Raw genomic sequence first — 98,362 nt, forward strand, 5'->3', positions numbered from 1 at the left:
CTCGTCTGGTTGGTCCTGCTGCCGTCGGTCTTGCCTGCGCTGGGTCTGCCCGCGGCAGTCGAGGAGCTCGCCTGGCCGGGGGTCACCCTGGTCTCAGGGGCTGACTACGAGCCCTCGGGCGAGCTCACGGGTCCTGCCGTGTGGATCGTCGGCGCTCTGAAGGTGGCCCTGCTCGGCATCGTGCACTGGTTGCTGATGCGCCGCATGCCCGTGGACTGAGCGGGGCAGAGCACGAGTGGTCGGTGAGCCGGTCGGCGGGGGCAAGGGGGGCCGGGTGATCGAGGTGGCCCGCTCCGGCCCCCTGCCCGGCCACGGGACCCGTCCGAAGGGCTACCGGGTGTCGGTCCGGCCTCGCTGCCCGGCCACCCCGCCGGCTGCACCACCGTGCCCGCCGCTCACCGCCTCCGGCGCACGCGGGTCTCGTCCCACACCGGCTCGGGCGTCTCGACCACGCGGCCCTCGGAGGTGAACACCAGGAACCGGTCGAAGGCCCGGGCGAACCAGCGGTCGTGCGTCACCGCCACCACGGTCCCCTCGAAGGACTCCAGCGCCTCCTGCAGGGCCTCGGCAGAGTGGAGGTCCAGGTTGTCCGTCGGCTCGTCGAGCAGCAGCAGCGTGGCACCCGAGAGCTCCAGCAGCAGGATGCCGAAGCGCGCCTGCTGACCGCCGGAGAGCTGGTCGTAGGTGCGCTCGCCCGCACCCGCCAGGCCGTAGCGGTCGAGCACCTTCGCCGCCTGTTCGCGCCCCATCCCGTCCCGGTGGTCGTCCCCGCGGTGCAGGATCTCCAGCAACGTGCGCCTCATCAGTGCCGGATGGTCCTGGGTCTGCGCGAACCAGCCGGGCCGCACGCGGGAGCCCAACCGGGCCACGCCCTGGTGGTCCACCGGGGGAGGGGCCACGTCGCCCACCGGCCGGTGCTCCGGCTCGGGGTCGGACCCGCCGCCGGCCAGCAGCCGCAGGAAGTGGCTCTTGCCCGACCCGTTCGAGCCGAGCACGGCCACGCGCTCGCCGAACCAGATCTCCAGGTCGAACGGCTCCATGAGCGTCGCCGCGCCATCCCCGTCCAGGGCGGGCACCCGCAGCTCGAGCCCCTCGGTCACCACGGCGCGTTTCGCGGTCCGGCCGCCGCGCAGCCGCATCCGGACGTCCTGCGTCTGCGCCACCTTCTCCGGCGGCCCGGCCTCCTCGAACTTCGCCAGGCGTGTCTGCGCGGCGCGGTACCGGGGTGCCATCCCGTCGTTGTACTCGGACTTCACCTTGAGGCGGTGCACCAGCGCCTTCAGCTTGGCGTGCTCCTCCTCCCAGCGACGCAACCGCTCCTCCAGGGCGGCGTTGCGGGCCTCCCGGGCCTCCTGCCAGCCGCTGAACGAGCCCGCGTGCGTCCACGCGCTCGCCCCGGCGGCGTGGGGCTCCAGGGTCACCACGTGCGTGGCCACCTGGGACAGCAGCTCCCGGTCGTGGCTGATGAGCAGCACGGACTTGTCGCTGGCCCGCAGCCGCCCCTCCAGCCACCGCTTGCCGGGCACGTCGAGGTAGTTGTCCGGCTCGTCCAGCAGCAGGATCTCGGCCGGGCCGCGCAGCAGAGCCTCGAGCACCAGCCGCTTCTGCTCACCGCCCGAGAGCGTGGTGGCCGCGCGGTGCTGAGCGCGCTCGAAGGGCACGCCGAGCGCCGCCTGCGTCACCTCGTCCCACACCTGCGTCTCGTACTCGTAGCCACCGGCGTCGCCCCAGTCGGCCAGCGCCTGCGCGTAGGCCATCTGGGCGGGTTCGTCGTCGGTCTCCATGAGGCGGAGCTCGGCGGCGTCCACCGCCTCGGCCGCGGTGCGGATGCCGGGAGGGGAGGAGCGCACCAGCAGGTCGCGGACGGTGGAGTCGTCGCGCACCCGGCCGATGAACTGCGGCATGAGTGCCACGCTGCCCGAGGAGACCACGTTGCCCTCCGCGCTCAACCCGCCGGAGATGATGCGCAGCAGCGTGGTCTTGCCCGTTCCGTTCGGCCCCACCAGCGCCACGCACTGCCCGTCACCGACGCGGAACGAGACGCCGCCCAGCAGTGGCCGCCCGTCGGACAGCCAGTACTCGATGTCGTGGACCTCAAGGTGCGGCATGTGCCGGACCGTACCGGCCGGCTGCCGGTGCGACGAACGGTTTTCGCCGGCCGCCACGGCGCGGGTGCAGGCCGCTAGTCGGAAGCCCGGTCGGTGGCTCGTGCCCGGTCGGTGGTCCGTGCCCGGTCGGTGGAGTATGCGCCTCATCGGACGGGCAGCTGACGCGGCAAAGCGTGGGGTCGGTCCGGTTGGCCCGGGTCAGGTCCGTGTGCTTCAGGACCCACCCCGGGCCAACCGGACCCACCCCCGGTCAGCCGGACCGAAGCCTGCCGAAATGGACCGAACCCGGCCGACTCAACCGAGCTCTTCCGAGGCGAAGCGAGCCCTTCCGGCGCGGACCGGGCCCAGCCGACCTGGCCCGGACGGCCGAGCCGACCGGGCCCGCTGCGGCCCACGTGACCCGCTCCGGGCCACCGGTCACCCCGGCCCGGCCCGCCCCCTCAGAGCTCCACGGTGTCGTTCGTGCCGACGTCCTGGCCCTTGCCGTCGCCCTTCTCGGCGTCCGAGCCCAGCAGGGACTTGGCGAACTCGACGGCGGTGCGGCCCTTGCCCTCCACGCTAGGCGCGGCCCGGGGACCCTCGCGACCGCGAGCGGGGTCAGCCGCGCGGGGCCCGGTGGTCGAGGCGCACGTGCTCCGGGCCCAGCTCGCCCACCGTCCGGACACCCAGGAGGCGCATCGCGACCTCGATCTCCGCGCGGAGGATCTCGAGCACCCGATTCACGCCGCGCTCCCCACCCGCCATCAGGCCGTACAGGTAGGCGCGTCCGATCATGGTGAAGTCGGCCCCGAGGGCCAGCGCCGCCAGCACGTCCCCGCCGTTGGTGATGCCGGAGTCCACGACGATCGTGGCGTCGTCTCCCAGCTCCTGCCGGATGCCGGGGAGCTCGGCCAGCGGGACCGGCGCCCGGTCGAGCTGCCGCCCACCGTGGTTGGAGAGGTAGACGCCGTCGCACCCGGCATCGACCGCGCGCCGGGCGTCCGAGGGGGTCTGGACCCCCTTCACCATCAGCGGGCCGGGCCAGACCTCACGGATCCACTCGATGTCGGTCCACGACAGGGTGGGGTCGAAGGTCTTCATGATGACGTCCATGGAGTCACCGCCCGTGGACGACAGGGTGGCGAAACGCAGCGGCTCGGTGGTCAGGAAATCCGTCCACCAGCGGGGGCGGTAGGACGCGTCGGCCAGGGTCCTCAGGGTCAGCCGCGGAGGGATGGTCATGCCGTTGCGGTGGTCGCGGTAGCGCAGTCCCCCGGTGGCCGTGTCGACGGTGACCATCAGGGTGTCGTAGCCCGCGTCCCGCGCCCGCTCGACCAGGCCGCGGGCCCGGTCGCGGTGCTCGTGCCAGGTGTAGAGCTGGAACCAGCGCCGCGTGTCGGGGCTCTGGGCGGCGAGGTCCTCGATGGAGGTGGTCCCCATCGTGGACAGCGCGTAGGGGATCCCGGCCGCGTGGGCGGCCCGCGCGACGGCCGGCTCCCCGGCGGCGTGCATCATGCGGGTGAACCCGGTGGGTGCCAGACCGAACGGGAGCTCGCTGCGTCGCCCGAAGATCTCGGTGCCGGTGTCGATCTCCCCGACATCGCGCAGCACGGTCGGGCGCAGCTCGACGTCGTTGAAGGCGGCGGCGTTGCGGCGCATCGACTCCTCGGAGTTGGCAGCGCCGTCGACGTACTCGAACGGACCCTTCGGCGTGACCCGTCGCGCGATGTGCCGGACGTCCCCGAGGTCCGCCGCACGCTCGAGCCGAGCAGCCGTGCGGTCCACGCGGGGCCGCGTGAACTGCATCAGCGGGGCGAGCTCGCGAGGGTTGGGCAGTTGACGGCGCATGGTGCCTCCTCAGGTCGGGGGAGGGGCCACGCTAGCCCCGATGGTGCGGACCGCCCCTTGCAGATGTGTGCCTGCGTTCCAGAAGTGTTGCTGTGGAGCCGCACTTCTGGAACGCAGGCACACATCTGCGGCGTGGGCTGGCGGATGCGCCCGCGCACCCACATCACCACGCCCACCACGAGCGGAAGCGCGGCCACACCGGCCAGCAGGAGGCCGAGGAAGTCGACGTACGAGCACTCCGTGACCTGGCCTTGGTGCTGCTCACGCTCAGGCTGGACATCGAGACCACCTGCGCCAGCAGGGTGAGCGCCGGTGCGATGAGCACGGGCTGCGGGAGCCCCCAGGGACTTCCGTCGTCGTTCGGCTGCATGGTGTCCTCCCCGGTGGGTGTGCGATCAGGTGCACCCATGCGCACCGCGCGGCGGTGCCCGCCGGTGGCCACCGTGGGCGGAACCTCGCGGCGGGCCGTCCCCCTCCGGCCCGGCCCGCCGCCGTCGGGGTCGTCCCCGGTCTGGCCCGCCTCAGCCGGCCAGTGCCTCGCCCACCGCCGCGCTCTCGATGCCGAGCGCCTCGCCCACCGGCGCGGAGTACAGCGTCCCGCCGTGCGTGGCCAGGCCCTTGGCCAGCGCCTCGTCGGCGCGCAGGGCCCCCTGCCACCCGGCGTCGGCCAGGCGCAGCGTGTACGGCAGCGTCGCGTTGGTGAGCGCCTGGGTGGAGGTCACCGGCACCGCACCGGGCATGTTGGCCACGCAGTAGAACACCGAGTCGTGCACCTCGAAGGTCGGGTCGTCGTGCGTGGTTGGGTGGGAGTCCTCGAAGCAACCGCCCTGGTCGATGGCGATGTCCACCAGCACGCTGCCGGGCTTCATCTGCGCCACCAGGTCGTTGGTCACCAGCTTCGGCGCCGCGGCACCGGGGATCAGCACCGAGCCGATCACCAGGTCCGCCTCGGTCACGGCCTGCTCGATGGCCAGCGCGGAGGAGGCGATGCCGTGCACCCGGTTGCTGTAGCGCCAGAAGCTCATGCGCAGCTTCTCCAGGTCGATGTCCAGCAGGGTCACGTCCGCGCCCATGCCCATCGCGATGTTGGCCGCGTTCTGCCCGGCGGTGCCGGCACCCAGCACGGCCACCTTGGCGCCCGCCACGCCACCGACGCCACCCATCAGCACCCCGCGACCACCACGGGCCTTGAGCAGCGAGGCCGCACCCACCTGCGGTGCGAGGCAGCCGGCCACCTCGCTCATCGGGTACAGCAGCGGCAGCGAGAGGTCGGCGCGCTGCACGGTCTCGTAGGCGATGGAGGTGGTCCCTGCCTCGAGCAGTGCCTTCGTCAGCTCCGGCTCGGCGGCCAGGTGCAGGTAGGTGAACAGCACCTGGTCGGCGCGCAGCCGGTGGTACTCCTCGGCCACCGGCTCCTTGACCTTCACCGCCATCTCGGCCTCGCCCCACAGGTCGTCGGCCGACTCGACGATCCGCGCTCCCTGCGCCACGTACTCCTCGTCGGTGATGCTGCTGCCCAGGCCGGCCCCGGCCTGCACGAGGACCTCGTGGCCCCGCTGGGTGAGCTCCCGGACGCCGACCGGGGTCATCCCCACCCGGTACTCGTTGTTCTTGACTTCTGCCGGAACGCCGATGCGCATGTCGCCTCCTGATGCCGCTGTGACGGGTCGCGCCTCACGACGCCGTCGCCGAATCGTTGCAGAAGCGTTGTCGAAACACGTTCCGGGGGCGGGGCCCGTGGCCTAGCGTTCCCATGAACTTGCCCATCCCCGAGTGATCCTGCGAAAGGTTCCTCATGTCCGACGCTCTCTCGACGATCAACGACATCGTCTGGTCCCAGTGGCTGGTGTGGCTCTGCCTGGCCGCCGGTCTGTTCTTCTCCGTGCGTCTGCTCTTCCCGCAGGTGCGCCTCTTCGGCCGCATGCTGCACGAGATCCGCCACGGGGAGACCTCCCACTCCGGTGTCTCCCCCTTTCAGGCCCTGGCCGTGTCCCTGTCGGGCCGTGTCGGCACCGGAAACATCGCGGGAGTGGCCACCGCCATCGCGATGGGTGGCCCGGGTGCCGTGTTCTGGATGTGGGTGGTCGCCTTCCTCGGTGCCTCCACCTCCTTCATCGAGTCCACCCTCGGTCAGGTCTACAAGGAGCGGGACGACAGCGGTGAGTACCGCGGTGGTCCGGCCTACTACATCGAGAAGGGGCTGGGGCAGCGCTGGTACGGCATCCTGTTCGCCATCGTCTCGGTGCTGGCCATGGGTCTGTTCATGCCCGGCGTGCAGTCCAACGGCATCTCCGAGGCCATGAACAGCGCCTGGGGCATCGACCCGATGTGGGTGGCCGTCCTCGTGGTCATCGCGCTGGCCTTCATCGTGGTCGGCGGCATCAAGCGCATCGCCACCTTCGCCGCCATGGTCGTGCCCTTCATGGCCATCGCCTACATCGTGCTGGCCCTGATCGTGCTGGTGGTCAACGCCGCCGAGATCCCGGCGGTCCTGCGGCTGGTCCTGGGCGGCGCCTTCGGCATGGACTCCGCCCTGAGCGGCATCCTGGGCGCCACCATCGCCTGGGGCGTCAAGCGTGGCATCTACTCCAACGAGGCCGGCCAGGGCACGGGCCCGCACGCCGCCGCCGCGGCCGAGGTCTCCCACCCGGCCAAGCAGGGTCTGGTGCAGGCCTTCGCCGTCTACGTCGACACCCTGTTCGTCTGCTCGGCCACGGCGTTCATGATCCTCTCCACCGGCATGTACGAGGTGTTCGACGAGAAGAACGGCGAGAAGCTGATCCTCGAGGGCCCCGCCGAGGTGCACGGCACCTCCGCCGGGCCGGCCTACACGCAGGCCGCCCTGGACACCGTGTTCAGCGGTCTGGGCGGGTCGTTCGTGGCCATCGCGCTGCTCTTCTTCGCGTTCACCACGATCGTGGCCTACTACTACATGGCCGAGACGAACATGACCTACCTGTTCCGGCGCGCCACCCCGATGACCCGCGCCGTCGCGGTCCGCTTCGTGCAGCTGGCCATCCTGCTGGCCACGGCCTACGGCGCCGTGCAGACCGCCGAGGACGCCTGGGCGCTGGGCGACATCGGTGTGGGCCTCATGGCCTGGCTGAACATCATCGCCATCCTCCTGCTGCAGGGGCCGGCGGTGAAGGCCCTCAAGGACTACGAGCGCCAGCTCAAGGAGGGCCGCGACCCGCAGTTCGACCCGCGCGAGTTGGACATCCGCAACGCCGAGTTCTGGGCGGAGCGGGCCGACGGTGGTGACGTGATCGTCGACGGGCACCCGCTGCGCGGGGCCGAGACCGGCACGCACCGCTGACCGGCTGCTCGCTCCGGACGCGGACGGCGCCCGCTCCCCTCGGGGAACGGGCGCCGTCGCGCGTGCCGGGGGTGGTCTCAGGTGCGCACGTGACCGGACGCGATGTCGGTGCGGGCCCGGAAGAACAGCAGTGCCGCGGCGGTCGCCACCACGAGGAACGCGCCCGCGATGCCCAGGACCGTCGTGTACCCGAGGCTCTCGGCCAGGCCCAGCAGCAGCCCGCCGCCCAGGAAGTACACGATCATGCCCAGCGAGGCCAGGAGCGTGAAGTCACCACCGGCGGTGTCCGGGCGCGCGAGGTCCATGTTCACCGTGTAGACCAGCGCGTTGGCCACGGAGTTGAACACGACGAACAGGCTGAGGGCCAGCACGGTGGTCACCAGCGGGGCACGCCCCCCGGTGAGAGGCAGCAGCGGCAGCAGCGAGAGGGCCCCGCCGAGCCCGGCCACCACGAACATGGCGCGGCGACCGAACCAGTCCACCAGGCGGCCGGCCACCAGGCCGGCCAGCATCGCCGGGACGGCGATGATCACCGACAGGACGACGGCGGCGCGGCTGAGCGACCACCCGGCGTCCAGCAGGGCCGGCTCCAGCAGGAAGTACGACCCGCCGATGCCGATGTGCAGCAGCGGGATGACGACCAGGCCCCACAGAGTGGCCCCGGGCTGGCGGAGCACGCCGAGGGCCTGGCTCACCAGGGGCATCCGCAGCGGCGGGGTGCCGTGATGGCCGGTGGACTCGTCCAGCCGGAGCACGAACAGGTACGGGAGTGCCGCCGTGGCCGCGAGCAGCAGCACCGCGGGCGTCCACCCGAACTGGTCGTACACGACGACCACCAGGCCGCCGCCCACCAGCGTGCCCAGCCACTGGGCGCCGATGACGATGCCGTTCACCCGGCCACGTCCCTCGGACGGGAACAACCGGGCCGCCAGGGCGTCCACCGCGACGTCCTGCGTCGCCGAGACGAGCAGGTACAGGCCCGCCACGAGGGCCACGCCCGCCATTCCCTCGCGCAGGTCGCCGAAGGGCAGGAGCGCCAGGATGCTCACCACCACCAGGGGCTGGGTCCACAGGATCCAGCGCCGGTAGTGGCCACCGCGCCCGGGAGGCGCGTACCGGTCGACCATCGGTGCCCACAGGAACTTCAGGGCCCAGACCATGCCCAGCTGTGTGATGAGCGCGAGGTCCGTGAGGCTCAGCCCCTGCTCCCGGGCGATGCCGATGAGTCCCGTCGACAGGAAGCCGACGCCCAGGTACTGGGTGACGTAGAGCGAACTCACCGCCGGCAGGTGGTTCGGGTCCCGGGGCGCTGGGGCACTCTCGGCACCGCGTCCGGACGGAGTGGGGTCGTGGAGGATGGTCTCGGTCACAAGAGAAGGGTAGGCGAACCTCATCTCGATCGTGGATGTGGCCCCGGACACGCCCTCCTCGGGGCGCGGGGGAGGTCGGTGCAGAATGGGGTGGCCGTGGCAGCGCGTGCGCGGCGAGCCGTGACGAAGGGAAACCTGCCGTGAGTGAACGTCCGTCCCCGGAGAGCCCCCTCGCGCAGGAGGGCGCGGAGCCCGCGCCGGGCTGGGCCACCGACCGCGCGCTGGGGTGGCTGCTGACCATCACCGGGCTCGTGGGCTGGTTCGGCAGCGCGATGCTGGTCTACGAACGCATCGAGCTCTACATCAACCCGCTCCACCAGACGTCCTGTGACGTCAACCCGCTCGTCAGCTGCGGCAGCGTCATGCAGACCTGGCAGGCGGCACTGTTCGGCTTCCCCAACCCGCTCATCGGCATCGTCGGCTACGCGATCGTGGTGGCGATCGGCACGGCGCTCCTCGGTGGCGCCTCCTTCGCCCGCTGGTACTGGATGCTCGTCTGGGGTGGGGTGACCCTGGCCATGGCGTTCATCCTGTGGCTCTGGTCGCAGGCGCTGTTCGACATCGGCAAGCTCTGCATCTACTGCATGGTCGCCTGGGCCGGCACCATCCCGATGTTCGTCGTGCTCACCGGTGCCCTGCTGGCCCGGGGGATCCTGCCCGGCTCCGAGGGGCTGCGCCGTTTCGCCGCGGGGTGGACCTGGGTGCTCACTCTGCTCTTCTACGTGGCGATCATCGCCTCGGTGCTGGCGGTGTTCGTGCCCAAGTTCATGGCCCAGTGAGCCGCGCGGCGGTGGTCAGCGGGTGCGCTCGCAGACCGCCGCCAGTCGGGCGAGCCCCTTCTCGAAGTCACGGCCCAGCCGCTGCTCCATGTCCATCACGGGGGAGAGCAGGCGCATCACCAGGTTCTTCCGACCGCGCATGGTCCACTCGACGAGGGTGCCGATCTCGGTGGGGTGCAGTGTGAAGGTGGCCGTGTGGTCGCCGCGGAAGGGCTTGTCGAAGTGCAGGTCCAGCGAGACGCGGTCGAGATCGGAGTACGTGATCTCCATCCGGCCCTTTCCGGCCTTCGCGTTCCCCTCCCAGGCGTAGCGCGCACCGGTGCCGTTGGCGGGCGTCGAGTAGGTGCGGCGCTGGTCGGGGTCGAGGTCCTCCCAGGGGGACCACCGCTGCCAGCGGTGCAGGTCGTTGACGAACGAGAACACGGTCCGCTGGTCGGCCGCGATCTCTCGGGAGCGGGTCACCTCGAAGGTCTGTGCCATGCGCCCATCATGGCGCACGGACGGGCCCCGTGCCGTGACGGTCGGGGCTCCGTCGGCCCGGCCCTGTGACCCGGCTCCGTAGACTGCCGGCATGCGTGATCTCCAGCGAGTGATCATCGACGAGATGGGCGTGCTGCCCACGATCGACCCGGCCCGGGAGGTCGAGCGGCGGGTGGCCTTCCTGCGGGACTACCTGCGGGCCACCGGCACCCGCGGCTTCGTGCTCGGCATCTCCGGCGGGGTGGACTCCACCGTCGCGGGGCGTCTGTCGCAGCTGGCCGCCGAGCAGCACCGCGCCGACGGCGGGGAGGCGGTCTTCGTCGCGGTCCGCCTGCCGTACCACCAGCAGGCGGACGAGGCCGACGCCGCGGCCGCCATGGACTTCGTGGCCGCCGACGAGGAGATCACCTACGACGTGGGGCCGGCGGTCGACGCCTTCGAGGAGGAGTTCTCGGCCGCGCTGGGGCGTGGGGTCAGTGACTTCAACAAGGGCAACATCAAGGCGCGGCTGCGCATGGTGGCGCAGTACGCCGTCGCCGGGGAGCGCTCGCTCCTGGTGGTCGGCACCGACCACGGGGCGGAGTCGGTCACCGGATTCTTCACCAAGTTCGGCGACGGCGGCGCCGACATCCTGCCGCTCTTCGGGCTGGACAAGGGGCAGATCCGGGAGGCCGCCCGGCACCTGGGGGCGCCGGAGCGCCTGTGGGCCAAGGTGCCGACCGCCGACCTCCTGGACGACCAGCCGCTGCACACCGACGAGGACGAGCTCGGCCTGACCTACGAGGACATCGACACCTACCTGCAGGGCGGTGAGGTGCCCGAGGAGGTGGCCGAGCGGATCGAGCACAAGTGGCGCACCTCGCGCCACAAGCGCACCACCCCCGTCACCGTCCACGACAGCTGGTGGCGGACCGATCACGACACGGAGGACTGAACATGCAGCTCGAGGGCAAGGTCATCGCCGTCACCGGCGGTGGCAACGGCATCGGCCGGGAGGTCGTGCTCGGGCTCCTGCGGGCCGGCTCCCGCGTCGCCGCGCTGGACCTGAGTGCCGACGGCCTGGAGGCCACCGTCGCCGAGGCACGCTCCGAGGGGGCCGACGGTGCCCTGACCGTGCACCGGCTGGACGTGACGCGGCGGGACGACGTCTCCGCCGTGCTCGACGAGGTGCTCGCCGCGCACGGGGCCGTGGACGGCCTGGTGAACGTCGCCGGGATCATCCAGCCGTTCGTCACCCTGGACCAGCTCGACGTGGCCGAGATCGACAAGGTCATGGACGTCAACTTCTGGGGTGTCGTGCACACCTGCCAGACCTTCCTGCCGCACCTGCGGAGCCGGCCGGAGTCCGCGATCGTCAACGTCTCCAGCATGGGGGCGCTCACGCCGGTGCCGGGCCAGGCGGCCTACGGGGCCAGCAAGGCCGCGGTCAAGCTGTTCACCGAGGCGCTCTACTGCGAGCAGAAGGAGGGCCCGGTGGCCGTCACCGTCGTCTTCCCGGGGGCGACCGCCACCGACATCGCGGGCAACTCCGGGGTGTCGGTCGCCGCGTCGGTGGACGACACCGCCGCCTCCGAGGCGCAGGACCGCCCGACGACCCCGGCGCCCGACGCCGCGGAGGCGATCATCCGGGGCATCGAGTCCGGGGCCTTCCGGGTGGTCATCGGCAAGGACACCCGCTTCGTCGACTGGGCGAGTCGGGTGGCCCCGCGGTGGGCCGCCGACTTCGTCACCCGTCGCATGGCCGACCTGCTGGGTGGGCGATGAGCGAGGTGGAGACGTACCTCCCCAGGCAGGGCCTGGACGACCTGGAGCGCTTCCGTCTGGCGCAGACCCAGATCGAGGAGCGCCGCTACCGGGAGGCCGCCGTGGAGCTGGAGACCCTGCTGGGCACCTCCGACCCCGGCCACGGCCTCGACGAGGTGCGGTTGCTGCTGGTGCGTGCCTACTTCCACTCCGCGCAGCTCTCCCGCGCGGAGAACCTCGCCCGGGAGATGCTCGCCGACCGGCCGGAGGACGGGTACCTGGCCCTGGTGCTGGCCCGGTCGTTGGAGCGGCAGAGCCGCGACGCGGAGGCGGTGCCCTACCTGGAACGCGCCCGCGTCCTCGGGCAGGAGATCTGAGGCACCCGTCGGTGGCGTCGTCCTGCGGGGCGGACCTTGTCCCCCGTGCGTCGGGCCCCTAGCGTGAACACCGTTGACATCGACTCGTCCCGGGAGGACACCATGGCCAGCAAGCTCAACCCCTACCTGACCTTCGACGGTGACTGCGAGGAGGCCATGCGCTTCTACGGCGAGGCCTTCGGCGCCGAGCCGCGGATCATGACCTTCCGGGACGCCGGCATGGAGGAGGCCGGCGTCATGCACGCGGCGCTGGAGTCCCCGGAGGGGTGGACGCTGTTCGCCAGCGACACCCACCCGGCCATGCCCGGTGAGCACGTGGTGGGCACCAACCTGCAGGTCTCGATCTCCGGTGACGAGGCCGACCGTCTCCGTGAGGTCTTCGAGAAGGTGACCGTCGATGGCACCGTGATCATGCCGCTGGAGAAGCAGATGTGGGGCGACGTGTACGGCCTGGCCACCGACCGCTTCGGCATCCAGTGGCACGTGAACATCGCCGGGGACGCCGCCTGACGCGCTGCTGACCCACCGCGCGGCACCCGCTCCGGGGAGGGGGGTGGGTGCCGCGTGGCGCACCGCACAGCCGGTCCGGGGAACGGGTGGGGCCCCTCGTTCGTTGCCGCAGGGGTCCCCACCCGGCGCCGAACGCGCGGCGCACCTCACCCCGAAGGAGACCCGTGGCCCACACCACCCACCGGTCCGACCCGCGCACCCTCGTCCTGTGGCTGGCTGCCGCCACGTTCGGCATCGGCCTGACCGAGTTCGCGGCCATGACGCTGCTGCCCTTCTACGCGGACGAGTTCGGGGCCACCGAGCCGCAGGCCTCGCGAGCGGTCAGCACCTACGCCATCGGCGTGGTGGTCGGGGCGCCCGTGTTCTCGGTGGTCATGGGGCGGTGGGCGCGGCGGCGGGCACTGGTGGCGCTGCTCGGGCTCTTCGTGCTCGGCAACCTGCTCGCCGCGCTGGCGCCCTCCATGCTGACGCTGGTGGCGGCCCGGTTCGTCGCCGGCCTGCCGCACGGGGCGATGTTCGGCATCGCCCAGCTGGTGGCCGCCACGGTCATGGGGCGGGAGAAGGCGGCCCAGGCGGTCGCCTCGGTGATGATGGGTCTCACCGTCGCCACCGTGGTGGGCGTGCCGACGGTGAGCTCCCTGGGGCAGGCCACCAGCTGGCGCCTGCCGTTCGTGCTGGTGGCCGTGGGAGGCGTGATCACGGCCGCCGCGCTGTGGCGTCTGGTGCCGCCCGGCGGTGGGCGCACCGAGGGATCGCCGCTGCGTGAGCTCACGGCCCTGCGCAACCCCGACGTGCTCCTGCCGCTGGCCATGGGGGCCGTCGGCTTCGGGGGCATGTTCGCGGTCTACTCCTACCTCTCGGCCACGCTGCTGGAGCACAGCCACGCACCGGCCTGGGGCATCCCGCTGGTGCTCATGACCTACGGCGTCGGCGGCATCCTGGGGAACCTGGTGGCCGGCCGGACCCCCGCGGGCCGGCTGCTGCCGGTGGCCGGGGCCTTCCAGGCCTTCATCGGCGCCGCGACGCTCGTCTACTCCCTGACGGTCGACCACTGGTGGCTGATGATGCTGTCGGTGACCCTCGTCGGGTTCGGCGGAGGCCTCGTCGTGCCGCTCCAGACACGGCTCATGCACGTGGCCGGTGACGCCCAGACCATGGCGGCGGCCATGAACCACGCCGCCTTCAACGCCGCCAACGCGCTGGGCCCCGCCGTCGCCGGTGCCGCCCTGGCCGCCGGCTGGGGCTGGCGCTCCACCGGGTGGGCCGGTGCCGTGCTCTCCCTGGGTGGCCTGCTCATCTGGGCCGTGATGATGCTCCGCGAGCGCCGTCGCCCTGCCGTCGGCTGACGGCAGGGGGTGGTTGTCGGTGGTGGTTCGTACTCTGACGCCTCGGCAGGAAGGAGGTGGCACAGTGTCGTCCGTGCCCCAGGAACTCAGGAGCAGCAGGAAGGCCCGCGGGGCCTTTTTCACGCCCACCGTCATCGCGGACCACCTCGCCCGGTGGGCGGTGCGGCCGGGCGACCGGGTCCTGGAGCCCTCCTGCGGCGAGGCGGTGTTCGTCGAGGCATCCGCACGGGCCCTGCAGGAGCTGGGGGCGCCGGCTGCGCCGGGTCAGTTGCTGGGCGTTGACGTGCACGGGCCATCCATCGAGGCGGCTCGTCGTCGGCTGACGTCAGAGGGGGTGGAAGCCCGGCTCGTCGTCAGCGACTTCTTCGCATGGGCAGGGCAGGGTGACCTCGATGTCGTCCTGGGGAATCCTCCCTACATCCGCTACCAGGACTTCACCGGCGAGTTCAGGGCGCAGGCCCGTGCCGCAGCCCTCGCAGCGGGAGTGGGCCTGTCAGCCCTGGCGTCGAGCTGGGCTGCGTTCGTGGTGCATTCGGCGACCCAGCTACGTCCTGGTGGGCGACTCGGCATGGTCCTGCCGGCAGAGATCCTCACGGTCAACTACGCCGCACCGGTCCGTGCCTTCCTCACGCGCCACTTCGAGGATCTTCGCCTCGTGGGGTTCGATGCGAGGGTCTTCCCGGACGCTCAGGAGGAGGTCGTCCTCCTGCTGGCTCGTGGCTGGGACCCCGACGGTGCTTCCGCAGGCACCTTGGCGGTGGCACGCGTTTCCGGGGCGGAGGCGCTCGACGGCTCTCCGCTGACTTTCCGCAGCTGGACGCCGCCGGACCCCGAGGCTCGGTGGAATCCGGCCTTCGGGTGGTCGCAGGCCTACGAGCGGTGGAGCAACTCGGCGGTCTTCTCTGCGCTGAGTGAGTGGGGGGCGATCGGCATCGGTGCCGTGACCGGCCGCAACTCCTACTTCGCGGTGAGCTGTGAGGCCGTGGGCGAATGGGGCCTGGACGATGGCTCCGTGGTGCCTCTGTGCCCGCCTGGATCCCGGCACCTGCGGGGTATCGAGTTCACGGACCTGGACTGGGCGATGTCTCGGGAAGAGGGACGAAAGGTCCACCTGTTCCGTCCGCCGGGTGACCCGAGCACCGCCGCACAGCGCTACATCGAGCACGGCGTCGACGAGGGCGTGGACCGTGCCTACAAGTGCCGGGTGCGGTCGCCGTGGTGGCGGGTGCCGCTGATGCCGGTGGCCGACCTGTTCGTGACCTACATGAACGCCGACACGGTGTCATTCTGTGCCAACACGGCCCGTGTGCGACACCTGAACTCCGTCCACGGTCTCGTGCTGCACGCGGCCACCCGAGACGTTGACCCCCGCGCTCTCGCCGTTGCCGCGGTGAACTCGGTGACGGAACTCGGGGTCGAGCTCGTCGGGAGGGCGTACGGGGGCGGCATGTTGAAGGTCGAGCCGCGCGAGGCACAACGCATCCCCCTGCCCTCACCGGAGTGGGTGCGCCGCCACGAGGACGAGCTCCTGGCACTGGCTGACCAGTGGTCCGGTCGTCGCGATGTGCGAGCAGCAGGTCTGAGGGACGCCGTGGACGCGCTGTTGGCGTGCAGCGTGGGCGTCGAAGCGCGAGAGCTCGGGGAGATGCAGGATCTCTGCGACCTCCTGCGTGGCCGGCGCAGCGCCCGAGCAGGAAGGAAGTGAGCATGGCCAGAGGATTTGAGGCCTTCGACGACGTGCTGGCGGACGCGGACGCGAACGCGGAATCACCGTGGCAACCCGGGACCCCTCCGGTCTTCTGTCCCGGCCTCGAGACCCTCGAGCAGCTGATCCACATCCCCGTGGAGTCGCAGGCCCCGAGCCAGTCGGGCCTCTATGGGAAGGCGCTTGACTCCTGGTTCGCCCACGAACTGCGCCGGGCCGGTTTCGATGAGGACCGCATCTGGCCGCGTGCCGATGAACCCCGTGTCCTGCCGCGGCCGGTCAAGGAACTGATCACCCGACTCCCGAAGACCCTCGGAGAGGACGTGGGGCGGCGTCTCCTCGGCCTCCGTTCCGTGGCGCCCCAGGATGCGAACATCTGGGGAAGGGCCTACACCAAGCAGGTGGACGTGGCCATGTCCTCGTGGCAGTCCGGCCCCGAGCTCCTCATCTCCACGAAGGCACAGAACTCGAGTTTCGGGAACAACCTGGCGAACCGGTTCGAGGAGGCGTACGGGGACGCCGGGAACCTCCGCGCGAGGTACCCGCTGGCCGCTGTCGGCTTTGCCTTCGTCATGAGGTCCACCGTGCTCGACGAGCCGGCCATGTTCGAGCGTGCGGTCGACATGATGCGCAAGCTCCGGGACCGCGGTGACGGCAACGGGTACACGGCAACGTGTCTCGTGGTCGTCGACTGGGACACGGACGTGGGTGTGAAGGTCCTCGAGGACGTGGTGCCCGTGGACCTGGGGCCCGGGCAGTTCTTCGAGGCGGTGATCGACCAGGTCCTGGAGGCAGCGCCCGTGACCGAACACGTTCTGGCCAGGGAGCTGCGACTGGGAGAGCACCTGGCCGTCGACGAGGGGGACTGAGTCCCCGCCGTGACAGGCTGGACCGCGTGGCCGTGAACGACCTGCTGGTGGAGAAGGTGCTGCGCTGCGTGGAGCTGGTCCCGGCCGGCCGCGTGGTGGCTTACGGCGACGTGGCCCGCATCGTGGGCACGGCCCCCCGCGTGGTCGGTGCGGTCATGGCCACCCACGGTCACCTCGTGAGCTGGTGGCGGGTCACCGACGTCTCCGGGCAGTTGCGGCCGGACCTTCTGGAACGCGCCCGCCCCCACTGGCAGGAGGAGGGCATCACGTTGGTGCCCGGGGCCCGTGGGTGCCGCATCGCCGCCCATCGTGCGGACCTGGACGAGCTGGCAGCGCGGTGGGCTGCGGACACCACCGACCTGCCCGCAGAATGAGGGCATGACCACCGACGTGCAGTCCTCCGCACCCACTCCCTGGACCGGCCGCGACGACGGCCCCGGCATCGAGCATCGCCGCTGGCACCACCTCGCGAACGGGGTGGAAGCCGACGGCCCCCGCGTCGGCGTCGTCGGCTTCGCCAGCGACGAGGGGGTGCGCCGCAACAAGGGGCGCCAGGGGGCGGCCGAGGCCCCGCCGCTGCTGCGTGGCGCGCTGGCCGGCATGGCGGCCCACCGGCCGTTCCGGCTGACCGACCACGGGGACACCGGGTACGACGGGCGGGATCTCGAGGGCGGCCACGAGGCGGTGGCGGAGGCCATCGCCACCTCGCTCGACGCCGACGACCTGACCATCGTGCTCGGTGGTGGCCACGAGACCGCCTTCGGGTGCTACCTGGGCCGGTTGCGCTCGCAGCGGTTCGGCGGCGAGGCGATGGGGCGCACCGCCGTGGTCAACCTGGACGCGCACTTCGACCTGCGCGAGGCGCCCGAGCCCAGCAGTGGCACGCCCTTCCTGCAGATGGCGCGGGTCGAGTCCGAGGCCGGTCGCGCGCTGGACTACACCGTCATCGGCATCGCTGAGCCGAGCAACACCGCCGTGCTGTTCGACACCGCGCGGGAGCTCGGGGCGCGCTGGCTGACCGACGAGGAGTCCACCCAGGAGCAGGCGCTCGCGCTGGTGGACGAGGTGCTGGAGCGCGTGGACCACGTGCACCTCGAGATCGACCTCGACGTGCTGCCGGCCGGCACCGCCCCGGGAGTGAGCGCGCCGGCGCCCTACGGCGTCCCGCTGCCCGTGTGCAGCGCTGTCGTCCGGCGCCTGGCCGCCTCCGGCAAGCTCCGCGTGGTGGACGTGGCCGAGTACAACCCGCGGTACGACATCGACACCCGCACCGCGAAGGCCGCGGCCCGGCTGGTCACCGACATCGTCCACGCCCTGCCGAGCGCGTGACGTGAGCGTCGAGGTGCGCCTGCTGCACGCGGCGGATGCCGGGGTCCTCGGGCCCCTGCACAACCGTCTGTGGCGCGAGACCTACGCCGGCCACGTGCCGCAGGAGCACCTCGACGCCCTGGACGACGGTGCGTCGGTCGAGCGCTGGCGAGGGCGCGGGAAGGAGCACGAACAGGCCGGTCGCAGCGCGGCCGGTGGGGTGACCCACGTGCTGCTCGTGGACGGTGAACCGGTCGGTCACGCGACCGTCGGCCCGGTTCGTGACGACGACGCGCCCGCACCGGTGGAGCTCTGGAGCCTGTACCTCGCACCCGGGCACCAGGGGAGTGGGCTGGCCGACGTCCTCCTCGAGGCGGTGCTGCCGGCCCGGTCTACCTGTGGGTGCTGCGGGGCAACGAGCGCGCGTCCGCCTACTACCGCAAGCGTGGGTTCGCGCTGGACGGGGCGACGAAGCCGCTGGAGGGCACCGACCGGCTGGAGCTGCGGATGGTGCGCCCCGCGTAGCCGGGCGGCGGGGTGGCTGACTCGGCGCCGGGGTGATCGAGGCGGCGGGTGGCGGCAGGACTTTGCATAGAGGCTGACTATGCAAAGTCCGAGATCTCATATACAGTGACTATCGCAGTCGCGGACAGCGACTGCATCCCAGATGTCAACCACGCAACAGGGAGCACGCATGTCGCTGATCAACACCACCATCAAGCCGTTCCAGGCCACCGGCTTCGTCAACGGCGAGTTCAAGGACTACTCCGAGGCCGACATCCAGGGCAAGTGGGCCATCTTCTTCTTCTACCCGGCCGACTTCACCTTCGTGTGCCCCACCGAGCTCGGTGACCTCGCCGACTACTACGAGGAGCTCAAGGGCCTGGACGTGGAGGTCTTCGGTGTCTCCACCGACACCCACTTCACCCACAAGGCCTGGCACGGCTCCTCCGAGACCGTCGGCAAGGTGACCTACCCGATGCTGGGTGACCCGACCCACCAGCTCTCCAACAACTTCGAGATCCTGCGTCAGGACGAGGGCGTCGCCAACCGCGGCACCTTCCTGGTGGACCCCGACGGCGTCATCCAGTTCCTCGAGGTGACCTCCGAGGGCATCGGCCGCAACGCCGCCGAGCTGGTCCGCAAGGTCAAGGCCGCCCAGTACATCCGCAAGAACCCCGGCCAGGTCTGCCCGGCCAAGTGGGAGGAGGGCGCCGAGACCCTCGAGCCCTCGCTGGACCTCGTCGGCAAGATCTGATCAGCCCCGACTGATCCACCGGTCGTGGGCACTCCCCACGTCCGGCTCCCCGGCGGCGGCCGGACCGGTCTCCCCTTCGCCGGTCGGGCCGCCGTCGTGCACCCGCCGCCCCCACGGCAGCCAGCCGCCCCGTCGCGTCTCCACGCGCCCGCTCCGTGCCCCTCGCCCTGTGCCCCTCCCGATCCGCACCCCTTCTTCCCCTTTCCTGGAGGACCCCATGCTCGACCAGAACCTCGCCACCCAGCTCCGCCAGCTCCTGGGCAACCTGCAGCGCCCCATCGAGCTGCTCACCACCGTCCAGGAGGGTGCCGACGACACCCTCACCCGCGAGACCCGCGAGCTGTGCGCCGAGATCGCGGAGATGTCCGAGCTCGTCACCGCCCGCGAGGCCGAGGGCGACGAGCGGGCCGAGCGCGCCCCGTCCTTCCGCATCCAGGCCGCGGACGACACCGCGTCGGCCGTCACCTTCTCCGGCCTGCCGATGGGGCACGAGTTCACCTCCCTGGTGCTGGCCCTGCTGAACATCGGCGGCCACCCGAGCAAGGCCGCCGCCGAGACGATCGAGCAGATCAAGGACATCGAGGGCGAGCACCGCTTCGAGACCTTCTTCAGCCAGTCCTGCCAGAACTGCCCCGACGTGGTGCAGGCGCTGGACCTCATGGCCACCCTGAACCCGAACGTCACCCACGTGGCGATCGACGGCTCGGCCTACCCCGACGAGGCCGACGAGCGCGGCGTGATGGCCGTGCCGACCGTCTTCCACAACGGTGAGGACTTCGGCTCCGGCCGCATGACGCTGGAGGAGATCGTCGAGCGCGTCGACGACGGTGCCGCCGAGAAGGCCGCTGCCCGCCTGTCCGAGGCCGCCCCCTACGAGGTGCTCGTCCTGGGTGGTGGCCCGGCCGGCGCGACCGCCGCCATCTACGCCGCCCGCAAGGGCATCCGCACCGGCCTGGTGGCCGAGCGCATGGGCGGCCAGGTGAACGACACGATGTCCATCGAGAACGTCGCCGGCACCCAGCACACCGAGGGGCCGAAGCTCGCCGCGGACCTCGAGCGCCACGTGAACGACTACGAGGTCGAGCTCGTGAAGTCCCAGGAGGCCACCGGCGTCACCCCCGCCGAGGTCGAGGGCGGCTACCACTCGGTGGAGCTCGCCTCCGGTGCCACGCTGCGCACCCGCTCGCTGGTGATCGCCACCGGTGCCTCCTGGCGCACCATGGGCGTGCCCGGCGAGGAGGAGTACCGAAACAAGGGTGTCACCTTCTGCCCGCACTGCGACGGCCCGCTGTTCAAGGGCAAGCGCGTCGCCGTCATCGGCGGTGGCAACTCCGGTGTCGAGGCCGCGATCGACCTCGCCGGCATCGTGGGCCACGTGACGGTGCTGGAGTTCATGGACTCCATGCGCGCCGACCAGGTGCTGCAGGACAAGCTGCGCTCCCTGCCCAACGTCGACGTGGTGCTCGGCGCGGCCACGCAGGAGGTCGTCGGCGACGGCTCCCGCGTGACCGGCCTGAAGTACGAGCTGCGCGAGTCCGGCGAGGCCAAGGAGCTCGAGCTCGAGGGCGTGTTCGTCCAGATCGGCCTGGTGCCGAACTCGGCCTTCCTCAAGGACTCCGCCGTCGAGCTCACCGACCGCGGTGAGGTCGTCATCGACGAGCGCGGCGCCACCAACGTGCCGGGCATCTTCGCCGCCGGTGACGTCTCGACCGTGCCGTTCAAGCAGATCGTCGTCGCCTTCGGGTCCGGGTCGACCGCCTCGCTGAGCGCCTTCGACCACCTGATCCGCACCTCGGCCCCGGCCGAGGAGGGCGCGCAGGCCGAGGAGTCGGTCGGCCGGTGAACCTGCGCGACCTCGAGTACCTGGTGGCGCTGGGCGACCACGGGACGTTCGGTCGCGCGGCGGAGGCCTGCGGCGTCAGCCAGCCCACGCTGAGCACGCAGGTCAAGAAGCTGGAGGCGGCCCTGGGCTGCGCGCTCGTGGAGCGCGCGGGCCGCACCACCCGGTTGACGCCGGCCGGCGAGCAGATCGTCGGCCGGGCCCGCCGGATGCTGGGCCACGGGGAGGCGATCCGCCGGATCGCCGACCAGGCCCGTGACCCGCGGTCGGGCTCGCTGCGGCTGGGCATCTTCCCGACGCTCGCGCCGTACCTGCTGCCGCACGTCGTCCCCGGGCTGCGCCGGGCGCTGCCCGATCTCAACCTGCTGCTGGTGGAGGAGCGCTCCCCGGAGCTGCTGGACCAGCTGCGCAACGGCTCCCTGGACGCCGTCGTCCTGGCCGGACCGCTGGTCGAGTCGGGGCTGACGGTGGAGCCGCTCTTCCGTGAGGACTTCCTGCTGGCGGTGCCGACGGACCACGCGCTGGCCGGCGGTCAGCCGGTGGCACCGGACGCCCTCGGTGCGGAGTCGGTCCTGCTGCTCGAGGACGGTCACTGCCTGCGCGACCAGGCGCTGGACGTGTGCCGGTCGGCCGGTGCCGTCGAGATGGAGGGTTTCCGTGCGACCTCCTTGGAGACGCTGCGGCACATGGTCGCCTCCGGGGTGGGGGTCACGCTCATGCCCCGGCTGGCGGTCGACCGCCCCGGTGGGGACACCGGTGTGACCACGGTGGAGTTCGTCCCCCCGGCGCCGCACCGCGACATCGTGCTCGCGTGGCGCTCGTCCTCGGTCCAGGCGGACCTGATGCCGGAGCTCGCCCGCCACCTCCGGGCGGTGCCCGACCACCTGGTGACGCCGGCCGACTGACCCCCCCCGGGGCCCCGGCCCGTTCAGCGAGGAGTCAGCGGCTGTGGAGGTTCCTCCCGGACAAGGGCCTCAGGGTGTTCGCTCCCTCGCAGCGACGCCCCGGAAGGTCCGGGGCACGAGGGGAGGAGGAGTATCCATGGACGTCACCCGACAGCGCCTCGCCCGCACCGCCGCCGGTCTCTCGGCGTCGGCGGCCGTCACCGCCAGCGCCCTGGCCATGGCCGCACCCGCCCAGGCCGGGGACACCGGCGTGCCGGAGCTGGAGCAGATCAAGCACTGCGAGTCGCGTGGGGACTACGCCGCCGAGAACGGGGGCACCTCGGCCTCCGGCGCCTACCAGTTCCTCGACAGCACCTGGCAGGTCATCGCCGGCGACAGCGGGTACTCCCACGCCGCCGACGCCCCCGAGTCCGTGCAGGACGCCGCTGCCGTGAAGCTCTACGAGCAGGAGGGCACCACCCCCTGGGCCGCCAGCCAGGGCTGCTGGGGCGGCGGGTCGGCTCCCACGACGAGCGAGCAGCCGACCGACGACACGGCCACCCCGTCCGCGGAGGAGGACGAGCCGCAGCTCTCGATGCGGCGCATCGCCTTCTGAGGCGTTCCCCCTGATGCCGGCTCAGCGACCGAGCCGGCGCATCTCGTCGTCACCGGACCCGTCGGTCGGAGGCTCCTCGGCCTCCGGTCGGCGGGTTCTCGCGTCGAGGTGGGGCGGCAGGGCATGCCCCCGGTCGGGGCCACGACGTGGTCGGTGCCGGCGTCGGCGGCCGTGGCCGCTGAGGACCCGGAAGACCCAGGTGCGGGGCACGTGCACACCGGTGGCGAGGTACTCGACGTCCGCGTCGTTGTACACGGTCGAGGTCAGGTCGGAGAGCCCCTCGGCGGTGCCGAGCACCATCAGGCCGTCACCGGGGCGCAGGACGGTCTCCGGGCCGGGAGCCACCGTCTTCTGGCCGTCACGGGAGTGCACCGCCACGTAGACCTGCAGCGGCTCCCCGGACTCGGGATGCACCAGCAGCTCACCGAGCGTGATGGAGCCCCTCTGGAGCCACCGCGTCAGGGCGGGTGCGTGCCGGGCCTCGATGTCGAGCCGCGCTGCCTGCGGGGCACGGGTGCCCACGCGGTCCTGCAGGTCGGCCAGCACCCGCGCCGCCCACTCGTCGGAGCGCTGCAACACCTTGCGCACGAAGTGCCAGTAGTTCGGGCTCACCAGGTAGGCGAGTGCCTCCTGGGCGATCAGCTCCGCCGGGTGGAAGGTCGTGTCCGGGGCGAACGCCTCCACGGTGGACCGCCGCCCCAGCGACTTCTGACGGAGCACCAGGAAGCACTTCGGGTTGGCCTGTCGCACACGCGCGGCGACCGACAGGTTGACGATGTCGCTCTCGGCTCCCACGACCACGCCGGTCACGGAGGTCAGGTCGACGTGGTCACCGGTGGGGGAGGCATGGGTCACCTCCAGCCCCGCGGCGCGCAGGTCTCGGGCGACCTCCTGCCCGAACTCGGCATCGCTCACGACCAGCCAGTGCCCGCTGTCGAGGTGCTTGGGGCGGGGAGGTGGCAGCTCCGTGCCGGGAGAGTTCATGAGCCAGGTCACCAACCGGTGCACGTTCGGCTTCTGCAGCTGCATGGCCAGGTAGGTGCCGAACTCGTCGAGCGGGTTGATGACGTGCTCGGGGTAGAAGTCGCGCATGCGGTGCGCCATCGCGCTGCGGGAGGCGCGGGCGATGACGGGTACGTCTGGGCGCAGCAGGTTGACCGACATGACGATGGACAGGTTGGTCTCGTCGTCCTCGGTCATGGCCAGCACGCCGTGGCACCACTGGCTGCCCAGTCCCGCCGTGCCGAGGGTGGCCACCTTGCGTGCGTCCCCGTGCAGGCCGTAGACGCGCCCGCCGGCCCGGCCCATCGTCATCCGCTCGAGGCGCTCGGCGTCCTCGTCGACGACCACCACGTTGCGCTCGATGGCGAGCAGCCCCTCGGCGACCGCGGAACCGGCCTGTCCGTGCCCCACCACGATGTAGAAGGGCTCCCGGGTGCGGTGCAGCGTGCGCATCAGGCGCAGCTCCGCCATCGCCTCCCGGAAGCCGGGGGCCGAGAGGATGGAGAAGAGGGAGGTCACCGCGAAGGTCCAGGTGAACACCGAGGCGAAGATCGAGCCCATCACCCACATGCGCTGCGGGATGGTGAACTCGTTGGGCACTTCGCCGAAGCCGATCGTGGTGGCCGTGTACGACATGACGTACAGCGAGTCGAACACCGTCAGCCGCCGGGGGTCGCCGTTCGCGTCGACACCCGGCATGAGGGACAGGCCGAGCACGCTCACCGTGAAGACGGCGATCACCATGAGCAGCGGACCGCGCATGCGCCGCAGCGCGAACAGGAGCACCTCGCCCGCGCGGTCGTCGGCGGGGACCGGGACCTCCCGGCGCCGGCGGGACTCGACACGGACCGCCCGGTGGTGGGCGGTCATGCGGGTGAGGGGGTGGACCACGTCGCCTCCGGCTCAGCGGCCGCGGTAGTTCACGGTCTCCACCACCAGGATCACCAGCGAGACGAGGTTCGCCAGCAGCGAGCCGACCGCCAGGGAGACGACCGACGACATCTCGTGGGTGGTGACGACCTCGCTCCCGGTCTGGCTCACCAGGACCCAGACGGCGGCCGCGGCGAGCAGCTGCAGGCAGGACACCAGGCTGGCGGCGAACTGCACGGCGCCCACGTGGGTGCGGTCACCGAGCTTGAGGATGGCGGCGACCAGGTTGACCACGACGGCGGCGTAGAGCTCGTAGGAGTTGTGGAACGCGGGGTTGCCGATGTCACCGGCGACGTACCCGAAGTTCAGGGTCGCGGCCAGGAGCACGAAGAAGCCGAAGACAACCTTCTCGAAGTTCACGCCCCGACCATACGTGGTGAGCAGGGCGGTGGGGGTTCCCTCACAGGGGGGGGTGCCAGGGCGCATCAAGAGGGAGTCACCGGACCCCTCAGTACGGTGACTCCCTGTCCCTTGTATGCGCCGCCCGGACTCTCCTCCAGAAGGCCCAGCGGCCGAGAACGTGTCCCTCGCTCTCGATGACACTCATGTAAACCCGGCCAAATCTCATGCGCCGCACGCCCTCCTCACAGGAGGCTCACAACTTCCCTCACTGCCTGTTGCCTCTTACCCTGTCGGGCGTGACCGTGAACCAGACCGTGCACGTCCTGCTGGTCGAGGACGACGAGATGCTGCGAGAGACCACTGCCCTGGTGCTGGAGCGCCAGGGGTTCTCCGTGTCCACGGCCGAGGACGGGGTCGACGCCCTGGACGTGCTCCGGCGGGAGACCTTCGACGTCGCCGTGGTGGACGTGATGATGCCGCGGATGGACGGCATCACGTTCGCCCGGAAGGTGCGGGAGGACTCCGACCTGCCGATCGTGCTGCTCACGGCGCGCGACTTGCCGCACGACCAGCTGGCCGGTTTCCAGGTGGGGGTCGACGACTACGTGACCAAGCCGTTCGACGGCGAGGTGCTGGCGGCCCGTCTGCGTGCGGTGCTGCGGCGCGTGGACACGGTGCCCGCCGAGCCGGTCACCACGACCGTGCGGGTGGCCGACCTCTCGGTGAACAAGGACGGCATGGTCGTGCAGAAGGCGGGGGAGACCATCAGCCTGAGCGCCACCGAGTTCCGCCTCCTGGAGGTGCTGCTGGACCACCGTGGACGGGTGCTCTCGCGCCACCAGCTGCTGGAGATGGTGTGGGACATCGGCTCCTGGGGTGACACCCACGTGGTCGAGGTGACCGTCCAGCGGCTGCGTCGCAAGATCGGTGCCGAGCGCATCGTCACCGTGCGAGGAGCCGGGTACAAACTGGTGGATGCGTGAGCCCCAACCGCTTCCGGGGGGTCGGGGGCAGGGCCAGCAGCCGCACGGGGGGCATCCCCACCCACCGTCTCGACGCGGCCGTGACCGGGCCGATGCGGGTGAGCGGCCAGCTCTCCCGGGACCGCGCGCACGTCGGGCGCACCCGCTGGCGCCACTCGATCCGGACCCGCATCGTCCTGGCCGTCCTGCTGGTGTCGATGCTGACCAGCGCCGGACTGGGCATCCTGCTCTCGGTGCAGGCCGCCGAGGCGGCCCGGGAGAACCTGCGTCAGCAGGCGGTCACCCGACTGGACACGGTGACCGACTCCTACCGGCTCGACGGACGCGTGAGGCGCGGGGCGACGGCGGACCCGGACGCGCCCCCGACGATCGTCACCAGCGGGATGAAGCAGGGGGAGCGCCGCAGCTACTACGACGGTGACACGATGTGGGCCACCGAGCGCCTCGGTGAGGACGTGCTGCTCACGGTGCAGCTGGACGACGACGCCCTGCGTGAGCAGGTCGCCGAGCGCATGCGCACGCTGATGCTCTCCCTCGCGCTCGCGTCGCTGCTCTCGGCCGCCGGTGCCTGGGCCCTCGGGAGCGCCCTGTCGAGCCGGCTGCGGCGGGCGGCGACGGCGGCCACCGCGATGGCCGAGGGGGACACGACGGCACGCACCGACCAGGGCGGCCGGGACGAGGTGGCGGCCCTGACCCGTGCGGTGGACACGCTGGCGGTGACCCTGCAGACCCGGTTGGAGGCCGAGCGCGCCTTCACCGCGGACGTCGCCCACGAGCTGCGGACCCCCGTGACTGGCCTCGTCAGTGCCGTGGAGCTGCTGCCGGAGGGGAGGCCGGCCGGTCTCGTGCGCACCCAGGTGGGGCGGCTGCGCCGGCTGGTCGAGGACCTGCTGGAGGTCTCCCGCCTCGAGAGCGGGTCGGAGGTCGCGTCCCTGGAGGAGCACGACCTCGGGGAGATCGTTGACCGGACGGTCCGCTTCCTGGCGGTGTCCGCGCCCTGCGAGCGGGTGGAGCTGCGGGGTGAGTCCCCGGTGCGGGTGATGATCGACCCACGTCGCTTCGAGCGGATCATGGCCAACCTGCTGGTCAACGTGCAGCGCCATGGCGGCGGGCGGTGCGTGATCACGGTCGTGCGCCGTGCCGTGGTCGTCGACGACTTCGGGGAGGGCTACCCGACCGAGATCCTGGAGCGGGGGCCGCAGCGCTTCCACGGCAGCGGGGCCACGAAGGGCACCGGGCTGGGCCTCACGATCATCTCCAAGCAGGCCGCCACCATGGGGGCGACGGTCGAGTTCGACCGGGCGCGCTCCGGGGGCGCCCGCACCGTCCTGCGCTTCCAGGCCGTCGACTGACCCGTCCCGCGGCACCGTGCCCCGGCGCGCGGCCGGGGACGGGTCAGTGGGGCAGCTCGTAGGTCTCGCGGGAGGTCGACCCCACCGGCCTGCCGTCCGGGAACTCCACGATGACCGAGGTGTACACGCTGCCGGCCTGCGAGGTCTTCACCTCGGGCGCCTCGACCTCGACCTGGTAGGTCTCGAGGTCCCCCTCGGCGCAGTTGGGCTGGCAGTTGTTCACGCTGAACTCGCCGGTTCCCTTCGCCCCACCGGCGTCCCACTCGGCCCACTGCAGCTGGCTGAGGGTCGCGTTGGTGTCCTGGCAGTCCAGGTTGAGCGTCTCCGGGCGCACCAGGGTGCCCTCGCCCAGGCAGTCGAGGATCTGCGGCTCCGGGTCCTCGTGCGCGCTGGTGGTGGCCGAGCCCGCCGGGGGGCCGGAGGTGGCGGAGGCGTCGGGGGAGACCTCGGCGGCGCTGTCCAGGCCGTGGGACTGGGGCACCTCGTCGGGGCCGGCGCAGGCGGCCAGCAGCAGCGGCGCGGCGGCCAGGGCGATCCAGCCGGTGGAGCGGGAGAAGGGGTGCACGGTGCCTCGGGTGTCCTCGGGTCGGGGGAGAGGAGCGTGGTGCCAGTGTGCGCCATCGGGGAGGGTCGGGGGTGCACCGCCTCCGTGCGGCGGGTGAACGGCGCGACCTGCCGCTCGTGGCGCCCCGTTCCGAGGGGGTCCAGCGGATATCCTCTGCCCAGGACTTTCGTCTCCCGAGCCGCCAGGGGGACGAGGCAGCCACTCCAGCACCGGCGGACGAAGGAGCGCTCATGACCGACAAGTGGGGTGAGGACGACCACCTCGACGCCCGCGACGTGGACGGCACCGATCACTACGACTCCGCCGACGGCGAGGAGTGGTACGAGGTGACCCGTCGCTACCGCCGCGGCCTGGGCGGATGGTGGTGGCTGGCCCTGCTGGCGATCCCCCTGCTCCTCGCCCTGCTGGGCTCGCTGCTCTCCGGTGGTGACGACGAGTCGGAGGGCAAGAGCTCCTCCGCGGCCTCCACCGAGTCGTCCTCGGGCGCGGAGTCCGGGGACGAGCAGGCCGCGACGAAGCTCTCGTACACCGGTGGGAAGGACGAGGTGCGCTTCGCCGCCTCGGCCCCCAGCGAGGCCGACCGCGACGCCCTGGTCAAGGCCGTCGAGGACGCCAACGAGGGCAAGGCCGTGAGCTCGGACGTGACGGTCGACGAGAAGGCCCCGATCATCGAGGGCGCTGCCCTGGGTGCGCTCACCAACGCCCTCAAGGCCGGCGGTGACGGACTGGAGATCTCCGGCGACACCTCCAAGCTGACCCTGTCCGGCGACGTCGCCGACGAGGCCGCCCGCAAGAAGGTGAACTCCGGCCTGGCGACCGTCTACCCGGACGCGCAGATCAGTGACGAGATGACCGTGGGCGGCAAGAAGGGCTCCGGCCCCTCCGCCCCGGCCGAGCCGAGCGAGTCGCCCAGCGAGTCCTCCGCCCCCGAGTCGAGCAAGAGCACCGAGCCCAGCGAGAGCCCGGAGCCGAGCAAGAGTGCCGAGCCCAGCACGTCGCCCAGCGAGAGCGCCGAGCCGAGCAAGACCCCGGAGCCCAGCGAGTCGTCCGCCCCGGCGGAGCCCAGCAAGAGCCCGGAGCCCAGCCCCTCCTCCCCGATCGAGGACCCGGCCGAGGGCGCCGTCTCCTCGATCGACGACCTGACCTGTGACAACGCCAAGGCGTCGATGGAGAAGGTCAACTCCTCCAGCCCGATCAGCTTCCCCTCCGGCAGCGACGCGCTCTACGGCGACTCGGCCGCGAACGCGGGCCGCATCGGCTCCAAGCTGGCGGACTGCGACGTCGACGTCGTGGTGACCGGGTACCCGGACGCCGGCAAGGACAACCAGGCGCTGGCCGAGTTCCGCGCCGAGAAGGTGGCCCAGGCGCTCGTGGTGGCGGGCATCGACAACAGCCGCATCGAGCAGAAGAACGAGTCCGGGAACGGGCGCGCCGGTGACCGGCACGTCACGATCCAGGTGAAGTGAGAGGACAGGACCGATGGCTGAGTTCCTGATGGAATGGCTGTGGTACCTCGTGGCGTTCGTCATCGGAGCGCTTGCGACGTACGTGATTGTCGGCATGACGGTGCCCGCGGACTCCGAAGAGGCCGCCTTCGCCGACCTGCCCGGCGCCCGTGAGATCGGAGACGACGCGTGAACTGGATGCTGATGATCCTGGCCTTCCTGCTGGGGGCCCTGGTCACCTGGCTGTGGTCCGTGCGCAGCGTCACGCGCGTCATCCCGGCCAGCGAGTACGACGGCCACCTGGGTGGACGTGACGGCGACCGCTTCGAGGTCGAGGAGGACGACCGCCACGGTTACTACTCCGAGCGCGAGGACGCCGCCGAGGTGGACATGGTCCGCCCGGAGGACACGACCGCGGACGAGGCCGAGGGCGCCCACGCCCTCGGTGACGAGCCGGAGGGGACCGACGAGGACGTCGCCGGGACGCCGGTGGACGACCGGGACGACGAGGTCGTCGACACCGAGCGCACGGACCGGGACGACGAGGTCTTCGACGCCGAGCGTGACGCCGAGACCGACACCGTCGACGGCACCACCGCGGCGGCCGTCGCCGGTGGCGGGGTGGCCGGCATCGCCGCCGGCTCCCAGCTCGGTGACGACGACCACGACGTGACGGACGCCGGCGAGGGTGCGCACGCGCTGGGTGACGAGGACCCGGACGACGACGTCCAGCCGGTGACCCGCGAGGCCGACCACACCCAGGCGATCCCGATGGTGGGCCAGACCGAGGACGACGTGGCCGACTCCGACGTGGCCGAGGCCGATGACGCCGAGGAGCCCTACGGCCCCGGTTCCGCGCGGCCGGCGGCGGACGGTTCCGGCCCCGAGGGCTGGGCCGTGAAGGGCAACGTGGACAGCGGCCTGTTCCACACCGAGGACAGCCCCGGCTACGACAACACGACCGCGGAGGTCTGGTTCGTCGACGAGGAGTCCGCCGTCGCTGCGGGCTTCCGCCACTGGGACCGCAAGCAGCGCTGACGGTCGCAGCACGCGCGCAGGGCCCCGTCCACCGACCGGTGGACGGGGCCCTGCGCGTGCCGGGTCAGTCCCGGTGGCCCAGGGCAGCCTCGTACAGCTCGCGCGTGGCGATGCCGGTCTCACCGGCCACCTGCTTGCAGGCGTCCTTGAGCCGCTGTCCCCCGGCGACCAGCTCCTGCACGCGGGCGCGGGCGGCGGCCGGGTCCGCGGCCCGCGCCTCCGCTCCCTGCACGACGATCGTGATCTCCCCGCGGGCCCCCTCGACCGCCCAGGCGGCCAGCTCCGCGAGGCCGCCGCGCCGCACCTCCTCGTAGGTCTTCGTGAGCTCGCGGCAGACCGCGGCCGGGCGGTCCTTCCCGAAGGTCTCCGCCATGGCCCGCAGGGTGTCCGCCAGCCGGTGGGGGGCCTCGAAGAAGATCATCGTGCGTCGCTCGTCGGCCAGCTCGGCGAGCACCGTGGAGCGCTGCCCGGTCTTGCGGGGCGGGAAGCCCTCGAAGCAGAAGCGGTCCACGGGCAGGCCGGAGACGGCCAGTGCCATGAGGGCCGCGCTCGGTCCGGGCACGCAGGTCACCGTCAGGTCGCGCTCCACGCACGCCTGCACCAGCCGGTATCCGGGGTCGCTCACCGAGGGCATGCCCGCGTCGGTCACCAGCACGACGCGGGCCCCGTCCTCGATGCGGCCGGTCAGCTCCGCGGTGCGGGAGGCCTCGTTGTGCTCGTGGTAGCTCACCAGCGGGGCCTCGATGGTGACGCCCAGCGCCGCGGCCAGCCGCAGGGTCCGCCGGGTGTCCTCGGCGGCCACCAGATCGGCCCCCGCGAGTTCCCGGGACAGCCGGGGGGCGGCGTCCGCCGGGTCGCCGATGGGGGTCGCGGCCAGGACGAGTGCTCCGTGGGTCATGCGGGCCATCATCCCGCGAGATCACAACACGACAACGAAGAGGGCACATTTCGGCAAAGTGGCCGGAGACGGCGAGGTGCGTGCGTTTCCATGGGTTTCGGCGTCCAGGGACCACAGAGGGTGGGCCGCGCCAGCGACCCTTCAGGAGACTCCGTGCTTGCTGCCCTCACCGGCATCGGCCTGTCGGCCGCGGCCGGACTCAACGCCTACGTCCCCTTCCTGCTGGTGGCCTGCGTCGCGCGCTTCACCAACTTCATCACCCTGCCCCCGGACTTCGTCTGGATCGAGTCCTGGTGGGCCATCCTCGGGGCCAGCGTGCTGCTCCTCGTGGAGGTGACGGTCGACAAGGTCGCGGTGGTGGACCACGTCAACGACGCGGTGGGCACCTTCCTGCGCCCCATGACCGGCGGGCTGATCTTCGCGGCCACCTCGGCCGCCGACAGCATCGACAACTCGCAGTGGATGGCCGAGCACCCCTGGGTGGGCGTCATCGCCGGCATCCTCGTGGCCGGGCTGGTGCACTCGGGCAAGGCCGCCGCCCGACCGGCGGTCAACGCGAGCACGGCCGGGGTGGGGGCCCCGGTGGTGTCGCTGGCCGAGGACGCGGCGTCCATCTCGCTGAGCCTGGTGGCGATCTTCGCGCCGCTCTTCGTGCTCGTCCTGCTGGCGGTCCTCGCCTGGATCGTCTGGTCGGTGTGGCGGCACCTGCAGCGTCGGCGCGACCACCGGCGCCCGGAACCGGAGTACGTGCCCCTCGCCTCGTAGACTCAGGCGGTATGAGCAAGGTTCTCTCGGCCGTCGCCTGGCCCTACGCCAACGGCCCCCGCCACCTCGGTCACGTCGCCGGCTTCGGGGTCCCCTCGGACGTCTACTCGCGCTACATGCGCATGGCCGGCCACGACGTGCTGATGGTGTCGGGCACCGACGAGCACGGGACGCCGATCCTCGTGCAGGCCGAGGCCACGGGGAAGACGCCGCAGGAGTTCGTCGACGAGAACAACCGCGCCATCTGCGAGGACCTCACGGCGCTGGGGCTGTCCTACGACCTCTTCACGCGCACCACGACGGTGAACCACCACGAGGTCGTGCGGCAGATGTTCACCGCGGTGCACGACAACGGCTACTTCGTCGAGCAGACCCAGCTGGGCGCGATCAGCCCGTCCACCGGCCGCACCCTGCCGGACCGCTACATCGAGGGCACCTGCCCCATCTGCGGCGACGACTCGGCCCGCGGCGACCAGTGCGACAACTGCGGCAACCAGCTCGACCCGGCCGACCTGGTCGACCCGCGCTCGCGGGTCAACGGCGAGACGCCGGAGTTCGTGGAGACCAACCACTTCCTGCTCGACCTGCCGGCCCTGGCCGAGGCGCTCGGCGAGTGGCTCGAGGGGCGGGAGGCGTCCGGTGCCTGGCGCCCGAACGTCATCGCCTTCTCCCGCAACATCCTCAAGGAGATCCGCCCGCGGGCCATGACCCGCGACATCGACTGGGGCATCAAGGTGCCGCTCGAGGGCTGGGAGGACGCCCCCAAGCGGCTCTACGTCTGGTTCGACGCCGTCATCGGCTACCTCTCGGCGTCCATCGAGTGGGCCCGCCGCAGCGGTGACCCGGAGGCCTGGCGGGCCTGGTGGAACGACCCGGAGACGCTCTCGGCGTACTTCATGGGCAAGGACAACATCGTCTTCCACTCCCAGATCTGGCCGGCCGAGCTGCTGGCCCACAACGGGCAGGGCGGCAAGGGCGGTCACCCCGGGCCCTACGGGGAGCTCGTGCTGCCGACCACGGTCGTCTCCTCGGAGTTCATGACCCTGGAGGGGCGGCAGTTCTCGACCTCCCGCGGGCACGTCATCTACGTCCGGGACGTGCTGGAGCGCCAGCAGCCGGATGCGATCCGCTACTACCTCTCGGCCGTGGCGCCGGAGACGAGTGACGCCGACTTCTCCTGGGAGGAGTTCGCCCGCCGCATCAACGGCGAGCTCGTCGCCGGCTGGGGCAACCTGGTGAACCGCACCGCCTCGATGATCGCGAAGAACTTCGGGGAGGTGCCGACGCCGGGTGAGCTGCAGCAGGTGGACCGTGACCTGCTGGAGGCCGTGTGCGGTGGCTTCGCCACCGTCGGCGGCCTGCTCGAGCGCTTCCGCAACCGGCAGGCCCTCGCCGAGGCGATGCGCCTGGTAAGTGAGGCGAACGCGTACATCTCCACGACCGAGCCGTTCAAGCTCAAGGGCGAGGAGAACGCCGAGCGCCTGGCCACGGTGCTGTGGACCTGCGCCCAGGCCGTGACCGACCTGAACACGATGCTCGCGCCCTTCCTGCCGCACTCGGCCAACCAGGTGGAGCAGGTCCTCGGCGGGCAGGCGGTCGTCGCGCCCCTGCCGCGGGTCGAGGAGGTCACCGACCTGGACGACCCCTCGCGCTCCTACCCCGTGATCACCGGTGACTACACGACGGGGGCGCGCTGGGAGCCGCGCGACGTGACGGTCGGGGCGCCGGTGGCCAAGCCGACGCCGATCTTCCGCAAGCTCGACGACGAGGCCGTGCAGCGCGAGCGCGAGCTGACGACGGTGGCCCCCGCCGAGGGACCCGCCGGGGAGCGCTGAGCCGTGGCCCCGCACTCCAGTCCCCGCAGCACCCAGCCGCCGCCGCTGCCGGACCCGCTCCCGCTCCCGGTGGTGGACAACCACACCCACGTCGACATCGAGCGCGACGGGGTGGAGATGGGGGACGGCGCCGGGGTGCGCGGCGTCATCGAGACCGCGGCCGCGGTCGGGGTCGACCGGCTGGTGCAGATCGGCTGCGAGGTCGAGTCCGCCCGCACCACCGCCGAGGTGGTCACGCGCCACCCCGAGGTGCTCGGCGGCGTCGCCCTGCACCCGAACGAGGTGCCCCGGCTCGCCGCCCGCGGGGAGCTCGAGGCGGCGCTGGAGGTCATCGACGAGCTGGCCCGCGGGGAGCGCATCCGGGTGGTCGGGGAGACCGGTCTGGACTACTTCCGCACCGAGGAGGCCGGGCGCGGCGTGCAGCAGGACGGCTTCCGCTGGCACGTCGCCAAGGCCAAGGAGCTCGGCAAGGCCCTGCAGATCCACGACCGCGACGCCCACGGCGACGTGCTGCGGATCCTCGCCGAGGAGGGGGCGCCGGAGAAGACGGTGCTGCACTGCTTCAGCGGCGGCATCGAGATGGCCCGCGAGTGCGTGGAGCGCGGCTACTACCTGAGCTTCGCGGGCACGGTCACCTTCAAGAACGCCCGCGAGCTGCGCGACGCGCTCTCGGTGGTGCCGCTGGACCGCGTGCTGGTGGAGACCGACGCGCCGTACCTGACCCCGCACCCGCACCGCGGTGCGCCGAACGCGCCCTATCTGGTGCCGCTCACCGTGCGGACGATGGCGACCACGCTGAACGTCTCGGTGCCCGAGCTGTGCCAGGCGATCTCGGAGAACTCCGAGCGGGTGTACGGCCCGTGGTGAGCCCCGACGGCGGCTCCGGGGCCACCACGCCCGAGCCCGTCGAGGCCCCCGACGCCGGCCTGCTCGGTCCGGCGCAGATCCGTGAGCTGGCCGACCGGCTCGGGGTGAGCCCGACCAAGCAGTGGGGGCAGAACTTCGTCATCGACAAGGGGACCGTCCGGCGCATCGTGCGTGCCTCGGGTGTGGGGGCGCAGGACCACGTCGTCGAGGTCGGACCCGGTCTCGGCTCGTTGACCCTGGCGCTGCTGCCGACGGTGGCCTCGCTCACCTGCGTGGAGGTCGACCCGCGGCTCGCCGAGGCACTGCCGGACACCGTCGGGGCGCTGGCCCCGGAGCGGGCGGCGGGCCTGCGCGTGGTGCACGCCGACGCGCTGAAGGTCACCGAGCTGCCCGGCCCCGCGCCCACGGCCCTCGTGGCCAACCTGCCCTACAACATCGCGGTGCCCGTGGTGCTCACCTTCCTGGAGCGCTTCCCGACGCTGCGCACGGTCCTGGTGATGGTGCAGCTGGAGGTGGCCGAGCGCATGTCGGCCCAGCCCGGCTCCAAGGTGTACGGGGCGCCCAGCCCCAAGTGCGCCTGGTACGGGCCCACCCGGCTGGCCGGCCGCATCGGCCGCAACGTGTTCTGGCCGGCGCCCAACGTCGACTCGGGCCTGGTCCGCATCGACGTGCGACCGCGCGACGAGCACGAGGCCGGTGCCAGCCGACAGGACGTGTTCGCCTGCATCGATGCCGCGTTCGCCCAGCGCCGCAAGACGCTGCGCGCGGCGCTGTCCGGGTGGGCGGGCTCGGCGCAGCGGGCCGAGGAGGCGCTGGTCGCCGCCGGCATCGATCCCCGGACCCGCGGTGAGGTGCTCGACGTGGAGGGGTTCACCCGGCTGGCGGCGGCGCGGGGGCGGCTCGCCGACTGAGGAGGGGCCTCCGGGCGGGCACACGGCAGTGGTCCACGGGTCCCCATAAGGTGAGGCCATGACGACCCGTGCGGCCACCTCCTCCGTCACCGTCCGCGTCCCGGCGAAGGTGAACCTGGCGCTCCGGGTGGGGCCGACCGACGGGGACGGCTACCACGCGCTGGCGACGGTCTTCCACGCCATCGGGCTGTACGACGAGGTGACCGTGCGCCCGGCCGACCGGCTCTCGCTCACCGTGAGCGGCCCGCAGGCCGAGCTGGTCCCGACCGACCGCTCCAACCTCGCCTGGAGGGCCGCCGAGCGGATGATGCACACCTACGACCAGCTCTGCGGCGTGATGCCGAGGGGCCCGGTGGCCGTCCACATCGACAAGGCGATCCCGGTGGCCGGTGGCATGGCCGGGGGGTCCGCGGACGCCGCCGCCACCCTGCTGGCGGTCAACCACCTCTGGGGTGACGAGCTCATGCCGGGGGACCTGCGCACCTTCGCGGCCGAGCTCGGCTCCGACGTGCCCTTCGCGCTGGAGGGCGGTACCGCGCTGGGCACCGGGCGCGGCGACGAGGTGAGCCCGGCGCTCTCCCGCGGTGAGCTGCACTGGGTGGTCGCCCACGGCTTCGAGGGGCTCTCCACGCCGGCGGTGTACCGGGAGTTCGACCGCCTGAATGCCCCCGACCACCGCACCGACCTGCTGCCCGAGGCCGAGCCGCCCACCGAGCTGCTGCAGGCGCTCGCCGCGGGTGACCCGGCCGTGGTGGCCCGGCACCTGGAGAACGACCTCCAGGAGGCGACGCTCAGTCTGCGCCCGGACCTGCGGGCCGTGCTGGACGCCGGGCGCGAGCTGGGAGCGCTCAGCGGGATCGTCTCCGGGTCCGGCCCGAGCATCGCCTTCCTCACGGCGGACCACGAGTCCGCCATCGACCTGAGCATCGGGCTGGCCGCCCTCCGCGAGGCCCCGGAGGTGGCCGTCGCCAGCGGCCCGGTGCCGGGGGCGCGGGTCGTCTCCGGCTGAGCCGACCGCACGTAGGGTGGCGCCCGTGAATCCACCCGTGAACCTGCTGAACGCCGAGGGCCTGCACCTGGTGTACGGCACCCGCACCCTGCTCGACGACGTCACACTGGGCCTCAACGACGGCGATCGCATCGGTGTGGTGGGGCGCAACGGTGGGGGCAAGTCGACGCTGCTGCGGGTGATGGCGGGACTGGCCGAGCCCGACTCCGGGCGCGTGGTGCGCTCCCGCGGGGCGACCGTCGGCATGCTGCGCCAGCGCGACGACATCGCGCCCGACGCGACGGTGCGCGACGTGGTGCTGCCCGGTCTGGAGGAGCACGAGTGGGCGGCCGACGCGCGGATCCGCGGGGTTCTGACCGGTATGCTCGGCGGCCTCGATGCCGAGGGCCTCGGCGGACTGGACCAGCTGGTCGCCGGGATGTCCGGTGGCGAGCGGCGCCGCATGACCCTGGCCGCGCTGCTGGTGGAGGACCCGGACGTCCTGCTGCTCGACGAGCCGACCAACCACCTCGACGTCGAGGGCGTGGCCTGGTTGGCCGAGCACCTCCGCGGCCGGCGCCGGGCCGGGCAGGCGCTGGTGGTCGTCACCCACGACCGCTGGTTCCTCGACGCGGTGGTCGAGCAGACCTGGGAGGTCGTCGACGGCGCGGTGCACCAGTACGAGGGCGGGTACGCGGCCTTCGTGCAGGCCCGCGCCGAGCGCGCCCGCATCGAGCAGGCCACCGAGGAGAAGCGGCAGAACGTCCTGCGCAAGGAGCTCGCCTGGCTGCGCCGCGGGGCGCCGGCGCGCACCAGCAAGCCGAAGTTCCGCATCGAGGCCGCGGACGCCCTCATCGCGAACGAGCCCGAGCCGCGCGACGAGGTGGCGCTGGCCCGGTTCGCGACGACCCGTCTGGGCAAGGACGTCTACGACCTGGTGAACGCGACCGTCCGCGTGGGCGAGGGGGACGAGGAGACCACGCTGCTCGAGGGGCAGACCTGGCGCCTCGGTCCCGGTGACCGCTACGGCATCGTCGGGGTGAACGGGGCCGGCAAGTCGACGCTGCTGCGGGTGCTGCTGGAGCAGGTGCCGCTGGCCGGCGGCAAGCTGAAGGTCGGGCGCACGGTGCAGCCGGCGATCCTGTCGCAGGACCTGCGGGAGCTTGACGCCGTGGCAGGCATGACCGTCATCGACGCGATCACGATGGTGCGCTCCTACACCGTGCTGGACGGCAAGGAGGTCTCGGCGAGCTCGCTGGCCAAGCGGCTGGGCTTCTCCGGGCAGCGGCAGCAGAGCCGGGTGAGCGACCTCTCCGGTGGTGAGCGGCGCCGGCTGCAGTTCGTGCGGCTGCTGCTGGACGAGCCGAACGTGCTGATGCTCGACGAGCCGACGAACGACCTCGACATCGAGACGCTCACCTCCATGGAGGACGTCCTCGACGGCTGGGCGGGCACGCTGCTGGTGGTGAGCCACGACCGCTACCTGCTGGAGCGCATGGCCAACCGGCAGGTGGCGCTGCTGGGGGACGGTCGCATCCGCGACCTGCCCGGCGGGGTGGAGCAGTACCTCGAGCTCCGGCGGCAGCGCCGCGACGCGGGCCGGGGGACCGGTCGCGGAGGGCGCGACGCGGTGGAGGCCGTGGCGCAGGCCTCCGGGCTCTCGCCGGCGGGTGGGGGCACGGTGTCCGGTGGTGCGGCCGGTGGCTCCGAGACGCCCTCGGGCCTCAGCCCGGCGCAGGAGCGCGCCCTGACCAAGGCGATGGCGCGCGCGGAGAAGCAGATGGAGAAGGCCACCGCGGGGCTGGAGGAGGTCCACGGGGCGATGGCGGAGGCGGCCACGGACCCCGACCGGCTGGCCGAGCTCTCGGCGCGGGAGCGGGAGCTGCGCGAGCAGCACGACGCCGCCGAGGCCGAGTGGCTGGAGGCGGCCGACCAACTGGGTTGAGCCCCCCGGATGACGCCCCGTGGGGCCGGCCCGGCCGGGTTCCCGCTTGGTAAGGTTTCCCTTGCCCTGTTCGGGTCCGTGGTGCACCGCCGCGGAGCCCGGAGCACCCGAGTGAGAGGTCATCATGCGCCCTGTGAAGGTTGCCGTCATCGGCGCCGGCCCGGCCGGCATCTACGCCGCGGACATCCTGACCAAGGAGCACGAGCAGGCCACCGTCGACGTGTTCGACCGCCTCCCGGCCCCCTACGGCCTGGTCCGCTACGGCGTGGCTCCCGACCACCCCCGCATCAAGGAGATCGTCAAGGCCCTGAAGCGGGTGCTCTCCGGCGACCGGCTGCGCTTCGTGGGCAACGTCGACTTCGGCACCGACGTCACCTTCGAGCAGCTCCGTCGCCACTACGACGCCGTCATCTTCGCCACCGGCGCGATGGGGGACCGTCCGCTGGACATCCCCGGCATCGACAAGGAGGGGTCGCACGGCGCAGCGGCCTTCGTCAGCTGGTACGACGGCCACCCCGACGTCGCGCGCGAGTGGCCGCTGGACGCCGAGTCGGTCGCCGTCATCGGTGCGGGCAACGTGGCGCTGGACATCGCCCGCATGCTGGCCAAGCCGGCCGACGAGCAGCTGGGCACCGAGATCCCCGAGAACGTCTACCAGGGCCTGAAGGCCAACCGGGCCAAGGACATCCACGTGTTCGCCCGCCGCGGCCCGGCGCACCTGAAGTTCTCCCCGATGGAGTTCCGCGAGCTCTCGCACAGCCCGAGCGTGGACGTCGTCATGACCGAGGAGGGCTTCGAGATCGACGACGCCGGGCAGGCGGCCATCCAGAAGGCCAAGTCCACCAAGCTCGTCGTGGACACGCTGCTGAAGTACCTGGAGAAGGAGCCGACCGGGGCGCCGCACCGCATCCACCTGCACCTCATGCAGGCGCCGGTGGAGGTGCTCGGCGACGAGTCGGTCACCGGTCTGCGCACCGAGGTCATGCAGTACAACGGCGACGGCTCGGTCTCCGGCACCGGGGAGTTCAAGGACTGGGACGTGCAGGCCGTCTACCGGGCGGTCGGCTACCGGAGCAGCCCGCTGGAGGGGCTGCCCTTCGACCACGGCTCCGGGACCATCCCGCACGAGGCCGGCCGCGTCATCGAGGACGGGGCGCCCAAGGAGGCCGCGTACGTCACCGGGTGGATCAAGCGCGGGCCGGTCGGGCTCATCGGGCACACCAAGTCCGACGCGAAGGAGACCATCGAGTCGCTGATGGCGGACCTGGACTCGCTGCCGGCGGCCGAGGGCTCGCCCGACGAGCTGCTGGCCGAGCTGCGCGAGGCCGGGGTGGACATGACCCTCTTCGACGAGTGGGAGCGCCTGGACGCGCACGAGATGGCCCTCGGCGAGGCCGCCGGGCGAGAGCGCATCAAGGTCGTGAGCCGCGAGGACATGATCGCCGCCGGACGCCAGGCAGCACAGGAGGCTGCGGCCTCGGCCTGACGCCCGCCGCCCGGGTGTCTCGGCACTGCCCGGGGTGGCCCCGCCACGCCATAGGATGGAGGGGTCACAGCCGCAGACCCCGGGGAGCCCACATGGCCACGTCCAAGCGTCCGTCCACCCAGTCCGTCGCCGCCGAGAAGAAGAGCACGACCGGCCAGCGGGCCTCGTCGAAGACGACCGGCGCGGCGGCCAGGAGCAAGGCGGCCGACGCCACCGCGGCCGCTGACGAGCTCGACGCCCGCACCGAGGACCTGGAGGCGGACGCCGAGGAGGTCGACCCCGACCACGTGCCGATCCTCGTCGACCCGGCCAACCCGGACCCGGAGATCGCGGCCCGGCTGGACGACCTGAAGGCGCGGCTGGAGCAGCGCGGCACCCCGGTGGACGCCGACTCCTGGCGTCACGGGTACCCGTACGACAAGAAGATGAAGCGCGCCGAGTACGAGGCGATCAAGCACGACCTGCAGGTCGAGCTGCTCAAGATGCAGCACCACATCAAGCGCCATGGCGACAAGATCGCCATCCTCTTCGAGGGGCGCGACGCCGCCGGCAAGGGTGGCTCGATCAAGCGCTTCACCGAGCACCTCAACCCGCGTGGCGCCCGCGTGGTGGCGCTGGACAAGCCCACCGAGCGCGAGGCGAGCCAGTGGTACTTCCAGCGCTACGTGCCGCACCTGCCCAGCGGTGGCGAGATCGTGTTCTTCGACCGCTCCTGGTACAACCGCGCCGGCGTCGAGCGGGTCATGGGCTACTGCACCCCCACGCAGTACCAGGAGTTCATGCGCAGCGCCCCCGAGTTCGAGCGCATGCTCGTCAACTCCGGCGTCCGCCTGTTCAAGTTCTGGTTCTCCGTGGGCCGTGCCGAGCAGGCCGCCCGCTTCACCAAGCGCCACACCGACCCGGTGCGCCACTGGAAGCTGAGCCCCACCGACGTCGCCTCGCTGGACAAGTGGGACGCCTACACCGAGGCGAAGGAGGCGATGTTCTTCTACACCGACACCGGTGACGCCCCCTGGACCGTGATCCGCAGCAACGACAAGAAGCGCGCCCGTCTGGAGGCCATGCGCAAGGTGCTCTCCTGCATCGACTACCCGATGAAGGACGAGAAGATCGTCGGCACCCCCGACCCGAACATCGTCCTGTCCGCCAAGGACGCGGTGGACGACGGCGAGAGCGAGCCGGCCGGCTCCTTCCCGAGGATCCGCTGAGCCCCGGCTCCGCGCAGACCATCCCCTGAGGGGCGTGCCCGCCGCGGGCGCGCCCCTCAGGCGTCGTCGGACCCCTCGAGCCGGCTCAGCACCCGCCGCAGCACCGCGGCGATCTCGTCCTGGTCCTGCTGGTCGAGGTCGCCGAGCAGCTCCCGCTCGTGCTCGAGCAGCTGGCTCATCGCCGCGTCCACGGCCTCCCGGCCGGACGGGGTCAGGCGCACGATGACGGCCCGCCGGTCGGTCTCCGAGCGCAGCCGCTCGACGTGCCCCCGGTCCACCAGCCGGTCGATGCGGTTGGTCATGGTCCCGCTGGTCACCAGGGTCTGGGCCACCAGGGCGCCGGGCGAGAGCTCGTACGGGGCGCCGGCGCGGCGCAGCGCCGACAGGACGTCGAACTCCCAGGGGTCCAGCGAGCCCGCGCCGAAGGCGTCCCGTCGGGCGATGTCGAGCAGCCGCGCCAGGCGCGAGACGCGGGAGAGCACCGCGAGCGGGGCGAGGTCGAGGTCCGGGCGCTCGCGCTCCCAGGCCGCCAGCACCAGGTCCACCTCGTCCCGGGGTCCGGGGGGTGTGGGGGACGGGTTCATGCCTCTCAGCGTACGCCCGGTCAAGCATCTTGACGTCGAGAGACCTCGCGCTGCCCTCGGGCCATGAGCTTCTCGTGGGACCCCGCGCAGTACGAGGCCTTCTCCGACCACCGCACCCGCCCGTTCGGTGACCTCCTGGCGCGGGTCGTGGGGATGGACTCCAGTGCCGAGATGCTGGCCAGCGCCCGGAGCAAGGTGGAGGCGCAGGGGCTCGCCGACCGGGTGGACCTCGTGGAGGCGGACATCACCGGGATCGACCTGGTCGGTCTCGCCGGTGGCGCTCCCGACGTCCTCGTCACCACCTCCACGCTGCACTGGGTGCCCGGGCACGACGCACTGCTGGGCCGGTGGCTCGCGGCGCTCGCGCCCGACGGCTGGCTCGCGATGCAGGTGCCCGGCAACTTCGACGCCCCCAGCCACCGTCTGCTGCGTGAGGCGGCCGCACGGTCCGACCACGCGGCGGAGGAGGCCTTCCTCGACGACTACTCGCGGATGCTCCGGGAGGCCTCCCCGCGCCTTCCGGGCGGTGGCGTCGTCCTGCCCTTCCGGCGGGTCTTCGGCGTGGCCCGTCGCCACGGGTGACGGAGTCGGTGGGGCCGTGGCGTGGCCATCGACCGACCGGTGGGTGCGAGGATGGTCACATGATCGACCGTTCCGCCGCCGAGGCAGCCGTCCGCTCCTACTACGAGGCCGTCGACGCCGACGACGTCGAGAGGCTCGTCGGGTTGTTCACCCCCGACGCGACCTACGAGCGTCCCGGGTACGAGCCCTTCGTGGGCCACGAGGCGCTGCGTGCCTTCTACACGGGTGACCGCGTCATCGAGTCGGGGGAGCACACGCTGGACACCCTGCTCGTGGACGGTGACCAGGTCGCCGTCCACGGCCGATTCGAGGGCACGCTCAAGGACGGCAGCGCCGCGGCCGTCCGCTTCGCCGACTTCTACGTGCTGGACGACGAGGCGCGGTTCAGCCGCCGCACCACCTTCTTCCACGCCGCCGCGGTCTGAGCCCGCCGTGCCCGATCTGAACGCAGCCCTCTGGGCCGGTGGCGTCTTCCTGCTCCTGCTGGTCGTGGTGGTCGTGCTCATCCGGCTGATCGTCCGCAGCACCCGTCGCTCCGCGGCCCACGAGGCCGCCCTGCAGCAGGACCCGAGCGAGCCCGTGCCGGGGGAGCAGGCGCCCCACCGGCCGGGGGACTGAACCGCCCCCGAGGCTGGACCGGGCCCGCCGCGTAGGCTGGTCCGGCCCTTCGGGGCGTTCCCCGGTTGCTCTGCTGGTAGGGGCCGCCTGACTTTGAATCAGGACTAGCGACGTAGGTTCGATTCCTACCCGGGGAGCCCTTCCCACGGCCACCGCGTCAGCCCTCTCGGCGGGTCGACGCAGTAGAGTCGGCGGAGAACGACAGGGCCCCGGTGCTGCCGGGGCCGACCCGTGAGACCCACCGACCGCTGGAGTCCTGTTGAGCACTGCACAGCCCGCTGCCGTCATCGTCCTCGCCGCCGGTGAGGGAACGCGGATGAAGTCGACCCTCCCCAAGGTGCTGCACCCGATCGGTGGGCGCACCCTGCTCGAGCACGCGCTGAACGCGGCCCGCGAGGCCGGCCCGCAGCACCTGTCCGTGGTCGTCCGCCACGAGCGCGAGCGCGTGGCGGCGCACGTCGCCGAGGTCGACCCGCAGGCGCTGATCGCGGACCAGGACGAGGTGAAGGGAACCGGCCGCGCCGCCGAGGCCGGCATGTCCGTGCTCCCGGAGGACCTGGTCGGCACGGTCATCGTCACCATGGGTGACGTGCCGCTGCTCACCGGGCAGACCCTGACCGACCTGACCGCCGCCCACGAGGCCGCGGGTGCGGCGGTCACCGTCATCACCGCCGACCTGGAGGACCCGACCGGCTACGGCCGCATCGTCCGCGACGCCGACGGCTCGGTGCGCAAGGTGATGGAGCACAAGGACGCCCTCGCCGCCCGCGAGGCCGGCGGTGAGGACGCCGACGTCATCGACGTCCGCGAGATCAACTCCGGCATCTGGGCCTTCGACGCCGCGGTGCTGCGCGAGTTCCTGCCGCGCCTGGGCACCGACAACACGCAGGGCGAGAAGTACCTGACCGACGTGCTGGGCCTCTCGCGCGAGGCCGGTGGCACGGTCGCGGCCCACAAGATCACCGACACCCTGCAGACCGAGGGTGTGAACAACCGGGTGCAGCTCTCCGAGCTCGGTGGCGAGCTGAACCGCCGCACCGTGCGCCACTGGCAGATGGAGGGTGTCACCGTCGTCGACCCGGCCACCACCTGGATCGATGCCGACGTCACGCTGGGGCGCGACGTGGTCATCCGACCCAACACCCAGCTCCTGGGTGCCACCAGCGTCGGCGACGACGTGGTGCTCGGCCCGGACACCACCCTGACGGACGTCGAGGTCGGCCGCGGCGCCTCCGTGGTGCGGACGCACGGTGACCTCTCGGTCGTCGGTGAGGGCGCCTCGGTCGGTCCGTTCGCCTACCTGCGCCCGAACACCGAGCTGGGCCGCGACTCCAAGATCGGCACCTTCGTGGAGACCAAGAACTCCACCATCGGCACCGGCACCAAGGTGCCCCACCTGACCTACGTGGGTGACGCCGAGATCGGCGACCACAGCAACATCGGCGCCTCCAGCGTCTTCGTCAACTACGACGGCGTCACCAAGTCGCGCACCCACATCGGCAGCCACTGCCGCACCGGCTCGGACACCATGTTCATCGCCCCGGTGACCGTCGGGGACGGCGCCTACACCGGCGCCGGCACCGTGGTGCGCAAGGACGTGCCCGCCGGTGCGCTGGCCATCACGGTCGCCCCGCAGAAGAACATCGAGGGCTGGGTGCAGGAGAAGCGGGCCGGCACCGCCGCCGCGCAGGCGGCCGACGAGGTCGCGCGCGAGCGCTCCTCCGAGGGCTGACAGACTGCCCCGCAGAGACCGAGTCGATGAGGATGTGTGCATGAGCGACCAGGGCCAGGATCGTCCACTCGTGAGCGAGCCGGTGCAGGGTGCCCCGCTGGGCATCCAGCGCACCACGGAGAAGAACCTCATGGTCTTCTCCGGCCGGGCGCACCCGGAGCTGGCGACCGCGATCGCCGAGGAGCTCGGCTCTCAGGTGGTGCCGACGGAGGCCTACGAGTTCGCCAACGGTGAGCTCTACGTCCGGTACAACGAGTCGGTGCGCGGCTGCGACGCCTTCGTCATCCAGGCGCACACCGCCCCCATCAACACGTGGCTGATGGAGCACCTCATCATGGTCGACGCGCTGAAGCGTGCCTCGGCCAAGCGGATCACCGTGGTGCTGCCGTTCTACGGCTACGCCCGGCAGGACAAGAAGCACCGTGGCCGGGAGCCGATCTCGGCCCGGCTGGTCGCGGACCTGTTCAAGACCGCCGGCGCCGACCGGCTGATGGCCGTCGACCTGCACACCGCGCAGATCCAGGGCTTCTTCGACGGTCCGGTCGACCACCTCATGGCCATGCCGATCCTCGCGGACTACGCGAAGGACAAGTACGGCGACGAGGACCTCGTCGTGGTCTCCCCGGACGCCGGGCGCATCAAGGTGGCCGAGCAGTGGGCGCAGCGCCTGGGCAACCGCCCGCTGGCGTTCATCCACAAGACCCGGGACATCACGCGGCCCAACGAGTCGGTTGCCAACCGCGTCATCGGCGAGGTCGAGGGCCGGGTCTGTGTGCTGGTCGACGACATGATCGACTCCGGCGGCACCATCTGCAAGGCCGCCGACGCGCTGATGGCCGAGGGCGCCAAGGGCGTCGTCATCGCCGCCACGCACGGCATCCTGTCCGGTCCGGCCATCGAGCGGCTGCGGGACTCCGTGGCACGCGAGGTGATCCTCACCGACACCCTGCCGATCCCCGCGGAGCGCCAGTTCGAGAGCCTCACGGTGCTCTCGATCGCGCCGCTGCTGAGCCGCGCGATCCACGAGGTCTTCGAGGACGGGTCGGTCACCAGCATGTTCGACGGGCGGGCCTGATTTCGGTCCACCCGCCCAGCGGGTCTAGAATCCCCCGCACCTGAGCTTCGGCGAGGGGCGGCTCACGCCGGACGGGTCCTCCGTCCGGGGCGGGCGCGCCCGTTATCGACGCGGCGAAGAAGGTTGTTGCCACGCGGTCCTCCGCCGGGGCAGGTCTTCCTCGCGGCCCTCGCCACCACCGAGGAACACCTGAGGAGAAGACCATGGCCAACCAGACCATCAATCTCACCTGCCAGGAGCGCACCAGCTTCGGCAAGGGCGCCGCCCGCCAGGCCCGTCGCGAGGGCGGCATCCCCGCCGTCGTCTACGGCCACGGCGAGGGCCCCTTCCACGTCATCCTGCCGGCGCACGAGGCCTTCATCGCCCTGCGTCACACCAACGCCCTGATGACCCTGACCTGGGGCTCAGGCGAGGACCGCCTGGTGCTGGCCAAGGACGTGCAGCGCGACCCGATCAAGCCGATCATCGAGCACGTCGACTTCATCATCGTGAACCGCCACGAGAAGGTCACCGTCGACATCGCCATCCACGTCGAGGGCGAGGCCGGCCCGGAGACCGTCGTCTCCGTCCCGCAGGCCACCCTGTCCGTGGACGCCCCGGTGCTGGACATCCCGGAGTCGATCACCGTCTCCGTCGAGGGCGCCGAGGCCGGCACCGTCATCACGGCCTCCGAGATCGAGCTGCCCGAGGGCGTCGAGCTGGTCACCGACGGCGAGGAGGCCATCGTCATCGTCTCCGAGGCCATCTCCGAGGAGGCCCTGGAGGCCGAGCTCGCCGAGGCCGAGGCCGAGGCCGGCATCGAGCAGGACGAGTCCGACGAGGAGGCCGCCGAGGGCGGCGACTCCGAGGGCGGCGAGTCCGAGGGTGGCGAGGACGAGCCGTCCGAGTGACCCGCCGTGGGCCGCGGCGACGCGGCGCACACCCCGGCACGGGGCCCTGCCACGATGGTGGGGCCCCGTGCCCGTGTCCGGGCCGATCCAGACCGAGGAGCTGACCGATGGAGTTCGACGAGGGACCGTGGCTGGTCGTGGGTCTGGGGAACCCCGGGCCGCGCTACGCCGGCAACCGGCACAACGTGGGCGCGATGGTGGTGGCCGAGATGGCCGCCGCGGCCGGGGCACGGCTGGGTGCCGCCAAGCGCGCCAAGGCGGTGAGCGCCGAGGTGCGGGTGGGCACCCGTCCCGGTGGGGGGCCCGGGGCACGCGTCGTCCTCGCGGTGCCGCTGGACTTCATGAACGTCAGCGGCGGCCCGGTGAGTGCCCTGGCGAAATACCACGGCATCGACCCGGAGCACGTGGTGGTGCTGCACGACGAGCTGGACATCGACTTCAGGGCCGTGCGGCTCAAGAAGGGCGGGGGCGAGGGAGGCCACAACGGTCTGCGCTCGGTCTCCCAGTCGCTCGGCACCAAGGACTACCACCGGGTGCGCCTGGGGATCGGTCGCCCGCCGGGCCGCATGGAGGTGGCCGACTTCGTGCTGCGCGACTTCAGCAGCACCGAGCGGAAGGAGCTCCCCTTCCTGCTCGGTGACGGCGCCGACGCCGTGGAACGGCTGCTGCTGCAGGGGCTGGAGGCGGCCCAGCAGCACCACCACTCACCGCGCTGACCCCGGGCGGGGCCGTGCTGGTCACCAGGTCTCGGTGACCAGCACCTTGCTCGTCTCGCCCTGGCCGATGCCGTGGAGCACCACCATGCCGCCCTTGGTCATGCCCTCGCGGGCCAGCCGGAGCACGGTCTTCTCCCCTCGGGAGCCCGGGAGGGTGCGCTCGGCCGCGGTCTCGAGGATCGCGGGCAGCACGGGGCCGTGGGAGCAGATCACCGTGCTGCGCCCCGAGGTGAGTGCCTTGTTCGTGTGCTTGGCGGCCTTGTGCGGGGCCTTGGAGTAGCCCTCCTCGGACAGCCCGGCCTTGAGCCGCGGCTTGCGGGCGGTGCGGGCCGCGAAGGGGGCCACGGTGTCGCTGCACCGGGCGGCGGAGGAGGAGACGATGCGCTCCACCCCGAAGGCCTCCAGGGTGGGGGCCACCATCTTCGCCCGGTCGAAGCCGGCCGGCACCAGCGGACGCTCGATGTCGACGCCGTCCCACTCCTTGCGCTGCATCGCCAGCGCGTGGCGCAGCACCACGACGGCCCAGGTGTCGAGCATGCCCTGCTCGTCGAGCTGCACCATGCGGTCGAGCTGCTCCCGGTCGTGGGGGTAGGAGATCCGCTTCCGGGCCTCGGCCGGGGTCAACCACGCGACCTCGTCGATCTCGTGCTCCAGCTCGCCGAGGTCCTCGACCACCCGGGCCGACCAGTAGTGCACGCGCTTGAGGACGCCGTTGGGCATGCGGTACTCGGCGGTCGGCAGCGGCACGCCCAGCCGCACGGCGAGCGAGGCCTCCTCCGCCACCTCGCGGACGGCCGTCTCGGGCAGCAGCTCACCCGGGTCGAGCTTGCCCTTGGGCCAGCTCCAGTCGTCGTAGTGGGCGCGGTGCACCATCGCCACCTGCAGCCGCCCCCTGCGACGCCTCCAGGGGATGGCTCCCGCGGCTTCGACCACGCGTTCACTGGTCATCGACGGCGCCCCTTCCGACGGCGTTGGCGATAGTCCTGCTCGATCTCGAAATGTAGGTCCTTCAAGGGGGTCCCGGCCTCGTCCCGGTGCTCCCTGACCCAGGTGCCGTCCGGCTCCAGGCGCCAGCCGGCCACCTCGGGCGAGAATGCCAGATCCAGCAGCTCGTCCACGTGGCGCACCTGTGCCGGCTGGTCGAGCTCGACCATCGCCTCCACCCGGCGCTCCAGGTTGCGGGTCATGAGGTCGGGGGAGCCGATGAGGGCGCGCAGCGGGTTGGTGTGGTCGCCGGGCAGCCCCACCACGACGGCACGGCTGTGCTCCAGGAAGCGCCCCAGCACCGAGCGCACCCGGATCGTCTCGCTGAGCCCCGGCACGCCGGGCCGCAGGGTGCAGGTGCCCCGGATCCAGAGGTCCACCTGCACGCCGGCCCGGGAGGCCCGGTAGAGCGCGTCGATCACCTCCTGGTCGATGAGGCTGTTGGTCTTCATCCGCACCCTGGCCGGGGCACCGCGGCGGGCGCGCGCGGCCTGTTCGTCGATGAGCTGGAGCAGCCCGCTGCGCATCGAGCGCGGGGCCACGAGCAGCCGGTCGAAGGTGCTGCGGGGCGCGACCCCCGAGAGCTGGTTGAACAGGCGGGTGATGTCCTCGCCGATGACCGGGTCGCAGGTGAGCAGGCCGAGGTCCTCGTACCGCCGGGCCGTCCGCGGGTTGTAGTTGCCAGTGCCCAGGTGCACGTAGCGGCGCAGGCCGTGCTCCTCCTGCCGGACCACCAGGCAGACCTTGGCATGGGTCTTCAGCCCGAGCTGGCCGTAGACGACGTGGACACCGGCCCGCTCGAGCCGGCGGGCCCAGCCGATGTTGTTCTCCTCGTCGAAGCGGGCCTTGATCTCGACCACGGCGAGCACCTGCTTGCCCGCGTCGGCCGCGTCGATGAGCGCGCGGACGACGGGGGAGTCGCCGCTGGTCCGGTAGAGGGTCTGTTTGATGGCCAGCACCTGCGGGTCGGCGGCCGCCTGCTCCACGAAGCGCTGCACCGAGGTGTTGAAGGAGTCGTAGGGGTGGTGCAGCAGGACGTCCCGCTCGCGCACGGCCGCGAGCACGTCGGCATCGGTGGTCCGCTCCACCGGCACCAGGTCCGGGTGCGTGTGCACGCCGAACGCCGGCCAGCGCAGGTCGGTGATCCGCAGGTCGGCGACCGTCTCGAGGCTGCGCAGGTCCAACGGGGCGGGCAGCGCGTAGACCTCGTGCGGGCTCACGTCGAGCTCCCGACGCAGCCTGGCGCACACCTCGGGGTCGGTGTCCTCCTCGACCTCGAGCCGGACGGCCGGGCCGAAGCGACGACGGGTCAGCTCCCGCTCCAGGGCGGTCAGGAGGTTCTCGGTCTCCTCCTCCTCGACCTCCAGGTCCTCGTTGCGGGTGATCCGGAAGGTGGACGTGGACCGCACCTCCATGCCGGGGAAGAGCATCGGGAGGTGGGCGGCGATCACGTCCTCGACCGGCAGGAGGCGGATGCCGCCCTCGGACCGGCGCAGGGCCTCGTCGCTGCCCTCGGCCCCCATCGTGCGGGAGAGGTTCAGCAGGCGGGGCAGGGCGGGCGGCACCTTGACCCGGGCGAAGTGCCGCTGGAGGGTGCGCGGATCCTCCAGGGAGACGGCCAGGTTGAGCGAGAGGCCGGAGATGTACGGGAAGGGGTGGGCCGGATCCACCGCCAGCGGTGTGAGGACGGGGTAGATCTCCCGGGTGAAGAGCTCCTCGAGCACGGCCCGCTCGGTGGGCGCTAGGTCGTTCCACCGCACCACGTGCACGCCCTCGGCGGCGAGGGCGGGGGAGACCTCCTCCGTGTACCGGCGGGCCGCCTCGGTCATCAGGGCGTGACCGGTCCGCCACACCGCCGAGAGCACCTCGTGGGGCTCCTGCCCGGAGGGGGAGCGGACGCCCAGGCCGGTGGCGATGCGGCGCTTGAGGCCCGCCACCCGCACCATGAAGAACTCGTCCATGTTGCTGGAGAAGATGGACAGGAAGCGGGCCCGCTCGAGCAGCGGAACGTCCGGGTCGGACGCGAGCTCCAGCACCCGCTCGTTGAACTGGAGCCAGCTGGTCTCCCGCTCCAGGAAGCGGTCCGCGGGCAGGTCGTCGGGTGTGCCCGCGCGGTCGCGCCCCGCCGGCACCACCGCCTCGGGGGCGGACCGCGGGCGTGGCGGCGAGACGATCGGGGTCCACGGCCGGGCCGGACCCGGTACCTGCTCTGCCGGTGCGTCCCCGTTCCCGGGCGTCGACGGGGTGGAGGGGGTGCGTGGCATGGGTGCCAGTCTATGGACCGGGCGCCGCGACGTCCTCAGTCGACCGGGGCGTACTGCACGTCGACGGCCGCGCGCTCGAACCCCAGCCGCTCGTAGGTGCTGACCGCGGCCTCGTTGTCCCCGTCGACGTAGAGCTCGACCGTCTCGACCCCCCGGTCGGCGAGGTGGTGCAGGCCCACCAGGGTCGCCGCGCGCCCGAGGCCCTCCCCCTGTCGGTCGGGGTCCACCCCCACGACGTACACCTCGCCGAGGGGCAGCTCGCCCACCTTGGTCCAGTGGAAGCCCACCAGCTCCCCGTCCCGGGCCTCGTCCACGAGCAGCAGGAAGCCGGCGGGGTCGAACCAGGGCTCCTCCATCCGCGCGTGCAGGTCATCCGGGCCCAGGCGTCCCTGCTCGGCGTGGTCGGCGAAGGCGCGGGCGTTGAGCTCCAGCCACGCCGCGTCGTCCTGCCCCGGGGCGAACGGGCGCACCGCGATGCCCTCGGGCAGCCGCGCCGGGGGCAGGTCGGAGAACTCGCCGGCCACCGGTCGCTCCATGCGCCACAGGGACCGGCAGGGGGCCATGCCACGGGACGCCGCCAGCCTGCGGCCGCCGTCGAGGTCGCCGTGGGACCAGAGCCTCAGCGCGGGATCCACCTCACGCAACGCGTCCAGCAGGCGCCCGCCGAGGCCCACCTGGCGGACCGAGGGGTCGGTGACGACCTCGGCGGACCCCTGGGCCACCGTCGCGTAGCCGACCAGTCGGTCACCGTCGTGGGCCAGGACGTGGGTGCGGCCCGGCGTCCGGTGGCGCAGCGCCAGCAGGGACTCCTCGTTGAGGGGGTCGACCCCGTCGGCCTGTGCGGCGCGGTCGGCCAGGTGCACGACCGACTCCTGCTCCTGCGGAGTCAGTTCGTCTGCGGGGCGCTGCAAGAGGTCCGGAACCATCTGCCCATTCCACCACGCGGGGCCGTGCCCGGCGCGGCTGGATGCGGGTCGGCGCCCGGGGAACCGTGGTGGGACGGGGGATTGCCGTAGGTTACGGGCATCGGGTCGCACGGCCCGACGACCGCAGCCCCGCCGTCCCCGTCCGCTGGAGGTACCCGTGCAGGCCCGTGCCCCTAGGCCGCAGTCCCCGGGTGCCCCGGGCGCCGAGCGTGGTCTCGTCACCGCGGCCACCGGTGGCAGCCTGGCCGCCGCCGGACTCGCAGAAGCCGCCTGGGCGCTCGGCCCCCCCGGTGTCGCCTGCGTGGCCGCCGTCCTGGGTGCGGTGGTGGCGTTCGGGTGGGGGCGCATGCTCGACCTCCCCTCGGCCCGGGGGACGAGCCTGGTCCTGGGCACGGTGGTGCTCCTGGCTTGCACCGCCGCCGTGAGCAGCCACCTCGACGACCACCACTTCGCGGTCTCGGTCTGGTGGGCGCTGCCCGTGGCCGGAGGGGTCTGGGCCTCGCTGGTCCACCAGGTCTGGCGCAGCGACGGCCGACCCCGCGTGGTGGACGTCGTCGCGGCCGAGGTGTTCGCCGTCCTGGTGATCGTCTCCGGCTTCCTCTGGAGCTGGGCCACCCCCGGTGTCGCCGTCGTGTCGGGCGGCGGTCTGGTCGTCACGGCGCTGGTGGACACCGTCCTGCCGCGCCGTCGCCTGGTGGCCTGGCTGGCGGGGGCGCTCACGGGTGTCGCCGGGGCCCTGACCCTCGGGGCGATGCCGGGACACGGCCCCGCCCTCGTCGTGGCGATGGTGCTGTCGGGTGTGGCCGCGCCCACCATCTCGCAGGCCACCCGGCTGGTGCTCCTGCGGCTGCCGGCGGTGCGCAGCGGTGCGGCCGGTGGAGTGGTCGCCGGCCTGGTGAGCACCGCCTTGGCCGGTATCGTTCCGGGCCTGTCCGCGACGCTGGGCCACGCCCTCGGCTGATCACCCCGAGCCCGCCCGAGCCGCCCCCCGAACCCCCAGGAGCACGAGTCATGGTCTTCCAGATCGACCCCGACATGTCCCCCCGCCTCGCCCCCTTGGCCTGGATGCTCGGTCGTTGGGAGGGCGCCGGCGTGGTCGGCTACCCCGACCGCGAGTCCGGTCAGTTCGGGCAGGAGCTCATCGCCACGCACGACGGGCAGGACTTCATCACCTGGACCAGCCGTACCTGGCTGCTCGACGAGGACGGTCGCCCCAGCACCCCCTACGCCATGGAGAGCGGTTTCTGGCGACCGGAGGGGGAGGACGGCGAGTTCGCCCTGCTGCTGGCGCACCCCACCGGCTACGTGGAGCAGTACTACGGCGCCCGCCACCCGGAGCGCCCCAGCATCGAACTCGCCACCGACGGCATCCTGCGCACCGCCGGTGCGGAGGAGTACTCGGCGGCCAAGCGGCTCTACGGCTTGGTGGACGGGGACCTCATGTGGGTGATGGACATGGCCTACGGCGGCCACCCGATGGCCAGCCACATGTCGGCGCAGCTCAAGCGCGTCGAGGGCTGACCGCACCGGACGACGGCGGGCCCCGCACCACATCATGTGGTGCGGGGCCCGCCGTCGTCCGCCGTCTCAGAGGTCGTCGTTGCGGATGTCCTCGCCGAGCTGCTTCATGCCGGGCCAGTCCACCTCGACGATGCTGGCGCCGCTGGGGCTGGTGCCGGGGCCGGTCCAGGGGGCGGTCTGGTACTCCACACCGCCCTGACCACCGCGGACGAAGTCGAAGGCCAGGGAGCGGATCTCCTCGACCGACAGGCCACCGCTGACGCGCACGCCGCGCGTGCCGACGTCGACCATGTCCGACAGCCGGTTCGGGTTGCGGGCGACGGCGGGGCTCATGGCCTCCTTGGTCAGGCCCTGCAGGAAGACCATCTGGCGCTGTCCACGACCGATGTCGCCCTGCCCCAGGGTCTTGCGCTCACGCACGAACTTCAGCGCCTCGTCGCCGGTCTCGAGGGTCACCTGGCCCTTCGGGAACTCCGGGGAGTCCTGCGGGTTGTCCACCGTCACGCCGCCGAGCTCGTTCGTCATGCTCTTGAAGTTGTCGAAGTCCGTGATGGCGACGTCGTCGATCTTCACGTCGAGCATCCCCTGGAAGGTGCTGGTGAGCAGCTGCGGGCCGCCGAAGGCGTAGGCCGCGTTGAGCTTGTTGTGCCCGTAGCCGGGGATCGGGACGTAGAGGTCGCGCGGGAAGTGGATGAGGGTCACCTCGTCCCCGCTGGCGTTCAGGTGGGCCAGGATCATGACGTCCGACCGGTACGGGGCACCGACGCCGTCCTCCCCGATGAGCAGGATGTTGCGGGCTCCCTCGGCGCCGGTGGCGGGAGCGGTGGCGGCCTTCTCGGTGTCCGGGGCCTTGCCGTCGCCCGTCGGGTCGGGCTGGTCGGCCTTGCAGTCGCCGTCCTCGTCCAGTCGGAAGTCCGGCTTCCCGTCGTAGTCCGAGTCGAGATTCACGTCGGGCTTGCCGTCGTCGTCGCAGTCCACGTTCAGGTCGGCCTTGCCGTCACCGTCGGAGTCCTCGTTCCGCGGCACGTCGGGGGTGTGGTCCTCGTCCACCTCGTCGGGCAGCAGGGACTCCTGGACGATGTTGTTCTTCAGCGTGTTGTTCAGGGCGAGGATCCAGATGCCGGCACCCACCAGCAGGATCACGAGCAGCAGGGAGAGCAGCCCGCACCCCCAGCGCCACGGACCGCGCAGCCCCCGACGTCTCCCGCCGGCGGCGGACGTGGACCCGCCCGATCGGGCGTCGCCCGCGGTGGACCCGGGCGGGGCGTTCTGGTCGAGGGGGTCAGGGCGCTCGCTCATGAGCGCCACGGTACGGCGCCAAACTGGGAAGCGCCCGAATGTCCGGTGACCTCGCCGTGGCCGGTCCGCCCCCCCCCGGGCCGCCCTGCGGGGTCCGGCCGGTTGGAATGCCGGAGGACGTCGGCCGTGTTCACGGTCCGTGAGCGACCAGACCGACGACCCTGCCACCGGCGCCGACCCCGCTGCGTCGACGCCCCCTGCGACATCCCTTTCGGGGAGAGCCGGCGCGGTGCGCATGCACTCGCCCGTGGCCCTGCACCATGGTGACCCGCTGCGTGAGCAGCGTCTCCTCGAGGAGGGGCTCGCCGTCGTGGACCTGGGGGACCGTGGGGTCGTCTCGGTCACGGGGGAGGACCGGCTCAGCTGGCTCCACAGCCTGACCACGCAGCAGCTCACCGGCCTGGAGCCCGGCCGGGCTGCGGAGGCGATGGTGCTGACCCCGCAGGGCCGGGTGGAGCACGTGCTCCACGTGGTGGACGACGGTGCCACCGCCTGGATCACGACGGACCCCGGCCACGCGGCACCGCTGGCGGCCTTCCTCGAGTCGATGCGCTTCATGCTTCGGGCCGAGGTGGCCGACCGCAGCGACGAACTGCGGGTGGTCGGGGAGCCGATCGACGCGCCCGGGCTGCCGGGAGAGCCCCCCGTGTGGGTGGACCCCTGGCCCGGTCCGGTCGGCGAGACCGCGGTGCGCACGCCCGAGGACCTGACGGCCCACCCCGGTGCCGGGTGGGCATGGCGCGAGGTCATCCTGCCCCGGGGCGAGGTGGAGGCCTGGGTCGGCGACCGGCCACTGGCGGGATGGTGGGCCCTGGAGGCGCTGCGGATCGCGGCGTGGCGCCCCTCGGTGGCCGAGGTCGACGAGCGGTCCATCCCGCACGAGCTCGACTGGCTGCGCACCGCGGTGCACCTGCAGAAGGGGTGCTATCGCGGGCAGGAGACCGTGGCCCGGGTGCAGAACCTCGGGCAGCCCCCGCGGCGGCTGGTCTTCCTGCACCTGGACGGCTCGGGGCACGAGCTGCCTGCCGTCGGGAGCGAGGTGCGGCAGGGGGCGGTGCCCGGGGAGCCGTCCTCGGGCAAGGTCGTCGGGCGCCTCACGAGCGTCGGGCGACACCACGAGCTCGGGCCGGTGGGTCTGGCCGTGGTCAAGCGATCGGTGCCTCCGGAGGAGGCGCTGACGGTCGAGGGGACGGCTGCCGCGCAGGAGGTCGTCGTGGCACCCGGCACGCGGCCCCGGCGCCGCCGCCCCCAGTCGCCTGTGACATAGATCACAGGGTTGCGGTTGGCTCGGCGCCACATCGCAAATACTGTGGATTCGAACCCCCCGGTCACTCCGGGTGGGAGAACTGTCACCGACATGGCTCGCGCGTCGGGCCCGAAGGAGAACAGCAATGATCAGCAAGGAGCAGCTCCAGGACCTGCGTGGCGGTGACCTCTTCGGCGCCGGCAACGAGAAGATCGGGTCCATCAGCGACATCTACCTCGACGACCAGACCGGTCAGCCGGCCTGGGCCACGGTGAAGGCCGGCATGTTCGGTGGCGACAGTTTCGTGCCGCTGGACGACGCCACGGTCGCCGACGGCGGGCTCGCCGTCCCCTACACCAAGGACAAGGTGAAGGACGCTCCGCAGATCGAGGCTGGCCAGCACCTGGACGCCGAGCACGAGGTGGAGCTGTACCGCTACTACGGCGTCCGCTTCGACGGTGACGACAACGCCGCCGGCACCGACCAGTTCCGCGACGGTCGCACCGACGGTGCCCTCCAGGGTGACCGCGTGGACGCGGACCGTGACGGCGCCGACTTCGGCCGCTGGGACGGTGGGGACGCCGCCGTCGCCGGCACCGGTGCCGCTGGCGCCGCCGGCGTGGCCGGTGCGGGCTTCGCCGCCCGTGACGGTGAGACCCGTGACGGCTTCGACCGCCAGGGCGTCGACGACACCGAGCTCGACATCGAGCGCGAGCGCGCCCTCGAGGGCGACCAGCGCCAGGGCCTCCTGGACGGTGACCGCGACGACCGCAACGAGCGTGGTGGCCTCTTCGGCGGCGACCGTGACGCGGACGCCACCACCGCCGTCCCGACCGCTGCCGCCTCCACCGGCTACGGCGACCGCGATGCCGCCCTGGACCGCAACCGTGGCGTCGGCTTCGGCGACGCCGTGGACGGCGAGCGCACCTCCGTGGTCCGCCACGAGGAGCGTCTGAACGTCGGCAAGGAGCGCCGCGAGACCGGTGCCGTCCGCCTCAAGAAGTACGTGGTCGAGGAGGACGAGACGATCTCGGTGCCGCTCGAGCGCGAGTCCATCGAGGTGGAGCGCCGCGACATCACCGACGCTCAGGCCCTGGGTACCTGGGACTTCGCCGACGACGAGCTGGAGATCCGTCTCGTCGAGGAGCACCCGGTGATCACCAAGGAGATCTACCCGGTGGAGGAGATCGGCCTGAACAAGAAGGTCGTCACCGAGGACCGTCAGGTCACCGAGCGTCTGCGTCGCGAGCGCATCGACATCGAGGGCCTCGACGACCGCCAGGGCGGCGGTCTGGGCGACAACCGCATCTGAGCCCAGCGCCCCGGCGAACCTCACCGAACCGAGGCCCCGGCCACCCGCAGGTGGCCGGGGCCTCGTCGCGTCCCGGCCCGGGAGGAACTACGCTTTACCGGGTGACTGATCCCGCCACCAGCCCCCTGTCCCAGGCGCCCGTCGTCGCACACGTCGTGCGTGGTGGTCTCGTCGAGTCGGTCCACCACGGGCTGGCCGTGGTGACCTCCGCCACCGGCGAGGTCGAGATCGCCGTCGGTGACGTGGGGGCCGCGATGTTCCCGCGCTCCTCGAACAAGCCGATGCAAGCCGTGGGCATGCTGCGCTCCGGTGCCCGGCTCGAGGGGCGCCACCTGGCCCTGGCCTGCGCGAGCCACTCCGGGGAGGGCTTCCACCGCCGGGCGGTGCTGGAGATGCTGGAGGCCGCCGGGCTGGACGAGTCCTTCCTGCAGAACACCCCGTCCCTGCCCCTCGACGAGGACGCCCGGGCCGAGTACACGACCGCCGGGCACGGCCCCAGCTCGCTCGCCCAGAACTGCTCCGGCAAGCACGCCGGCATGCTGGCCGCGTGCACGGCCGCGGGCTGGGACACCCAGACCTACCTGGACCCGCAGCACCCCCTGCAGCGCACGATCCGGGAGGCCGTCGAGGAGCTCAGCGGGGACGCCGTCGAGCACGTCGCCGTGGACGGCTGCGGGGCCCCGGTGATGTCGATCTCCCTGGCGGGGCTGGCCCGTTCCTTCGGTCGCGTCGCCGCCGCGCAGGAGGGGCCCGAGGGGGCGGTCGCGGGCGCGATGCGCGAGAACCCGCAGTACGTCGGAGGGACCCGGCGGGAGGTCACCCGCCTCATGCGGAGCGTCCCGGGCTCGGTCGCGAAGGACGGCGCCGAGGCCGTGCTGGCGATGGGTCTCCCGGACGGGCGGGGGCTCGCGGTCAAGACGACGGACGGCGCCGAGCGGGTCAACCACGCCGTCGTGGTCGAGCTGCTGCGGCGGGTCGGCATCACCTCCGAGCCCCTGGACCGCCTCGGCACGGTCCCCATCCTGGGGCACGGGCGCGAGGTGGGCTCCGTCCTCGTGACGGGGGAGGTGACCGGCCGGTGAGCGCCGTCCACGCGATCATGTTCGTCGAGACCTGCGTGACCACGGCCATGGCGCTCGTGGCCGTGGTCGTCTCCGCCCGGGCGCTCTACCACGCCCTCACCACGCGGGTGGACGCCTTCCCCGCGGCCGACGCTCGGACCAAGGTCTTCTGGACCGTCGTCCTGGTGCTGTGCGTGCTCGTCTCCGGGTGGGTCCTGTGGACCATGGTCTGGGCCGTGCGCGTCGCCGCGGTGGTGTCCATCCCGCCCCACCTGCTGTTCGGGCTGATCGCCGCCACCGTGCCCTCGGTCTACCTCGCCGACACCAAGCCGCGCATCGAGGGGATCCTGGCCAACGCCCAGTCCCCCGGTCGGCTGTGGTGAGCACCCTGCCCGGCCCCCGGACCCACTTGGAGGAGGGGCCCGACGGCCCGCTGGAGGTGTTCTCCGCCGGCAGCGGGCAGCCGGTCACCGTCTACGCGCACGGGCTCGCCGGCAGCATCACCTCCACCCGTCCCTTCGCGACCGGGGTGACGGGCACCTCGGTCTTCCTGCACCAACGGGGTCACGGACGCTCCCTGGCCCCGGCCGAGGGATGGGACTACGGATCGCTGGCCGGCGACCTGCTCTCCGTCGCCGACCGCCACGGTGCCACCCGCGCCGTGGGGCTGAGCATGGGAGCCGGGGCGATCACCCGGGCGCTCGCCGACCGGCCGGATCGCTTCGAGAAGGCCGTGCTGGTGATCCCGGCCGTCATCGACCGGCAGCGGCAGGACGAGGCGCTGCGCCGCATGGAACGGATGGCCGCGCTCGTCGAGGCGAGGGACACCGAGGCGCTGGCCCGGTGGCTGCTGGACGACCAGCCCGCGGCCGTGCGGGACCAGGAAGCGGTGCGCACCTTCTGCCGCGACCAGGCCGAGGCGCTCGTGGACACCCCTGTCGGCTCGGCGCTGCGGGCGCTGCCCGGTGCCCACCCCCTCACCGACCGGTCGGTGCTCGGCGCCGTGCGCACCCCGGTCCTCGTCATCGGCCAGGAGGACGACCGGGCCCACCCCGCGCAGGTGGCCCGTGAGCTCGGCGAGGCCCTGCCCGAGTCGACGGTGGAGATCCTGCCGCCGGGCGGGCTGATCTGGGCCCATCGCCGGCGGGTGCGCGAGCTGGTCTCGGGCTTCCTCAACGACTGACGCGGTCGCTCAGGCCGGTGCCACGGCCTCCCAGCGCACCGTCAGCTCACCCCGGCGGGGGCCGGTGCGGGCGTCGAGCACCGGCCAGTCGGCGGCGACGGCGCGGGCCGCGGCGGCGAAGCGCTGCCGGCGCCCCCAGGTGGCCAGGTGCGCGTGCGCGTGCCAAGCGGCGTCGAGGTCCCGCAGCAGCGCGTGCACCGGCTGGCCCGGCACGTTGTGGTGGATGAGCACCTTGGGCAGCCGCTCGGCGATGGCGCTCGGTGGCTCCACCTGCGCCATCGCCCAGGAGAAGGTCAGGCTCAGCGGGCCCTCCCGGTCGAGGGTGACCCACACCGCCCGGCGGCCCACCTCGTTCGAGGTCCCCTCCAGGGCGAGGCCGTCCGGTGCCAGCCCGGCGCACAGCTGCTCCCAGGCCGCCGGCACGGCCTCGGCGGGGTACTGGCGCAGCACGTTGAACGCGCGCAGCGCCGTGATCCCGGTGAGCCCGGCCAGCTCGAAGCCGCCCCGGCGGAACTCCAGCCCGTCCCGGCGCCAGGCGGCCGCCGCGGCCACCCGCTCCGGGGCGATCTCCAGGCCGACCACACGGGCCTGCGGCGCCACCGCGCGGACCCGTGCGTGGGTCTCGGCGGTCGTCAGCGGGAGGGCCCCGAAGCCGAGGTCCACCACCAGGGGCGCCGGGTCGCGGCGGAGCACGGGGGCCAGTCGGCGCACCATCCACCGGTCGACCCGGCGCAGCCGGTTCGCGGCGGTGGTCCCGCGCGTGATGTCCCCGACCGGCCGCATGGTCGGTGAGCGTAGTCGCCGGTCCGCGCGAGTGAGCGGCCGCGGTGGCAGACTTCCGACGTGTCCCCGAGCCGTCCGACGCCGCCCACCATCCTGGTGCTGAGCATGCACACCTCGCCGCTCTCCGACCCGGGCGAGGGCGATGCCGGCGGCATGAACGTCTACGTCCGCCAGCTCGGGCGCGCACTGGCTGCCGACGGGGCCCGGGTCCTGGTGGCGACCCGCTCGGCGACCGGTGCTCCCTGGCAGGAGCGGGCGGACGGCATGACCGTCCTCGGGCTGGCCGTGGGCGGGCCCGACGCGGTCAAGGAGGACCTGCCCGCCCTGGTGCCGGACTTCGCGGCCGCGCTGGCCGAGCACCTCGCCGCGGAGGGCGTCGCCCCGGACGTCGTGCACTCCCACTACTGGCTCTCGGGCATGGTCGCCCGTGCCCTGCCCGACCGTCCCGCGGTCTGGGCCCACACCATGCACACGATGGCGGCCACCAAGAACGCCGAGCTGGGGGAGGGCTCCGCCGCCCGGGAGCCCGAGGACCGGCTCGTGGGTGAGCAGGCCATCCTGCGGGAGGTCGACCTGTCGGTGGTGAGCACGACCACCGAGCGCGACCAGGTGCTGGCGCAGGGGGCACGCCCCGAGGCCGTCCGCGTCGTCCCGCCGGGCGTCGACGCGGCGACCTTCCACCCGGTCGGATGGGGCGAGCGGGCGGCCCTGCGCGCCGGTGTGCGCGAGGCGCTGGGGCTGGACCCCGACGCGCTGCTGCTGGTGCAGGCGGGCAGGTGGCAGCCGGCGAAGGGCCAGCTGGTCCTGCTGGAGGCCGTGGAACGCCTGTGGGAGCGCGGGGTGCGTGCCCACGCGGTCTTCGTGGGAGGACCCAGTGGTGCCGGCGGCGGGACGGAGCTGCCCCGCCGGATCGAGGCGTCCCCGGCCCGTGCGGGCCTGGTGGCCCACGGCGCGGTGCCGCCCGAGGAGCTCGCCCGCTACCTGCACGCCGCGGACTTGGTGGTCGTCCCCAGCCGTACCGAGTCCTTCGGCCTGGTGGCCGTCGAGGCGATGGCCTGCGGAGTCCCGGTGGTGGCCGCCCGCGTGGGGGGTCTGCCCGAGGCGGTGGGCGAGGCCGGGGTGCTCGTGGACGGTCACGACCCGGACGACTGGGCCGACGTCCTCGCCGACCTGCTCGCCGACCCGGCCGCGCGGGAGCGCTGGGGTGCCGCGGGGGCCGAGCGGGCCCGCTCCCTGACCTGGGGCGCCGCTGCCCGCGCCCACCGCGAGGCCTACCGTGACTGCGCCCGGCCGCCCGTTCACCGCAGGAGGACCGATGACCGACCGTGACGACGCCGTCGCCGTGGTGGAGCGGTGGGTGGCGCAGCACGCCGACCCCGCCTCGCCGGAGCACGTGGAGGGGGTGGAGGCCGAGAGGGTCCACGACGACGCGGGCCAGCCCACGCCGGCCTGGGCGATCACCCTGCCCGGCGAGCGGAAGCTCAAGACGGTCGTCTCGGTCCGCGTGGGACAGCGCTCGCTCGGGCTCGTCGCCTTCGTCGTGCGCAACCCGGACGAGAACCACGAGGCGGTCTACCGGATGCTGCTGCGACGGAGTCTCGACCTGCCGGGCCTGGCCTACGCCGTCGACGACGCCGGTGACGTCTACCTGACCGGCCGCGCGCCGGTCGAGGGGGTGACCGACCGCTGGTTCGACGAGACGCTGGGCGCGGTGCTGCAGGCCAGCGACGGCGTCTTCAACGAGGTGCTGGCCGCCGGCTTCCTGAGCGCGATGCAGGCCGAGTGGGACTGGCGCACCAAGCGTGGCGAGTCCACCCGCAACCTGGAGGCCTTCCGCCACCTGCTGACCGACTGAGCCCCGATAGGCTCGGGGCATGACGAATGCTGCCCACACCCTGATCCTGCTGCGCCACGGCCAGAGCCAGTGGAACGAGAAGAACCTGTTCACCGGCTGGGTCGACGTCGACCTCACCGACAAGGGTCGCTCCGAGGCCCGTCGTGGCGGGGAGCTGCTGGCCGCCGAGGGTCTGCTGCCCGACGTGCTGCACACCTCGCGCCTGCGCCGCGCGATCACCACCGCGAACATCGCGCTGGACGCAGCCGACCGCCACTGGATCGACGTGAAGCGCTCCTGGCGCCTGAACGAGCGCCACTACGGGGCGCTGCAGGGCAAGGACAAGGCCGAGATCAAGGAGAAGTACGGCGAGGAGCAGTTCATGGCCTGGCGCCGTGGCTACGACACCCCGCCCCCGGCGATCGACGCCGACGACGAGTGGTCGCAGGCCGGTGACCCGCGCTACGCCGACATCGACGGTGAGGCACCCGCCACCGAGTGCCTCAAGGACGTCGTGGAGCGCCTGGTGCCCTACTGGACCGAGCAGGTCGTGCCGGACCTCCGGGCCGGCCGCACGGTGCTGGTGACCGCCCACGGCAACAGCCTGCGTGCCCTGGTCAAGGAGCTCGACGGCATCAGCGACGACGACATCGCGGGCGTCAACATCCCCACCGGCATCCCGCTGCTCTACGAGCTCGACGCCGACCTGGCGCCGATCACGCCCGGTGGTCGCTACCTGGACCCGGAGGCCGCTGCCGGCGCCATCAAGGAGGTCGCCAGCCAGGGCAGCAAGTGACCCGGTCCCCTCAGGGGTGGGGGACCGTCACCGCGTGGGCGTCCTCGGACGGCCGGTCCAGGTGGCCGGTCACGAGGTAGCCCACGCGGCGTCCCACCGACACGGAGTGGTCGCCGATCCGCTCGTAGTAGCGGCTCAGGAGGGCGAGGTCGGCGGCCTCCCGGGTGTCCGTCACCTCGGTGCGGATGATCTCGAAGACGCGCAGGTGCAGGGCGTCGAGGCTGTCGTCCAGCACCTCGAGGCGCTCTGCGGCGTCCGACCGGTGGGTGGCCAGTGCCTCGCCGGCGCCCTGGACCAGGGCCAGGGCCAGGCGGCCCATCTCGGTGACCGTCTCCCGGGCGGGGGCGGGCACCGCGAGCTCGGGCAGGCGCAGCCGGACCAGCTCGGCGACGTGGCGCGCCAGGTCGCCGGTGCGCTCCAGCGAGGCCGAGAGCTGCAGCGAGGTGACCACCAGGCGCAGGTCGCGGGCCACCGGGCTCTCGCGCGCGAGCAGGTCGATCGCGTTCTCCTCGATCTCGGCGTAGAACGCGTCGATGAGGCCGTCCCCGCCGATGACCGATTCGGCCAGCGCCCCGTCGGCAGTGCGCAGGGCACGGTTGGCGTCGTGAACCGCCTGGCCGACGAGATGGTTCATCTCCACCATCTGGGTGGACATCTCGTCGAGCGATCGGGTGAAGTTCGTCCGCATGGCATCCCCTGAGTCGTCTGGTCGGAAAGTCTTTCACCCCGTGATGAACCGGAGGTGACCGGGAGCGGTCACGGGAGGTGAACGATTCGCAAGCGGGGCGACCTAGAGTGCAGTCCATGAGGACTGGGTGCCCATGGACCTGCTGACCTGGACGATCGCCCTGCTCTGCTTCGTCGTCGGCCTGCTCGCCGGTCGGGCGCTGGTCGGACGGGGGGTGTCGCGCGGCGGTCACCAGCGACCGGAGCCGGAGGCGGAACTGCCCGTCGGGGCGCGGGAGGTGCTGGACTCGCTCGCCTCCACCGTGATCGTCGTGAACCTCGCCAACCGGGTGGTGCACAGCACGCACGACGCCGCCGACCGCGGGTACGTCCGGGACGGGGTCGTCCCGCACCCGGAGATCCGCGACCTGGTGGAGGAGGCGCGGGCGACCGGTGAGGTCTGCGACCGGGAGGTCGCCGTGACCCGCAGCGTGCTCGTCGGCGGACGGACCTCCATGGGCTGCCGCACCTTCCCGCTGGACGGGGAGTGGACCGTGATCCTGCTGGAGGACCGGTCCCGGGCCAAGCGGGTCGAGCAGGTCCGCCGCGACTTCGTCGCCAACGTGAGCCATGAGCTCAAGACCCCGGTGGGCGGCATCGCGCTGCTTGCGGAGGCCGTGCTGGACGCGCGGGAGGAGCCCGAGGCCGTGGAGCGCTTCGCGCAGCGGATGGTGGTGGAGGCCGACCGGCTGAGCCGCCTCGTGCAGGAGATCGTGGAGTTCTCGCGGCTGCAGGCGGGCGAGGCCATCGAGAAGCCGGAGCCCGTGGCCGTCGGCGGCGTCGTGGCCTCGGCCGTCGACCAGGTGCGGCTGCAGGCGGAGTCGCGCAGCGTGGCGGTCCGGCAGTCGGGCATGGCGCACGGTGTGCGCGACCAGGTGTTCGGGGACGTCGGGCTCCTGACGACGGCGGTGCGCAACCTGTTGGTGAACGCGGTCAACTACTCGGACCCGGGCACCAAGGTCGTCGTCGGCGTCCAGCCCGGGGAGCAGCCGGACACGGTCCGCATCGTGGTCACCGACCAGGGCATCGGCATCCCCGCGGAGGACCTCGAGCGCGTCTTCGAGCGCTTCTACCGGGTCGACGCCGCCCGCTCCCGCCACACGGGGGGCACCGGGCTGGGCCTGGCCATCGTCAAGCACGTCGTCGCCAACCACGGCGGCACCGTCTCGGTGTGGTCCCGGGTGGGGACGGGGTCGTCGTTCACGATCGAGCTGCCCACCCTGACCCCGGGGGCTGGCGAACCGGCAGCCGACGATGCGGCATCCTTGGCCTGACAGTCCCGTCCCGCCACCCCACCAGGAGGATCCCGTGACCCGCATCCTGATCGTCGAGGACGAGGCGTCGTTCTCCGATCCCCTCAGCTGGCTCCTCGAGCGCGAGGGTCACGTGGTGGTGGTCCGGGAGGACGGACGCGGCGGCCTGGAGGAGTTCCAGCGCAACGGTGCCGACCTGGTGCTGCTGGACGTCATGCTGCCCGGCATGTCCGGCGTCGAGGTCTGCCGTGAGCTGCGACGTAGCTCGACCGTCCCGATCATCATGCTCACCGCGAAGGACTCCGAGGTCGACAAGGTGGTCGGCCTGGAGATCGGCGCCGACGACTACGTGACCAAGCCCTACAGCTCGCGCGAGCTGCTGGCCCGCATCCACGCCGTGCTGCGCCGCCGGGGCGCTCCGCTCGTGGAGGAGGACGCCATCGTGCGCGTGGGGGACGTCGAGCTCGACGCGGACTCGCACGTGGTCGTGGTCCGCGGTCGTCAGGTGCCCATGCCGCTCAAGGAGTTCGAGCTGCTGGAGATGCTGATGCGCAACCAGGGGCGTGTCCTGACGCGGTCGCAGCTCATCGACCGGGTGTGGGGCACCGACTACGTGGGCGACACCAAGACGCTGGACGTCCACATCAAGCGGGTGCGCGGCAAGGTGGAGGAGAACCCGTCGAGCCCGCGGATGATCACGACCATCCGCGGGCTCGGGTACAAGTTCGACGCCTGAGGGCGCCGGAGGGCGTCAGTGGTGGGCGCCGCCCGACTCCTTCTTGGTGGGGCGCTCCGGGGCCTCCCAGCCCTCGGGGGCGTACTCCTCGTACTCACCCACCGGCAGCAGCACCGGGACGCTCTGGTCGGTGTCCTGCCCGCCGGCGGAGACCTTCATCTTCTGGAAGGCGCCGGGGGCGGCGGACTTCGGGATGGTCACGTCCTCGTCGGCCAGGTTCAGGCGCTCCTTGGGGCCGACGGTGCCGCTCCAGGCCTCCTTGCCGTCGACGGCCAGACTGACCTCCTGCGGCTCGGTGGAGGAGTTGGTCAGCGCGCCGATGACGCGGCCCTCGGAGTCCGGCTCGGTGGCCAGCACGTGCAGGTCCAGGATGCTCACGTCGCCGGCGCGCACGAGCTCGCCGTTGGCCGGCGCGTAGTCGCGGGTCGTCTCCATGGGGGAGAGGGCCTGGCAGCCGGAGAGGCCGACCATGCCCACCAGGGACAGGGCCGCGAGGCGGCGGGCGAGACGGGTCGGGGCGTGGGAACGAGCAGCGGTGGTCACCCGCGCATGGTACCCAATGAGGACGCCCGTGAACGGGGGGTCCGCGGCGGGTCGCGATGTTAGAATCGGCGGGCGAAAGGGGCACTACATGACGTTTGAAGTCGGTGAAACGGTCGTCTACCCGCACCACGGTGCAGCGCTCATCGAAGAGGTGAAGCAGCGCAAGGTGAAGGGCAAGGAGATGACCTACCTGAAGCTCAAGGTGGCGCAGGGCGATCTCACCATCGAGGTTCCCGCGGAGAACTGCGACCTGGTGGGTGTGCGGGACGTCGTCGACGCCGAGGGCCTGGAGAAGGTCTTCGGCGTGCTGCGCGCCGAGAACTGCGAGGAGCCGACCAACTGGTCACGCCGGTACAAGGCGAACCTCGAGAAGCTCGCCTCCGGTGACGTGATCAAGGTGGCCGAGGTCGTGCGTGACCTCTGGCGCCGCGAGCAGGACCGTGGCCTGTCCGCCGGTGAGAAGCGGATGCTGGCCAAGGCGCGCCAGATCCTCGTCTCCGAGCTGGCCCTGGCCGAGAAGACCGACGAGGAGAAGGCCGAGGCCACCCTCGACGAGGTCCTCGCGAGCTGACGCCCCGCGTGGCCGATCCGTCTCTGGTCCACGACCCCGACGCCCCTTCGGGCGTCGGGGTCGTGGTCGTCGCGGCGGGTGCGGGCACCCGCCTCGGTGCCGACGTCCCCAAGGCCTTCGTGGAGGTGGAGGGGGCCTCGCTGCTCGTCCACGCCCTGCAGGGGGTCCGCGGGAGCGGGTTGGCCCGCGAGGTCGTGGTGGTCGCGCCGGCCGGCTGGGAGGAGCGTGCCCACGGGTGCCTGCTCGCCGCCGGGCTGGACCACGAGCGGGTGCGGGCCGTGGTCGTGACCGGCGGTGCCGAGCGGACGGACTCCGTCGCGGCCGGGCTGGGTGCCCTCTCGGGTGAGGTCGGGTGCGTGCTGGTGCACGACGCCGCCCGCTGCTTCGCGCCACCGGAGGTCTTCCGACGGGTGGCCGGTGCCGTGCACGGTGGTGCGGCCGCGGTGGTCCCCGGGGTGCTGGTGGTCGACACGATCAAGGTCGTCGAGCCCGCCGAGGACGGGTCGGCCGATGCCGAGCGGGTGCGCTCCACGCCGGCGCGGTCGTCGCTGCGGGCCGTGCAGACGCCGCAGGGGTTCCGGCGCGCGGTGCTGGAGCGCGCCCACGCCACGGGCGCGTCGGGTGCGGCGGCCACCGACGACGCGCTGCTGGTGGAGCAGTTGGGCGAGGAGGTGGTCGTGGTGCCGGGTGACCCGCGGGCGGCGAAGATCACCACCCCCCAGGACCTGCTGGTGGCGGGGGCGCGGTCGTGACGGGCCACGGGGCGCGGGGGCTGCCGCGCACCGGCATCGGCACCGACGTCCACGCCTGGACGCCACAGGGCGACGACCGTCCCCTGTGGCTGGGGTGCGTCGAGTTCCCGGGGCAGCGGGGTGTGGCCGGGCACAGCGACGGGGACGTGGCCGCCCACGCGGCCTGCAACGCGCTGCTGTCGGCGGCGGGGCTGGGTGACCTCGGCAGCGTCTTCGGCACCGGCCGCCCAGAGATGGCCGGCGCCTCGGGGGCCCGGATGCTCGACCGCGTGGCCGGCATGCTCCACGAGGCGGGCTGGGAGATCGGCAACGTCGCCGTCCAGGTCGTCGCGCCCCGCCCCAAGGTCGGGCCGCGGCGGGCCGAGATGGAGGCCGCGATGTCCGCGGCGCTGGGTGGTGCGGACGTCTCGGTGAGCGCCGCGACCACCGACCACCTCGGCTTCGTGGGCCGGGGCGAGGGGCTGGTGGGGCTGGCGACGGCGCTGGTGGTCCCGGGCGACTGAGGTCGTCGGGGGTGGCCGATAGCGTGGGGGGGTACCGACCAGGGACCCGACCCCGGGCCACCCGACCATCCCAGGAGGCACCGTGCCGAGCACCGTCAAGGGCATCATCGCCCGCAGCAAGCAGGCCCCGGTGGAGGTGGTGGACGTCGTGGTCCCCGACCCCGGGCCGGGCGAGGCGGTGGTCCGCATCCGCACCTGCGGGGTGTGCCACACCGATCTGCACTACCGGGAGGGTGGCATCAGCGACGACTACCCCTTCCTCCTCGGGCACGAGGCGAACGGTGTGGTCGAGGCCGTCGGCGAGGGGGTGTCGGACCTCGAGGCGGGGGACACCGTGGTCCTCAACTGGCGTGCGGTGTGCGGCACCTGCCGGGCCTGCTCCCGCGGCGAGCCCTGGTACTGCTTCGACACACACAACGCCGCGCAGAAGATGACCCTGACCGACGGCACCGAGCTGGAGCCGGCGCTGGGCATCGGCGCCTTCGCGGAGAAGACGCTCGTGCACGCGGGCCAGTGCACCAGGGTCGACCCGGACGCGGACGCGGCGGCGACCGGCCTGCTGGGCTGCGGCGTCATGGCCGGCTTCGGTGCCGCGGTGAACACCGGGGGCGTGAAGCGCGGTGACTCCTTCGCCGTCATCGGCTGCGGCGGGGTCGGCATGGCGGCCCTGGCCGGGGCCGTCGTCGCCGGTGCCACCACCGTGATCGCCGTCGACAAGGACCCGCGCAAGCTGGAGAAGGCCCGGCAGATGGGGGCGACCCACACGGTCGACCCCGCCGACGGCGACGTCGTCGAGGCGATCCGCGAGCTGACCGGCGGCTTCGGCGCGGACGTCGTGGTCGAGGCCGTCGGGCGCCCGGAGACCTACGAGCAGGCGTTCTACGCGCGGGACCTCGCCGGTACGGTGGTCCTGGTGGGGGTGCCGACGCCGGACATGGAGATCACGCTGCCGCTGCTGGAGGTGTTCGGCCGGGGTGGTGCCCTGAAGTCCAGCTGGTACGGCGACTGCCTGCCCAGCCGGGACTTCCCGATGCTGGTCGACCTGTACGAGCAGGGCCGGCTCGACCTGGACGCCTTCGTCTCCGAGCGCATCGGGATGGAGCAGGTCGAGGAGGCCTTCGACAAGATGCACCGCGGCGACGTGCTGCGGTCCGTGGTGGAGGTTTCCTGATGAGCCCCGAGAACAACCAGCCGGTCGCGCAGCGCGTGGCCACGCCCCGCCAGATCGAAGGGGTCCGGGTGGAGCGCGTGCTCACCTCCGGCTCCTTCGAGCTCGACGGTGGGTCGTGGGAGGTCGAGAACAACGTGTGGCTCCTCGGTGACGCCGAGGAGTGCGTGGTGATCGACCCGGGTCACGACGGCGAGCCGATCCTGCAGGCCGTCGGCAAGCGCACGCTCCGTGCGGCCCTGCACACCCACGCGCACAACGACCACATCAACGCGACCGGTGAGGTGACGGGTGACAAGTGGGCGCCGACCCGCCTGCACCTGGCCGACCGGATGCTGTGGGACGCGGTCTACCCGGTGGCCCCGGACGAGGAGCTCGCCCACGGGCAGCGGATCACGGTCGCGGGGGTGGAGATGGAGGTGCTGCACACCCCGGGCCACAGCCCCGGGTCGGTCTGCTTCTACGTGCCCGCGCTCGGCATCCTCTTCAGCGGCGACACCCTCTTCCAGGGCGGCCCCGGTGCCACCGGGCGCAGCTTCTCGGACTTCGACCAGATCATCCGGTCGATCACCGAGCAGCTGCTCGTCCTCCCGCAGGACACGAAGGTCCTGACCGGTCACGGCGACCCCACCACCATCGGTGACGAGGCGCCGCACCGGCAGGAGTGGATCGACCGCGGTCACTGAGGCGGGCGCCACGTCCCTGCACGCGGTCCCCGCGGGGGCGGGCCTCGTAGACTCGCCCCCGTGACTCTCAGACTCCACGACTCGGCCACCCGCGAGGTCCGGGACTTCGTCCCGCGTGTTCCCGGACGGGCGAGCATCTACATCTGCGGGCTCACCACCCAGACCAGCCCGCACATCGGCCACCTGCGCTTCGCCGTGGCCTTCGACGTGCTGCGGCGCTGGATGGAGCGCGGGCACGGGCTGCAGGTGACGCTCGTCCGGAACGTGACGGACATCGACGACAAGATCCTCGTCAAGTCCGCCGAGCACGACGTCCCGTGGAACGAGTGGAGCCAGCGCTACGAGCGGGAGACGACCGCGGCGCTGGAGACCATCGGGGTGCGGCCGCCCTCCTACGAGCCGCGGGCGACCGGGCACGTGCCGGACATGGTGGAGCTCATGGAGCGCCTCATCGAGCGCGGGCACGCGTACCCGGCGACCGACGGCTCAGGGGACGTCTACTTCGACGTCCGCTCTTGGCCCGCCTACGGCGAGCTCACCCGCCAGCAGATCGACGACATGGCCCCGGCCGCCGACGCCGACCCGCGCGGCAAGCGGGACCCGCGCGACTTCGCGCTGTGGAAGGGCGCCAAGCCGGACGAGCCGCACACCGCCACCTGGCCCACCCCGTGGGGTCGTGGCCGCCCCGGCTGGCACCTCGAGTGCTCGGCCATGGCTTGGCGCTGGCTGGGCGAGGAGTTCGACATCCACGGCGGGGGCAACGACCTGCGCTTCCCGCACCACGAGAACGAGCAGGCCCAGTCGCGGGCCGCGGGCTTCGGCTTCACGAACTTCTGGCTGCACAACGGCATGCTCACCACCGGTGGCGAGAAGATGAGCAAGTCGATCGGCAACACGCTCACCGTCCACGAGCTGACCAAGACCTACCGGCCGCTGGCCGTCCGCTGGCTGCTGGCGACGGTGCACTACCGCTCGGCGCTCGAGTACACCCCGAACTCGCTGACCGAGGCGACGGCGCAGGTGGAGCGCGTCGAGGGCTTCCTCCGCCGCGCGCTCGAGCTCGCCGGGCTCGAGGCCGGCGCCGCGCGCGAGCGGGCCGGCACGAGCGAGCTGCCGGAGGACTTCGTCGCCGCCATGGACGACGACGTGAACGTGTCGGCAGCGCTGGCGGTGGTCTTCGACCACGTGCGCCGGGGGAACAGCGGCCTGGCGGACGGCTCGCTGACGGGGGAGGCGGCCGGTGCCGCCGCCGTGACCGTCGTGGCCATGCTCGACGTGCTGGGGCTCGACCCGCTCGACCCGTGGTGGTCGGACGGGGGCGCCGCGGACGACTCCGCGGCCCGGCGGGCGCTGGACGGCCTGGTGACCGAGCGGCTCGAGGCACGGGCCGCCGCCAAGGCCGCCAAGGACTACGCGACCGCGGACGCCATCCGCGACCAGCTCGCCGAGCTCGGCATCACCGTCACCGACGGCCCCGACGGGGCCGTCTGGGACCTGACGAACACGACGGAGGCCTGACGTGCGAGGCAATTCCTCCCGCCGCGGAGCGGTGCGCAAGGACAGCAAGAAGGGCATGCAGGTGGGCTCGGGCGGCCACCGCCGCAGGGGGCTGCAGGGCAAGGGCCCGACGCCCCGCGCCGAGGACCGCGCCTACCACCCGGCGGCCAAGCGGGCCCGGCGGGCGGAGAAGGCATCCGGCGGGCAGCGTCCGTCCCGATCCTCGAAGGCCCGCAGCGGCAAGGACTCCACCGAGCTCGTCATCGGTCGCAACGCGGTGCTCGAGGCGCTGCGCACCGGGGTGCCCGCCACCCACCTGTACGTCGCGGCCAGCATGGAGTCCGACGACCGGGTGAAGGAGGCGCTGCGGCTGGCCTCCGAGCAGGGGCTGCCGCTCCTGGAGGCCGGGCGCCCGGATCTGGACCGCCTCACCGACGGCGAGGTGCACCAGGGCCTGGTCCTGCAGGTGCCGCCATACGAGTACCCGGACCTGGCGGACCTGCTGGACGCCACTGCCGAGGTGACGCCGCTGTTCGTGGCCCTCGACGGCATCACCGACCCGCGCAACCTGGGGGCGATCATCCGTTCGGCGGCGGCCTTCGGCGCGCACGGCCTGATCATCCCCGAGCGCCGCTCGGCCGGGGTCACGGCCGCGGCCTGGCGCACCTCGGCCGGTGCGGCCGCCCGGCTGCCCGTGGCCCGGGTCACCAACCTGAACCGGGCCCTGCAGGAGCTGCGTGGGCAGGGTGTCTTCGTGGTCGGGCTCGACGCCGACGGTGACGTGGACCTGCCCGGCCTGCCGCTCGCCCCGGACCCGCTGGTGGTCGTCGTGGGCTCGGAGGGCAAGGGGCTGTCCCGCCTCACCCGCGAGCACTGCGACCAGATCGTGAACATCCCGATGTCGGGGCTCACCGAGTCGCTGAACGCCGGGACCGCGGCCGCGGTGACGCTCTACGAGATCGCTCGCGAGAGGGCCCGCCAGCAGGGCTGAGGTCCGCGCTCAGGGCCCCGGCGGCTGGTCGAGGGTCTCCGGCGAGGTCGCGTCGCGCGGGGCGAGCAGGACCTCCTCGTGCCGCTTCCGGGGGAGCACCTGCTCCACGTAGTCCCCGATCGTCTCCTCGATCGTCAGCGCACGTCCCTGCTGCTCCGAGAGGTACCAGCGGTGCTCCAGCACCTCGTGGAACAGCTCGGCGGGCTCCAGCCTGCCCCGGAGCTCGACCGGGACGGTCCGGGTGATGGGCTCGTAGATGCGGGTGAGCCAGTCGTGGGCCACGAGCGTCTCGTCGTCCGCCTGCCGGCCCTGCGAGGCCGCGAACGAGTCCAGGTCGTTGAGCAGCCGCCGGGCCTGGTTCTCCTCGACGTCCAGCCCGGTCAGCCGCATCAGCCGCCGGCTGTGGTGGCCCGCGTCGACGATCTTCGGCTGGATGCGCAGTCGGCTGCCCTCGATGTCCGTGCTCACCTCGAGCTCGCCCACGTCGAAGCCCAGCTGGTTCAGGGCCGTGATGCGCTCGGCGATGCGCCAGTGCTGGTCGGCGGGGATCTCCTCGGTCTGCGTCAGCTCGACCCACAGCAGCTCGTAGCGCTCCTGCAGCCGGTCGGCGGTGGCCACCGGGTCGGTCTCCGGGGGCAGCAGCCCGCCGCCGATCAGGTCCAGCAGCTCCCCGGCGACGTTCCCGTGGGCCAGGTACAGGTCGTGCTCGCGCTGCCCGTCGGTCAGCTCGTTGTGCATCTCCGCGGTCTCCACGTCCACCACGTAGGCGGCGAACTCCCCGGCGTCGCGGCGGAACAGCGTGTTCGAGAGGGACACGTCGCCCCAGAACATCCCGGCCATGTGCACCCGCGTGAGCAGCACCGCCAGGGCATCGATGAGCTTGACGGCCGTCGGGTGGCGCAGGCTCTGGCTGAACAGCGCCCGGTAGGGCAGGGAGTAGGGGAGGTGCTGGGTCACCAGGCAGGCGTCCAGCGGGTTCCCCTCCGCGTCGACCCGCCCGGCCACCACGGCGACCGGGTCGACCGCCGGCTGGTCCAGCCGGTCCAGCACGTGGAGCAGCCGGTACTCCTTGCGTGCCAGGCGCTCGGTGATCTCCTTGACCGCGAGGATCTCCCCGTCCACCTCCACGAAGCGCACCACGTGCCGGGAGATGCCGCGCGGCAGTGCCGCCACGAGCTCCGGCGGCCAGTCCTCCAACCGGGTGCTCCACGGCAGGGTGAACAGCCCCGGCCGGGGGCGGGCGGCGGTGATGTCCAGGGCCATGTACCCAGTCTGCTCCTCCCCCCGCATGGAGGCTCGGTGCGGCCTCAGACCGGGGTGTCGCCCTCGCGCAGGTCGGCCAGCTCCGAGAGCAGGCGCGCGACGTCGTCGATGCCGTCGACGCGGGAGGTGGCGGCGGTGGCACCCTCGCCGACCTTCACGAGCACAGCGGCGGCCTCGTCCTCGAAGGCGCGGAAGACCGTCTCGTCCGTGACGTCGTCGCCCGCGAACCAGAGCGTGTGCCCGGGAGTGCGCTCGCGGTGCTCGCGCCGGTGGTGGCGGTCCTCGCCCAAGGAGTCGATGAGCCGGCGCAGCGCCTCTCCCTTGGTGGTGCGCAGCACGCTCATCTCCAGCACGTTCTTGCCCACCATCGGCTCGACGCCGCAGCGGCGGGCGAGGCGACGGACCGCCGCCCGGGCCTCGAGCGCCACCTCCTGCGTGGCTTGCCGCGTGTGCACGACGACCCCGGCGAACTTCACCTCCAGGGAGGTCCCGGGGAGCTCCTCGACCAGCCCGCGGCCGCCCGTGATGAGCATCTCCCGCTGGGCGGCCTCGTCCTCGTCGAGCCCGGCGGGGGCCTCGTGACCGACCTGCCACTGCTGCCCGCCGTGTGAGCCGAGCAGGGACACCCCCTCCTGCGGGCCCAGTCCGCTGAGCTGGTGGAGGGTCTGCACGTCGCGGCCGCTGACGAGCACGACCTCCGTGGTGGGCAGCGCCGCGAGCCGACGCAGGGCCGCGACGGCCCGTGGGGCGGGCACCACGGCCATCGGGTCGTCCTCGAAGGGGGCCAGCGTGCCGTCGAAGTCGGTGGCGACGACCAGCCACGGGGCCCCGGCGAGGTGCCGCTGGTCGGGGGCCGGGAGGGTGGTCTCGTCCTGCATCAGGCGCCCTCGCCCGGAGGGTCGTCCGGGCCGTCGGTCATCACCTGCGGGTCGGGGTCCCCGATCGGCGGGTGCTCGGGGGCGTGCTCCAGGCTGCGGAGGAACTCCCGGCTCCAGGTGTGCACGTCCTTCTCCATCACCACCGCCCGCAGGGCCCCCATGCGGCGGCGCTTCTCGGCGTCGTCGTCGGTGATCGCCCGCAGCAGCGTCTGCTTCAGCCCCTCGATGTCGTGCGGGTTGCACAGGTAGGCGTCGCTGAGCTCCTCCGCGGCGCCGGTGAACTCGCTGAGCACCAGCGTGCCGCCGCCGTCCACCTGGCAGGCGACGTACTCCTTGGCCACCAGGTTCATGCCGTCGCGCAGGGGGGTCACCAGCATCACGTCGGCGGCCAGGAAGAGGGCAGCCATGTCCTGTCGCGGGTGGGAGCGGTGGATGTAGTGGATGGCCGGGGCGCCCAGCGTCGAGTGGTCACCGTTGAGGTGCCCGACCGTCCCCTCCACCTGCTCCCGCAGGTTGCGATAGGCCTCGACGCGCTCGCGGCTGGGGGTCGCGATCTGCACGAAGGTCGTGCTCGGAGGTGCGACGCTCCCGTCCGCCAGCAGCTCGCCGTAGGCCTTGAGGCGATGGCGGATGCCCTTGGTGTAGTCGAGCCGGTCGACGCCCAGGATGAGGGTCTCCGGGGCACCCAGGGAGCGCCGCAGCTCGGCCGCCCGCTGCTGGACCGCCTCGGTGCGGACCATCTGGTCCAGCTGGCGCGAGTCGACGCTGATGGGCACCTCGGCCGCCCGCACCCTACGCCCCTCCTCAGCGGAGAGGGTGAGCACGTCGCCCTCGAGGGTGACCCCGGCCAGACGCGCTGCCGAGCGGCGGAAGTTGGCGGCGTCGTCGGCGCGCTGGAAGCCCAGGAAGTCCGCCCCCAGCAGACCCCGGAGGATCTCCATCCGCCACGGGAGCTGCGAGAAGAGCTCCACCGGGGGGAAGGGGATGTGGTTGAACCAGCCGATGCGCAGGTCCGGGCGCAAGTCGCGCAGCAGGTGGGGGACGAGCTGCAGCTGGTAGTCCTGCACCCACACGGTCGCACCGGGGGCCGACACCTCGGCCGCCGCGCGGGCGAAGCGCTCGTTGACCTCGCGGTAGGTGTGCCACCACTCGCGGTGGAAGGTCGCCGAGACGATCACGTCGTGGTAGATCGGCCAGATCGTCTCGTTGCAGAAGCCCTCGTAGTAGCTGCGGACCTCCGCGGCGGAGAGCGGCACCGGGTGCAGGTGGATGTCGTTGTCCTCGAACGGCTCGGGGGCCTCACCGGCCTCGCCGGCCCAGCCCACCCAGGCGCCGTCGGTCACGCGCATCACGGCCTCCATGGCCGTGACCAGGCCGCCGGGGGAGGTGCGCCACTGCGTCGTGCCGTCGTCGTCCACCACCCGGTCCACCGGCAGGCGGTTGGCCACCACCACGAACTCGAAGGTGTCTGTGCTGGGCTCGCTCACGTCATCCTCCCGGTGGGGCGACGCCGCCCCTCGCGCTCACCCCACCACAGGGCGCAGGGGGTCGCAAACGCCCGACGCGGCGGTCCGCCGCAGGTTGCAGGGCCACCGGCGGGGGCGGCTCTTACCCTCGTGGCATGGAGATGACGGAGGTCGGCCCGTACCGGTTGCAGGAGCGGCTCGGTCAGGGCGGGATGGGGACCGTTCACCGTGCGCTGGACGAGGCCGGGCGCGAGGTGGCCGTCAAGGTGCTCCACCCCCACATCGCCTTCGACGGCGGCTCGCGGGAGCGGCTGGAGCGCGAGGTCTCCACGCTCGCCCGGGTGCGGCACCCGCGGGTGGCCAGCTTCCTGGACGCCGACGTGGACGGCCCCACGCCGTACGTCGTCACCGAGTTCGTCCCCGGTCTGCCGCTGGACGAGCACGTGGCGGCCCACGGTCCCCTCGACGGGGACGCCCTGCACCGGTTCACCGCCGGCGTGCACGAGGCGCTGCGGGGGATCCACTCGGCGGGCGTCGTGCACCGGGACCTGAAGCCCGGCAACGTCATGGTCATGCCGACGGGCGAGCCGGTCATCATCGACTTCGGGATCGCTCACATCGGCGACGAGAGCCGACTGACCGCCACCGGCATGGTCATGGGCACACCCGGCTACCTCGCCCCGGAGCTCGTCATCGGGGCCGAGCCGACGGTCGCGACCGACTGGTGGGGGCTCGGTGCGGTGCTGGCCTTCGCCTCCACCGGCCGCAACCCCTTCGGTGGCGGGCCGAACGAGGTGGTGCTCTCCCGCATCCGCCGGGGCGAGCACGACCTGCGGTCCATGGACGACGCGTGGCGGCCGCTGGCCGAGGCCTGCCTGGCGGTGGACCCGGCCGCCCGTCCCACCGCGGCGGACGTGCGGGCGGTCGTGGAGAACGGCGGTGGCGAGCTGCCGGCGCGCAAGCGCACCCAGCGGCTGGCGGTCCAGACCGAGGACGACGACGCGACCCAGCCCCTGCAGGTGTCCTCCGGCGACGCCGGGGCGGCCGCGGGGGGCCGGGCGACCCAGCCGATCGAGCGTCAGCCCACCCGGGCCATTCCCCGCAAGCGGATGTCCCGGGGGGAGATGGGATTCCTGCAGCCCCCGGCGCAGCACCGCGACCAGCCGGCGGGGCAGGTCCGTGAGCAGGAGCCCTCCGCCCCGTGGCCGTCGGCGCACTCGGCGCAGCAGCCGGTCGACGCCCACCAGCCGCCCGCCGGCCAGTTCCCGCCCGGTCTCCGGGCCCCGGTGCCGCAGCACGCGCCCCAGACCCCGTCCGTGCAGCAGCCCGCCGCCCAGTACGTGCCCCACCAGCCGCCCCACCCGGGTGGAGCCTCTGGTGCCCCCGCCTGGCCGCAGGGCGGCTTCCCGCCGGGGGGCTTCCCGCAGGCCGGTGCCCACCCCGCCGGGCCGGTGAGGACCCCTCGGCTGCACCCGTACGACCCGCGGACCCGGCAGCCGCGCCACCCGTGGGTGGTCGTGGCCGGTTCCCTGTGGGTCATCGCCCTGGCCATGGTCTGGCCCGTGGCGGCCGGCGTGGTCGTGGCCGTGTGGGTGCTGCTGGTGCGCTGGGCCGACCACGCGGCCATGAGCCACCTGCACCGCCTCTTCGCCCGGGGGCGGCGATCCGGTGATGCCTGGCGCATCGCGCTGGGGAGCCCGTGGCACTTGGTCACGGCGCTCCTGCGGGGGGCGGCGTCGCTCATCGCCCCGGCGCTGCTGGGGGCCGCCGCGGTGGTGCTGGTCGACCTCGGCCTGGGCCACCGGCCCCTCGCGTCCTTCGACGGCACGCTCACCGGCCTGGACAACGCCCTGGCCTGGGGGACGGCCGCCTTCGTCGTCGTGCTGGCGCTCTGGTGGGGGGTCGACAGCGCCTCGCTGAGGCGCGGGACCCGGCTGGTGCTGGAACCCCCGTTGCGCCGCACCGTGATCGAGGTGCTGGTCACGCTCGTTCTGCTCGCGGTGACGGCTGCGACGGTCGTGTGGGGTCTTTCACACGGGTGGCCGACAACCCTGTCACCCCTAGGGCGATGAGGGTCGGTGGGACACCCCGACCTCCTACCGTGGTTTGACCTCGGCACCTGGATGACTATTGTCTACGCCCGTGCCGACCTTCCGTGTCGGCGCTGACAACTCCAGATCAGTCACTCAGTACTTCGATCGCGCATCCGCCGCCCAAACCCGCCACGGATGTGCTCTGCCAGGAAAGCCCTGGGGCATGGCGGGTGTGGGGGACCCACGTAATACGCGGGGTTCGTCCCCGCTCGGGGTGAAGCCTCCTGACGGAGGCCGGGACACCTGACGTTCCGAACCCGACAGCTCACTCCACCGGCGGTGCAGTCAGGAAGGATCCCCATGTCCCGTTTCCCCTCCATGTCCTCCCGCGCCCTCGGCGCCGCCGGCGTCTCCGGCGCGTTCATCGTCACCGGCTTCGCTGCCGCCGCCCCGGCCAACGCCGCCGGCTCCTACGACGCCTCCGTCTGGGACCGCGTTGCCCAGTGCGAGTCCAATGGCAACTGGTCCATCAACACCGGCAACGGCTTCTTCGGTGGTGTCCAGTTCACCAACCAGTCCTGGGCCGGTGTCGGCGGCCTCGAGTTCGCCCCGCGCGCCGACCTCGCGTCCAAGTCCGAGCAGATCGCCGCTGCCCGTCGCCTGCTCGCCATGCAGGGCCCCGGCGCCTGGCCGCTGTGCTCGGTCGAGGCCGGTCTGACCTCCGCCAACGGTGGCGCCGACGTCAACGCGATGCCCGGCGACGCTGCTCCGACCCCGGAGCCGAAGCCCGAGCCGAAGCCGGAGCCCAAGCCGGAGCCCGCCCCCAAGCCGGAGCCGAAGCCCGAGCCCAAGCCGGAGCCCGCCCCGGTCTCGCAGCCGGTGACCACCCCGGCGCCGGCCGAGAAGACCGCTGAGAAGCCGGCCGAGACCTCCGAGGCCACCACCTGGACCATCGACCGCGGTGTGAACCTGCGCCCGGCCGCCGGCATGGACAACACCCCGAAGGGCCTGCTCGAGGCCGGCACCACCATCGAGGGCGAGAAGCTGGAGAGCGGCTGGGTCAAGACCGACCGCGGCTACTTCTGGCACACCTTCGGCACCGAGCAGGAGGCCGAGACCCAGACCTTCACCATCAACCACGGTGTGAACGTCCGTCCGTCCGAGGGCATGGACAACGACCCGATCGGTGTCTACAAGGCCGGTTCCACCGTCGAGGGCGTGAAGCTCGAGAGCGGCTGGGTCAAGACCGACCGCGGCTACTTCTGGCACACCTTCGCCAACTGAGCTGAGCCGCTGACGCCCTGCGCGTCGGTTGCCTGACGAGGACCCCCGCACCACCCGAGGTGGTGCGGGGGTCCTCGTGTCTGTGGACAGGGATTGACGGAGGTCCGGGTCTCGCTACTCTGTCACCGGCGCTCGTCCCCTCCAGAGCGGGTGCCTCCCTCACACACATCACCGCGCGTGTCCGCCGCCCCGCTCACCACGGGCACGCCCTGCCGGTCCGCCGGGCCATGGTGAGCTCGGGAGAGTCTCCCGTGGCCGCCGACCGTCCGGTCCGTGGCCCGACGTGGAGTTCACCGGCAGGTGGCGGGACGCACGGCGTCACGCGCCCGAGGGCGGAGTCTCCAGGAAGGAACCTGCATGTCCCAGCACTCTTCCCTCGCCAAGGGCGGCACGGCCGTCGCCGGCCTGACCGGGTCCCTCGTGGCCACGGGCCTGGCCGCGACCCCCGCCCAGGCCGCCTACGAGCCCGCCGTGTGGGACCGCGTCGCACAGTGCGAGTCCAACGGCAACTGGTCCATCAACACCGGCAACGGCTTCTACGGAGGCGTCCAGTTCCACCAAGTGTCCTGGGCCGGTGTCGGCGGTCTGGCGTTCGCCCCGCGCGCCGACCTGGCGAGCAAGTCCGAGCAGATCGCCGCCGCACGCCGGCTGTTGGCCGCGCAGGGCCCGGGTGCCTGGCCGGTGTGCTCCGTCAAGGCCGGCCTCACCATGGATAACGGCGGCGCGGACCGCGACGCCATGCCGGACGACGGTGACACGGACCCCGACCCCGAGCCGCAGCCGGTGGAGTGGACCATCACCGACCGGGTGAACTACCGCGTCGGCCCGGGCACGAACCACGAGGCCGTCGGCAAGCTGCACCCTGGGACCAAGGTCGAGGGCACCAAGCTGGACAACGGCTGGGTCAAGACCACCGAGGGCAAGTACTTCTGGCACTCGTTCGGCACCACCGACTCGGAGGCCCCCACCACGGAGTCCTTCACCATCGAGCGTTCGGTGAACGTCCGCTCCGGTGCGGGCCTTTCGCACGACATCGTGGGGCGCTACGCCGTGGGGACGACCGTCGAGGGCACCCAGCTGCCCAACGGCTGGGTGAAGACCGACCGCGGCTACTTCTGGCACTCCTTCGCGGCCTGATCGACCCCATCGCGTGATCCGTCTCGATCGCGCAGGCGCACGACGGAGGGCCCGCCCCGGCACGGGGGCGGGCCCTCCGTCGTGCCGGGGCGGGGCCCGGCGGTGGGCTGGCGCCTAGACTGTGCGCGCACAGGCCCCTGTAGCTCAGTTGGTAGAGCAGCTGTCTTGTAAACAGCAGGTCGCGGGTTCGACTCCTGTCGGGGGCTCCACGACGCGCAGGTGGGGTGACCGGACCCGCGTCACCCCACCTGCGGAAGACCCCACGCGTCGGCCAGCAGCTCGGCCGAGCGGACGCGCATCGCGGGGTCGTGGGTGTACGTCGTCGTGATCACCTCGTCGAGCTGGTACCGGTCCACGAACGCCTCGAGCCGCTCGGTGACCTGCTGCGGGTCGCCGACCATGCGGATGCCGTGCCCGTCGGCCAGCTGCAGCAGGTCCTGCGGCACCACCCGGTCGATGTCCTCCACCGGCGGCTGCAGCGGGGCGGGCCGTCCGGAGCGGATGCCCGCGGCCAGCTGCTGCGAGGTGGTGAACAGGTAGCGGGCCTCCTCCTCGGTGGGAGCCACGAGGGCGTTCATGCCCGCCATCACGTGGGGGCGGTCCACCTGGGCCGTGGGCGCGTCGGGGTCGAACTGGCGCCGGTAGACCTCCAGCGCCTGCTCCAGCTGCGCCGGGGCGAAGTGGCTGGCGAACGAGAAGGGCAGCCCGAGGGCCGCGGCCACCATGGCGCCACCGGTGGAGCTGCCGAGCATCCACAACGGCACCCCGGTGCCGCCGCCCGGCACGGCGCGGACCTGCCCGACGGCCGCCTCCGGCTCGTCGCCGAACCACTGCGCCAGCTGCGCCACGTCGTGCGCGATGTCCTGCAGCTCCGCCGAGCGACGGGCCAGCGCGGCGGCCGTCATCGGGTCGGTGCCCGGAGCACGCCCCATGCCCAGGTCGATGCGGTCGGGGAAGAGCGTGGCCAGCGTGCCGTAGTACTCGGCCACCATGAGCGGCGAGTGGTTCGGCAGCATCACGCCGCCGGAGCCGAGCCGGATGCGCTGGGTGCCCTGCCCGAGGTGCCCGATCAGCAGCGCCGTGGCCGAGGACATGAAGGTCGTCGTGTTGTGGTGCTCGGCCACCCACAGGCGGTGGTAGCCCAGATCGTCCAGCCGCTGTGCGTAGGTCCGGGAGGCCTCGATGGCGTCGGCCGGGGCCATGCCCTCCGAGCGCGGGACGAGGTCGAGGACCGACAGCGGCACCCGGCCCGAGCCACGCTCCGGGACCGCCTCCGCGGGGGAGCGGTGGTCGGTGCGGTCGCTCATGCGATGGCCTCGGCGATCGGCGTCCGGCCCTCGTTGAGGGTGATCGTGCGGCGCAGGGCCGCGTGGGAGCCCTCGCCGAGCACGTGGGCGATGACCGCCGCGACGTCCGCGCGGGGCACCTGCGTGGCCTCCCGGGCCGTGGTGTCGACGGAGCCGGTGCCCGCGTCCTCGGTGAGCCGGCTCGGCGCGAGGATCGTCCACGCGAGGCTCGACTCGCGCAGGAACGCGTCCGCGACGGCCTTGGCCTGGGCGTAGTGGAAGAAGCCCATGTCGAAGGGCAGCGGGTGGTCCAGGTCGGCGCCGAAGAAGCTCACCATCACGTAGCGGGGAACGCCGGCGTCCCGGGCGGCCTTCATGGAGGCGATGGCGGCGGCCTGGTCCACCGCGTAGGTGCGGGCCAGGTTACCGCCACCCGCGCCGGCCGACCACACGATCGCGTCCTGCCCGCGCATCGCCTGCACGAGCTCTGTGTGCTGGGCGTGCTCGACGTCGAGGACCAGCGGCTGGGCGCCGGTGGCCCTCACGTCGTCGACCTGCTCGGGCTTGCGGATGACGCTGGTGACCTCGTCCCCGCGGTCGGCGAGCAGACGGGCAGCCTGCAGCGCGATCTTGCCGTGTCCACCGATGATCAGAATGCGTGCCATGCCCTCCACCCTCTCGCAGCGGGGCCCCGATTGGGCACACTGGGGGGCATGCTCATCGCCGATCTGCCCACCGTGACCGTCCACCGCACCAGCGTCTCGGAGATGGACAACCGCTGCTACGTGCTCACCTCACGGGCCACCGGTGCGCAGGTGCTCGTCGACGCCGCGGACGACCCCGACGCGCTGAGGGGTCTGCTCGCCGAGGCCGCGCAGGGGGAGCCGGACCTGCGCGCGATCGTGACCACCCACCGTCACTGGGACCACGTGCGTGCCCTGGCCGCGATGGCCGGGGACGGGGTGGACCTCTACGGCGGGGAGGCCGACGCAGCAGCCATCGAGGAGCAGGCCGGGCTCGAGGCCGGGGCCGTCCAGCCGCTGGAGGACGGTCAGGCCGTGCAGGTCGAGGACATCGAGCTGCAGGTGATCCCGCTGCGCGGCCACACGCCGGGGTCGGTCGCCCTGGTGCTGGTCGACGGCGGGCAGACCCACCTGTTCACGGGCGACTCGCTCTTCCCCGGCGGCGTGGGCAAGACCTCCGGGGACGAGGACTTCCGGCAGCTGCTCTCGGACGTGAGCGGGCGGCTGTTCGACGTCTTCGACGACGCCTCCCACGTGCACCCCGGCCACGGGGAGCCGACCACCCTGGGCTTCGAGCGGCCGCACCTGCGCGAGTGGGCCGAGCGGGGCTGGTGAGGTGACGGACCGTCCTGCCGGGGGCGATCGGGCGGGGGCCGGGTCGCTCCCGGAGGTCCGGCGGCTGGGGACCGTCGATGAGCTCGCGGCGCTGATGGCGGCGCCGGGGCGGACCGTGGTGGTCTGCTTCACCGGGTCCTGGTGCGGCAGTTGCTCGGTCTTCGAGCCGGTCTTCGCGCAGGTCGCGGACGAGTTCTCGGGCGGCGACCGGGTGTTCACGGTGGTCGACACCCAGGAGGTCCCGGCGCTGTCGACCGCCTGGTCCGTGCACACGGTGCCCACCGTGGTGGCCCTCCGCGACGGGGTGACCGTCGACCGCATCGACGGGCCGGTGCCCGCCCGCGAGCTGCGGCGCCGGATGTTGAACACATGAGGCATGAGGAGTCGCGGGACCGGGCGCGACCGCCTACGTCATCCTGCTGACGCTGGTGGGCCCCGTCCTGGCCCGCTGGGCCGAGCCCGCGCTGGCGCGCGTCGGGTCCTTCGACCGTGGCACAGTGGCCGCATGAGCGCAGCGCAGGACACGCAGGCCCAGGACGTCCCCGCCCAGCAGTCCGCCGAGTCGGGAGGCACCCCGGACGCGCCCCGCCCCGAGGGGCCGGTGACGCTGGTCATCCTCGGCGCCTCCGGTGACCTGACCCAGCGGTTGCTGCTGCCCGGCATCGGGACGCTGCTGGAGGCCCAGCCCGAGCGGGGGCTCACCCTCGTCGGGGTGGACCGGGAGGACATGGGCGAGGAGTGGAACCAGCTGGTGCGCGAGCGCTTCGCCGACGAGGGGGTGCCCGAGGAGACGCTGGAGCGGGTGCTGGGGGCGACGCGCTTCGAGCAGGTGGACCTGCTGGAGGGCACGCAGCTGGCGGACTTCGTCGGTGGGCTCTCCGGTGCGGTGGTGCTGTACTTCGCGCTGCCGCCGGCGGTGACCATGGCGGCCTGCGAGAAGCTCGAGGGTGCCGACCTGCCGGAGGACCTGCGGCTGGCGCTGGAGAAGCCCTTCGGCGAGGGGGCCCAGAGCGCCCGGGAGTTCAACGCGCGGCTGCTGCGGCTGGTGCCGGAGAACCAGATCTTCCGGGTGGACCACTTCCTGGGTGTGGCGACGCTGCTGAACTTCATCGGCATGCGCTTCTCCAACCGGGTGCTGGAGAAGGTGTGGAACGCCGAGGACATCGCGATGGTGGAGATCACCTACGACGAGGACCTCGCGCTGGAGGGCCGGGCCGGGTACTACGACAAGGCCGGCGCGCTGCGCGACATGCACCAGAGCCACCTGCTGCAGGTGCTGGCGATCGTGGCGATGGAGCCGCCCGCCCGCATCGACGCCGACGAGCTGCGCGACCTCAAGGCGCACGTGCTCAACGCGACGCGGCTGTGGGACGACGACGCGACGGTGGCGACCCGGCGGGCGCGCTACACGGCCGGGACGATCGACGGGCGGGAGATCCCGGACTACACCGCCGAGGAGGGGGTGGACCCCTCGCGGGAGACCGAGACGCTCGCGCAGATGGTGGTCGAGGTGCGGACCAACCGGTGGACCGGGGTGCCCTTCGTGCTGCGCAGCGGCAAGGCGCTGGGGGAGAAAGCCAAGGAGGTGCGGATCACCTTCCGCGACGTGCGGCACCTGCCGCAGGGGCTGCACGGGCGGCAGGGGCCGGACCAGCTGGTGGTGAGCCTGAAGCCGGGGCCGGTGGAGCTGCACCTGACGATGAACTCCACCGACCCGACGAAGATCGAGCAGAAGGTGCTGTCCACGACCGTGGGCGACCCGGAGCTGCTGCCGTACGGGGAGGTGCTCGGCGGCATCCTGGACGGCGACCCGCTGCTGACCGTGCGCGGGGACACCGCGGTGCAGTCGTGGCAGCTCGTCGACCAGGTGCTGGCCGCGTGGAAGGCCGGTGACGTGCCGCTGGAGGAGTACGCGGCCGGCTCCTCGGGGCCGGACGGCTGGGCGGTGGACCCGGCCGCGCTCGCGCGCTGAGGGGGTGCGGCGGGGCGTTCGGTGCGCGGCGCGGGACCGGGGCCGGTCGGTCGCTTGAGCGCGGCGGCTGGGGCCGCAGTCGGGCCCAGGGGTCGGGTGTGCTGGGCCGGGGGCGGTCCGCTTGGCCGGGGCTTGAGCACGTTGGTCGGGGGTTGGTCCGGTTGTCCCGGGTGTGCTCCTGAAGCACGCGGAGCCGACCCGGGCCAACGTGCTCAACCCCCGGTGTGGAGGACCGTGCCCCACGAGGCGTGACCGTACGGTGCGGGGCCTGCGTCGCCGGGGCCGGAGCGAATGGCGTCCGGGTGCGGGCCTGCGTCGTCTCGGTGTGGGGCCGGCACCGGACACCTCTGCGTCGCTCGGGCCGGAGCCGCCCCTGTGGACGGTGCCCGACGCGGATCCGCGTGGTGCCGTCACGATGCGGCCATGACCGCTGCATCCCAGCCCGTCCCCGACCTGCCCGAGGAGCTCTGGACCCTGCTGGCCGCGCAGCACGGGGCGGCGCGCTGGGACGAGGTGCGCGGGTGCGGCATCGGGCAGCAGCGCGCCACGGCGCTGGTGCGGAAGGGCGCGCTCGTCCGGGTGAGTCGTGGGGCGTACGTCGAGGGTGCGCGGTGGGCGAGGGCGGACAAGCGGGAGCGTCATGCCCTGCGCGCCACGGCGATCGCGCGCACTTGGGCGGACGGGACGGCGGTGAGCCACGCCTCGGCTGCGCTGCTGCACGGGCTGCCGCTCCTCGTGTTCCCTCCGGTGGTGCAGGGGAGCCGCACCGACGGCGGCCAGAACCGACGACGCCGCACCTACTCGGTCTACCGCGCCTACCCGGGGGTGGAGCCGGTCCTCCTCCGGGGCGTGCCGGCGGTGCCTGCCGCGCACGCGGCGCTCGGGGTGGTGGATCGGCACGGCCTCGAGGCCGGGGTGGTCGTGATGGACGCGGCGGTGCACGGAGGGCTCGTCACCTTCGAGGGCCTGTCGGAGCTGCTGGCACGGTGTCGCTTCCACCCCGTGCACGCGCGGGCCGCCGCGGCGCTGCGTCTGGTGGACGGGGCGACCGAGTCCCCCGGCGAGACGCGTACCCGTTTGGTGCTGCGTCGTCTGGGCTTCGCGGTGCGTTCGCAGGTGGACGTCGTCGGCCCCGAGGGCGTGTGGCTGGGGCGGGCGGACTTCGTGATGGAGGGGGAGCGCGTCGTCATCGAGTTCGACGGGATGGTGAAGTACCGCGAGCACGGGCGGCTGGCGGTCGAGGACAAGGGACGCGACCTGGCGATGCAGCGCGCCGGCTACGAGGTCGTGCGGCTGGTGTGGTCGGACCTGTCGGAGCCGGAGAAGGTGCGGCAGATGGTGGAGGAGGCCGTCCGGCGGGCGCGGGGATCGCGGCCCGGCCGGCGGGTGGCGTGACCGGCGGGGGTATCGGGACGAAGGGCCCTGGCACAGGGCCGCCGCGCCGCGGGGCGGGTGCGTGGTTGGCGCGACGCGGGGCGGGTGCGCTTGGTCGGGGGTTGGTCCGGTTGGCCGGGGGTTGTTCCTGAAGTACACGGAGCTGACCCGGGCCAACGTGATCAACCCCGGGGTAGGGGGACTCGGTCAGGGCCCGGCCGCGGCGGTCAGGCAGGCGAGGACCTGCTCAGCCGAACTGGCCGGGCGGGAGGGCCGCTCAGTCGACCTCGCCGGGCGGATGGTCCGCGCCCATGACGTGGAGCAACCGGTGGGCCGTGGCATCCACGAGCCGGTAGCGCATCGACCGACCGTCGCGGGTGGCCTCGACCCAGCCCTCGGTCCGCAGGGTGCGCAGTGCCTGCGAGGCCGTCGCCTGGCTGATGCCGGCGGTCTCCGCGAGCTCGGCGACGCTGGAGCCCGGGTGGTGGTGCATGCGGTCGAGCAGACGCAGCCGCGTGGGGTCGCCCAGCAGGTCGAAACGCTGTGCCCACTGCAGGTGACGGTCCTCGGCCATGTCCGCAGGCTGCCACACCGGCGCGGTGCGCGGCGGCCGGCCGGGCGCGTCAGCGGTACCGGTCGCCGGCGTGGTGCGCGGCGGCCGACCGGGCGCGTCGCCGTCACCGGTGGCGGAGGGCGAGCCACGCGCCCGTCCCCGTGTCACCGGTCCCGGGTAGCCTGCCGGGGTGCTGGACCCCGACACCACCCGCGACAGGCTGTTCACCCGCTCCTACGTCCTGATGCTGGTCGGCATCGTCGGCGCGTTCGTCAACTTCGCGCTGCTGCTGCCCGTCGTGCCGGCCTGGGCGGAGCACCTGGGCGCCTCGGAGGCCGGGGTCGGCGCCACCACCACCGTCATGATGGCCGCCTGCGTGGCCGGACAGTTCGGCATGCCCTGGGTGCTGCGGCGCTTCGGCTTCGTCGTGCCCTACGTCGCCGGCCTCCTCCTCATGGGGCTGCCGGCCCTCGTCCTGCCCTGGGCCACCGCCGTCGAGGCCGTCTACGTCGTCCAGGCCGTCCGCGGTGTCGGTTTCGGTGCCCTGGTCGTCTCCGGCTCCGCGCTCTCGGCCTCGCTGACCGCCCCGCACCTGCGCGGCCGTGCGGTGGGCATGTACGGCGTCTCGCTCGCCGCCGCGCAGATCCCGGCACTGCCCGCCGGCATCCCGCTGACCGGCTCCATCGGCTGGGCGTCGGTCTTCCTGCTGGCCGGCGCCGCCGCCGTGCTCGTGGCGCCCCTGGCGGCCCGCATCCGGCAGCGCCAGACGGACACCGGCACGCCGGACTCGACCGCCTCGGTGCCGGCCGGTACCGGCCCCGGCCGCCCCTGGCAGATGCCCGCGGTGGTGCTCTTCGCGACCTCGCTGGCCTACGGCGCGGTCGGCACCTTCCTGGGCCTCGGCATCGGCAACACGACCGCCGTCTTCTGGGCGCTGCTGGTCGTCTCCGCCGGGCAGATGGTGGGGCGCGCCTGGGCCGGTGCGGTGAGCGACCGCCGCGGGGTCGGGCCGCTGCTCGCGCCCATGACCGCCCTCAGCGCGCTGGGCACCGCCCTCATGGCCGGCGCCATGACCGAGGCGGGCGACCTCGGCTGGCTGCCGGGCGGGCTCGCCGGGGCCGTGGCGAACGACTTCACCGCCGTCGTCGGGGCCGCGCTGTTCGGCCTCGGGTTCGGTGCGCTGCAGAACGACACCTTCGTGCTGATGGTCGACCGCGCCGGTGCCGCCCGGCTGGGCGGCGCCTCGACCGTGTGGAACGTCGGCTACGACGCCGGCACGGGGCTCGGCTCCATCGTCGTCGGCGGGCTGGCGGCCGTGACGGGGCTGGCCGGGGGCTTCGGGGCGCTCGCGGCCGCGGCGCTGGTGCTGCTGCCGCTCGCCCTGGCCATGGGGGTCACCGAGGCCCGCGCCCGTCGGGCCACGCGGGAGGCCACCCCGGCGGCATGATGGGGGCATGAGCCGCCACACCGACCCCACGCCCGAGCGCGCCGACGCGATCGTCATCGGACACGGTCTGGCCGGGCTCGTGTGCGCCTCGGAGCTGCTGGCCGCCGGCCGCCGCGTCACGCTGGTGGACGCCCAGCCGGAGAGCGACCTCGGTGGGCAGGCGTGGTGGTCCTTCGGCGGGCTGTTCCTGGTGGACTCCCCGCAGCAGCGGCGGCTGCGGGTGCGCGACTCGCTGGAGCTCGCCTGGGCCGACTGGGAGCGCACCGCCGGGTGGGACCGCGCCGAGGACGACCTGGGCCGCCAGTGGGCGCGCGCCTATGTCGAGTGGGCGCATCGCGGCAAGCGGGAGTGGCTGGCCGACAAGGGCATCCGCTTCTTTCCCGTGGTCGGGTGGGCCGAGCGCGGCGACAACCGCGGGCCGGGCGTGGAGAACACCGGCCCGGGCAACAGCGTGCCGCGCTTCCACATCACCTGGGGGACGGGGCCGGGGCTGTGTGCGCCGTTCATCGACGACCTGCGCCGCGGCGTCGAGGAGGGGCGGGCCACCTACCTGCCCGGACACCGGGTGGCCGAGCTGCTCCGCGAGGGCGACCGGGTGGTGGGCGTGCGGGCCGAGGCGCTCGAGGAGGTCGACGGGGCGGGTGATGCCGGGGGCGCGGGCAGGAGCGGAGACGCGGGTACGGGTGAGGTCGCGAGCCAGGGGGCAGCCGCCCGTCTGGGGACGAACGCCGCGTCGGGTGCTCACGCCGGCCCCACGCTCCCGACGGGGGATCGCGGCATCGCGCGCGGGACCCGCACCGTGGGCGAGGTGACGCTCACCGCATCGGCCGTGGTGCTGGCCACCGGCGGCATCGGCGGGAACGACGCGATGATGCGCCGCGCCTGGCCGGAGCGGCTGGGCACCCTGCCGACCGACCTGCTGCACGGGGTGCCGGCCTACGTCGACGGGTCGGGGCTGGAGCTCGGGGCGCGGGCGGGTGGTGCGTGGGTGAACACCGACCGCATGTGGGCCTACACCGAGGGCCTGGGCAACCCCGCGGAGGTGTGGCACCGGCACGGCATCCGCATCCTGCCCGGACCGAGCTCGCTGTGGCTCGACGCCGACGGGCACCGGCTGCCGGCGCCGCTGTTCCCGGGCACCGACACCCTCGCCACGCTGGAGCACCTGCAGACCACCGGGGCGGAGCACTCGTGGTTCATCACCAACCGGCGGATCGTGGGCAAGGAGTTCGCGCTCTCGGGCAGCGAGCAGAACCCGGACCTGACCGGGAGGTCCGTGCGGCAGGTACTGGGGCGCGTGCGCACGGACGTGCCGGGGCCGGTGCAGGCGTTCATCGATGCGGGGGAGGACGTCATCGAGGCCCCGGACCTGGAGACGCTGCTGGAGCGGATGGAGACGATGGGCGGCCGGCCGCTGGACCGGGCCGCGGTGCGCGAGGCGGTGGCGGCCCGCGGGCGGTCGGAGGACCCGCAGCAGCGGCTGATCCGCGATGCGCGGACCTACCTGGGGGACAAGCTGATCCGGACGGTGCCGCCGCACGCGCTGGAGGACGAGGGGGCCGGGCCGCTGATGGCGGTGCGGCTGCGGATCCTGAGCCGCAAGACGCTCGGTGGGCTGGCCACGCGGCTGGACGGGGCGGTGCTGGACGAGGCCGGGGCCCCGGTGCCGGGGCTGTTCGCCGCGGGGGAGGTCAGTGGCTTCGGCGGCGGTGGCGTGCACGGGTACCGCTCGCTGGAGGGCACCTTCCTGGGCGGGTGCCTGTTCACCGGGCGGCGGGCCGCGCCCCGCAGCTCCAGCGGTTCGGCGACGGCCTGCCGCAGCGTCATGCGCGGGCTCACCGAACGGCGCGGGGACTGGAAGAGCATCGCCACGCCGGGCGCGGGCACACCGGGGCGCAGCGCCACGCCACCGACCTCCACGGTGCCGGCGGTCGGCGTCACCAGACCCGCCACCACCCGGCACAGCGTGGACTTGCCGGCACCGTTGGGTCCGGTGACCGCGGTGGTGGTGCCGGGTGTCAGCTCGAGGCCGACGCCGCGCAGCACCTCCGGCGCACCCGGGGCGGGCGAGGCCGTGACGCCGGACAGGCGGACGGCGGGACGGACGTCGCTCATCGGGCACCTCCGTGCTGGTCGTGGGCACTGCCGCGCCCGGCGGACACCGGCCGCCCGGCCAGCCGCTCGTCCACCGAGGGTGGGGTCGCGGCATCGAGCAGGGAGGGCGGCGCGCCGGGGATGGGGTGCAGCCCGTGCCGGGGCAGGGCGGCCACCAGCGCGCGCGTGTAGGCGTGCCGGCGGGGCCGGCCGGCCCCGCCGGTGCCCACCGGGTCGGGCTGCCCCGGGGCGCCCGGGTCGGCCAGCAGCACCTCGACCGGTCCGTGGTCCACCACCTGCCCGGCGTACATCACCGAGAGCTCGTCCACCCGTCCCGCACGTGCCCCCAGCGAGGCGAGGTCGTGCGTGATGAGCAGCACCGCGGCCCCGTCGTCGGCGGCGGCCCGCAGCAGGTCCAGCATCGCTTCGCGGCTCTCGGCGTCCAGGCTCGCGGTCGGCTCGTCGGCCAGCAGCACCGCCGGCTCGCCCGCCGTCGCCAGCGCGAACGCCGCCCGGGCCGCCATGCCGCCGGAGAGCTCGTGGGGGTACCGCCGCGCCACGCCCGGCTCCAACCCGACGCGCTCCAGTGCCCGGGCCACGAGCGCGTCCATCGCCCGACCACGACGACCGTGCGCGTCCGGGGAGAGGGCGGCCAGGGTCTCGGCCACCTGCGGTCCGACCCGCCGGGTGGGCGTCAGCAGGGTGGCGGCCGACTGCGGCACGAGCCCGACGTGGTGCCCACGCAGGTGCCGCCACTCGGCCTCGTCCGTGGGGCCCAGCTCGTGACCGGCGATCGCCAGCACCCCCTCCACCTGTGCGCCGGCCGGCAGCAGGCCGATGAGGGCGCTCGCGAGCACGGACTTGCCGCACCCGGACTCACCCACGAGGGCGTGCACGCGGCCGGCGTGCAGCGTCAGGTCCACCTCGTGCGCGGCGTGCACCCGGTGGCGTCCGCCGGCGACGGGCAGGCGCACCGAGAGGCCCGCCACCCGGGCAGCGGGCGCCACACCCCCGGCCGACGGCGAGGTTCCCCCCTCAGGCGGGACGAAGGTCGCCCCGGGGCGCCGCGTGTCGCTCATGCCGCCACCTCCTCGGCGTCGCCGGAGCGCAGCGCGTCGGTGAGCACCCGGCCCACGCCACCGACGGCCAGGGTCGCCAGCGCCAGCGCACCCGCGGGTGCCACCAGCGACCACCAGGCCCCCAGCAGCACATCCGATCGCGCCTGCGCCAGCAGCGTGCCCAGCGACGCCTCGGTGGGCTGCAGCCCGATGCCGAAGAAGCTCAGGGTCGACTCGTGGAAGACCGCGTGCGGCATGAGCAGCACGACGGCCACGAGCGCCTGCGGCAGCGCGGCCGGCACGAGGTGGCGGCGCAGCAGCTGCCAGCGGGAGGCCCCGGCCAGCCGGGCGGCGTCCACGTACTGGGAGCGGCGCACCGCCAGGGCCTCGGCGCGCACCAGGCGGGCCACGGTGGGCCAGTGCGTCAGGGCGATGGAGGCGACGATGGCCACCACCGAGCCGGGCCACATGGCCACCACCACGAGCCCGAGCACGAGGTGCGGCAGGGCCGAGACCGCGTCGCCGAAGCGCATGAGCAGCGCGTCGGCCCACCGCCCGAGGCTCGCGGCGGCCGCCCCGACGAGCACCCCCAGCACCACGCTGACCACGGCCGAGAGCGCGGCGATGAGCAGGCTGACGCGCAGCCCCTCGGCCACCCGCACCAGCAGGTCGCGGCCGGAGTGGTCGGTGCCGGCCGGGTGCTGCAGCGAGGGCGCCTGCAGGGCCGCCCCGAGGTCGACGCCCGCGCCGGCCGCCCAGGGCAGCACGAGCGCCAACAGCACCAGCACGACGAGCGTCCCGGCGGCCAGGCGGCCGGTCGTGGTGCGCATCAGCTCACGCATCGATCTCCACCCTCGGGTCCAGCGCCAGGTGCAGCGCGTCCGCAGCCCAGGAGCCCAGCAGCACCAGCACCGTGGTGAGCACGGTCAGCGCCGCCAGCAGCGGGAAGTCGAGCTCCAGGGCGGCGTCCACCATCGCGCTGGCCACCCCGGGCCAGGAGAAGACCTCCTCCACGATGACGGCGCCCACCACGAGCTCCGGCAGCCGCAGGCCCACCAGCGTCGCCACCGGCACCAGGGCCGGGGGCAGCACGTGTCCGCGGCGGATGGTGCGGCGCGAGAGCCCCCGCGCCCGGGCGCCGCGCACGGCGTCCGAGGCGGTGGTCTCGGCCACCGACTCCCGGGCTGCCAGCAGCAGCCAGGGCACCTGCGAGAGGGCGAGCACGGTCACCGGCAGCACCGCGTGGCGGACGAAGCCCGTGGCCGTCACCTCCTCGCCGGGGCGGCCCATGCCGCCGGAGGGCAGCAGCCCCCAGGTGACGGCGAACAGCAGCACCCCCACCATCGCCAGGACGTAGGGCGGCAGGGCCTGCAGCACCATCGCGGTGCCGGAGACGGCGCGCCCCCACCAGGAGCGCGGATGCAGTCCCGCGGCCACCCCGCCGAGCACGCCGAGCAGCAGCGCCAGGGCCATGGCCGGGACGGTGAGCAGCAGCGTCCACCCGATGCGCTCGGTGAGCACGTCGAGGACCGGCTGGCGGAAGACACGGGAGAAGCCGAGGTCGCCCTGGGTGAGGTCGCCCACCCAGGTCCACCAGGCCTGCCACCACGGCACGTCCACCCCCGCGGCGCGGCCGATCTCGGCGCGCTGCTCGGGGGTGAGCCGCTGGTAGCGGTCGCCCAGCATCGCCGCCAGCGGGTCGAGCGGGCTGGCGGCGGCCAGGGCGAAGACGGCCAGGGAGACGAGCACGACCACCGGCACCGCCCACGCGGCGCGGCGCCAGGTCATGCGGCCGATGCGGGAGAGGGCCACCGGCTCAGGTCCAGGCGCCGACGTTCCACCACGGACCCCAGGCCACGCCGTGCGCGTGGGGCTCCACGACGAGCTCGCCGGTGGAGTAGCCGTGCGGGTCGTGCACGTAGGTGTGCTCCAGGAAGGCGACGATCACCGCGTTGGGGTCCTCCATGTACCGCTGCTGCACGGTGCGGTAGAGGTCGTCGCGCTTCTTCTCGTCGGGCTCCCGGCGCGCCTTGTCCAGCAGCTGGTCGACCTCCTCGCTGCCGTGGCCGCCCGGGTTGTAGTAATACGCCGCACCCTCGATCGGGGTGTGCAGCTGTCCGTACAGCTGGCTGTCGATGCTGTGCGGCTTGTCCCCGCCGCCCAGCACGATGGCCAGGTCCTCGTACTGCTTCTCCACGTCGTCCCAGGGCATGGCCTTCGGGGTGACCTCGATGCCGACCTTGCCGAGCTGGTCGGCCACGGCGGTGGCCACGTCGCGGCGCACGGAGTCCTTCGGGTCGTAGACCAGCGTGAACTCGGCCCGCTCGCCGCCCTTGGTGCGGATGCCGTCGGACCCGGCGGTCCACCCGGCGTCCTCGAGCAGCTTCTCGGCCTTCTCGGGGTCGTGCTCGAAGGAGAGGTCCTCGTAGGCGTCGCCGTAGACGGCGGACAGCGGCGTGGCGGCCGGCGTGCCGTGGCCGCCGAGCACCGTCTTGATGACGGCCTCGCGGTCCACCGCGTGATTCATGGCCACGCGGTTGCCGGCCTCCTGCGCGAAGGCCGAGTTGGCCGGGAAGCTGATGCCGCGCCAGTCGGCGGTCTTCGCCGTGGCGAGCTCGAGGCCGTCACCGGCCTTCGCGGTGGCGGCGGCCAGCTTGGGCGGCAGCACGGTGCCGTCGATCTCCCCGGTGCGGACCTGCTGGGCGCGGGACCCCTCGTCGTCCACCAGCATGATGGTCAGCTTGGGCACCGCGGTGGGCTCGCCCCAGTAGTCGTCGAAGCGCTCCAGGACGGCCTCGGTCGGCTTCAGCGAGGTCAGCCGCATCGGGCCGGTGCCCACGGGCTCGCGGTTCAGGCCGGACTCGGTGGCCGGCCCGCCGGTCAGCTCCTTGGCCGGGGCGATGCCGAGCAGCAGCCGGCTGGGGAAGTCGGCGTAGGGGTACTTCAGGGTGAAGACGACCTCCCGGCCGTCGGCCTCGACCTTCTCGATCATGTCGTAGGACCACGCGACCTCGCTGCCGGACTCCGGGTCGAGCAGGGCCCGGTAGGTGGCCACCACGTCCTTCGGCTCCAGCGTGGAGCCGTCGTGGAAGGGCACGTCCTGGCGCACCGGCACGCGCCACTGCGTGAGGTCCTCCGAGGAGGTCGGCTCCTCGGCGGCAAGAGCGGGCTCCAGCTCGGGGAGCTCCTCGGAGTCCTTGCTGCGCAGTCGCAGCAGCCCCTCGTAGATCGGGGTGCCGCCCTGCTCGCCGTAGCCGGAGATCGGGTTGAACGTGCCGAGCTCCTCCGTGCCCGCGACCACCAGGGCCGGGTGCTCCCCGTCGCCCGAGGCCGGACTGCCTCCGCCGGACTTCTCGGACGCACCTCCGCCCTGGCCCGGGGTGGAGAGTCCACACCCGGCCAGGGCGGAGGCGGTGATGGCTGCCGAGGTGATGAGCAGCTGGCGGCGGGGCAGTGAGGTCACCCGCGCACCTTATCTGATCGGTTGATCAGATGCGGGTGGTGTCCTCCCCGTTCAGCCGGCTGGAGCCGACGACCTGGTCGGAGGGGTGCGGACCGTCCGGCTCGATGAGGTCGTGCTGCTCGTAGGCAGCCGCCTCCGGCGCGGAGATGGTGTGCCCCTCCTCGTCGGTGTAGTGGGGGTCGTACTCCACACCGGCGGTGTCCCAGTACTCGTCGTCCTCGTCCTTGCGGCGCTCGACCTCCTCCGGGGGCAGCACCCGGCGCCAGCGCTTGGTGGCCAGCGGCAGCAGCTCACCGGCGTCCTCGCGCATGGCGCGGTTGAGCGTCCACATCATGAGGTAGCCCATCACGAAGAAGGGCAGGCCGACGATGGTGATGAACTCCGACAGGGCCGTGATGCCCGCGTCGGGGCTCATGGTCAGCAGCACGGCCGCGACGATGCCGACCAGCAGCGCCCAGATCGCGCGCTGGAACACCGGCACGCGCTCGTCCTCGTCGTGGCCGCGGGCCATGGAGTCCATGACCAGCGAGGCCGAGTCCATCGAGGTGACGAAGAAGATCGCCACGATCGCGATGGAGAAGACGGACATGAAGGTCGTGGCCGGGAAGTGGGCCAGGAACTCGAAGAGCGCGACCTCGGCGCCGTCGTTGAGCACGGAGTCGACCAGTTGCTCGCCGTCCTTGCCGTTGCGGATGATGTCGAAGCTGGCGAAGCCGAAGATGCCGTACCAGATGATCGAGAAGGTCACCGGGGCCGCGAGCACGCCGAAGATGAACTCGCGGATGGTGCGCCCGCGGGAGATGCGGGCGATGAAGATGCCGACGAAGGGCGACCAGGTGATGGTCCACGCCCAGTAGAAGATCGTCCACTGGTTCTGCCAGCCCGGGTTGTCGTCGAACGCGTCGTTCCAGAAGGCCAGGTAGGGCAGGTTCTGGGCGTACAGGCCGACGCTCTCGATGGTGCCGCGCAGCAGGTGCAGGGTCGGGCCGGAGACCAGCACGAACAGCATCAGGGCCACGGCGGCCAGGATGTTGAGGTTCGAGAGCAGCTTGATGCCCTTCTCCAGGCCGGCGATCACCGAGCACAGGGCGAGCGCGGTGACCACGGCCAGGATCGCGATGATGCTCCAGGTCGTCTGGTCGATGCCGAGCACGGCGCTCAGTCCGGCGTTGATCTGCAGCGTGCCCAGCGCGATGGAGACGGCCACACCGAAGAGCGTTCCGGTGATGGCGATGATGTCGATGGCCTTGCCGGCCGGGCCGTGGATGCCCTTGTCACCCAGGAGCGGGTGGAAGAGCGAGGAGACGCGCGGCGGCAGGTTGCGCTGGTAGATGAAGTACGCGAAGGCCAGCGAGGGCAGCGCGAAGATCGTCCAGGTGTGCAGGCCGAAGTGGTAGAGCGTGAAGCTCATGGCCTCGCGGGCGGCGTCGACGGACTCCGGCTTCACGTCGGCCATCGGCGGGTTGGCGAAGTGGTTCACCGGCTCGGCGACACCCCAGAACATCAGGATGGTGCCGATGCCCGCGGCGAACAGCATCGCGAACCAGGTGACGAAGGAGTGCTCCGGCGGCTCGTCGTGCGGCGACAGACGGATGCGGCCAAAGCGGCTCAGCCCCGTGACGATCAGGTAGATGAGGAAGACGGAGAGGCCGAGGATGTAGAACCAGCCCAGGTTGTCCAGGATCCAGGTGGACCCCGCGGTGAAGGTCTTGGACATCCCCGTCGGGAAGATGAGCGTCAGGACGATGAAGGCCGTGGCGAAGAGGATCGACCCGAAGAAGATGACGGGTGAGGTCCGCAGGCCCATCGCGTCGTGCAGTTTCTGCAGCATGGTGGGTACCTAGGTCGGGAACAGGTCACGGCCCGACTGCCTCGTGCGACGGGGTGCCCGGTGGTGTGCCGGCCGCTGGGGCCGGTGACCGCTGGACGCGCAGGCCGGTGGTGACCCCACGGTAACGGTGTGACGCGTGGGGGCAAGCGAGTGATACCAAGCCGTGATGGCTTGTGCCGGTGGCCCCTCCGACGGCGGACCGGTGTTCTGGTGCCGGGGCGCGCGGGTCAATCGAGCAGGCCGAGCTCCTGGGCGCGGAGCACGGCATCGGTCCGGTTCACGGCCTCCAGGGCGGTGAAGGCGTGCACCAGGTGGGTCTTCACGGTGGCCTCGCCGATGCCGAGATCGCGCGCGATCTGGCGGTTGGTCAGCCCGCGGGAGACGCCGCGGACCACCTCCAGCTCGCGGGTGGTCAGGGTGGCGGTCGGCTCGGGCTGCGGCGGGGGAGTGCGGCGGCCGGCCACCAGGTGGGCCGCCGCGGCCGGGGCCAGGACGGTCTCCCCGGCGGCGGCGCGGTGGACCCCGTCGCGCAGCGTGGTGGGCGGGGCGTCCTTGAGCAGGTAGCCGGCGGCGCCCGCCTCGACGGCGCGCAGCACGTCGTCGCCGGAGTCGTGGGCGGTGAGCACCAGCCTCGGGGTGGTGACGCCGGCGGCGCGCAGGTCACGGATCAGGGCGGCGCCGTCGGGCCCGGCGCCCAGGTGCAGGTCGACCACGACGAGGTCCGGCAGGGCCCCGGCGAGCGGGCCGCCCGAGCCGGTGAGCACCGTCATCGCCTCGGCGTGCGATCCCGCCTCGGCGACCACCTCGATGTCGCCACCGGCCGAGAGGACCGCGGACAGGCCGGTGCGCACGACGGGGTGGTCGTCCACGAGCACCACGCGGACGAGGGGCGTGCGGTCGGTGCTCGGCGGCTGCTGGCTCATGCGGGGACCTCCACGGTGAGTCGGGTGCCGCGCCCCGGGGGCGAGTGCAGGTCGAGCGTGCCGCCCAGGTCGTGCGCGCGGTCGCGGGCCCCGGCCAGGCCGGTACCGCGGGTGGTGGCGGGTTCCGGGTCGGACCCGGCGCGGGGCCCGGTGTCCTGGAGGGCGGCGCCGCCGACGCCGTCGTCGGCGACCTCCGTCCGCACGGTCCCGGGCCCGAAGGTGAGGGTGACCGTCGCGCGGGTGGCGCGGGCGTGCTCGGTGACGTTGCCGAGCGCACCCTGGACGATGCGCAGCAGGCCCACCTCGGTGGTGGTGGGCAGCTCGCGCTCGGTGCCGTGGACGACGAGCTCGGTGGGCGGGTCGACGACGGCCTCGGTGGCCTGGCGCAGTGCGTCGACCAGGGTGCGCTCGGGGTCGTGGCGCAGGGTGTCCACCACCCGGCGGGAGTCTGCCAGCCCGGCCTCGGCGGCCGCCTCGATGCGGTCCAGCAGCTCTGTGCGGGGGAAGTCGTTCCGGGCGCGGGTCAGCAGCAGCACCGAGGTGAACGACTGCACCACGGTGTCGTGCAGGTCGCGGGCGATGCGGTGGCGCTCGGCCAGGGCCCCGGCCTCGGCGTGGGCAGTGGCCAGCGCGGCCCGGGTGTCGCGGAGCTCGGTGACCAGCGCGGCCCGGGCCTCGGACTCCTGGCGGACGCGGGTCATGGTCCAGGCGCCCAGCACGCAGGCCGCGGCGCCGATGGCCGGGCCGACCACGCCGCCGAGCCCGCCGTCGGGGGAGGTGAGCTCGGCCGTGGCGACCATGCAGGTGAGCAGCGCGACCGCGGGGACGGCCCAGCGCAGCGGCTGGTGCATGAGCCACAGCACGAACAGCGGGAAGGCCACCCACGCGAAGGCGGGGTGCACGTGCATCAGCACGCCCCAGCCGATGCTGAGCGCGGCGAGCCAGACGACGTTGGGGGTGGTCGGGTGCAGCGGGCTGGACGCGGTGATGCGGCGGGTGAACGCGCCACCGACGGTCAGCCAGCCGATGCCCGCGGCCAGGCCGAAGGTCCACCGGGGCAGGGGCTCGGCGGGGGGGCCCCGGGGGCCCGGGGCGGGGGGGGGGGCCGGGCGGGGGGGGGCCGAGGACCGGCGGGGAGGGGGGTCTCCCCCGCGCACGGCGTAGGGGCCCCCACCGTCAGCCCCCGGCCGGCCCACGCCGCGATCCCCGCCACG

At 72.8% G+C, this 98,362-nt stretch carries 95 protein-coding genes, 2 tRNA genes, 3 pseudogenes and 1 riboswitch (1 of these 101 running past the window's edge); of the genes and pseudogenes, 68 read left to right on the top strand and 32 right to left on the bottom strand.

Translation table 11 applies throughout. The features are described 5' to 3' along the window. Positions 1-219: the 3' end of a hypothetical protein gene (locus ACY8FT_RS11305; RefSeq protein ID WP_462418989.1), read on the top strand. The gene continues 543 nt to the left of window position 1, outside the view; 219 of the gene's 762 nt are visible here — the last part of the coding sequence; its start codon lies beyond the left edge, outside the window; the stop codon is at positions 217-219. A gap of 176 nt (positions 220-395) precedes the next feature. Here the strand turns inward: ACY8FT_RS11305 and ACY8FT_RS11310 are convergent, their stop codons facing one another. From ACY8FT_RS11310 to ald, 4 genes are all read right to left on the bottom strand, one after another. Then, complete coding sequence (locus ACY8FT_RS11310; RefSeq protein ID WP_462418990.1) at positions 396-2,108, bottom strand: ABC-F family ATP-binding cassette domain-containing protein; 1,713 nt, start codon at positions 2,106-2,108, stop codon at positions 396-398. Between the two features lie 597 nt (positions 2,109-2,705). Beyond that, the gene (locus ACY8FT_RS11315) at positions 2,706-3,935 is read right to left on the bottom strand and encodes an alpha-hydroxy acid oxidase (protein WP_462418991.1); all 1,230 of its coding nucleotides are present in this window, start codon (positions 3,933-3,935) and stop codon (positions 2,706-2,708) included. Between the two features lie 163 nt (positions 3,936-4,098). After that, the gene (locus ACY8FT_RS11320) at positions 4,099-4,305 is read right to left on the bottom strand and encodes a hypothetical protein (protein ID WP_462418992.1); all 207 of its coding nucleotides are present in this window, start codon (positions 4,303-4,305) and stop codon (positions 4,099-4,101) included. Between the two features lie 151 nt (positions 4,306-4,456). After that, on the bottom strand, positions 4,457-5,575 hold the full coding sequence (gene ald, locus ACY8FT_RS11325) for an alanine dehydrogenase (RefSeq protein ID WP_462418993.1): 1,119 nt from the start codon (positions 5,573-5,575) through the stop codon (positions 4,457-4,459). A 155-nt stretch (positions 5,576-5,730) separates the two neighbouring features. Between ald and ACY8FT_RS11330 the strand changes: the two genes are divergently transcribed. After that, the gene (locus tag ACY8FT_RS11330; protein WP_462418994.1) at positions 5,731-7,251 is read left to right on the top strand and encodes an alanine/glycine:cation symporter family protein; all 1,521 of its coding nucleotides are present in this window, start codon (positions 5,731-5,733) and stop codon (positions 7,249-7,251) included. Positions 7,252-7,328: 77 nt separating this feature from the next. On the opposite strand, the gene ACY8FT_RS11335 is transcribed toward ACY8FT_RS11330, so the two are convergent. Then, complete coding sequence (locus tag ACY8FT_RS11335; protein ID WP_462418995.1) at positions 7,329-8,621, bottom strand: MFS transporter; 1,293 nt, start codon at positions 8,619-8,621, stop codon at positions 7,329-7,331. A 140-nt stretch (positions 8,622-8,761) separates the two neighbouring features. On the opposite strand from ACY8FT_RS11335, the gene ACY8FT_RS11340 reads away from it, so the two are divergent. Next, a complete protein-coding gene (locus ACY8FT_RS11340) occupies positions 8,762-9,400 on the top strand; it encodes a vitamin K epoxide reductase family protein (RefSeq protein ID WP_462418996.1) in 639 nt (212 codons plus the stop codon). Positions 9,401-9,415: 15 nt separating this feature from the next. On the opposite strand, the gene ACY8FT_RS11345 is transcribed toward ACY8FT_RS11340, so the two are convergent. Beyond that, positions 9,416-9,880 carry an SRPBCC family protein gene (locus ACY8FT_RS11345; protein ID WP_462418997.1) on the bottom strand — a complete coding sequence of 155 codons (465 nt, stop codon included), beginning with the start codon at positions 9,878-9,880 and terminating at the stop codon, positions 9,416-9,418. Positions 9,881-9,971: 91 nt separating this feature from the next. Between ACY8FT_RS11345 and nadE the strand changes: the two genes are divergently transcribed. The 15 genes and pseudogenes from nadE to ACY8FT_RS11420 all read left to right on the top strand — a co-directional run bounded on the left by nadE (position 9,972) and on the right by ACY8FT_RS11420 (position 22,336). Then, complete coding sequence (gene nadE, locus ACY8FT_RS11350; RefSeq protein WP_462418998.1) at positions 9,972-10,814, top strand: ammonia-dependent NAD(+) synthetase; 843 nt, start codon at positions 9,972-9,974, stop codon at positions 10,812-10,814. Positions 10,815-10,816: 2 nt separating this feature from the next. Further along, positions 10,817-11,644 (top strand): SDR family NAD(P)-dependent oxidoreductase, encoded by an 828-nt coding sequence (locus ACY8FT_RS11355; RefSeq protein ID WP_462418999.1) that lies wholly within the window; start codon positions 10,817-10,819, stop codon positions 11,642-11,644. Then, complete coding sequence (locus ACY8FT_RS11360) at positions 11,641-12,000, top strand: tetratricopeptide repeat protein (RefSeq protein WP_462419000.1); 360 nt, start codon at positions 11,641-11,643, stop codon at positions 11,998-12,000. The genes ACY8FT_RS11355 and ACY8FT_RS11360 overlap by 4 nt, the downstream gene beginning before the upstream one ends. 63 nt (positions 12,001-12,063) lie before the next feature. Continuing rightward, the gene (locus ACY8FT_RS11365) at positions 12,064-12,510 is read left to right on the top strand and encodes a VOC family protein (RefSeq protein WP_462419001.1); all 447 of its coding nucleotides are present in this window, start codon (positions 12,064-12,066) and stop codon (positions 12,508-12,510) included. 164 nt (positions 12,511-12,674) lie between these two features. Continuing rightward, a complete protein-coding gene (locus tag ACY8FT_RS11370) occupies positions 12,675-13,856 on the top strand; it encodes an MFS transporter (RefSeq protein ID WP_462419002.1) in 1,182 nt (393 codons plus the stop codon). A gap of 73 nt (positions 13,857-13,929) precedes the next feature. Then, positions 13,930-15,561, top strand: a complete 1,632-nt coding sequence (locus ACY8FT_RS11375; RefSeq protein ID WP_462419003.1) for an Eco57I restriction-modification methylase domain-containing protein — start codon at positions 13,930-13,932, stop codon at positions 15,559-15,561. Positions 15,562-15,563: 2 nt separating this feature from the next. Next, entirely contained in the window at positions 15,564-16,430 is an 867-nt protein-coding gene (locus ACY8FT_RS11380; RefSeq protein ID WP_462419004.1) for a hypothetical protein, read from the top strand. A gap of 26 nt (positions 16,431-16,456) precedes the next feature. Next, positions 16,457-16,804 (top strand): MGMT family protein, encoded by a 348-nt coding sequence (locus tag ACY8FT_RS11385; protein WP_462419005.1) that lies wholly within the window; start codon positions 16,457-16,459, stop codon positions 16,802-16,804. 4 nt (positions 16,805-16,808) lie between these two features. Then, positions 16,809-17,759 (top strand): formimidoylglutamase, encoded by a 951-nt coding sequence (gene hutG, locus ACY8FT_RS11390; RefSeq protein ID WP_462419006.1) that lies wholly within the window; start codon positions 16,809-16,811, stop codon positions 17,757-17,759. A 94-nt stretch (positions 17,760-17,853) separates the two neighbouring features. Then, positions 17,854-18,111 (top strand): annotated as a pseudogene (locus tag ACY8FT_RS11395) (N-acetyltransferase family protein); the annotation flags it as partial. A 29-nt stretch (positions 18,112-18,140) separates the two neighbouring features. Then, positions 18,141-18,263, top strand: coding sequence for a hypothetical protein (locus ACY8FT_RS11400; protein ID WP_462419101.1), 123 nt, complete (start codon positions 18,141-18,143; stop codon positions 18,261-18,263). Positions 18,264-18,432: 169 nt separating this feature from the next. Further along, a complete protein-coding gene (gene ahpC / locus ACY8FT_RS11405) occupies positions 18,433-18,996 on the top strand; it encodes an alkyl hydroperoxide reductase subunit C (RefSeq protein ID WP_462419007.1) in 564 nt (187 codons plus the stop codon). A 217-nt stretch (positions 18,997-19,213) separates the two neighbouring features. Beyond that, complete coding sequence (gene ahpF / locus ACY8FT_RS11410) at positions 19,214-20,839, top strand: alkyl hydroperoxide reductase subunit F (protein ID WP_462419008.1); 1,626 nt, start codon at positions 19,214-19,216, stop codon at positions 20,837-20,839. Continuing rightward, positions 20,836-21,741, top strand: a complete 906-nt coding sequence (locus tag ACY8FT_RS11415; RefSeq protein ID WP_462419009.1) for a LysR substrate-binding domain-containing protein — start codon at positions 20,836-20,838, stop codon at positions 21,739-21,741. Before ahpF ends, ACY8FT_RS11415 begins: the two co-directional genes overlap by 4 nt. Before the next feature lie 136 nt (positions 21,742-21,877). After that, positions 21,878-22,336, top strand: coding sequence for a transglycosylase family protein (locus ACY8FT_RS11420; RefSeq protein WP_462419010.1), 459 nt, complete (start codon positions 21,878-21,880; stop codon positions 22,334-22,336). 21 nt (positions 22,337-22,357) lie between these two features. Here ACY8FT_RS11420 and ACY8FT_RS11425 read toward each other — a convergent pair whose 3' ends face one another. Together ACY8FT_RS11425 and ACY8FT_RS11430 are read right to left on the bottom strand one after the other, a co-directional pair. Beyond that, entirely contained in the window at positions 22,358-24,229 is a 1,872-nt protein-coding gene (locus ACY8FT_RS11425; protein ID WP_462419011.1) for an NAD-binding protein, read from the bottom strand. Positions 24,230-24,241: 12 nt separating this feature from the next. Next, complete coding sequence (locus ACY8FT_RS11430) at positions 24,242-24,628, bottom strand: DUF6394 family protein (protein ID WP_462419012.1); 387 nt, start codon at positions 24,626-24,628, stop codon at positions 24,242-24,244. 278 nt (positions 24,629-24,906) lie between these two features. Here ACY8FT_RS11430 and ACY8FT_RS11435 point away from each other — a divergent pair, with 278 nt between their 5' ends. Both ACY8FT_RS11435 and ACY8FT_RS11440 read left to right on the top strand, forming a co-directional pair. Then, positions 24,907-25,593 carry a response regulator transcription factor gene (locus tag ACY8FT_RS11435; protein WP_462419013.1) on the top strand — a complete coding sequence of 229 codons (687 nt, stop codon included), beginning with the start codon at positions 24,907-24,909 and terminating at the stop codon, positions 25,591-25,593. Further along, entirely contained in the window at positions 25,590-26,945 is a 1,356-nt protein-coding gene (locus ACY8FT_RS11440; protein ID WP_462419014.1) for a sensor histidine kinase, read from the top strand. The genes ACY8FT_RS11435 and ACY8FT_RS11440 overlap by 4 nt, the downstream gene beginning before the upstream one ends. Before the next feature lie 43 nt (positions 26,946-26,988). Here ACY8FT_RS11440 and ACY8FT_RS11445 read toward each other — a convergent pair whose 3' ends face one another. After that, positions 26,989-27,510, bottom strand: a complete 522-nt coding sequence (locus tag ACY8FT_RS11445) for a hypothetical protein (RefSeq protein ID WP_462419015.1) — start codon at positions 27,508-27,510, stop codon at positions 26,989-26,991. A 230-nt stretch (positions 27,511-27,740) separates the two neighbouring features. On the opposite strand from ACY8FT_RS11445, the gene ACY8FT_RS11450 reads away from it, so the two are divergent. From ACY8FT_RS11450 to arfC, 3 genes are read left to right on the top strand one after another with little or no spacing between them, the layout of a single operon-like run. Beyond that, positions 27,741-28,976, top strand: coding sequence for an OmpA family protein (locus ACY8FT_RS11450; RefSeq protein ID WP_462419016.1), 1,236 nt, complete (start codon positions 27,741-27,743; stop codon positions 28,974-28,976). Between the two features lie 13 nt (positions 28,977-28,989). Continuing rightward, the gene (gene arfB / locus ACY8FT_RS11455) at positions 28,990-29,148 is read left to right on the top strand and encodes a channel accessory protein ArfB (protein WP_462419017.1); all 159 of its coding nucleotides are present in this window, start codon (positions 28,990-28,992) and stop codon (positions 29,146-29,148) included. A 5-nt stretch (positions 29,149-29,153) separates the two neighbouring features. Next, entirely contained in the window at positions 29,154-29,993 is an 840-nt protein-coding gene (gene arfC / locus ACY8FT_RS11460) for a channel accessory protein ArfC, sunset domain variant (protein ID WP_462419098.1), read from the top strand. A gap of 64 nt (positions 29,994-30,057) precedes the next feature. Here arfC and rsmI read toward each other — a convergent pair whose 3' ends face one another. Next, positions 30,058-30,891 (bottom strand): 16S rRNA (cytidine(1402)-2'-O)-methyltransferase, encoded by an 834-nt coding sequence (rsmI, locus tag ACY8FT_RS11465; protein ID WP_462419018.1) that lies wholly within the window; start codon positions 30,889-30,891, stop codon positions 30,058-30,060. Positions 30,892-31,044: 153 nt separating this feature from the next. Here rsmI and ACY8FT_RS11470 point away from each other — a divergent pair, with 153 nt between their 5' ends. The 8 genes from ACY8FT_RS11470 (at position 31,045) to ppk2 (ending at position 40,896) form a co-directional block, all read left to right on the top strand. Further along, positions 31,045-31,656, top strand: a complete 612-nt coding sequence (locus ACY8FT_RS11470) for a DUF4126 domain-containing protein (RefSeq protein WP_462419019.1) — start codon at positions 31,045-31,047, stop codon at positions 31,654-31,656. Positions 31,657-31,667: 11 nt separating this feature from the next. After that, positions 31,668-33,491, top strand: a complete 1,824-nt coding sequence (metG, locus tag ACY8FT_RS11475; RefSeq protein ID WP_462419020.1) for a methionine--tRNA ligase — start codon at positions 31,668-31,670, stop codon at positions 33,489-33,491. Positions 33,492-33,494: 3 nt separating this feature from the next. Continuing rightward, complete coding sequence (locus tag ACY8FT_RS11480; RefSeq protein WP_462419021.1) at positions 33,495-34,358, top strand: TatD family hydrolase; 864 nt, start codon at positions 33,495-33,497, stop codon at positions 34,356-34,358. Next, the gene (gene rsmA / locus ACY8FT_RS11485; RefSeq protein WP_462419099.1) at positions 34,355-35,269 is read left to right on the top strand and encodes a 16S rRNA (adenine(1518)-N(6)/adenine(1519)-N(6))-dimethyltransferase RsmA; all 915 of its coding nucleotides are present in this window, start codon (positions 34,355-34,357) and stop codon (positions 35,267-35,269) included. Before ACY8FT_RS11480 ends, rsmA begins: the two co-directional genes overlap by 4 nt. Positions 35,270-35,327: 58 nt before the next feature. Further along, positions 35,328-36,278 carry a 4-(cytidine 5'-diphospho)-2-C-methyl-D-erythritol kinase gene (locus ACY8FT_RS11490; RefSeq protein WP_462419022.1) on the top strand — a complete coding sequence of 317 codons (951 nt, stop codon included), beginning with the start codon at positions 35,328-35,330 and terminating at the stop codon, positions 36,276-36,278. Between the two features lie 25 nt (positions 36,279-36,303). Further along, positions 36,304-38,202 (top strand): ABC-F family ATP-binding cassette domain-containing protein, encoded by a 1,899-nt coding sequence (locus ACY8FT_RS11495; RefSeq protein ID WP_462419023.1) that lies wholly within the window; start codon positions 36,304-36,306, stop codon positions 38,200-38,202. Between the two features lie 124 nt (positions 38,203-38,326). Next, complete coding sequence (locus ACY8FT_RS11500) at positions 38,327-39,688, top strand: FAD-dependent oxidoreductase (RefSeq protein ID WP_462419024.1); 1,362 nt, start codon at positions 38,327-38,329, stop codon at positions 39,686-39,688. A 92-nt stretch (positions 39,689-39,780) separates the two neighbouring features. Beyond that, positions 39,781-40,896 carry a polyphosphate kinase 2 gene (gene ppk2 / locus ACY8FT_RS11505; RefSeq protein WP_462419025.1) on the top strand — a complete coding sequence of 372 codons (1,116 nt, stop codon included), beginning with the start codon at positions 39,781-39,783 and terminating at the stop codon, positions 40,894-40,896. A 56-nt stretch (positions 40,897-40,952) separates the two neighbouring features. Here the strand turns inward: ppk2 and ACY8FT_RS11510 are convergent, their stop codons facing one another. Further along, positions 40,953-41,480, bottom strand: coding sequence for a MarR family winged helix-turn-helix transcriptional regulator (locus ACY8FT_RS11510; RefSeq protein ID WP_462419026.1), 528 nt, complete (start codon positions 41,478-41,480; stop codon positions 40,953-40,955). Positions 41,481-41,543: 63 nt separating this feature from the next. On the opposite strand from ACY8FT_RS11510, the gene ACY8FT_RS11515 reads away from it, so the two are divergent. From ACY8FT_RS11515 to pth, 8 genes are all read left to right on the top strand, one after another. Then, a complete protein-coding gene (locus ACY8FT_RS11515) occupies positions 41,544-42,062 on the top strand; it encodes a methyltransferase domain-containing protein (protein WP_462419027.1) in 519 nt (172 codons plus the stop codon). A gap of 59 nt (positions 42,063-42,121) precedes the next feature. Next, positions 42,122-42,487: a nuclear transport factor 2 family protein gene (locus tag ACY8FT_RS11520; protein ID WP_462419028.1), complete on the top strand. Its 366-nt coding sequence runs from the start codon at positions 42,122-42,124 to the stop codon at positions 42,485-42,487. A gap of 7 nt (positions 42,488-42,494) precedes the next feature. Beyond that, entirely contained in the window at positions 42,495-42,680 is a 186-nt protein-coding gene (locus ACY8FT_RS11525) for a hypothetical protein (RefSeq protein WP_462419029.1), read from the top strand. 58 nt (positions 42,681-42,738) lie between these two features. After that, a tRNA-Gln gene (locus ACY8FT_RS11530) sits at positions 42,739-42,817 on the top strand. Between the two features lie 122 nt (positions 42,818-42,939). After that, complete coding sequence (glmU, locus tag ACY8FT_RS11535; RefSeq protein WP_462419030.1) at positions 42,940-44,412, top strand: bifunctional UDP-N-acetylglucosamine diphosphorylase/glucosamine-1-phosphate N-acetyltransferase GlmU; 1,473 nt, start codon at positions 42,940-42,942, stop codon at positions 44,410-44,412. Positions 44,413-44,452: 40 nt separating this feature from the next. Further along, positions 44,453-45,487, top strand: a complete 1,035-nt coding sequence (locus tag ACY8FT_RS11540; protein WP_462419031.1) for a ribose-phosphate diphosphokinase — start codon at positions 44,453-44,455, stop codon at positions 45,485-45,487. A 203-nt stretch (positions 45,488-45,690) separates the two neighbouring features. Continuing rightward, positions 45,691-46,377, top strand: coding sequence for a 50S ribosomal protein L25/general stress protein Ctc (locus tag ACY8FT_RS11545; protein ID WP_462419032.1), 687 nt, complete (start codon positions 45,691-45,693; stop codon positions 46,375-46,377). A 107-nt stretch (positions 46,378-46,484) separates the two neighbouring features. Beyond that, entirely contained in the window at positions 46,485-47,093 is a 609-nt protein-coding gene (gene pth / locus ACY8FT_RS11550; protein WP_462419033.1) for an aminoacyl-tRNA hydrolase, read from the top strand. Between the two features lie 21 nt (positions 47,094-47,114). On the opposite strand, the gene ACY8FT_RS11555 is transcribed toward pth, so the two are convergent. From ACY8FT_RS11555 to mshD, 3 genes are read right to left on the bottom strand one after another with little or no spacing between them, the layout of a single operon-like run. Beyond that, a complete protein-coding gene (locus tag ACY8FT_RS11555; protein WP_462419034.1) occupies positions 47,115-48,041 on the bottom strand; it encodes an NUDIX hydrolase in 927 nt (308 codons plus the stop codon). Next, complete coding sequence (locus ACY8FT_RS11560; protein WP_462419035.1) at positions 48,038-50,341, bottom strand: RNA degradosome polyphosphate kinase; 2,304 nt, start codon at positions 50,339-50,341, stop codon at positions 48,038-48,040. Before ACY8FT_RS11560 ends, ACY8FT_RS11555 begins: the two co-directional genes overlap by 4 nt. A gap of 35 nt (positions 50,342-50,376) precedes the next feature. Then, a complete protein-coding gene (gene mshD, locus ACY8FT_RS11565) occupies positions 50,377-51,267 on the bottom strand; it encodes a mycothiol synthase (RefSeq protein ID WP_462419036.1) in 891 nt (296 codons plus the stop codon). Positions 51,268-51,424: 157 nt separating this feature from the next. On the opposite strand from mshD, the gene ACY8FT_RS11570 reads away from it, so the two are divergent. Both ACY8FT_RS11570 and ACY8FT_RS11575 read left to right on the top strand, forming a co-directional pair. Next, entirely contained in the window at positions 51,425-52,228 is an 804-nt protein-coding gene (locus ACY8FT_RS11570; protein WP_462419037.1) for a hypothetical protein, read from the top strand. A gap of 50 nt (positions 52,229-52,278) precedes the next feature. Further along, complete coding sequence (locus ACY8FT_RS11575; RefSeq protein ID WP_462419038.1) at positions 52,279-52,788, top strand: heme-binding beta-barrel domain-containing protein; 510 nt, start codon at positions 52,279-52,281, stop codon at positions 52,786-52,788. A 66-nt stretch (positions 52,789-52,854) separates the two neighbouring features. Here ACY8FT_RS11575 and ACY8FT_RS11580 read toward each other — a convergent pair whose 3' ends face one another. Beyond that, complete coding sequence (locus tag ACY8FT_RS11580) at positions 52,855-54,087, bottom strand: LCP family protein (protein ID WP_462419039.1); 1,233 nt, start codon at positions 54,085-54,087, stop codon at positions 52,855-52,857. A 247-nt stretch (positions 54,088-54,334) separates the two neighbouring features. On the opposite strand from ACY8FT_RS11580, the gene ygfZ reads away from it, so the two are divergent. From ygfZ to ACY8FT_RS11605, 5 genes are all read left to right on the top strand, one after another. Further along, positions 54,335-55,354 (top strand): CAF17-like 4Fe-4S cluster assembly/insertion protein YgfZ, encoded by a 1,020-nt coding sequence (gene ygfZ / locus ACY8FT_RS11585; RefSeq protein WP_462419040.1) that lies wholly within the window; start codon positions 54,335-54,337, stop codon positions 55,352-55,354. A gap of 124 nt (positions 55,355-55,478) precedes the next feature. Then, complete coding sequence (locus tag ACY8FT_RS11590; RefSeq protein WP_462419041.1) at positions 55,479-56,645, top strand: DUF2382 domain-containing protein; 1,167 nt, start codon at positions 55,479-55,481, stop codon at positions 56,643-56,645. 101 nt (positions 56,646-56,746) lie between these two features. After that, positions 56,747-57,727 carry an asparaginase gene (locus ACY8FT_RS11595; protein WP_462419042.1) on the top strand — a complete coding sequence of 327 codons (981 nt, stop codon included), beginning with the start codon at positions 56,747-56,749 and terminating at the stop codon, positions 57,725-57,727. Beyond that, complete coding sequence (locus tag ACY8FT_RS11600) at positions 57,724-58,089, top strand: DUF2516 family protein (RefSeq protein WP_462419043.1); 366 nt, start codon at positions 57,724-57,726, stop codon at positions 58,087-58,089. Before ACY8FT_RS11595 ends, ACY8FT_RS11600 begins: the two co-directional genes overlap by 4 nt. Next, positions 58,086-58,889, top strand: a complete 804-nt coding sequence (locus ACY8FT_RS11605; protein WP_462419044.1) for an alpha/beta fold hydrolase — start codon at positions 58,086-58,088, stop codon at positions 58,887-58,889. The genes ACY8FT_RS11600 and ACY8FT_RS11605 overlap by 4 nt, the downstream gene beginning before the upstream one ends. A 9-nt stretch (positions 58,890-58,898) precedes the next feature. Here ACY8FT_RS11605 and ACY8FT_RS11610 read toward each other — a convergent pair whose 3' ends face one another. After that, positions 58,899-59,672 (bottom strand): class I SAM-dependent methyltransferase, encoded by a 774-nt coding sequence (locus tag ACY8FT_RS11610; RefSeq protein ID WP_462419045.1) that lies wholly within the window; start codon positions 59,670-59,672, stop codon positions 58,899-58,901. Between the two features lie 60 nt (positions 59,673-59,732). On the opposite strand from ACY8FT_RS11610, the gene ACY8FT_RS11615 reads away from it, so the two are divergent. The 3 genes from ACY8FT_RS11615 to ACY8FT_RS11625 are packed head-to-tail and all read left to right on the top strand — an operon-like array spanning position 59,733 to position 62,302. Further along, entirely contained in the window at positions 59,733-61,001 is a 1,269-nt protein-coding gene (locus ACY8FT_RS11615) for a glycosyltransferase (RefSeq protein ID WP_462419046.1), read from the top strand. Continuing rightward, positions 60,988-61,527, top strand: a complete 540-nt coding sequence (locus ACY8FT_RS11620) for a type III secretion system chaperone family protein (protein ID WP_462419047.1) — start codon at positions 60,988-60,990, stop codon at positions 61,525-61,527. Before ACY8FT_RS11615 ends, ACY8FT_RS11620 begins: the two co-directional genes overlap by 14 nt. Before the next feature lie 19 nt (positions 61,528-61,546). After that, a complete protein-coding gene (locus ACY8FT_RS11625; RefSeq protein WP_462419048.1) occupies positions 61,547-62,302 on the top strand; it encodes a phosphoglyceromutase in 756 nt (251 codons plus the stop codon). A 10-nt stretch (positions 62,303-62,312) separates the two neighbouring features. On the opposite strand, the gene phoU is transcribed toward ACY8FT_RS11625, so the two are convergent. After that, complete coding sequence (phoU, locus tag ACY8FT_RS11630) at positions 62,313-62,990, bottom strand: phosphate signaling complex protein PhoU (protein WP_462419049.1); 678 nt, start codon at positions 62,988-62,990, stop codon at positions 62,313-62,315. Positions 62,991-63,123: 133 nt separating this feature from the next. On the opposite strand from phoU, the gene ACY8FT_RS11635 reads away from it, so the two are divergent. Continuing rightward, the gene (locus ACY8FT_RS11635; RefSeq protein ID WP_462419050.1) at positions 63,124-64,302 is read left to right on the top strand and encodes a sensor histidine kinase; all 1,179 of its coding nucleotides are present in this window, start codon (positions 63,124-63,126) and stop codon (positions 64,300-64,302) included. Positions 64,303-64,336: 34 nt separating this feature from the next. Continuing rightward, entirely contained in the window at positions 64,337-65,017 is a 681-nt protein-coding gene (locus ACY8FT_RS11640; protein ID WP_462419051.1) for a response regulator, read from the top strand. A gap of 15 nt (positions 65,018-65,032) precedes the next feature. On the opposite strand, the gene ACY8FT_RS11645 is transcribed toward ACY8FT_RS11640, so the two are convergent. Next, the gene (locus tag ACY8FT_RS11645) at positions 65,033-65,560 is read right to left on the bottom strand and encodes a hypothetical protein (RefSeq protein WP_462419052.1); all 528 of its coding nucleotides are present in this window, start codon (positions 65,558-65,560) and stop codon (positions 65,033-65,035) included. Between the two features lie 88 nt (positions 65,561-65,648). Between ACY8FT_RS11645 and ACY8FT_RS11650 the strand changes: the two genes are divergently transcribed. The 7 genes from ACY8FT_RS11650 (at position 65,649) to rlmB (ending at position 71,728) form a co-directional block, all read left to right on the top strand. After that, a complete protein-coding gene (locus ACY8FT_RS11650) occupies positions 65,649-66,131 on the top strand; it encodes a CarD family transcriptional regulator (protein ID WP_070705367.1) in 483 nt (160 codons plus the stop codon). An 8-nt stretch (positions 66,132-66,139) separates the two neighbouring features. Then, complete coding sequence (gene ispD / locus ACY8FT_RS11655) at positions 66,140-66,883, top strand: 2-C-methyl-D-erythritol 4-phosphate cytidylyltransferase (protein ID WP_462419053.1); 744 nt, start codon at positions 66,140-66,142, stop codon at positions 66,881-66,883. Next, on the top strand, positions 66,880-67,386 hold the full coding sequence (ispF, locus tag ACY8FT_RS11660; protein WP_462419054.1) for a 2-C-methyl-D-erythritol 2,4-cyclodiphosphate synthase: 507 nt from the start codon (positions 66,880-66,882) through the stop codon (positions 67,384-67,386). Before ispD ends, ispF begins: the two co-directional genes overlap by 4 nt. Before the next feature lie 82 nt (positions 67,387-67,468). Next, entirely contained in the window at positions 67,469-68,557 is a 1,089-nt protein-coding gene (locus ACY8FT_RS11665; protein WP_462419055.1) for an S-(hydroxymethyl)mycothiol dehydrogenase, read from the top strand. After that, positions 68,557-69,240 (top strand): MBL fold metallo-hydrolase, encoded by a 684-nt coding sequence (locus ACY8FT_RS11670; protein WP_462419056.1) that lies wholly within the window; start codon positions 68,557-68,559, stop codon positions 69,238-69,240. Before ACY8FT_RS11665 ends, ACY8FT_RS11670 begins: the two co-directional genes overlap by 1 nt. A 60-nt stretch (positions 69,241-69,300) precedes the next feature. Then, positions 69,301-70,758 (top strand): cysteine--tRNA ligase, encoded by a 1,458-nt coding sequence (cysS, locus tag ACY8FT_RS11675; RefSeq protein WP_462419057.1) that lies wholly within the window; start codon positions 69,301-69,303, stop codon positions 70,756-70,758. A gap of 1 nt (position 70,759) precedes the next feature. Further along, on the top strand, positions 70,760-71,728 hold the full coding sequence (rlmB, locus tag ACY8FT_RS11680) for a 23S rRNA (guanosine(2251)-2'-O)-methyltransferase RlmB (RefSeq protein ID WP_462419058.1): 969 nt from the start codon (positions 70,760-70,762) through the stop codon (positions 71,726-71,728). A 9-nt stretch (positions 71,729-71,737) separates the two neighbouring features. On the opposite strand, the gene ACY8FT_RS11685 is transcribed toward rlmB, so the two are convergent. From ACY8FT_RS11685 to ACY8FT_RS11695, 3 genes are read right to left on the bottom strand one after another with little or no spacing between them, the layout of a single operon-like run. Then, positions 71,738-72,991 (bottom strand): DUF4032 domain-containing protein, encoded by a 1,254-nt coding sequence (locus tag ACY8FT_RS11685; RefSeq protein ID WP_462419059.1) that lies wholly within the window; start codon positions 72,989-72,991, stop codon positions 71,738-71,740. A gap of 44 nt (positions 72,992-73,035) precedes the next feature. Further along, positions 73,036-73,869, bottom strand: coding sequence for a trehalose-phosphatase (otsB, locus tag ACY8FT_RS11690; RefSeq protein ID WP_462419060.1), 834 nt, complete (start codon positions 73,867-73,869; stop codon positions 73,036-73,038). Further along, positions 73,869-75,356: an alpha,alpha-trehalose-phosphate synthase (UDP-forming) gene (locus tag ACY8FT_RS11695; protein WP_462419061.1), complete on the bottom strand. Its 1,488-nt coding sequence runs from the start codon at positions 75,354-75,356 to the stop codon at positions 73,869-73,871. The genes otsB and ACY8FT_RS11695 overlap by 1 nt, the downstream gene beginning before the upstream one ends. A 134-nt stretch (positions 75,357-75,490) precedes the next feature. On the opposite strand from ACY8FT_RS11695, the gene ACY8FT_RS11700 reads away from it, so the two are divergent. From ACY8FT_RS11700 to ACY8FT_RS11715, 4 genes are all read left to right on the top strand, one after another. After that, positions 75,491-77,407: a serine/threonine-protein kinase gene (locus tag ACY8FT_RS11700; RefSeq protein ID WP_462419062.1), complete on the top strand. Its 1,917-nt coding sequence runs from the start codon at positions 75,491-75,493 to the stop codon at positions 77,405-77,407. Between the two features lie 154 nt (positions 77,408-77,561). Further along, a riboswitch (cyclic di-AMP (ydaO/yuaA leader) is annotated at positions 77,562-77,722 on the top strand. A 6-nt stretch (positions 77,723-77,728) separates the two neighbouring features. After that, a complete protein-coding gene (locus ACY8FT_RS11705; protein ID WP_462419063.1) occupies positions 77,729-78,652 on the top strand; it encodes a transglycosylase family protein in 924 nt (307 codons plus the stop codon). Positions 78,653-79,009: 357 nt separating this feature from the next. Then, positions 79,010-79,789 (top strand): transglycosylase family protein, encoded by a 780-nt coding sequence (locus ACY8FT_RS11710; protein ID WP_462419064.1) that lies wholly within the window; start codon positions 79,010-79,012, stop codon positions 79,787-79,789. A gap of 133 nt (positions 79,790-79,922) precedes the next feature. Then, a tRNA-Thr gene (locus ACY8FT_RS11715) sits at positions 79,923-79,998 on the top strand. 30 nt (positions 79,999-80,028) lie between these two features. Here the strand turns inward: ACY8FT_RS11715 and ACY8FT_RS11720 are convergent. After that, positions 80,029-81,096: an LLM class flavin-dependent oxidoreductase gene (locus tag ACY8FT_RS11720; protein WP_462419065.1), complete on the bottom strand. Its 1,068-nt coding sequence runs from the start codon at positions 81,094-81,096 to the stop codon at positions 80,029-80,031. Next, complete coding sequence (locus tag ACY8FT_RS11725; protein ID WP_462419066.1) at positions 81,093-81,740, bottom strand: SDR family oxidoreductase; 648 nt, start codon at positions 81,738-81,740, stop codon at positions 81,093-81,095. The genes ACY8FT_RS11720 and ACY8FT_RS11725 overlap by 4 nt, the downstream gene beginning before the upstream one ends. 48 nt (positions 81,741-81,788) lie before the next feature. Here ACY8FT_RS11725 and ACY8FT_RS11730 point away from each other — a divergent pair, with 48 nt between their 5' ends. From ACY8FT_RS11730 to ACY8FT_RS11745, 4 genes are all read left to right on the top strand, one after another. Beyond that, positions 81,789-82,433, top strand: coding sequence for an MBL fold metallo-hydrolase (locus ACY8FT_RS11730; RefSeq protein ID WP_462419067.1), 645 nt, complete (start codon positions 81,789-81,791; stop codon positions 82,431-82,433). Between the two features lies 1 nt (position 82,434). Further along, complete coding sequence (locus tag ACY8FT_RS11735; RefSeq protein WP_462419068.1) at positions 82,435-82,806, top strand: thioredoxin family protein; 372 nt, start codon at positions 82,435-82,437, stop codon at positions 82,804-82,806. A gap of 132 nt (positions 82,807-82,938) precedes the next feature. Further along, complete coding sequence (locus ACY8FT_RS11740) at positions 82,939-84,405, top strand: glucose-6-phosphate dehydrogenase (protein ID WP_462419069.1); 1,467 nt, start codon at positions 82,939-82,941, stop codon at positions 84,403-84,405. A gap of 423 nt (positions 84,406-84,828) precedes the next feature. Then, positions 84,829-85,800 carry a type IV toxin-antitoxin system AbiEi family antitoxin domain-containing protein gene (locus tag ACY8FT_RS11745; RefSeq protein WP_462419070.1) on the top strand — a complete coding sequence of 324 codons (972 nt, stop codon included), beginning with the start codon at positions 84,829-84,831 and terminating at the stop codon, positions 85,798-85,800. A 256-nt stretch (positions 85,801-86,056) separates the two neighbouring features. On the opposite strand, the gene ACY8FT_RS11750 is transcribed toward ACY8FT_RS11745, so the two are convergent. Continuing rightward, a complete protein-coding gene (locus ACY8FT_RS11750; RefSeq protein WP_462419071.1) occupies positions 86,057-86,353 on the bottom strand; it encodes an ArsR/SmtB family transcription factor in 297 nt (98 codons plus the stop codon). A gap of 169 nt (positions 86,354-86,522) precedes the next feature. Here ACY8FT_RS11750 and ACY8FT_RS11755 point away from each other — a divergent pair, with 169 nt between their 5' ends. Beyond that, entirely contained in the window at positions 86,523-87,779 is a 1,257-nt protein-coding gene (locus ACY8FT_RS11755; protein WP_462419072.1) for an MFS transporter, read from the top strand. Positions 87,780-87,786: 7 nt separating this feature from the next. Then, positions 87,787-89,559, top strand: a pseudogene (locus ACY8FT_RS11760) (FAD-binding protein); the annotation flags it as partial. Between the two features lie 89 nt (positions 89,560-89,648). Here ACY8FT_RS11760 and ACY8FT_RS11765 read toward each other — a convergent pair. The 8 genes and pseudogenes from ACY8FT_RS11765 to ACY8FT_RS11800 form a co-directional block, all read right to left on the bottom strand. Then, positions 89,649-89,792: pseudogene (locus tag ACY8FT_RS11765) on the bottom strand (ATP-binding cassette domain-containing protein); the annotation flags it as partial. 98 nt (positions 89,793-89,890) lie between these two features. Then, positions 89,891-90,952 (bottom strand): ATP-binding cassette domain-containing protein, encoded by a 1,062-nt coding sequence (locus tag ACY8FT_RS11770; protein ID WP_462419073.1) that lies wholly within the window; start codon positions 90,950-90,952, stop codon positions 89,891-89,893. Beyond that, positions 90,949-91,773 carry an ABC transporter permease gene (locus ACY8FT_RS11775; protein ID WP_462419074.1) on the bottom strand — a complete coding sequence of 275 codons (825 nt, stop codon included), beginning with the start codon at positions 91,771-91,773 and terminating at the stop codon, positions 90,949-90,951. Before ACY8FT_RS11775 ends, ACY8FT_RS11770 begins: the two co-directional genes overlap by 4 nt. Next, positions 91,766-92,743, bottom strand: coding sequence for an ABC transporter permease (locus ACY8FT_RS11780; protein ID WP_462419075.1), 978 nt, complete (start codon positions 92,741-92,743; stop codon positions 91,766-91,768). The genes ACY8FT_RS11775 and ACY8FT_RS11780 overlap by 8 nt, the downstream gene beginning before the upstream one ends. 4 nt (positions 92,744-92,747) lie before the next feature. After that, the gene (locus tag ACY8FT_RS11785) at positions 92,748-94,394 is read right to left on the bottom strand and encodes an ABC transporter substrate-binding protein (protein WP_462419076.1); all 1,647 of its coding nucleotides are present in this window, start codon (positions 94,392-94,394) and stop codon (positions 92,748-92,750) included. 25 nt (positions 94,395-94,419) lie between these two features. Next, positions 94,420-96,225: a BCCT family transporter gene (locus ACY8FT_RS11790; RefSeq protein WP_462419077.1), complete on the bottom strand. Its 1,806-nt coding sequence runs from the start codon at positions 96,223-96,225 to the stop codon at positions 94,420-94,422. A gap of 227 nt (positions 96,226-96,452) precedes the next feature. Further along, positions 96,453-97,148, bottom strand: a complete 696-nt coding sequence (locus ACY8FT_RS11795; RefSeq protein WP_462419078.1) for a response regulator — start codon at positions 97,146-97,148, stop codon at positions 96,453-96,455. After that, positions 97,145-98,362, bottom strand: a 1,218-nt coding sequence (locus ACY8FT_RS11800; protein WP_462419079.1) for a sensor histidine kinase, incomplete at its 5' end; no start/stop codon positions are given. The genes ACY8FT_RS11800 and ACY8FT_RS11795, both read right to left, overlap by 4 nt.

This window comes from Kytococcus sp. Marseille-QA3725 (assembly GCF_054950055.1).

What these genes read in the sequence shown, in the direction of transcription:
- nadE (WP_462418998.1), top strand. Translation starts at nt 9,972, where the DNA reads ATGCGTGATCTCCAGCGAGTGATCATCGACGAGATGGGCGTGCTGCCC.
- ACY8FT_RS11310 (WP_462418990.1), bottom strand. Translation starts at nt 2,108, where the DNA reads ATGCCGCACCTTGAGGTCCACGACATCGAGTACTGGCTGTCCGACGGG.
- ACY8FT_RS11540 (WP_462419031.1), top strand. Translation starts at nt 44,453, where the DNA reads ATGAGCGACCAGGGCCAGGATCGTCCACTCGTGAGCGAGCCGGTGCAG.
- otsB (WP_462419060.1), bottom strand. Translation starts at nt 73,869, where the DNA reads ATGCAGGACGAGACCACCCTCCCGGCCCCCGACCAGCGGCACCTCGCC.
- ACY8FT_RS11515 (WP_462419027.1), top strand. Translation starts at nt 41,544, where the DNA reads ATGAGCTTCTCGTGGGACCCCGCGCAGTACGAGGCCTTCTCCGACCAC.
- ACY8FT_RS11355 (WP_462418999.1), top strand. Translation starts at nt 10,817, where the DNA reads ATGCAGCTCGAGGGCAAGGTCATCGCCGTCACCGGCGGTGGCAACGGC.
- ACY8FT_RS11420 (WP_462419010.1), top strand. Translation starts at nt 21,878, where the DNA reads ATGGACGTCACCCGACAGCGCCTCGCCCGCACCGCCGCCGGTCTCTCG.
- ACY8FT_RS11795 (WP_462419078.1), bottom strand. Translation starts at nt 97,148, where the DNA reads ATGAGCCAGCAGCCGCCGAGCACCGACCGCACGCCCCTCGTCCGCGTG.
- metG (WP_462419020.1), top strand. Translation starts at nt 31,668, where the DNA reads ATGAGCAAGGTTCTCTCGGCCGTCGCCTGGCCCTACGCCAACGGCCCC.
- ACY8FT_RS11725 (WP_462419066.1), bottom strand. Translation starts at nt 81,740, where the DNA reads ATGGCACGCATTCTGATCATCGGTGGACACGGCAAGATCGCGCTGCAG.
- ACY8FT_RS11720 (WP_462419065.1), bottom strand. Translation starts at nt 81,096, where the DNA reads ATGAGCGACCGCACCGACCACCGCTCCCCCGCGGAGGCGGTCCCGGAG.
- ACY8FT_RS11770 (WP_462419073.1), bottom strand. Translation starts at nt 90,952, where the DNA reads ATGAGCGACACGCGGCGCCCCGGGGCGACCTTCGTCCCGCCTGAGGGG.
- ACY8FT_RS11560 (WP_462419035.1), bottom strand. Translation starts at nt 50,341, where the DNA reads ATGCCACGCACCCCCTCCACCCCGTCGACGCCCGGGAACGGGGACGCA.
- ACY8FT_RS11670 (WP_462419056.1), top strand. Translation starts at nt 68,557, where the DNA reads ATGAGCCCCGAGAACAACCAGCCGGTCGCGCAGCGCGTGGCCACGCCC.
- mshD (WP_462419036.1), bottom strand. Translation starts at nt 51,267, where the DNA reads ATGGTTCCGGACCTCTTGCAGCGCCCCGCAGACGAACTGACTCCGCAG.
- ACY8FT_RS11730 (WP_462419067.1), top strand. Translation starts at nt 81,789, where the DNA reads ATGCTCATCGCCGATCTGCCCACCGTGACCGTCCACCGCACCAGCGTC.
- ACY8FT_RS11590 (WP_462419041.1), top strand. Translation starts at nt 55,479, where the DNA reads ATGATCAGCAAGGAGCAGCTCCAGGACCTGCGTGGCGGTGACCTCTTC.
- ACY8FT_RS11500 (WP_462419024.1), top strand. Translation starts at nt 38,327, where the DNA reads ATGCGCCCTGTGAAGGTTGCCGTCATCGGCGCCGGCCCGGCCGGCATC.
- ACY8FT_RS11790 (WP_462419077.1), bottom strand. Translation starts at nt 96,225, where the DNA reads ATGCTGCAGAAACTGCACGACGCGATGGGCCTGCGGACCTCACCCGTC.
- ACY8FT_RS11625 (WP_462419048.1), top strand. Translation starts at nt 61,547, where the DNA reads ATGACGAATGCTGCCCACACCCTGATCCTGCTGCGCCACGGCCAGAGC.
- ppk2 (WP_462419025.1), top strand. Translation starts at nt 39,781, where the DNA reads ATGGCCACGTCCAAGCGTCCGTCCACCCAGTCCGTCGCCGCCGAGAAG.
- ACY8FT_RS11685 (WP_462419059.1), bottom strand. Translation starts at nt 72,991, where the DNA reads ATGGCCCTGGACATCACCGCCGCCCGCCCCCGGCCGGGGCTGTTCACC.
- ACY8FT_RS11450 (WP_462419016.1), top strand. Translation starts at nt 27,741, where the DNA reads ATGACCGACAAGTGGGGTGAGGACGACCACCTCGACGCCCGCGACGTG.
- ald (WP_462418993.1), bottom strand. Translation starts at nt 5,575, where the DNA reads ATGCGCATCGGCGTTCCGGCAGAAGTCAAGAACAACGAGTACCGGGTG.
- ACY8FT_RS11555 (WP_462419034.1), bottom strand. Translation starts at nt 48,041, where the DNA reads ATGACCAGTGAACGCGTGGTCGAAGCCGCGGGAGCCATCCCCTGGAGG.
- ACY8FT_RS11705 (WP_462419063.1), top strand. Translation starts at nt 77,729, where the DNA reads ATGTCCCGTTTCCCCTCCATGTCCTCCCGCGCCCTCGGCGCCGCCGGC.
- hutG (WP_462419006.1), top strand. Translation starts at nt 16,809, where the DNA reads ATGACCACCGACGTGCAGTCCTCCGCACCCACTCCCTGGACCGGCCGC.
- ACY8FT_RS11315 (WP_462418991.1), bottom strand. Translation starts at nt 3,935, where the DNA reads ATGCGCCGTCAACTGCCCAACCCTCGCGAGCTCGCCCCGCTGATGCAG.
- ACY8FT_RS11380 (WP_462419004.1), top strand. Translation starts at nt 15,564, where the DNA reads ATGGCCAGAGGATTTGAGGCCTTCGACGACGTGCTGGCGGACGCGGAC.
- ahpF (WP_462419008.1), top strand. Translation starts at nt 19,214, where the DNA reads ATGCTCGACCAGAACCTCGCCACCCAGCTCCGCCAGCTCCTGGGCAAC.
- ACY8FT_RS11520 (WP_462419028.1), top strand. Translation starts at nt 42,122, where the DNA reads ATGATCGACCGTTCCGCCGCCGAGGCAGCCGTCCGCTCCTACTACGAG.
- ACY8FT_RS11700 (WP_462419062.1), top strand. Translation starts at nt 75,491, where the DNA reads ATGGAGATGACGGAGGTCGGCCCGTACCGGTTGCAGGAGCGGCTCGGT.
- ACY8FT_RS11490 (WP_462419022.1), top strand. Translation starts at nt 35,328, where the DNA reads ATGACGACCCGTGCGGCCACCTCCTCCGTCACCGTCCGCGTCCCGGCG.
- ACY8FT_RS11710 (WP_462419064.1), top strand. Translation starts at nt 79,010, where the DNA reads ATGTCCCAGCACTCTTCCCTCGCCAAGGGCGGCACGGCCGTCGCCGGC.
- ACY8FT_RS11330 (WP_462418994.1), top strand. Translation starts at nt 5,731, where the DNA reads ATGTCCGACGCTCTCTCGACGATCAACGACATCGTCTGGTCCCAGTGG.
- ACY8FT_RS11510 (WP_462419026.1), bottom strand. Translation starts at nt 41,480, where the DNA reads ATGAACCCGTCCCCCACACCCCCCGGACCCCGGGACGAGGTGGACCTG.
- ACY8FT_RS11580 (WP_462419039.1), bottom strand. Translation starts at nt 54,087, where the DNA reads ATGAGCGAGCGCCCTGACCCCCTCGACCAGAACGCCCCGCCCGGGTCC.
- ACY8FT_RS11545 (WP_462419032.1), top strand. Translation starts at nt 45,691, where the DNA reads ATGGCCAACCAGACCATCAATCTCACCTGCCAGGAGCGCACCAGCTTC.
- phoU (WP_462419049.1), bottom strand. Translation starts at nt 62,990, where the DNA reads ATGCGGACGAACTTCACCCGATCGCTCGACGAGATGTCCACCCAGATG.
- ACY8FT_RS11610 (WP_462419045.1), bottom strand. Translation starts at nt 59,672, where the DNA reads ATGCGGCCGGTCGGGGACATCACGCGCGGGACCACCGCCGCGAACCGG.
- rsmI (WP_462419018.1), bottom strand. Translation starts at nt 30,891, where the DNA reads ATGACCCACGGAGCACTCGTCCTGGCCGCGACCCCCATCGGCGACCCG.
- ACY8FT_RS11360 (WP_462419000.1), top strand. Translation starts at nt 11,641, where the DNA reads ATGAGCGAGGTGGAGACGTACCTCCCCAGGCAGGGCCTGGACGACCTG.
- ACY8FT_RS11750 (WP_462419071.1), bottom strand. Translation starts at nt 86,353, where the DNA reads ATGGCCGAGGACCGTCACCTGCAGTGGGCACAGCGTTTCGACCTGCTG.
- ACY8FT_RS11650 (WP_070705367.1), top strand. Translation starts at nt 65,649, where the DNA reads ATGACGTTTGAAGTCGGTGAAACGGTCGTCTACCCGCACCACGGTGCA.
- pth (WP_462419033.1), top strand. Translation starts at nt 46,485, where the DNA reads ATGGAGTTCGACGAGGGACCGTGGCTGGTCGTGGGTCTGGGGAACCCC.
- ACY8FT_RS11740 (WP_462419069.1), top strand. Translation starts at nt 82,939, where the DNA reads ATGAGCGCAGCGCAGGACACGCAGGCCCAGGACGTCCCCGCCCAGCAG.
- ACY8FT_RS11320 (WP_462418992.1), bottom strand. Translation starts at nt 4,305, where the DNA reads ATGCAGCCGAACGACGACGGAAGTCCCTGGGGGCTCCCGCAGCCCGTG.
- ACY8FT_RS11635 (WP_462419050.1), top strand. Translation starts at nt 63,124, where the DNA reads ATGGACCTGCTGACCTGGACGATCGCCCTGCTCTGCTTCGTCGTCGGC.
- ACY8FT_RS11775 (WP_462419074.1), bottom strand. Translation starts at nt 91,773, where the DNA reads ATGCGTGAGCTGATGCGCACCACGACCGGCCGCCTGGCCGCCGGGACG.
- ACY8FT_RS11620 (WP_462419047.1), top strand. Translation starts at nt 60,988, where the DNA reads ATGACCGACCGTGACGACGCCGTCGCCGTGGTGGAGCGGTGGGTGGCG.
- ACY8FT_RS11745 (WP_462419070.1), top strand. Translation starts at nt 84,829, where the DNA reads ATGACCGCTGCATCCCAGCCCGTCCCCGACCTGCCCGAGGAGCTCTGG.
- ahpC (WP_462419007.1), top strand. Translation starts at nt 18,433, where the DNA reads ATGTCGCTGATCAACACCACCATCAAGCCGTTCCAGGCCACCGGCTTC.
- ACY8FT_RS11575 (WP_462419038.1), top strand. Translation starts at nt 52,279, where the DNA reads ATGGTCTTCCAGATCGACCCCGACATGTCCCCCCGCCTCGCCCCCTTG.
- arfB (WP_462419017.1), top strand. Translation starts at nt 28,990, where the DNA reads ATGGCTGAGTTCCTGATGGAATGGCTGTGGTACCTCGTGGCGTTCGTC.
- ACY8FT_RS11345 (WP_462418997.1), bottom strand. Translation starts at nt 9,880, where the DNA reads ATGGCACAGACCTTCGAGGTGACCCGCTCCCGAGAGATCGCGGCCGAC.
- arfC (WP_462419098.1), top strand. Translation starts at nt 29,154, where the DNA reads ATGCTGATGATCCTGGCCTTCCTGCTGGGGGCCCTGGTCACCTGGCTG.